96 protein-coding genes, 1 tRNA gene and 48 pseudogenes (1 of these 145 running past the window's edge) are annotated in these 115343 nt (G+C 71.5%); 123 read left to right on the plus strand and 22 right to left on the minus strand.

The annotated features are described in order from the left end of the window. Positions 1-78: 78 nt before the first annotated feature. The 3 genes and pseudogenes from ACZ8AI_RS10060 to ACZ8AI_RS10070 all read left to right on the plus strand — a co-directional run. A pseudogene (locus ACZ8AI_RS10060) lies at positions 79-233 on the plus strand (peptide chain release factor 1); the annotation flags it as partial. 158 nt (positions 234-391) lie between these two features. Next, a complete protein-coding gene (locus tag ACZ8AI_RS10065; RefSeq protein WP_464858173.1) occupies positions 392-889 on the plus strand; it encodes a hypothetical protein in 498 nt (165 codons plus the stop codon). Beyond that, a complete protein-coding gene (locus tag ACZ8AI_RS10070) occupies positions 849-1082 on the plus strand; it encodes a hypothetical protein (protein ID WP_464858175.1) in 234 nt (77 codons plus the stop codon). The genes ACZ8AI_RS10065 and ACZ8AI_RS10070 overlap by 41 nt, the downstream gene beginning before the upstream one ends. Before the next feature lie 162 nt (positions 1083-1244). Here ACZ8AI_RS10070 and ACZ8AI_RS10075 read toward each other — a convergent pair whose 3' ends face one another. After that, the gene (locus tag ACZ8AI_RS10075; RefSeq protein WP_464858176.1) at positions 1245-1376 is read right to left on the minus strand and encodes a hypothetical protein; all 132 of its coding nucleotides are present in this window, start codon (positions 1374-1376) and stop codon (positions 1245-1247) included. 240 nt (positions 1377-1616) lie between these two features. Beyond that, the gene (locus ACZ8AI_RS10080; protein ID WP_464858177.1) at positions 1617-1886 is read right to left on the minus strand and encodes a hypothetical protein; all 270 of its coding nucleotides are present in this window, start codon (positions 1884-1886) and stop codon (positions 1617-1619) included. Between the two features lie 149 nt (positions 1887-2035). Between ACZ8AI_RS10080 and ACZ8AI_RS10085 the strand changes: the two genes are divergently transcribed. The 39 genes and pseudogenes from ACZ8AI_RS10085 (at position 2036) to ACZ8AI_RS10275 (ending at position 24341) form a co-directional block, all read left to right on the plus strand. Then, positions 2036-2185: a hypothetical protein gene (locus ACZ8AI_RS10085; RefSeq protein WP_464858179.1), complete on the plus strand. Its 150-nt coding sequence runs from the start codon at positions 2036-2038 to the stop codon at positions 2183-2185. Continuing rightward, positions 2182-2598, plus strand: coding sequence for an L-threonylcarbamoyladenylate synthase (locus tag ACZ8AI_RS10090; protein ID WP_464858180.1), 417 nt, complete (start codon positions 2182-2184; stop codon positions 2596-2598). The genes ACZ8AI_RS10085 and ACZ8AI_RS10090 overlap by 4 nt, the downstream gene beginning before the upstream one ends. 156 nt (positions 2599-2754) lie before the next feature. Continuing rightward, positions 2755-3813 carry an MraY family glycosyltransferase gene (locus ACZ8AI_RS10095; protein WP_464858181.1) on the plus strand — a complete coding sequence of 353 codons (1059 nt, stop codon included), beginning with the start codon at positions 2755-2757 and terminating at the stop codon, positions 3811-3813. Continuing rightward, on the plus strand, positions 3810-3992 hold the full coding sequence (locus ACZ8AI_RS10100) for a hypothetical protein (protein ID WP_464858182.1): 183 nt from the start codon (positions 3810-3812) through the stop codon (positions 3990-3992). Before ACZ8AI_RS10095 ends, ACZ8AI_RS10100 begins: the two co-directional genes overlap by 4 nt. A gap of 126 nt (positions 3993-4118) precedes the next feature. Further along, a complete protein-coding gene (locus ACZ8AI_RS10105) occupies positions 4119-4271 on the plus strand; it encodes a hypothetical protein (RefSeq protein ID WP_464858183.1) in 153 nt (50 codons plus the stop codon). Between the two features lie 97 nt (positions 4272-4368). After that, positions 4369-5240, plus strand: a pseudogene (atpB, locus tag ACZ8AI_RS10110) (F0F1 ATP synthase subunit A). A gap of 81 nt (positions 5241-5321) precedes the next feature. Further along, positions 5322-5540 (plus strand): annotated as a pseudogene (atpE, locus tag ACZ8AI_RS10115) (ATP synthase F0 subunit C); the annotation flags it as partial. Between the two features lie 166 nt (positions 5541-5706). Continuing rightward, positions 5707-5844 carry a F0F1 ATP synthase subunit B family protein gene (locus ACZ8AI_RS10120; RefSeq protein WP_464858184.1) on the plus strand — a complete coding sequence of 46 codons (138 nt, stop codon included), beginning with the start codon at positions 5707-5709 and terminating at the stop codon, positions 5842-5844. Positions 5845-6138: 294 nt separating this feature from the next. Further along, on the plus strand, positions 6139-6573 hold the full coding sequence (locus ACZ8AI_RS10125) for a hypothetical protein (protein WP_464858185.1): 435 nt from the start codon (positions 6139-6141) through the stop codon (positions 6571-6573). 102 nt (positions 6574-6675) lie between these two features. Next, complete coding sequence (locus tag ACZ8AI_RS10130; protein ID WP_464858186.1) at positions 6676-6945, plus strand: F0F1 ATP synthase subunit delta; 270 nt, start codon at positions 6676-6678, stop codon at positions 6943-6945. A 107-nt stretch (positions 6946-7052) separates the two neighbouring features. Continuing rightward, positions 7053-8695, plus strand: a pseudogene (atpA, locus tag ACZ8AI_RS10135) (F0F1 ATP synthase subunit alpha). A gap of 118 nt (positions 8696-8813) precedes the next feature. Further along, positions 8814-9092, plus strand: coding sequence for a hypothetical protein (locus tag ACZ8AI_RS10140; RefSeq protein ID WP_464858537.1), 279 nt, complete (start codon positions 8814-8816; stop codon positions 9090-9092). A gap of 212 nt (positions 9093-9304) precedes the next feature. Then, entirely contained in the window at positions 9305-9532 is a 228-nt protein-coding gene (locus ACZ8AI_RS10145) for a F0F1 ATP synthase subunit gamma (RefSeq protein ID WP_464858187.1), read from the plus strand. Positions 9533-9782: 250 nt separating this feature from the next. Continuing rightward, a pseudogene (locus ACZ8AI_RS10150) lies at positions 9783-9896 on the plus strand (hypothetical protein); the annotation flags it as partial. 37 nt (positions 9897-9933) lie between these two features. Further along, positions 9934-10095, plus strand: coding sequence for a hypothetical protein (locus ACZ8AI_RS10155; protein ID WP_464858188.1), 162 nt, complete (start codon positions 9934-9936; stop codon positions 10093-10095). A gap of 12 nt (positions 10096-10107) precedes the next feature. After that, positions 10108-10758, plus strand: coding sequence for a hypothetical protein (locus ACZ8AI_RS10160; RefSeq protein ID WP_464858189.1), 651 nt, complete (start codon positions 10108-10110; stop codon positions 10756-10758). A 225-nt stretch (positions 10759-10983) separates the two neighbouring features. Continuing rightward, entirely contained in the window at positions 10984-11166 is a 183-nt protein-coding gene (locus tag ACZ8AI_RS10165; protein ID WP_464858538.1) for a hypothetical protein, read from the plus strand. Then, a pseudogene (locus ACZ8AI_RS10170) lies at positions 11148-11410 on the plus strand (F0F1 ATP synthase subunit epsilon); the annotation flags it as partial. The gene ACZ8AI_RS10165 and the pseudogene ACZ8AI_RS10170, both read left to right, overlap by 19 nt. 337 nt (positions 11411-11747) lie before the next feature. Continuing rightward, on the plus strand, positions 11748-11978 hold the full coding sequence (locus ACZ8AI_RS10175) for a hypothetical protein (RefSeq protein WP_464858190.1): 231 nt from the start codon (positions 11748-11750) through the stop codon (positions 11976-11978). Further along, the gene (locus ACZ8AI_RS10180; protein ID WP_464858191.1) at positions 11975-12187 is read left to right on the plus strand and encodes a hypothetical protein; all 213 of its coding nucleotides are present in this window, start codon (positions 11975-11977) and stop codon (positions 12185-12187) included. The genes ACZ8AI_RS10175 and ACZ8AI_RS10180 overlap by 4 nt, the downstream gene beginning before the upstream one ends. Positions 12188-12290: 103 nt before the next feature. Further along, a complete protein-coding gene (locus ACZ8AI_RS10185) occupies positions 12291-12542 on the plus strand; it encodes a hypothetical protein (protein WP_464858192.1) in 252 nt (83 codons plus the stop codon). Further along, entirely contained in the window at positions 12539-12868 is a 330-nt protein-coding gene (locus tag ACZ8AI_RS10190; RefSeq protein ID WP_464858193.1) for a hypothetical protein, read from the plus strand. Before ACZ8AI_RS10185 ends, ACZ8AI_RS10190 begins: the two co-directional genes overlap by 4 nt. Positions 12869-12893: 25 nt before the next feature. After that, positions 12894-13658 carry a hypothetical protein gene (locus ACZ8AI_RS10195; protein ID WP_464858195.1) on the plus strand — a complete coding sequence of 255 codons (765 nt, stop codon included), beginning with the start codon at positions 12894-12896 and terminating at the stop codon, positions 13656-13658. Beyond that, positions 13655-14059, plus strand: coding sequence for a PP2C family protein-serine/threonine phosphatase (locus ACZ8AI_RS10200; protein ID WP_464858197.1), 405 nt, complete (start codon positions 13655-13657; stop codon positions 14057-14059). The genes ACZ8AI_RS10195 and ACZ8AI_RS10200 overlap by 4 nt, the downstream gene beginning before the upstream one ends. Positions 14060-14099: 40 nt before the next feature. After that, positions 14100-14477, plus strand: coding sequence for a PP2C family protein-serine/threonine phosphatase (locus tag ACZ8AI_RS10205; RefSeq protein ID WP_464858198.1), 378 nt, complete (start codon positions 14100-14102; stop codon positions 14475-14477). An 88-nt stretch (positions 14478-14565) separates the two neighbouring features. After that, on the plus strand, positions 14566-15279 hold the full coding sequence (locus ACZ8AI_RS10210; RefSeq protein WP_464858199.1) for a serine/threonine-protein kinase: 714 nt from the start codon (positions 14566-14568) through the stop codon (positions 15277-15279). Positions 15280-15397: 118 nt separating this feature from the next. Continuing rightward, positions 15398-15520 (plus strand): hypothetical protein, encoded by a 123-nt coding sequence (locus tag ACZ8AI_RS10215; protein ID WP_464858200.1) that lies wholly within the window; start codon positions 15398-15400, stop codon positions 15518-15520. Positions 15521-15602: 82 nt separating this feature from the next. After that, positions 15603-16016: a hypothetical protein gene (locus ACZ8AI_RS10220; RefSeq protein ID WP_464858201.1), complete on the plus strand. Its 414-nt coding sequence runs from the start codon at positions 15603-15605 to the stop codon at positions 16014-16016. Next, positions 16013-16483, plus strand: coding sequence for a hypothetical protein (locus ACZ8AI_RS10225; RefSeq protein WP_464858202.1), 471 nt, complete (start codon positions 16013-16015; stop codon positions 16481-16483). Before ACZ8AI_RS10220 ends, ACZ8AI_RS10225 begins: the two co-directional genes overlap by 4 nt. Positions 16484-16500: 17 nt before the next feature. Then, the gene (locus ACZ8AI_RS10230) at positions 16501-17229 is read left to right on the plus strand and encodes a hypothetical protein (protein WP_464858203.1); all 729 of its coding nucleotides are present in this window, start codon (positions 16501-16503) and stop codon (positions 17227-17229) included. Next, positions 17117-18043 carry an Ig-like domain-containing protein gene (locus ACZ8AI_RS10235; protein ID WP_464858205.1) on the plus strand — a complete coding sequence of 309 codons (927 nt, stop codon included), beginning with the start codon at positions 17117-17119 and terminating at the stop codon, positions 18041-18043. The genes ACZ8AI_RS10230 and ACZ8AI_RS10235 overlap by 113 nt, the downstream gene beginning before the upstream one ends. 134 nt (positions 18044-18177) lie before the next feature. Continuing rightward, positions 18178-18555, plus strand: a pseudogene (locus tag ACZ8AI_RS10240) (Ig-like domain-containing protein); the annotation flags it as partial. Positions 18556-18649: 94 nt separating this feature from the next. Continuing rightward, positions 18650-18919 (plus strand): annotated as a pseudogene (locus ACZ8AI_RS10245) (Ig-like domain-containing protein); the annotation flags it as partial. Then, a complete protein-coding gene (locus ACZ8AI_RS10250; RefSeq protein ID WP_464858206.1) occupies positions 18898-20142 on the plus strand; it encodes an Ig-like domain-containing protein in 1245 nt (414 codons plus the stop codon). The pseudogene ACZ8AI_RS10245 and the gene ACZ8AI_RS10250, both read left to right, overlap by 22 nt. Continuing rightward, a complete protein-coding gene (locus ACZ8AI_RS10255; protein ID WP_464858207.1) occupies positions 20139-20792 on the plus strand; it encodes a fibronectin type III domain-containing protein in 654 nt (217 codons plus the stop codon). The genes ACZ8AI_RS10250 and ACZ8AI_RS10255 overlap by 4 nt, the downstream gene beginning before the upstream one ends. After that, entirely contained in the window at positions 20789-20974 is a 186-nt protein-coding gene (locus ACZ8AI_RS10260) for a hypothetical protein (protein ID WP_464858208.1), read from the plus strand. Before ACZ8AI_RS10255 ends, ACZ8AI_RS10260 begins: the two co-directional genes overlap by 4 nt. Before the next feature lie 990 nt (positions 20975-21964). Next, a pseudogene (locus ACZ8AI_RS10265) lies at positions 21965-22934 on the plus strand (AAA family ATPase). Positions 22935-23160: 226 nt separating this feature from the next. Further along, the gene (locus ACZ8AI_RS10270) at positions 23161-23796 is read left to right on the plus strand and encodes a hypothetical protein (protein WP_464858209.1); all 636 of its coding nucleotides are present in this window, start codon (positions 23161-23163) and stop codon (positions 23794-23796) included. Further along, positions 23796-24341 (plus strand): hypothetical protein, encoded by a 546-nt coding sequence (locus ACZ8AI_RS10275; RefSeq protein WP_464858210.1) that lies wholly within the window; start codon positions 23796-23798, stop codon positions 24339-24341. The genes ACZ8AI_RS10270 and ACZ8AI_RS10275 overlap by 1 nt, the downstream gene beginning before the upstream one ends. Positions 24342-24756: 415 nt before the next feature. Here the strand turns inward: ACZ8AI_RS10275 and ACZ8AI_RS10280 are convergent, their stop codons facing one another. Further along, positions 24757-24915, minus strand: coding sequence for a hypothetical protein (locus ACZ8AI_RS10280; RefSeq protein ID WP_464858211.1), 159 nt, complete (start codon positions 24913-24915; stop codon positions 24757-24759). Between the two features lie 56 nt (positions 24916-24971). Here ACZ8AI_RS10280 and ACZ8AI_RS10285 point away from each other — a divergent pair, with 56 nt between their 5' ends. The 4 genes from ACZ8AI_RS10285 (at position 24972) to ACZ8AI_RS10300 (ending at position 26842) form a co-directional block, all read left to right on the plus strand. Then, a complete protein-coding gene (locus ACZ8AI_RS10285; RefSeq protein WP_464858212.1) occupies positions 24972-25592 on the plus strand; it encodes a transglutaminaseTgpA domain-containing protein in 621 nt (206 codons plus the stop codon). A gap of 95 nt (positions 25593-25687) precedes the next feature. Then, a complete protein-coding gene (locus tag ACZ8AI_RS10290; RefSeq protein ID WP_464858483.1) occupies positions 25688-26071 on the plus strand; it encodes a transglutaminase domain-containing protein in 384 nt (127 codons plus the stop codon). A gap of 25 nt (positions 26072-26096) precedes the next feature. Beyond that, positions 26097-26507, plus strand: a complete 411-nt coding sequence (locus ACZ8AI_RS10295) for a hypothetical protein (RefSeq protein WP_464858213.1) — start codon at positions 26097-26099, stop codon at positions 26505-26507. Between the two features lie 14 nt (positions 26508-26521). Further along, the gene (locus tag ACZ8AI_RS10300; RefSeq protein WP_464858214.1) at positions 26522-26842 is read left to right on the plus strand and encodes a hypothetical protein; all 321 of its coding nucleotides are present in this window, start codon (positions 26522-26524) and stop codon (positions 26840-26842) included. A 485-nt stretch (positions 26843-27327) separates the two neighbouring features. Here ACZ8AI_RS10300 and ACZ8AI_RS10305 read toward each other — a convergent pair whose 3' ends face one another. After that, positions 27328-27825 (minus strand): hypothetical protein, encoded by a 498-nt coding sequence (locus ACZ8AI_RS10305; RefSeq protein ID WP_464858215.1) that lies wholly within the window; start codon positions 27823-27825, stop codon positions 27328-27330. Here ACZ8AI_RS10305 and ACZ8AI_RS10310 point away from each other — a divergent pair. Together ACZ8AI_RS10310 and ACZ8AI_RS10315 are read left to right on the plus strand one after the other, a co-directional pair. After that, complete coding sequence (locus ACZ8AI_RS10310) at positions 27809-28375, plus strand: hypothetical protein (protein WP_464858216.1); 567 nt, start codon at positions 27809-27811, stop codon at positions 28373-28375. The two genes, ACZ8AI_RS10305 and ACZ8AI_RS10310, sit on opposite strands and share 17 nt — an antisense overlap. A gap of 136 nt (positions 28376-28511) precedes the next feature. After that, on the plus strand, positions 28512-28907 hold the full coding sequence (locus ACZ8AI_RS10315; protein ID WP_464858217.1) for a hypothetical protein: 396 nt from the start codon (positions 28512-28514) through the stop codon (positions 28905-28907). Between the two features lie 765 nt (positions 28908-29672). Here ACZ8AI_RS10315 and ACZ8AI_RS10320 read toward each other — a convergent pair. The 3 genes and pseudogenes from ACZ8AI_RS10320 to ACZ8AI_RS10330 form a co-directional block, all read right to left on the minus strand. Next, positions 29673-29987, minus strand: a complete 315-nt coding sequence (locus ACZ8AI_RS10320) for an asparaginase (protein ID WP_464858219.1) — start codon at positions 29985-29987, stop codon at positions 29673-29675. Between the two features lie 8 nt (positions 29988-29995). Continuing rightward, a pseudogene (locus ACZ8AI_RS10325) lies at positions 29996-30474 on the minus strand (asparaginase). Further along, a complete protein-coding gene (locus tag ACZ8AI_RS10330) occupies positions 30471-30662 on the minus strand; it encodes an asparaginase (RefSeq protein WP_464858220.1) in 192 nt (63 codons plus the stop codon). The pseudogene ACZ8AI_RS10325 and the gene ACZ8AI_RS10330 overlap by 4 nt, the downstream one beginning before the upstream one ends. A gap of 81 nt (positions 30663-30743) precedes the next feature. Between ACZ8AI_RS10330 and ACZ8AI_RS10335 the strand changes: the two are divergent. The 13 genes and pseudogenes from ACZ8AI_RS10335 to rbfA all read left to right on the plus strand — a co-directional run bounded on the left by ACZ8AI_RS10335 (position 30744) and on the right by rbfA (position 44991). Beyond that, positions 30744-31221: pseudogene (locus ACZ8AI_RS10335) on the plus strand (OsmC family protein). Between the two features lie 6 nt (positions 31222-31227). After that, complete coding sequence (locus ACZ8AI_RS10340) at positions 31228-32052, plus strand: hypothetical protein (RefSeq protein ID WP_464858222.1); 825 nt, start codon at positions 31228-31230, stop codon at positions 32050-32052. After that, complete coding sequence (locus tag ACZ8AI_RS10345) at positions 32049-32198, plus strand: FKBP-type peptidyl-prolyl cis-trans isomerase (RefSeq protein ID WP_464858223.1); 150 nt, start codon at positions 32049-32051, stop codon at positions 32196-32198. Before ACZ8AI_RS10340 ends, ACZ8AI_RS10345 begins: the two co-directional genes overlap by 4 nt. A 2-nt stretch (positions 32199-32200) precedes the next feature. Then, positions 32201-33284, plus strand: a pseudogene (locus tag ACZ8AI_RS10350) (1-deoxy-D-xylulose-5-phosphate reductoisomerase). 124 nt (positions 33285-33408) lie between these two features. Next, complete coding sequence (locus ACZ8AI_RS10355) at positions 33409-34743, plus strand: M50 family metallopeptidase (RefSeq protein ID WP_464858224.1); 1335 nt, start codon at positions 33409-33411, stop codon at positions 34741-34743. A 24-nt stretch (positions 34744-34767) separates the two neighbouring features. Further along, positions 34768-36222 (plus strand): purine-cytosine permease family protein, encoded by a 1455-nt coding sequence (locus tag ACZ8AI_RS10360; protein ID WP_464858225.1) that lies wholly within the window; start codon positions 34768-34770, stop codon positions 36220-36222. Between the two features lie 249 nt (positions 36223-36471). After that, on the plus strand, positions 36472-36813 hold the full coding sequence (locus tag ACZ8AI_RS10365) for a cysteine hydrolase family protein (protein ID WP_464858484.1): 342 nt from the start codon (positions 36472-36474) through the stop codon (positions 36811-36813). Between the two features lie 10 nt (positions 36814-36823). Continuing rightward, a complete protein-coding gene (ispG, locus tag ACZ8AI_RS10370) occupies positions 36824-37978 on the plus strand; it encodes a flavodoxin-dependent (E)-4-hydroxy-3-methylbut-2-enyl-diphosphate synthase (protein WP_464858226.1) in 1155 nt (384 codons plus the stop codon). A gap of 41 nt (positions 37979-38019) precedes the next feature. Next, a complete protein-coding gene (locus ACZ8AI_RS10375; protein ID WP_464858228.1) occupies positions 38020-39771 on the plus strand; it encodes a proline--tRNA ligase in 1752 nt (583 codons plus the stop codon). Positions 39772-40070: 299 nt separating this feature from the next. Next, entirely contained in the window at positions 40071-41066 is a 996-nt protein-coding gene (nusA, locus tag ACZ8AI_RS10380; RefSeq protein ID WP_071291769.1) for a transcription termination factor NusA, read from the plus strand. Positions 41067-41164: 98 nt separating this feature from the next. Continuing rightward, positions 41165-41479 carry a YlxR family protein gene (locus tag ACZ8AI_RS10385; protein ID WP_464858229.1) on the plus strand — a complete coding sequence of 105 codons (315 nt, stop codon included), beginning with the start codon at positions 41165-41167 and terminating at the stop codon, positions 41477-41479. A gap of 74 nt (positions 41480-41553) precedes the next feature. Continuing rightward, positions 41554-44446: pseudogene (gene infB, locus ACZ8AI_RS10390) on the plus strand (translation initiation factor IF-2). Positions 44447-44538: 92 nt separating this feature from the next. After that, positions 44539-44991 (plus strand): 30S ribosome-binding factor RbfA, encoded by a 453-nt coding sequence (gene rbfA, locus ACZ8AI_RS10395; protein ID WP_464858230.1) that lies wholly within the window; start codon positions 44539-44541, stop codon positions 44989-44991. Positions 44992-44997: 6 nt separating this feature from the next. Here rbfA and ACZ8AI_RS10400 read toward each other — a convergent pair whose 3' ends face one another. Continuing rightward, the gene (locus tag ACZ8AI_RS10400; RefSeq protein WP_464858231.1) at positions 44998-45915 is read right to left on the minus strand and encodes an HhH-GPD family protein; all 918 of its coding nucleotides are present in this window, start codon (positions 45913-45915) and stop codon (positions 44998-45000) included. A 52-nt stretch (positions 45916-45967) separates the two neighbouring features. On the opposite strand from ACZ8AI_RS10400, the gene ACZ8AI_RS10405 reads away from it, so the two are divergent. From ACZ8AI_RS10405 to ACZ8AI_RS10415, 3 genes are read left to right on the plus strand one after another with little or no spacing between them, the layout of a single operon-like run. After that, the gene (locus tag ACZ8AI_RS10405) at positions 45968-46414 is read left to right on the plus strand and encodes a hypothetical protein (RefSeq protein WP_464858232.1); all 447 of its coding nucleotides are present in this window, start codon (positions 45968-45970) and stop codon (positions 46412-46414) included. A 28-nt stretch (positions 46415-46442) separates the two neighbouring features. Then, positions 46443-47756 (plus strand): tRNA pseudouridine(55) synthase TruB, encoded by a 1314-nt coding sequence (gene truB / locus ACZ8AI_RS10410; RefSeq protein ID WP_464858233.1) that lies wholly within the window; start codon positions 46443-46445, stop codon positions 47754-47756. 45 nt (positions 47757-47801) lie between these two features. Continuing rightward, on the plus strand, positions 47802-49256 hold the full coding sequence (locus ACZ8AI_RS10415; protein WP_464858234.1) for a bifunctional riboflavin kinase/FAD synthetase: 1455 nt from the start codon (positions 47802-47804) through the stop codon (positions 49254-49256). A 122-nt stretch (positions 49257-49378) separates the two neighbouring features. On the opposite strand, the gene ACZ8AI_RS10420 is transcribed toward ACZ8AI_RS10415, so the two are convergent. Then, positions 49379-50611 (minus strand): DUF349 domain-containing protein, encoded by a 1233-nt coding sequence (locus ACZ8AI_RS10420; RefSeq protein ID WP_175477471.1) that lies wholly within the window; start codon positions 50609-50611, stop codon positions 49379-49381. Positions 50612-50724: 113 nt separating this feature from the next. Continuing rightward, positions 50725-51402 (minus strand): peptidylprolyl isomerase, encoded by a 678-nt coding sequence (locus ACZ8AI_RS10425; RefSeq protein ID WP_464858235.1) that lies wholly within the window; start codon positions 51400-51402, stop codon positions 50725-50727. Between the two features lie 262 nt (positions 51403-51664). On the opposite strand from ACZ8AI_RS10425, the pseudogene ACZ8AI_RS10430 reads away from it, so the two are divergent. The 9 genes and pseudogenes from ACZ8AI_RS10430 to aroB all read left to right on the plus strand — a co-directional run bounded on the left by ACZ8AI_RS10430 (position 51665) and on the right by aroB (position 61963). Beyond that, positions 51665-53043 (plus strand): annotated as a pseudogene (locus ACZ8AI_RS10430) (replication-associated recombination protein A). A gap of 237 nt (positions 53044-53280) precedes the next feature. Beyond that, a complete protein-coding gene (rpsD, locus tag ACZ8AI_RS10435; protein ID WP_022905490.1) occupies positions 53281-53910 on the plus strand; it encodes a 30S ribosomal protein S4 in 630 nt (209 codons plus the stop codon). 129 nt (positions 53911-54039) lie between these two features. After that, positions 54040-54222 (plus strand): hypothetical protein, encoded by a 183-nt coding sequence (locus tag ACZ8AI_RS10440; RefSeq protein WP_071291760.1) that lies wholly within the window; start codon positions 54040-54042, stop codon positions 54220-54222. Positions 54223-54280: 58 nt separating this feature from the next. Next, positions 54281-56939: pseudogene (gene alaS, locus ACZ8AI_RS10445) on the plus strand (alanine--tRNA ligase). 8 nt (positions 56940-56947) lie between these two features. Then, positions 56948-57397, plus strand: a pseudogene (gene ruvX, locus ACZ8AI_RS10450) (Holliday junction resolvase RuvX); the annotation flags it as partial. A 156-nt stretch (positions 57398-57553) separates the two neighbouring features. Continuing rightward, positions 57554-59122: an endolytic transglycosylase MltG gene (locus ACZ8AI_RS10455; RefSeq protein ID WP_464858485.1), complete on the plus strand. Its 1569-nt coding sequence runs from the start codon at positions 57554-57556 to the stop codon at positions 59120-59122. After that, positions 59107-60327, plus strand: a pseudogene (aroC, locus tag ACZ8AI_RS10460) (chorismate synthase). The gene ACZ8AI_RS10455 and the pseudogene aroC overlap by 16 nt, the downstream one beginning before the upstream one ends. Further along, positions 60324-60860 carry a shikimate kinase gene (locus ACZ8AI_RS10465; RefSeq protein ID WP_464858238.1) on the plus strand — a complete coding sequence of 179 codons (537 nt, stop codon included), beginning with the start codon at positions 60324-60326 and terminating at the stop codon, positions 60858-60860. The pseudogene aroC and the gene ACZ8AI_RS10465 overlap by 4 nt, the downstream one beginning before the upstream one ends. A 20-nt stretch (positions 60861-60880) precedes the next feature. Next, positions 60881-61963: a 3-dehydroquinate synthase gene (gene aroB, locus ACZ8AI_RS10470; protein WP_464858487.1), complete on the plus strand. Its 1083-nt coding sequence runs from the start codon at positions 60881-60883 to the stop codon at positions 61961-61963. A 7-nt stretch (positions 61964-61970) separates the two neighbouring features. Here the strand turns inward: aroB and ACZ8AI_RS10475 are convergent, their stop codons facing one another. Next, positions 61971-62150 carry a hypothetical protein gene (locus tag ACZ8AI_RS10475; RefSeq protein WP_464858239.1) on the minus strand — a complete coding sequence of 60 codons (180 nt, stop codon included), beginning with the start codon at positions 62148-62150 and terminating at the stop codon, positions 61971-61973. Between the two features lie 63 nt (positions 62151-62213). Continuing rightward, a complete protein-coding gene (locus ACZ8AI_RS10480; protein ID WP_464858241.1) occupies positions 62214-62453 on the minus strand; it encodes a hypothetical protein in 240 nt (79 codons plus the stop codon). A 122-nt stretch (positions 62454-62575) separates the two neighbouring features. Between ACZ8AI_RS10480 and ACZ8AI_RS10485 the strand changes: the two genes are divergently transcribed. From ACZ8AI_RS10485 to ACZ8AI_RS10560, 16 genes and pseudogenes are all read left to right on the plus strand, one after another. Next, on the plus strand, positions 62576-64267 hold the full coding sequence (locus tag ACZ8AI_RS10485; protein WP_464858242.1) for an ABC1 kinase family protein: 1692 nt from the start codon (positions 62576-62578) through the stop codon (positions 64265-64267). A gap of 87 nt (positions 64268-64354) precedes the next feature. After that, positions 64355-64919 (plus strand): annotated as a pseudogene (gene efp, locus ACZ8AI_RS10490) (elongation factor P). A gap of 277 nt (positions 64920-65196) precedes the next feature. Further along, a complete protein-coding gene (locus tag ACZ8AI_RS10495; RefSeq protein ID WP_464858243.1) occupies positions 65197-65421 on the plus strand; it encodes a transcription antitermination protein NusB in 225 nt (74 codons plus the stop codon). A gap of 57 nt (positions 65422-65478) precedes the next feature. Further along, positions 65479-66060, plus strand: coding sequence for a bifunctional pyr operon transcriptional regulator/uracil phosphoribosyltransferase PyrR (pyrR, locus tag ACZ8AI_RS10500; protein ID WP_464858244.1), 582 nt, complete (start codon positions 65479-65481; stop codon positions 66058-66060). Further along, complete coding sequence (locus tag ACZ8AI_RS10505; RefSeq protein WP_464858245.1) at positions 66057-67037, plus strand: aspartate carbamoyltransferase catalytic subunit; 981 nt, start codon at positions 66057-66059, stop codon at positions 67035-67037. The genes pyrR and ACZ8AI_RS10505 overlap by 4 nt, the downstream gene beginning before the upstream one ends. Continuing rightward, positions 67034-68393: pseudogene (locus tag ACZ8AI_RS10510) on the plus strand (dihydroorotase). Before ACZ8AI_RS10505 ends, ACZ8AI_RS10510 begins: the two are co-directional and overlap by 4 nt. 68 nt (positions 68394-68461) lie before the next feature. After that, positions 68462-68836: pseudogene (locus ACZ8AI_RS10515) on the plus strand (PH-like domain-containing protein); the annotation flags it as partial. A gap of 96 nt (positions 68837-68932) precedes the next feature. Next, a complete protein-coding gene (gene carA, locus ACZ8AI_RS10520; RefSeq protein WP_464858488.1) occupies positions 68933-70132 on the plus strand; it encodes a glutamine-hydrolyzing carbamoyl-phosphate synthase small subunit in 1200 nt (399 codons plus the stop codon). Beyond that, a pseudogene (gene carB, locus ACZ8AI_RS10525) lies at positions 70132-73412 on the plus strand (carbamoyl-phosphate synthase large subunit). Before carA ends, carB begins: the two are co-directional and overlap by 1 nt. Before the next feature lie 11 nt (positions 73413-73423). Continuing rightward, positions 73424-74239, plus strand: a pseudogene (gene pyrF, locus ACZ8AI_RS10530) (orotidine-5'-phosphate decarboxylase); the annotation flags it as partial. A gap of 145 nt (positions 74240-74384) precedes the next feature. Then, positions 74385-75221, plus strand: coding sequence for a guanylate kinase (gmk, locus tag ACZ8AI_RS10535; RefSeq protein ID WP_464858247.1), 837 nt, complete (start codon positions 74385-74387; stop codon positions 75219-75221). A 37-nt stretch (positions 75222-75258) separates the two neighbouring features. Then, positions 75259-75522 carry a DNA-directed RNA polymerase subunit omega gene (gene rpoZ, locus ACZ8AI_RS10540; RefSeq protein ID WP_022906709.1) on the plus strand — a complete coding sequence of 88 codons (264 nt, stop codon included), beginning with the start codon at positions 75259-75261 and terminating at the stop codon, positions 75520-75522. 5 nt (positions 75523-75527) lie between these two features. After that, positions 75528-76743, plus strand: a pseudogene (gene metK / locus ACZ8AI_RS10545) (methionine adenosyltransferase). Between the two features lie 8 nt (positions 76744-76751). Continuing rightward, a complete protein-coding gene (locus ACZ8AI_RS10550) occupies positions 76752-78452 on the plus strand; it encodes a primosomal protein N' family DNA-binding protein (protein WP_464858248.1) in 1701 nt (566 codons plus the stop codon). A 708-nt stretch (positions 78453-79160) separates the two neighbouring features. Continuing rightward, positions 79161-80216: pseudogene (gene tdh / locus ACZ8AI_RS10555) on the plus strand (L-threonine 3-dehydrogenase). Beyond that, a pseudogene (locus ACZ8AI_RS10560) lies at positions 80216-81402 on the plus strand (glycine C-acetyltransferase). Before tdh ends, ACZ8AI_RS10560 begins: the two co-directional pseudogenes overlap by 1 nt. A 147-nt stretch (positions 81403-81549) precedes the next feature. Here the strand turns inward: ACZ8AI_RS10560 and ACZ8AI_RS10565 are convergent. Continuing rightward, positions 81550-81959, minus strand: a pseudogene (locus tag ACZ8AI_RS10565) (DUF4383 domain-containing protein). A gap of 211 nt (positions 81960-82170) precedes the next feature. Between ACZ8AI_RS10565 and fmt the strand changes: the two are divergent. The 23 genes and pseudogenes from fmt to ACZ8AI_RS10680 all read left to right on the plus strand — a co-directional run. Continuing rightward, a pseudogene (gene fmt / locus ACZ8AI_RS10570) lies at positions 82171-83107 on the plus strand (methionyl-tRNA formyltransferase). A gap of 178 nt (positions 83108-83285) precedes the next feature. Continuing rightward, positions 83286-84242 (plus strand): transcription antitermination factor NusB, encoded by a 957-nt coding sequence (locus ACZ8AI_RS10575; protein ID WP_464858489.1) that lies wholly within the window; start codon positions 83286-83288, stop codon positions 84240-84242. Continuing rightward, positions 84139-84486, plus strand: a pseudogene (locus tag ACZ8AI_RS10580) (rRNA small subunit methyltransferase B); the annotation flags it as partial. The gene ACZ8AI_RS10575 and the pseudogene ACZ8AI_RS10580, both read left to right, overlap by 104 nt. A gap of 319 nt (positions 84487-84805) precedes the next feature. After that, positions 84806-85471 (plus strand): annotated as a pseudogene (gene rpe / locus ACZ8AI_RS10585) (ribulose-phosphate 3-epimerase). A gap of 121 nt (positions 85472-85592) precedes the next feature. Continuing rightward, positions 85593-85787, plus strand: a complete 195-nt coding sequence (locus ACZ8AI_RS10590; RefSeq protein WP_464858249.1) for a phosphoribosyl-ATP diphosphatase — start codon at positions 85593-85595, stop codon at positions 85785-85787. A gap of 125 nt (positions 85788-85912) precedes the next feature. Next, a pseudogene (gene hisG, locus ACZ8AI_RS10595) lies at positions 85913-86750 on the plus strand (ATP phosphoribosyltransferase). Between the two features lie 8 nt (positions 86751-86758). Further along, positions 86759-87531, plus strand: a pseudogene (gene hisF, locus ACZ8AI_RS10600) (imidazole glycerol phosphate synthase subunit HisF); the annotation flags it as partial. 71 nt (positions 87532-87602) lie between these two features. Next, positions 87603-87890: pseudogene (gene hisI, locus ACZ8AI_RS10605) on the plus strand (phosphoribosyl-AMP cyclohydrolase); the annotation flags it as partial. 149 nt (positions 87891-88039) lie between these two features. Then, a pseudogene (locus ACZ8AI_RS10610) lies at positions 88040-89525 on the plus strand (anthranilate synthase component I). Between the two features lie 425 nt (positions 89526-89950). Then, positions 89951-90436: pseudogene (locus tag ACZ8AI_RS10615) on the plus strand (Trp biosynthesis-associated membrane protein); the annotation flags it as partial. 55 nt (positions 90437-90491) lie between these two features. Next, positions 90492-91256: pseudogene (locus tag ACZ8AI_RS10620) on the plus strand (indole-3-glycerol phosphate synthase TrpC); the annotation flags it as partial. 167 nt (positions 91257-91423) lie between these two features. Next, a pseudogene (gene trpB, locus ACZ8AI_RS10625) lies at positions 91424-92636 on the plus strand (tryptophan synthase subunit beta). A 25-nt stretch (positions 92637-92661) separates the two neighbouring features. Next, a pseudogene (trpA, locus tag ACZ8AI_RS10630) lies at positions 92662-93449 on the plus strand (tryptophan synthase subunit alpha); the annotation flags it as partial. A 273-nt stretch (positions 93450-93722) separates the two neighbouring features. Next, positions 93723-94709, plus strand: a pseudogene (lgt, locus tag ACZ8AI_RS10635) (prolipoprotein diacylglyceryl transferase); the annotation flags it as partial. A gap of 337 nt (positions 94710-95046) precedes the next feature. Further along, positions 95047-95631: pseudogene (locus ACZ8AI_RS10640) on the plus strand (glutamate synthase subunit alpha); the annotation flags it as partial. A gap of 97 nt (positions 95632-95728) precedes the next feature. After that, a pseudogene (locus tag ACZ8AI_RS10645) lies at positions 95729-96091 on the plus strand (hypothetical protein); the annotation flags it as partial. A gap of 247 nt (positions 96092-96338) precedes the next feature. Then, positions 96339-96926 carry a glutamate synthase central domain-containing protein gene (locus ACZ8AI_RS10650; protein ID WP_464858491.1) on the plus strand — a complete coding sequence of 196 codons (588 nt, stop codon included), beginning with the start codon at positions 96339-96341 and terminating at the stop codon, positions 96924-96926. A gap of 17 nt (positions 96927-96943) precedes the next feature. Then, positions 96944-97165 (plus strand): annotated as a pseudogene (locus ACZ8AI_RS10655) (glutamate synthase central domain-containing protein); the annotation flags it as partial. Between the two features lie 307 nt (positions 97166-97472). Continuing rightward, positions 97473-99734: a glutamate synthase-related protein gene (locus ACZ8AI_RS10660; RefSeq protein ID WP_464858492.1), complete on the plus strand. Its 2262-nt coding sequence runs from the start codon at positions 97473-97475 to the stop codon at positions 99732-99734. Continuing rightward, positions 99695-101035 (plus strand): FAD-dependent oxidoreductase, encoded by a 1341-nt coding sequence (locus ACZ8AI_RS10665; RefSeq protein ID WP_464858250.1) that lies wholly within the window; start codon positions 99695-99697, stop codon positions 101033-101035. The genes ACZ8AI_RS10660 and ACZ8AI_RS10665 overlap by 40 nt, the downstream gene beginning before the upstream one ends. Before the next feature lie 141 nt (positions 101036-101176). Further along, positions 101177-101299 (plus strand): annotated as a pseudogene (locus ACZ8AI_RS10670) (hypothetical protein); the annotation flags it as partial. A gap of 118 nt (positions 101300-101417) precedes the next feature. After that, positions 101418-101846: a pyruvate kinase gene (locus ACZ8AI_RS10675; RefSeq protein ID WP_464858493.1), complete on the plus strand. Its 429-nt coding sequence runs from the start codon at positions 101418-101420 to the stop codon at positions 101844-101846. Beyond that, positions 101830-102021, plus strand: a pseudogene (locus tag ACZ8AI_RS10680) (pyruvate kinase); the annotation flags it as partial. The gene ACZ8AI_RS10675 and the pseudogene ACZ8AI_RS10680, both read left to right, overlap by 17 nt. 61 nt (positions 102022-102082) lie before the next feature. Here the strand turns inward: ACZ8AI_RS10680 and ACZ8AI_RS10685 are convergent. Continuing rightward, the gene (locus ACZ8AI_RS10685) at positions 102083-102244 is read right to left on the minus strand and encodes a hypothetical protein (protein WP_464858539.1); all 162 of its coding nucleotides are present in this window, start codon (positions 102242-102244) and stop codon (positions 102083-102085) included. 124 nt (positions 102245-102368) lie between these two features. On the opposite strand from ACZ8AI_RS10685, the gene ACZ8AI_RS10690 reads away from it, so the two are divergent. Then, positions 102369-102740 (plus strand): hypothetical protein, encoded by a 372-nt coding sequence (locus tag ACZ8AI_RS10690; protein ID WP_464858251.1) that lies wholly within the window; start codon positions 102369-102371, stop codon positions 102738-102740. 5 nt (positions 102741-102745) lie between these two features. Next, positions 102746-103699, plus strand: coding sequence for a VIT1/CCC1 transporter family protein (locus tag ACZ8AI_RS10695; RefSeq protein WP_464858252.1), 954 nt, complete (start codon positions 102746-102748; stop codon positions 103697-103699). Here ACZ8AI_RS10695 and ACZ8AI_RS10700 read toward each other — a convergent pair. The 6 genes from ACZ8AI_RS10700 to ACZ8AI_RS10725 all read right to left on the minus strand — a co-directional run bounded on the left by ACZ8AI_RS10700 (position 103600) and on the right by ACZ8AI_RS10725 (position 107082). Then, positions 103600-104418 carry an HdeD family acid-resistance protein gene (locus ACZ8AI_RS10700; protein WP_464858253.1) on the minus strand — a complete coding sequence of 273 codons (819 nt, stop codon included), beginning with the start codon at positions 104416-104418 and terminating at the stop codon, positions 103600-103602. The genes ACZ8AI_RS10695 and ACZ8AI_RS10700 overlap by 100 nt on opposite strands. A 36-nt stretch (positions 104419-104454) precedes the next feature. Next, positions 104455-104823: a hypothetical protein gene (locus ACZ8AI_RS10705; protein WP_464858254.1), complete on the minus strand. Its 369-nt coding sequence runs from the start codon at positions 104821-104823 to the stop codon at positions 104455-104457. Positions 104824-105409: 586 nt separating this feature from the next. Beyond that, positions 105410-105580 (minus strand): hypothetical protein, encoded by a 171-nt coding sequence (locus ACZ8AI_RS10710; RefSeq protein ID WP_464858255.1) that lies wholly within the window; start codon positions 105578-105580, stop codon positions 105410-105412. Between the two features lie 28 nt (positions 105581-105608). After that, positions 105609-106352 carry a hypothetical protein gene (locus ACZ8AI_RS10715; protein WP_464858256.1) on the minus strand — a complete coding sequence of 248 codons (744 nt, stop codon included), beginning with the start codon at positions 106350-106352 and terminating at the stop codon, positions 105609-105611. Further along, positions 106304-106825, minus strand: coding sequence for an AAA family ATPase (locus ACZ8AI_RS10720; RefSeq protein ID WP_464858257.1), 522 nt, complete (start codon positions 106823-106825; stop codon positions 106304-106306). The genes ACZ8AI_RS10715 and ACZ8AI_RS10720 overlap by 49 nt, the downstream gene beginning before the upstream one ends. After that, positions 106765-107082, minus strand: a complete 318-nt coding sequence (locus tag ACZ8AI_RS10725; protein WP_464858258.1) for a hypothetical protein — start codon at positions 107080-107082, stop codon at positions 106765-106767. The genes ACZ8AI_RS10720 and ACZ8AI_RS10725 overlap by 61 nt, the downstream gene beginning before the upstream one ends. Before the next feature lie 202 nt (positions 107083-107284). On the opposite strand from ACZ8AI_RS10725, the gene ACZ8AI_RS10730 reads away from it, so the two are divergent. From ACZ8AI_RS10730 to ACZ8AI_RS10765, 8 genes and pseudogenes are all read left to right on the plus strand, one after another. Then, a complete protein-coding gene (locus ACZ8AI_RS10730; protein ID WP_464858259.1) occupies positions 107285-107446 on the plus strand; it encodes a hypothetical protein in 162 nt (53 codons plus the stop codon). Between the two features lie 107 nt (positions 107447-107553). Further along, a complete protein-coding gene (locus tag ACZ8AI_RS10735; RefSeq protein ID WP_464858260.1) occupies positions 107554-107739 on the plus strand; it encodes a hypothetical protein in 186 nt (61 codons plus the stop codon). A 211-nt stretch (positions 107740-107950) separates the two neighbouring features. Then, a pseudogene (locus ACZ8AI_RS10740) lies at positions 107951-108820 on the plus strand (aldehyde dehydrogenase family protein); the annotation flags it as partial. A gap of 450 nt (positions 108821-109270) precedes the next feature. Then, entirely contained in the window at positions 109271-109531 is a 261-nt protein-coding gene (locus tag ACZ8AI_RS10745; RefSeq protein WP_464858494.1) for a DUF779 domain-containing protein, read from the plus strand. 567 nt (positions 109532-110098) lie between these two features. Then, entirely contained in the window at positions 110099-110947 is an 849-nt protein-coding gene (locus ACZ8AI_RS10750) for a hypothetical protein (RefSeq protein ID WP_464858261.1), read from the plus strand. Then, positions 110935-111018: transfer RNA gene (locus ACZ8AI_RS10755), tRNA-Leu, on the plus strand. Before ACZ8AI_RS10750 ends, ACZ8AI_RS10755 begins: the two co-directional genes overlap by 13 nt. A 39-nt stretch (positions 111019-111057) precedes the next feature. Continuing rightward, positions 111058-111683: pseudogene (locus tag ACZ8AI_RS10760) on the plus strand (ANTAR domain-containing response regulator). 427 nt (positions 111684-112110) lie between these two features. Next, positions 112111-112353 (plus strand): annotated as a pseudogene (locus ACZ8AI_RS10765) (N-acetyltransferase family protein); the annotation flags it as partial. Between the two features lie 66 nt (positions 112354-112419). Here ACZ8AI_RS10765 and ACZ8AI_RS10770 read toward each other — a convergent pair. Together ACZ8AI_RS10770 and ACZ8AI_RS10775 are read right to left on the minus strand one after the other, a co-directional pair. Further along, a pseudogene (locus ACZ8AI_RS10770) lies at positions 112420-112789 on the minus strand (VOC family protein). A 75-nt stretch (positions 112790-112864) separates the two neighbouring features. Further along, positions 112865-113197 carry a PaaI family thioesterase gene (locus ACZ8AI_RS10775; protein WP_464858263.1) on the minus strand — a complete coding sequence of 111 codons (333 nt, stop codon included), beginning with the start codon at positions 113195-113197 and terminating at the stop codon, positions 112865-112867. 208 nt (positions 113198-113405) lie between these two features. Here ACZ8AI_RS10775 and polA point away from each other — a divergent pair. Further along, positions 113406-115343, plus strand: a pseudogene (gene polA, locus ACZ8AI_RS10780) (DNA polymerase I); its annotated part runs 685 nt beyond the window's last position; the annotation flags it as partial.

The following is a 115343-nucleotide window of genomic DNA, read 5'->3' on the forward strand; positions in this document are numbered from 1 at the left end:
ATGCTTCGTTCAGTTTCAGAGCAGGTGTTTAACCGTTTTCGCATTTATCGTGAAACGCTTTCGCGTTTTCGTGCAGAATTTCACCCGGAGAACCGCATCGCGGACCACCGCACCGGGTACAAGGCGTACGACCTCGACCGCGTCATGAACGGTGCGCTCGAGGCCATCGTCAGTCCGCCATCCAGGCGGACGAAGAGGCACGTCTGGCCGCCATCGGCGACCAGGACGCCTAGGCCTGGAGGCACGGCTCCTGTCCGACAGTGATCCCACGTTCGCCGCGGATCGCCTCCTCGGGGAGGCGACCGCGCTCGGTGCATCTACGACGTGCCGACGCCACAGGTGGACGCCGAGCTCCTGCTCGCCCTGGGCGACGGACACGTCGCGCGGCGCCGTGCAGGCCCGGGCGCTCACCGGCGGCGCGATCGCCGCGGAGCACGTCGAGCGCTTCCGGCACGCCGTCGCCCGACGCGCCACACGTGAGCCGTTGCAGCACATCACCGGCGAGGCCCACTTCCGGATGCTGACCCTCGCGGTCGGTCCCGGGGTCGTCCCGCGGCCCGAGACCGAGGGCGTCGTGCAGTTCGGCATCGGCGCGCTCCGCTCGGTCGCGGTGGCCGAACGGTCGCCGTCGACCTGGGCTCCGGCAGTGGTGCCATCGCGGTCGCGATGGACACCGAGGTGCCGAACGCCGTGGTGTACGCCGTGGAGCGGTCGCCCGAGGCCTGCCCTGGACCCGACGGAACGTCGACGCGCACGGTGGGACGGTCCGCCTCGTCGAGGGCGACCTCGGCGACGCGCTGCCCGAGCTCGACGGCAGCGTGTCCGTCGTGGTCTCGAACCCGCCGTACGTGCCCGACGACGCGGTACCGATCGACCCCGAGGTCCGTGACCACGACCCGGCGATGGCGCTCTACGGCGGGCCGGACGGCCTCGACGCCGTCCGTGCCCTGGCCGAGACCGCGTGGCGGTTGCTCGTGCCCGGGGGAGTCCTCGTCATCGAGCACGCCGAGCAGCAGGGCGCCGGCGTCCGTGACGTGCTCGCGCGCCGGGGTTCCGCACCCCGGAGACGCACGTCGACCTGACCGGGCGCGACCGCACGACCACCGCGACCCGCTAGGCGGAGCCGAGCCGCGCCTCCCGGCCGCCCGCGCCCCCCGCACCCCGCGCCCCGCAAAACGCAACGTTGCCGACTTCTCGCAGCGGTGTACCGCTGCGCGAGGCGAGGTTGCGTTTTGCGGTGAAGGCTACGCGATGGGGGCCGCAGCGCGTTCCTGCGCCATGACGAACGCGCGCACCTCGTCGCGGAGGTCGGTGTCGCGCTCGACAACGGCGTGGATGCCGACGCTCCGCCGCGCGCCCGCGATGTTCTCGGGCATGTCGTCGGCGAAGAACGTGCGCTCGGCAGGGACGCCGTGGTGCGCGAGGGCACGACGGAAGACCTGGGTTCGGGCTTCCGGGCGCCGAAGTTGCTCGACGTGTCGAGGTGCTCGCCGAACAGGGGCGGGGCGACGGTGCCCAGCGATGGATCCAGCGGCCGACGGACCGTTGTTGGTGAAGGCCCGACGGCCGTGCTCGCTCGCGATCGAGGACCGCCTCGACTCGCTCGGGCAGCTCGGTCATGGCCGAGCCGCGGATCCGCGCCCACTCGGCCTCGGGCACGTCGCAGCCCATCGCCCGCTCGAGCGGCCGAGGTACTCGTCGCCGTCCGCGAACCCGCCGGCCTCGGCGCGCTGCTCGTTGCCGCAGTCCCACCAGCGTCGCCGGAGCTCCTGGAACTCGTGTCCGGTGAACTCGGAGAGCGCGGCCATCCGCACCTTCCAGTCGGCGCGGACCGGGACGTCGTCCATGTCGAAGAGGAACAGGGCGAGGCGCGGGTCTCGTTCCACGGTGCCCTCCATTGTTGTACTCATCGTCAGGTCATGGCATCCCGATACGACCACCGGCTTCGACGGGCATCACCGAACCGGGATGCGGCTCGCGCGGCCGCGCTCGGCCTGGAGGCTTCGTCGTCGTCCCCACCGACACCGTCTACGGCGTGGCCGCGGACGCCTTCAGCGCGGCCGCCGTCCAGCGGCTCCTCGACGCGAAGGGCCGTACCCGGCGCCAGTCGCGCCGCCGCCGGTCCTCGCTCCCGGTCCGCCCACGCTCGAGCGCTCGCGAGCGACATCCGCAAGCAGGTGCGTGACCTGGTGGACGAGTTCTGGCCGGCGGCCTCACCGTCATCCTCCGCGCCCAGCCGTCGCTCGACTGGGACCTCGGCGAGACGCGGGGCACCGTCATCCTCCGGATGCCGGACTCCCGGATTGCGCGCTCGAACTCCTGCCTGCAAGGGTGGGGCCGCTCGCGGTCTCCTCCGCGAACTCCACCGGCGACCCCGCGGCGATGGACGTCGACCAGGCCGAGGCGATGCTGGGCGACAGCGTCGCCGTCTACCTCGACGGCGGTCCGATCGAGGTGCACGAGGGCTTCGCGGCATCGACGGGGTCGATCGTCGACGCGACCGGACTGTCCCGCGGCGGCAAGCTCCGCATCGTCCGGCACGGCGTCGTCTCCGACGACGACATCACCCGGGTCGTCGGGGCCGACCTCGTCGGATGAAGTACTACCTGCTCGCGGGGGCCATCGCCGCCGTCGTGAGCTTCTGCGTCAGCTGGATCGTGTGGAAGCTGGGGCTGAAGTACAAGTGGTACCCGAAGAGAAAGGTCCGCGAGCGCGACGTGCCGCGCGCCGACGCCACGGCTCGGCGGCATCGCGATGTACCTCGGCGTCATCGTGTCCCTGCTCGCCGCCTGGTTCCTCTTCCCCTCCATCGCGGGGACCGACTACTTCCGGCTCGTCTTCGCCGAGCCGAACCGGGTCCTGGCCGTGCTCGGCGGGGCGACGATCATCGTGGTGCTCGGTGTCGCCGACGACATCTGGGACCTCGACTGGATGACCCAGCTCGCGGGGCAGATCATCGCCGCGGGCATCCTCGCGTGGCAGGGCGTGGCGATCGTCTCCCTGCCGATCGGCAACACGCTCGGCGTCGGCTCGTCCATGAGCCTGATCTTCACCGTGCTGGCGGTGGTGCTCGTGATGAACGCGGTGGGCTTCAACGACGGCCTGGACGGCCTGGTCGCGGGGGTCGTGGCGATCATCGCCGGCGGGGTGTTCTTCCTTTACACGTTCTTCATCAACCGCGTGGTCGTGCAGATTGAGTTCTTCTTCAACCTGCCGTCCCTGCTCACGGCGGTGCTCGTCGGCGCCTGCTTCGGCTTCCTCATCCTGAACTGTACCGCGAAGCTCTTCATGGGTGATGCGGGGGCGCTGCTGGTCGGGTTCCTGATGGCGACGAGCGCGGTCTCCGTGACGGGGAACATCGACCCCGCCGCGGTGCAGACTCGCCAGGCGCTCCTGCCGGCCTTCATCCCGATCCTGCTGCCGTTCGCGGTGATCGTGCCGATCCTCGACTTCGGGCTCGCCGTCACCCGGCGCCTGAGCGCGGGGAAGTCGCCGTTCTCGGCCGACCGGAAGCACCTGCACCACCGCCTGCTCGACATGGGCCACTCGCACTTCCACGCGGTGCTCATCTTCTACGCGTGGACCGCGACGGTCGCCGTCGGCTGCCTGCTGTTCCTCTTCGTGGACCTGGTACTGGGTGGTCGTCTTCGTCGCCGTCCGGGTTCTGGCGCGCCGTCGCCACCTTCGCGCCGCTCGGCCTGCGGCGCGCGCCGAGTTCGCCGCGCAGGTCGCCACCCGCTCCACCACCGTGGTGGACACCGCCAGCCTCGACCCGCTCGACCGGGCCGCCAACGATCCAGAGCCATCACGTGACCGCACCGAACGCGCTCGACCACGTCCGGCCGGTGTTCCGCCGCATCATCACCTGGGGCGCCGTCCTCGCGGTCGGACTCGCCGTCGTCGGGGGAGTGATCGGCCTGCTCGTGGCCGGCGGTCCCAGGGCTCGTCGGGGGCCTGCTCCGGGGCCGTCCTCAGCGCGTGGTGTTCTCTGACGGCCCGAACAGGCGTCGGCGTCGCCCTGCGGGTCTCGAAGGGGCAGATGGCATCGTGATGGGCACCTGGCTCCTGAAGTTCATCGTCTTCATCGTGGTGCTCGTCCTGCTCGGGATCGTGGCTGGGTGGACTTCCCGGTGCTCGCGATCGTGATCATCGCCGGGGTCGTCGGCTCGCTCGTCATCGACGTCGTCGCCGTGGCCAAGGCCCGCATCCCGTCGGGGGTGTCCCTGCCCGAGAGCTCCGCTTCTCCTGAGAAGGACGCACCCCGCAACTGAAGACCGGGAAGGCTCTCGCACCTGATAGGCTTCTCGGAGTCCGCGTCGGAGCAATGCTCCAGGCGGACGAGCCTCACAACGTCCACCATCGCGTGCCATGCGTGCGCGCGCCGGCCCCTGGGAGACAGCGCTGCTATCCCACGCTCTTCCCCTGTCCCTCACCGCTGCGGCTAACACCGTGGCGGCGGGGGCCAGCAAGGCCGCCGAGTTCCATGGTCCGTCGATCAACGAGTTCTTCCCGGATGCGATCTTCTTCGCGGGGACGCCCTTCGAGATCGATCGGCTCGTCATCATCCGCTTCGTCGCCGTCGCGGTCCTGCTGCTGATCGGCGTCATCGGGACCCGTTCGCTCAAGCTCGTGCCCGGCCGCGGCCAGGCGCTCATCGAGTACGCGTTCGACGTCGTCCGCCGGAACACCTTCGACAACCTGGGGGAGAAGGACGGCAAGCGGTTCCTGCCGATCCTCGCCACGATCTTCTTCTCCGTGCTGTTCCTGAACCTCACGGGTCTGATCCGCGGGTTCAACCTGCAAGGCACCAGCCCGTATCGCGTACCCGATGATCCTCGCGGCCGTCGCGTACATCGCGTTCATCTACGCGGGCCTGCGGAAGCACCCCGGCGCGTTCCTCCAGGGACGCCCTCTTCCCGCCCGGCGTGCCGTGGCCGCTCTACATCATCGTGACGCCGATCGAGCTCGTCTCGACCTTCGTGCTCCGTCCGGTGACGCTGACGCTGCGACTCCTGATGAACATGGTCGTCAGCCACCTGCTGCTCGTCCTGTTCTTCGCTGCGACGCCGTTCTTCTATTTCTTCGACAGCGAAGGCCTGTTCAAGCTCTTCGGCGTCGGGACGCTCGCGTTCGGCATCGCGTTCAGCTTCTTCGAGATCCTGGTCGCGCTGCTGCAGGCCTACGTCTTCATGCTGCTGACCGCTGTGTACATCCAGCTCGCGCTGGCTGACGAGCACTGACCAACGACCTGTACTGACCCCCAATACGGCACGGCATCCGCCGGGCCGCCATCTCGAAAAGGAAAACACGTGGACGCAACAATGGTTCTCGCGGAGATCAACAGCGACCTCGCTGACCATGGGCTACGGCCTCGCGGCGATCGGTCCGGCCATCGGCGTGGGCATCGTCGTCGGCGAGACCGATCCGAGTCCGTCGCTCGCCAGCCGGAGCTCTGGGGCCGCCTGACGACCCTCATGTACATCGGTATCGCCTTCACCGAGGCCCTCGCCTTCATCGGCATCGCCACGTACTTCATCTTCACCGGCACCAACTACGGCTACTCGATGCAGAACGCACTCATCATCGCGGCGGAGGAGACGCATGGTCCCCTCGTCCCGCCGCTGTACGACAACATCGTCTGGTCGCTGGTCGCGTTCATCGTCATCCTGCTGGTCTTCTGGCGGGTGTATCCCGCGGATCACGAAGATGCTCGACGAGCGCACCGAGGCCATCGAAGGTGGCATCAAGAAGGCCGAGGCTGCTCAGGAGCAGGCCGCGGCTGCGCTCGACGAGTACAACAACCAGCTCGCCGAGGCACGTGCCGAAGGCGTCGCGGATCCGTGAGCAAGGCCCGCGCCGACGCGAACGCGATCGGCGGCGAGCTGCGCGAGCGAGTACCTGCAGGCCGATGCGGCACGCATCACCGCCAACGCCCAGGCGCAGATCGAGGGGCCGAGCGTCGGAAGCGCTGTCCGGTCGAGCTGCGGAGCGAGGTGGGCACCCTCGCCCTCGACCTCGCCTCCGGTGTGATCGAGGAGTCCACTCAAGGAGGACGACGCCAAGTCGACTGCGGTCGTGGACCGGTTCCTCGCCGACCTCCAGGCCTCGCAGGCCACGAAAGACGGGGGAGCACTGAGCATGCGCAGCGCCACCAGGGAGGCACTGGCGGTCCACGGGGCGGTGCTCGCCGACCTCGGCGGGTCGGCCGACCTCGCCGCCGGTGCCGAGATCCTCGCCGCAGGGCGTGCGATCGCCGGTGCGCCGCAATGCTGCTCGGTCTGCTGTCCGACCCGAGCAGGCCGACCCGGCTGTCAAGAAGGTGGTCGTCGACCGCGTCACTTCGCCGGTCAGTCGGTCGCGACGCGTGCGGTCCTGACCGCGGTGGCCGGCTCGCGCTGGTCCTCGCACCGAGGACGTGCTCGTCGGCATCGAGGACGCGGGCATCCGCGCCGTGCTGCTACCGCCCCGTCCGGACGTCTCCCTCGAGTCCGAGCTGTTCTCCTTCGAGTCCGCCGTCCGTTCGGACGCCGACCTCGAGCTGGCGCTTGGCGCCAAGCTCGGCAGCCCGGCTGAGAAGAGCGCGCTCGTCGAGCGTCTGCTCGGCGGCAAGGCCTCGGCGCAGACGATCCGCGATCCTGTCGCACCTCGTGCAGCGGCAGCGTGGTCGACGCATCGGTGGAACTCAGTCCGCGATGCCTCGCGCCTCATCGTGGCCGAGCAGGCGGACAAGCTCGTCGCGACGGTCATCACCGCGACCCCCCTCTCCGCAGGCCAGGCGGCTCGTGTCGCCCGCAGGCCTCGGCGAAGTACGGCAAGGACATCAGCATCAACCACGTGGTCGACCCCTCGGTCGTCGGCGGGGTCCGGGTGCAGATCGGCGGCGACGTCATCGACGGCACCGTCGCCACGCGTCTCTCGGAGCTCCGGCTCCAGCTCGCCGGCTGAGCGTACGGTCGAAGCCGCCCCTCCCAAGTCCACAACGGGAACTGCCGAGTCAGGCAGCATCACCCTCTCGGAGCCTGACGGCCCCGGAAACCAACAAGGAAAATCCCATGGCAGACATCACCATCAGCCCCGATGGGATCCGTGATGCCCTGAAGGACTTCGTCTCGAACTACGAGCCGACGAAGGCCTCCACGGCCGAGGTCGGGCACGTCATCGACGCCGGCGACGGCATCGCGCACGTCGAGGGCCTCCCCGGCGTCATGGCGAACGAGCTCGTCCGCTTCGAGGACGGCACGCTCGGCCTCGCGCAGAACCTCGACGAGGACTCCATCGGCGCCATCGTGCTCGGCGAGTTCGCCGGCGTCGAAGAGGGCCAGGAAGTCACGCGTACCGGCGAGGTCCTCTCGGCCCCGTCGGCGACGGCTTCCTCGGTCGCGTCGTCGACCCGCTCGGCGCCCCGATCGACGGTCTCGGCGAGATCCCGGCCGAGGGTCGTCGTGCCCTCGAGCTCCAGGCCCCCCGCGTCGTGTCGCGCAAGTCGGTCCACGAGCCGCTGCAGACCGGCATCAAGGCCATCGACGCGGTGATCTCCGTCGGCCGTGGTCAGCGTCAGCTGATCGTCGGCAGACCGCCAGAACCGCCAAGACCAGCCATCGCGATCGACACGATCATCAACCAGAAGGCCAACTGGGAGTCGGGCGACGAGGACCGGCGAGAGTTCGCTGCATCTACGTCGCCATCGGTCAAAAGGGCTCCACGATCGCCTCCGTCAAGGGTGCGCTCGAGGACGCCGGCGCGATGGAGTACACCACCATCGTCGCCGCCCCGGCCTCCGACCCGGCCGGCTTCAAGTACCTCGCCCCGTACACCGGTTCGGCCATCGGCCAGCACTGGATGTACCAGGGCAAGCACGTCCGATCATCTTCGATGACCTGTCGAAGCAGGCCGAGGCCTACCGCGCCGTGTCGCTCCTCCTCCAGTCGTCCGCCGGGCCGCGAGGCCTGCCGAGGGTGACGTCTTCTACCTGCACTCCCGTCTGCTGGAGCGTTGCGCGAAGCTGTCCGACGAGCTCGGCGCCGGCTCGGTGACGGGTCTCCCGATCATCGAGACCAAGGCGAACGACGTCTCGGCGTAATCCCGACCAACGTCATCTCCATCACCGGCAGCTAGATCTTCCTGCCAGTCGGACTTCTTCAACGCGAACCAGCGTCGGCCGTCGACGTGGGCATCTCGGTGTCCCGCGTCGGTGGTGACGCGCAAGGTGAAGTCGATCAAGAAAGGTCTCCGGCACGCTGAAGCTCGAGCCTGGCGCAGTACCCGCTCGCTCGAGGCGTTCGCCGATGTTCTTCGTCCGACCTCGACCAGGCGTCGCGTCGTCAGCTGGACCGTGGTGCCCGCCTGACCGAGCTCCTCAAGCAGCCGCAGTACTCGCCGTACCCGGTCGAGGAGCAGGTGTCGATCCATCTGGGCCGGCACGAACGGCAAGCTCGACACCGTCCCGGTGCCGGACGTGCTCCGCTATCAAGTCCGAAGCTGCTCGACCACCTGCGTCGCAACTCCGACGTCCCTCACGACGCTGCGCGGGACCAGCCAGCTCAGCGACGACACGGTCTCGGAGCTGTCGAAGCAGATCGACGAGTTCACGAAGAGCTTCCAGACGAGCGACGGCAAGGCCCTCGGCTCCGAGCAGTTCGACGCTGCCGACGCCGAGGACGTCGACCAGGAGCAGATCGTCGAGGTCGTCGGCTAGATGGCAGCGCAGGTACGGGTCTACCGACAGCGAATCAAGTCCGCGAAGACCACGAAGAAGGTCACTCGCGCGATGGAACCTGATCTCGGCGTCGCGGATCCAGAAGGCGCAGGCCCGCATGGCTGCGTCCGGCCCGTACTCGCGAGCCGTGACGCGTGCGGTGTCGGCCGTGGCGACGTTCTCGAACGTCGACCACGTGCTGACCACCGAGCCGGAGTCGTCGACGCGGGCAGCCGTCGTGCTGTTCACGTCCGGACCGGGGCCTGAACGGCGCGTTCAGCGCCAACGATCCTCAAGCAGGGCGAGGAGCTCGCCGTCCTGCTCCCGCAGCGAGGGCAAGGACGTCGTGTTCTACCTGGTCGGTACGCAAGTCCGTCGGGTGCTTCGCGTTCCGTGAGCGTGCGTCCCGGAGCAGCGGTGGGTCGGCAACACCGACCAGCCGGAGTTCTCGACGGCCAAGGAGATCGGCGACGCCGTCGTGGCGAAGTTCCTCCAGGACACGGCGGAGGGCGGCGTGGACCAGATTCACATCGTCTTCAACCGCTTCCTCAGCCTGGCGGCCCAGGAGCCGCGGGTGGTGCGCCTGCTCCCGCTCGAGAGTCGTCGAGGGTGTCGAGGAGCCGTCGGACAACGAGCCGCTCCACGCTCTACGAGTTCGAGCCGGACGCCGATGCGGTGCTCGACGCTCGCCTGCTCCCGGTCTACTACATCGAGAGCCGCATCTTCAACGCCATGCTCCAGTCGGCTGCCTCCGAGCACGCCGCCCGGCAGAAGGCGATGAAGGCGGCCAGCGACAACGCGGACTCGCTGATCCGTGACTTCGCCCGACTCGCATGAACAACGCGCGTCCAGGCCGAGATCACGCAGCAGATCTCCGAGATCGTCGGCGGCGCCGGCGCCCTCTACCTCGTCGAAGAAGAAGTAGTCCGCGTCGTTCGCGGACGGTTACTACACCTCCCGGGAAGGCACCAGCCATGACCGACACCGCAACCACCGCGGTCGAGACGTCCGTCGGCCCCGGTGTGGCCGGATCGCCGTATGCGGGTCCCGTCGTCGACATCGAGTTCCCCAGCCGCCGTCCCGGAAGATGTACAACCTCCTGTTCACGACCATCACCATCGGTGACTCGTCGCAGGAGATCGGCCTCGAGGTCGCGCAGCACCTCGGCGACGACCTCGTCCGTGCCATCTCCCTGAAGCCGACCGACGGCCTGGCAGTCCAAGCTGGCCAGGAGGTCCGTGACATCGAAGGCGCTCCGATCGTCGGTCCACGTCGGCGACATCATGCAAGGGCAAGGTCTTCGGCGTGCTGGGCGACGACCTGCTCAACACCGACGAGAAGCTCGAGATCACCGAGCGCTGGCCGATCCACCGCAAGGCCCCGGCCTTCGACCAGCGTGAGTCCAAGACCTCGTGTTCGAGACCGGCATCAAGTCGATCGACCTCCTCACCCCGTACGTGCAGGGTGGCAAGATCGGTCTCTTCGGTGGTGCGGGCGTCGGCAAGGCCGTCCTCATCCAGGAGATGATCCAGCGCGTCGCGCAGGACTACGGCGGTGTGTCGGTGTTCCGGTGTCGGCGAGCGCATCCGTGTGGGCAACGACCTCATCGGCGAGATGGAAGAGGGGGGGTCTTCGACGAGGTGTACTTCCTCGTGGTCAGCCAGATGGACGAGCCGCCGGGAACGCGCCTCCGCGTGGCCCTGTCGGCGCTGACGGTAGCCGAGGTAAGCTTCCGCGATGTCCAGAAGCAGGACGTGCTCCTCTTCATCGACAACATCTTCCGCTTCCGCGCAGGCCGAGCTCCGAGGTCTCGACGCTGCTCGGTCGCATGCCGTCCGCGGTGGGCTACCAGCCGAACCTCGCCGACGAGATGGGTGCTGCTCCAGGAAGCGCATCACCTCGACGCGTGGTACTCGATCACCTCGCTGAGGCGATCTACGTGCCGGCTGACGACTACACCGACCCGGCGCCGGCGACCGGCGTTCCGCGCACCTCGACGCCGCCACGAGGCTCTCCCGCGAGATCGCGTCGCAGGGTCTCTACCCGGCGATCGACCTGCCTGACCTCGGCGTAGCGTATCATGGACCCCCGGTACCTGGGCGCCGACCACTACAGAGACGGCCACGCAGCGTCCAGCCAGATCCTCCAGAAGAACAAGGAGCTGCAGGAGTCATCGCCATCCTCGGTGTCGACGAGCTCTCCGAAGAGGACAAGATCACGGTCGAGCGTGCTCGTCGTCTCCAGCCAGTTCCTCTCGCAGAACACCTACATGGCGAAGAAGTTCACGGGTGTCAGAGGGCTCCACGGTGCCGCTCAAGGACACCATCGAGTCGCTTCTGCGCCATCGCCGACGGCGAGTTCGACCACGTCGCGACGCAGGCGTTCTTCAACGTCGGTGGCATCAACGACGTGGAAGAGAAGTGGGCACAGATCCAGAAGGAGAACCGCTGACATGGCGGGTCTCAGCGTGAGCGTCGTCTCGGCCGACCGTGAGGTCTGGTCTGGGCGACGCCTACCATGGTCGTCGCACGCACGACGGAGGGCCAGATCGGCATCCTCGCCGGGCACGAGCCGATGCTCGCGATCCTGGCGCAGGGTCAGGTCCGCATCACGCGGGCCGACGGCTCGGCCGTCGCGGTCGACGCCGAGGACGGCTTCCTGTCGGTGGAGCACGACACGGTGACGATCGTCGCGCGGCAGGCCGCGCTGGCGTCCCTGACCGGACGACCGTCCTCCTCCCGCCTTCGAGAGACCGAAGCGGGGGGGGAGCCCGAGACTCGGGCACGCTCGATCTGCGTGCGCTGTCGTTCCCGGAACTGGCTGCAGAGCGGGCCGCGGTGATCACCGCGGCCCGCTCCGATCGGTTCGAGGAGTCCTCGGCCCGGACGGCCCTGAGCTCGGCCGAAGTCGATCGAGACTGGTTCCGCAACCTCGTGCTCGAGGCCCTCCGGGACCATGCCGGCGAGTCGATCGGTACACGGGGTGCTCCCTACGACCCGCTCGGGGCGCTTTCGATGCCGATCCCGCGACTCGGGCGTGGTGGTTCGACCACGTGATCGTGCAGTCGGCGATGTTCAGCCCGATCGGTGGCGGCGACCCCGTCCCCGCTTACCGCCTGTCGCACGACTCCCGGTTGGGGACGCTGCGACTGGCCGCGCACTGGCCTGCGCCGTCGTCGCGCGTGCTCGACGTCCGGACGGCCGGTGGTCTCGTGCTCGACCTCCGCTCGAGGGGTACCGCCAGCTCGGTCCGGTGCACGGGGCGGTCGCGCCCGGGGTCGTGAGTGTCGACGGCTCCGGTCGTCGGAAGGCGCTCAACCACTGGAACAAGACCGCGAAGGGCCGCCTGGTGGCGCTGCTCGCCCGGACCGGCGCGCAGGCGTCGTCGATGACGGACCTCGTCCGGTGGGCGTCGACGCACGGCGTGGTCCTCGAGGAACGCGACGGCGGCTGGGACCTGGTCGCCGAGAGTCTCGAGCCCGTCACCGTCTGATCCGCGGCTCGGGTTCTAGCACACCGCTGACCCCACTCGTCCTCCACAGGGGCGGGTGGGGTCGTCGTTCCACAGATGGCCGGTGACCGCCGGCCTGGAGCGCGTGGTGCGTTTCGATGACCTGCATGATCCCCACGACGACACGAGTCCACCCGAAGCCGCAGTCCGGTACCCGCGCGAGATCGCGGCTCTGGTCACCCTCCGCGCGGCCTGCGCCGCCCTCGTCCGACTCGGCTCGAGCGCGCTCCCATGGCCGGCCGCCATCGCCGTCATCACGGCCTGCGGTGCCCTCGCGCCGCGCTTCGCGCTGCTCGGGTTCGTCGCGGCGCGCGACGCTCCGGACCCCGGACCGTGACGGCGTTCGACCCGTTCCACGACCCGACCCCGCCGGCGTTGCGCGGGTCCGGACCGGAGCCGGACCGTGACCGGGTGCGGATCGCGGGGGACCGGTGCGCGGAGGCGTGGCAGCGGTGGCGGGCGGACGACCTCTCCGCGGACACGGCGACCGGAGCGGCCGGTGCGCTGGCGATGGCGTCGTGGTGCGCGTGGGCACTGGGTTCGGTCGCACGCGCGCAGACCCAGAGCGCAGTACGCGCTCGAGACCCGGCCGGACGACCCGCTCGCGGCCCTCGTGCTGCGATCGGTCCGTGCCGCAGCGGTCCGGCGTGGGAGCGTCGATGAGGCCAGGCGGACCGGATCGTCTACGGTGGTGTGGACCACCCCCAGGAGGCCTCGAGTGCGCGACGACGACATCGATGACACCGTCATCCGTCGACCCGCCGTCCCGCGCTCCGACGATGCGAGGGGCGACGTGGGGGGCGACGCCGTGGACGACGCCCTCGGCGACACGGTCATCCAGACCGGTGCGCGGCAGGCGTCCGGACGGATCAGCGACCGAGGACACCATCGTCCGGGTGCCAGCGCGACCCGGCGCCGGTGGCGAGACGCAGGACGGGGCCGCACCGCGCCTCCCGGCCGCACCGACCGGGCCGCCCGCACCGATCGAGCCTCCGGCACCTGCGCCGGTGCCGGCGGGTGCCGTCCATCCGGATGGCGACCGTGTCCTCCCGCTCGATCGTCCCGTCATCGTCGGGCGGCGTCCCGCGCTGCCGCGGATCACGCGCAGCCCGGCCCCGAACTCGTGACGGTCCCGTCGGCCACCGGCCGGGTGTCGTCCTCGCACGTCCTCGTGCACGCCGAGGGCGAAGCCGCCGTCGTGGACGACCTCCGATCGACCAACGGCACCGTGGTGCGTCCGGCGGGCGCAGCACCGTTCCGGATGCCGGCGGGTGCGTCGAACGTCGTCCTGACGGGTACGGTTGTCGAGATCGGAGGCGGCAACGTCATCGAGGTCCTCTCGCCGCACCTGCGTGTCGCATCGTCGACGAGGGACCTCCCGCCACTGCCCCCGTGGCCCACCGATCCACCAGCCGGCCCGCCCCGAACCCCAGAGAGCGATCCTGAAACGTGACCGAACTCGGCCGAGCAGCGACTGCGCACGCCATCGACGTCCCCGGTGCCGACGGCGCCACCCTGACGCTCTCGTGGGGAGCAGCGACCGACGTCGGTCGGCGTCGTGACCACAACGAGGGCAGCTACATCGTCGCGGCACCGTTCTTCGTGGTCGCCGACGGCATGGGCGGGCACCTCGCGGGTGACCGGGCGAGCGACGCGGTCGTGCGTCGTCTCGAACAGGCGACCGAGAGCGCCTTCACCACCCGGCAGTCGATCCAGCGGGCGCTGCTGCTCGCGACCGCGGACATCGAGCGGGCCGCCGGTGGCAACGCGATCGGTGCCGGCACCACGGTGACCGGCATCGCGCTCGTCCGCGTCGCAGGGGCAGCCGGCGGCGCTGGTCTTCAACGTCGGTGACTCGCGCACCTACCGGATCGACGGCGGGGTCCTCCGTCGCGTGACGGTCGACCACTCGGTCGTGCAGGAGATGGTCGACGCCGGGCTGCTCCGTGCGGAGGACGCCGAGCGCCACCCGGACAGCAGCGTGATCACCCGTGCCGTCGGGTTCGGCGAGCCGCCGGAGCCCGACTGGTGGACCCTGCCGCTCCGTGCCGGCGACCGCTACATCGTCTGCTCCGACGGTCTCACGAAGGAGCTCGGCGACGCCGGCATCGCCCGCATCGCGGCGCGGGTGCCGGGCGCGCAGGACCTCGCCGAGCGGCTGGTCGGCGGCGCGGTCGTCGCGGGCGGCCGCGACAACGTGACGGTGGTCGTCCTGCAGGTCGACGGCGCACCCGACGACGGCGACGTCGAGGACACGCTCCCGCGTCACTGAGTGACCCCCGAACTGGGGTCCGACCGACGTTCCGCTGTGAGCGGTGTGCGGAATGTCGGTCACCCGCGGTTCGTACAATGGCATGGCCGTGACGAGAGAGCTGGCCGCTCGGCCGGGGGAGGAGGGCACGATGGCGCGACGTCTGCCGTCCAGCCCGCCCGTGATCGGCGGCTTCAGCCCCGTGCACGTCCTCGGGTCCGGCGGGTTCGCCGACGTCTTCCTCTACGAGCAGGACATGCCGCGTCGGCAGGTCGCCGTCAAGGTGCTCCTCGACGAGGTCGTGGACGACCGGGTCCGGCAGATGTTCCAGGCCGAGGCCAACCTGATGGCCCGCCTCAGCACGCACCCGTCGATCCTCACGGTCTTCCAGGCGAGCGTGGCCTCCGACGGCCGCCCGTACCTCGTGATGGAGCTCTGCTCGTCGTCGCTGAGCGAGCGGTACCGCCGCGAGCCCATCCCCGTGTCCGAGGTGCTGTCGATCGGCATCCGGATCGGGTCCGCGCTCGAGACGGCGCACCGTGAAGGCGTCCTCCACCGCGACATCAAGCCGTCGAACATCCTGCTCACGGCCTACGGCAACCCGGTGCTCTCCGACTTCGGCATCGCGGCGACCATCGGCGAGGCCGGCCCGGACGAGCCGTCGGCATGTCGATCCCGTGGTCCGCGCCAGAGGTCCTCATCGACGAGTCCCGCGGCACCATCCAGTCCGAGGTCTACTCCCTCGCGGCCACCGTCTTCTCGTTGCTCGCCGGTCGCAGCCCGTTCGAGATCCGCGGGGGCAAGAACGGCGCCGCCGACCTGATGGGCCGCATCGACAAGGGCGGGGTGAAGCCGACCGGCCGGACCGACGTCCCGCCGTCGCTCGAGCGCCTGCTCGCAGCCGCGATGTCCGCAAGGTCGCGGGCCGGCCGTCCACCGTGATGGAACTCGTCCGCGGGTTCCAGCAGGTCGAGGCCGAGCTCGGCATCCCGCAGACCGCGGCCGACGTCGCGGTCGAGGCCTGGGCCGTGGCGACGCCGACGCCCACGGCGACCGCACCATGATCCGTGAGCTCCAGCCGCCGTCCCGCGTCGGTGCCCGTCGGCGCACGCGCAAGGCCGTCGTCGGTGGTTCCTCCGCCGCCGCGTGCAGAGCGTCGGGACCGTCCACCGCACCGGGTCGGTGACCCGTGCCCGACGACGCTCGCGCTCCACGCTCGTGTGGGCCACCTCGTTGACGGTCGTGGTCGTCGCTGCGCTCGCGATCGCGGCGGTCGTCGTCGTCGGACGCCTCGGCGCCGGCGCGATCCCGGTCGTCTCGGACGTCCGCGCCGAGACCACGCCGGCGTCGGTGACCTTCAGCTGGGCCGACCCGGGCCTCCGGAACGGCGACACCTACGTCATCTCGTCGAACGGCGCGGCCAGCCAGCAGACGGGGTCCAGCTTCGTCGTCTCGGGCAAGAAGGGCGACGAGGAGTGCATCGCCGTCGCCGTGAACCGCGACGGCAAGACCGGGGTCGCCAGCGCGCAGAAGTGCGCGACGATCGGGAGCAGCGGGTGATCGGGGCGTTCCTCGCGAAGCACCGTTCGGCCGCCGTCACCGTGGGCGCCTCGGTGCTCGTCGGCGCCGTCGTGGCCACCGCCGCGGTCGCATCGACCGGGTACCACACGCAGCGCGTCGACCTCGGGGACGGCACGGTCTGGGTGCCGTCGGCCGAGTACGGGGCGGTCGGCCGGGCGAACACGGGTGTCCTGCAACTCAACACCGCCGTCGAGACCGCGAGCGACGACCTGTCCGTGCTGCAAGCGCGGGTCGATGGTCTACAGCGTCGACGAAACGAAGGGCACGGTCGCGAAGGTCGACGTCGCGGACGCCACCGTCGCGGACCCGTGACCCTGCCGCCGGGTCGCCCCAGGTCTTCTTCGCCGGGTCGACGGCGGTCATCGGCAACGCCGACACCGGTGAGCTGTGGGCAACGCCCGCGAAGGACCTCGGCGAGTTCGACGCGTCGACGAAGGCGGACCTGACCCTCGGTGCCGACGCCGTGTTCGACGCCTCGGACGACCACGTGGCGGTGTACTCGCCGCGGACCGGCACGGCGTCTCTCGTCGAGGTCGGCACCACGCTCTCCGTCGAGCAGCGCTGGACCGTCAGGATGGACCGCGCCGACGACTTCCAGGTCGCCTCGTTCGGCGACCACCTGGCCGTGCTCGACCGGACCTCCGGCGAGCTCTCGGTCGACGGCGACACCGTCGACCTCGGTGACCGCGTGGGCACCTCGCCGTCCCTCCAGCGCTCGGCCGACGACGCCTCGCGGGTGACCGTCGCCGGGACCGCCGGCCTCGTCGGGGTCTCGGCCTCCGGCGACGTGGACACCACCGCGCTGCGGGTCTCCGGCCGTGCCGCCCGACCCACCGTCGTCGGCTCCTGCACCTGCACGGCCTGGGCCGGCGGGCAGGCGATGGACAGCTGCCAGGGCAGCGGACTGCAACGCCTCGCCGACACCGCGGGTGCGGGTGAGCTGCAGATCCTGCACAACGGGCAGACCGTGGTCGCGAACGACCCCGGAGCGGACGCTCTGGGCGATCGACCGCAGCGGCCAGGTCATCGACAACTGGGCCGACCTGATCAAGAAGGACGACGACCAGCAGCAGGAACAGGTGTCCGACGACGACCCGGAGGTCGACAAGGACCAGAAGCCGCCGGTCGCGGTCGGCGGCGGCCTGGGCGCTCGTCCGGGACGCACCACGAGCCTCCCGGTCCTGCTCAATGACTACGACCCCAACGGCGACCCGATCGTCATCAGCGAGGTCGGGCGGGTCGACGACGCCGTCGGCGACGTCGCGATCGTCGGCGACGGCCAGCGTCTGCAGATCACGCTCGCCGCGCGGGCGCCGGGACGGTCTCGTTCCCCGTACACGATCACCGACGGCAACGGCGGATCGGACACCGCGACCGTCAGGGTGAGCGTCCGGCCCGACTCGGCGAACGACCCGCCCCGGCAGGTGCGTGACACCTCGGCCGACGTCGTGCAGAACGGGCGCATCGTCACCAACGTGCTCGGCGACTGGGTGGACCCGGACGGCGACCCGGTCTACCTGAAGTCCGCCAGCGCAGCCGACGGCGACCGCGAGTCGACGACGCCGGACGAGCTGCTCGACTTCCGGAACGCGAGCGGCAAGACCGGCGACCGCCCGGTGCAGCTCGTCGTCAGCGACGGCCGCGCCGACGGACGCGGCTCCGTCACCGTGCACGTCGCGAAGCAGGGCAGCGTCCCGCTGTACGCGGATCCGTTCCCCGTGCAGGGGTACGCGGGCAAGGCCTTCACGGTCGACCCGCTCGAGCACGTGCGCGGCGGGAACGGCACCGTGACGCTGACCAGCGTGTCCTCCGCGGCGGGGCTGACCGTCACGCCGAGCACGACTCGGGCACCTTCCGAGTACAGGGAGCGCGGGCGGGGGACCACCAGCTCGAGTACACCGTCACGGACGGCACGAAGACGTCGAGCGGGATCGTCCGCATCACGGTCCTCGCGCCGCCGGACGCCTCCAGTGCGCCGATCACCACGCCCAAGACGGTGTTCGTGAACACGCTGTCGACGAAGGACACGGACGTCACGGCGACCGACATCGACCCCGCGGGCGGTGTGCTGCTCGTCACCGCGCTCGACGGACCGGACCGCGGGTCGGGCGTTCAGGCGAGCATCCTCGACCAGCACACCGTGCGGGTCACGCTGACCGCACCGCTCGACGGTCCGGTCTCGTTCCGGCTACACCGAGACGAACGGCCTGGCGTCGGCCACCGGAACGGTGACCGTCGTCGAGATCCCGCGACCCGACCGGATCAACCGCCGGTCGCGCAGCCGGACACCGCCACCGTCCGGGTCGGCGACGTCGCGAACATCGACGTCCTCGACAACGACACCCAGCCCGAGGGCGAGCCCCTCACGCTGCTGCCGGACCTGGTCCAGAACGTCCCGGGCGACGGCGGTCTGCTGTTCGTCTCCGGCGACCACCTCCGGTACCTCGCGCCCACCACGCCGGGCAACTGCACGGCCGTCTACCGCGTCGCCGGGCCGGACGGCCAGTACGCCGACGCCGCGGTGTCGATCTCGGTGCGCGAGCAGGAGCGCCGCCACGAACAACCCACCCGTCCCGCAGACCGTCACCGCCCGGGTCGTCGCCGGGCAGTCGGTCCGCGTCGCGATCCCGCTGAACGGCATCGACCCCGACGGCGGCTCGGTCCAGCTCGTCGGCGTCGCGTCGAACCCGGACAAGGGCTCGGTGAACGATGTCGCGTCCGACTCGCTGACGTACGAGGCCGGTGACTACTCGGCCGGCACCGACGAGTTCACCTACACGGTCGTCGACGCACTCGGCGCCCGCGCGACCGGCACCGTGCGCGTCGGCATCGCCCGCGGGCGGAGCAGGCATCGAACCCGGTGGCCGAGGCCGACCACGTGACGATCCGCCCCGGCGGCTCGGTGACCCCGGTGCGCGTGCTGCAGAGCGACTCCGACCCCGAGGGCGGCCAGCTCAGCGTCACGAAGGCGGAGCCGACGGCGCAGGACGTCACCGCGAAGGTCCTGCGGAAGCAGCAGATCCGGGTGACCCCGCCGAAGACGGCGACGAGCGGCGGCTACGCCGTGCTCTACACGGTCGCGAACGAGAACGGCGGCGTGAGCACCGCGTTCCTCACCGTCACGGTCGACGAGGACGCCAGACCCCTCCGACCCGAGGTCGACGACACCACGCTCGACCTGCAGGACATCCTGCACCGGCAGAGCGTCACCGTCGACGTGCTCGACAACGTCTTCTTCGCCGAGGGCACCGCGGCCTACCTGCGCGTCGGCGTGGTGGACGGCTACGGCGACCCCGCCCGCGCCACCGAGGACCAGCGCATCGCCGTCCGGCTGACCGACGAGTCGCAGGTGATCCCGTTCTCGGTCGCCCGCGTCGACCACCCGGACATCGTGTCGTACGGCTTCATCCGCGTCCCCGGCTTCGACGACGCCCTGCCGCAGGTGAACCGGACCGCCGGCGCGATCAGCGTGAAGAGCGAGGCCACCGTCCGCATCCCGCTGTCCAAGTACGTCGTGACGGCGAACGGCCAGACCGCGAAGATCACGGACGACGGCACCGTGAAGGCGACCCACGCGAGCGGGCAGGACCTGGTGGTCGACCCGTCCACGCTGCCAGTTCACCTCGTCGAAGCTCTACTACGGCAACGCATCGATCTCGTTCGAGGTGACCGACGGATCGAACGCGAACGGCGGCAAGGGGCGGGTCGCCACGCTCGTGCTGCCGATCAAGGTCACCCCGCGCTCGAACCAGCCCCCGGCGTTCACCGGGTCGGCGGTCGACCTGCAACCGGGGGAGTCGCGCACCGTCGACCTCACGAAGCTGACCGACTACCCCTACCCGAAGGACCTGCCGGAGCTGCGCTACTCGGTCGTCAGCAAGCCGACCGCCGGCGCAACGGCGACGATCTCCGGACAGAAGCTGACGGTCACGGTCGCCGACACGGCGAAGAAGAACACCACGGCCACCATCGGCATCGGTGTCGCCGACGACGCGAACGCCGGACGCTCCGGTTCGATCACCGTCGACGTCGTCGGCTCCACGCGGCCGCTCGTCCAGCCCGGCGCCGACCCGGTCGGTCACGAAGCGGGTGCGACGAGCGATGATCGACGTGCTCCAGAACGACCAGCCGACGAACCCGTTCCCCGAGCAGCGACTCCAGGTCGTGAACATCCGCGGGCTCTCCGGCGGGCTGCCGGGCGGCGTCACGGTGCCGCCGAGCGCGGACCGCTCCCGGCTGCAGGTGAGCGTCTCCGACAGTGCGAAGCCGTCGACACCCACCTGCAGTACCAGGTCGCCGCCGCCACCGACGATCCGGACCGGTACGTGTGGGGGCGACGTCACGATCTCCGTGCAGGACGTCCCGGACGCTCCCGGTGCGCCGAGCCGGACCGGCGCCTACCAGGGCGGTCAGGCGACGCTGACGTGGGCGACCCCGCAGGCGAACAACTCGCCGATCACCGGCTACCGCATCCAGGGCACGAACGGTGTCTCGAAGGACTGCGGCACCGCGACAGTGTGCACGATCACCGGGCTCGACCCGAGGTCGTCGTACCGGTTCAGCGTCATCGCGACCAACGCCGTCGGCGACTCGAAGCCGTCGGGGAGTCCTCTCCTGTCAGCGCCGACTTCGTGCCGGCGCCGCCGAAGGGCATCACGGTCAGCCCCGGCACGAGTACGCCGAACCAGCTCGACGTCTCGTGGAACAAGGTCGACGCCCCGAACAACGGCACCCCGGTCGACGACTACGTCGTGACGATCGAGGGTCCCGGTCTCTCGTCGACGCGCAGCACGGGTACGGCGGCGAGCACGTCGTTCACCGGTGCGCAGAGTGCGGCGCAGTACAAGGTCACCGTCTCGCCGCGGAACACCGCCGACCGCAACGGCACGGTGGTGCGGTGGAACTCGGCGTCGGCCACGAGGCGTGGCCGTCGGTAGGCGCTTCGGCCCCAGGTAGTTTGACAGCGACGGGCCAGCAGGCGGCGACGGCACCGCGGTCTCGATCAACTTCTCGCAGGCCAGCGGCAACGGAGTGGGATCCAGGCGTACTGGCTCTTCCGCCTGGCAAGAGCGGTTCGTTCGACTGCACAGCTGTGACGGCGGGTGACGCGACGAAGGTGGCCGGGGGCGGTGCGACCTCCTTCGCCGACTCGCCTGGCGGCGAACGGGCCTCTACTACGCGGTAGTCGCGGTCAACGGGCAGGGATTCTGCGGAGTGCGAGCGTGACGGGGCCGGTGCGGTCCTACGAATCGCCTGCAGGGGTAGCCGCGCGCGTTTCGTTGCCGACGTCGTCTGATCGCGACGGAAACTACCCAATCGTGGTGTCCGGCATTCGGGCTACGGGGGGTACCGCGACCTTCTACAAAGTCAGCTTGGAAGGAGGGTCGAGCACGACGACGTCAGGCGGAGACGTCACTGTACCCGAGTGCCTACGGTGACACCCTCGGTGTCACGATCGAAGCGTGTCGCCTCCCTGACAACAACGGTCAGTACTGCGCTGATGCGGTCAGCGTGGGTTCGGCTACTCCGCTGGCGACACGTGCTACCGCGAAGAGTCCGCAAGCTGGGGGCGCGATCGTGCTCAACCCCCTCCGAACACCAAGAGTCCTTCTGTCCGCTACACGATTTACATCTGCAACGGCTCTCGCTCTCGAGTTCCTTGGCTGCCCGACTGGCGATTTGAATGGGCCGTTCGCGGAAGGGTCCGCCATCCCGGTCGATGCGCAGACCATCACCGTCGTGGCGACGGTCGGCGGAGAACCGGCAGCAACCCCGTCGTCCAGTCGGTCAAGCCCCCACCGGACCCGGAGCCGGACCCGTCGCCCTCCCAGCCGTCCGACCCCTCGCCGAGCGAGTAGCGCGGCTCCGTCGCCCGCTGACCGTACGCTGCCCCTACCGCCATCCCCGAGAACGAGGAACGACACCGCATGAGCATGACCCCGGAGCAGGCCACCTGGTTCGCCGCCGTCGTAGGCCGCATCGTGACCAACGTCGAGCAGGTGCTCCTCGGGAAGACGTTCGTGATCCGCCTGGCGGTCACGGCGGTGCTCAGCGAGGAACACCTCCTGCTCGAGGACGTCCCCGGTACCGGCAAGACGAGCCTGGCCAGGGCGATGGCGCAGAGCGTGCAGGGCTCGACGAACCGCATCCAGTTCACCCCCGACCTGCTCCCGGGCGACATCACCGGCATCAGCGTCTACGACCAGAAGACGCAGGAGTTCGACTTCCACCGCGGCCCGGTCTTCTCGAACATCGTCCTCGCCGACGAGATCAACCGCGCGAGCCCGAAGACCCAGTCGGCCCTGCTCGAGGCGGTGGAGGAGTCCGCCGTCACGGTCGACGGCGTGAACCACAAGCTCGCCCAGCCGTTCATGGTCATCGCCACGCAGAACCCGATCGAGCAGGCCGGCACCTACCGTCTGCCGGAGGCGCAGCTCGACCGCTTCCTCATGAAGGCCTCGATCGGCTACCCGGACCGCCGCCACGGTCAAGATCCTCGAGACCGCGTCGGCGCCGTCGAGCTCGGTGCCGCTGGCGAGCGTCGTCCCCGCCGCGACGATCACCGAGATGGCCGCCATCGCGCGGACGGTGCGCGTCGACCGTGATCGCCGACTCCGTCGCGCCGGCTGGTCGACGGCACCCGTTCGGCGAGCGAGGTCCGTCTCGGCGTTGGTGTGCGCGGCGCCATGGGCCTCATGCGCGCCTCGCGGGTGTTCGCCGCCCTGAACAACCGTCACTACGTCACGCCCGACGGCGTGAAGGCCCTCGCGGTCCCGGTCCTGTCGCACCGCCTGGTGCTCGACGCCGAGGCGCGAGTTCGACGGCGTCAGCGCCCCGAGCGTGATCGCCCAGCTGCTCGTCGAGACCCCGCCGCCCGCGGACCGGTCCGCGTCGTGACGGACCGCCGGCCCGTCTCCGCGCGGTCGCGCCGCCCGTCCTCGACGCGGTCGCGTCGCGGGACGACGGCGTACGAGCGCACGGGGACGGTCGCCGGCCTGACCAACGTCCGGACACGCCTGGTCGGTGACCGTGAGGGCGTGGCAGCAGAGGCCGTCGTCGGTCTCGCCCGTGCCTGGGCGGCGGCCTGGAGGCTCGTCAAGCGCGGGTGGGCGAGGTCTCGTCCGTGGTCACCGGCCTGGGATGGGCGGTCGCCGCGCTCACGCTCGTCGCGTTCGTGCTCGGGTACCGCTTCGGGCTGCGGGAGGTCGTCGTCGTCGGCTTCGCGGGGGCGGTCCTCGTGGTCGTCGCCGCGATCGCCCTCATCGGCCGCTCGCGACTGCTCGTCCGGATGCGGCTGCCGCAGCACCGCGTCGCCGTCGGTGACGATGCCGGCGTGGTGGTCACCGCGGAGAGGCCGGCGCGGCTGCCGTCGGTGCCGACGACCGTGGAGGTCCCGGTCGGGTCCGGCCTGGTCGACGTCGCGATCCCGTCGATCGGCCCACGCGGCACGTTCGAGCGCGAGGTCGGTGCCGCGGTGCGACGCGGTGTGCTCGACGTGGGTCCGGTGACGGGCGTCCGCGCCGACCCGGTCGGTCTGGTCCGGCGCGAGGTCGTCTGGACCGCCCGCGAGCAGGTCATCGTGCACCCCCGGACGATCGCGATCCCGTCGACCAGCACCGGGCTCGTGCGCGACCTCGAGGGGCAGGCCACGACCGACCTGTCGCCGTCGGACATCGCGTTCCACGCCATCCGTGAGTACATGCCGGGCGACGACCCCCGCACGATCCACTGGAAGTCGACGGCGAAGTCGGCGCGCTGATGGTGCGGCAGTTCGAGGGCACCGCGTCGGTCGCACCTCGTGATCGCGCTCGGGATCTCCCGCGCCGAGTTCGCCGACGACGAGGAGTTCGAGCTCGCCGTCAGCGCCGCGGCCTCCTCGGGACCCGGGCTATCCGCGACGGGCGGGAGGTCACGGTCGTCGTGTCCGAGCGCACCCCGGAGTTCGCCAAGCGCGCCGTCTACGCCGTGCACCCCCTGCCGACCGTCACCCCGACACGGCTGCTCGACGACTTCGCGTCGGTCGGCCTGGCGGACGCCTGCCTGCCGATCGCCGAGGTCTCCCGCATCGTCGGCAACGACACCGCCGGCATCTCGGTCGCCTTCCTCGTGGTCGGGTCCACCGTCGAGCTGCCCGCACTCCGGCTCGCGGCGACGCGCTTCCCCGTCGGGGTCGAGGTCGTGGCGGTCATCTGCGAGCCCGAGGCGCAGCCGCGCTTCCTCCGCGTCGCCGGCCTGACGGTGATGACCATCGGCTACCTCGACGACCTCCGGCACGCCCTGCACCGATCGGCGACGGCAGCGTGAGCGCCGCAGGGGACCCGGGCACCCGCGCGCGGAAGACCGTCCGGAAGGACGCCCGTCGCGAGGCACGCCGACTGACCCCGACGCGGCTCGTCGGTGGCACGCTCGCGGTCTGGCTCCTGCTGGCCGTCGCGAGCACGGCGTGGTGGCCGGTGTACCGCGACGACGCGATGATCGTCGCGGCCGTGACCGCCGTGGTCTTCGGCACGCTCGTCGCCCTGATCGGGACGGTCTTCCGCCTGCCCACCGCGGTCGTCGCGATCGCCACGGTGGCCGCGTTCGCGCTGACCGGCGTGCCCGCGGCGGTGCCGGGTCAGGCGAACGGCCTGCTGCCGACGGGGCAGGGGCTCATCGACCTGTTCGCCGGCGTCGCCCTCGGCTGGAAGCGGCTGGTGACCATCAGCCTGCCGGTCGGATCCTACGAGTCGTTGCTCGTCCCGTACTTCGTGACGCTCCTGATCGCGACGGTGACGGCCGTGAGCGTGGCGACCCGCGCCTCCAGGCAGGAACTCGCGAGCATCCCGGCGCTCGTCCTCTTCGCGGCCGGTGTCGTGATCGGGCCGAGCCGGCTGGACACGTCGATCGCGACCGCGGGTCGCGCTCACCGGGATCGCGCTCGTCTGGGCGCTCACGGTGCGCCATGCGCGCCGCGCCGTCGCGGTGGCGACCACCATCGGCGCTCGCGTCCCGATCGTCCGGTCCGTGCTGCGTCCGGCGCTCGTGGGGAGCGCGACGATCGTGGCGGCCGCGGTCGTCGCGACCGGACTCGGTCTCGTCGCGCCGCCGTCGGTGGGGCGCACCGTGGCACGCACCGACGTCGTGAAGCCGTTCGACCCGCGCGACTACGTCAGCCCGCTGAGCGGCTTCCGCGCCTACGAGGAGCAGACCGAGGCCGACACCACGCAACTGCGCGTCACCGGCCTGCCGGCGAACGGCTTCGTGCGGATCGCGACCCTCGACACGTACGACGGCGTCGTCTACCGCGTGGGCGGGGCGGACGGCGCGACGGCGTCCGGCACCTTCGAGCGGGTCCCGCCGTCCGTCGACGTGCGGGGTGTCCGCGGCACCACGGTGCGCGTCGGCGTGCGCGTCGAGGGGTACAGCGGCGTCTGGCTGCCGACCGTCGGCGACCTCGAGCGCGTCGAGTTCACCGGCACGGACGCGGCGCAGAGCGCGGTGCGTTCTTCTACAACGGGTCGACCGGAACCGGCGCCGTCGTGGGCGGGATCGCGGACGGCACCCGCTACGACCTGACGGCCGTGCTCCCGGAACAGCCGGCCGACGACGAGCTGGCCTCCGCGCGACCGGGTGACGCCTCGGTCCCGACGCCGCGGTCGGTCCCCGACGCCGTGCGGGACACCGTCGACGCGTCCACCGGGAACGCCGACACCGACGGCGCCAAGCTCGTCGCGATGATCCAGGAACTCAAGCGGAACGGCTACGTCAGCCACGGCGTGGGCGACGACCGGGCGAGCCGCTCCGGGCACGGTGCCGACCGCATCCAGGAACTCCTGACGTCCCCGATCATGATCGGCGACCAGGAGCAGTACGCGGCGGCGGCAGCGCTGATGGCGAACCAGCTCGGGTACCCGGCACGCGTGGTGATGGGCTTCACGGCCGGCGGCGACGCCGGGGGAGACGCCCGTGCGGGTTCGACCACGGGCGGCACCACGACGTTCCGCGGCTCGGACGTCACCGCCCGCGTCGAGGTCGACACGGCGCAGTGGAGCTAGGTGATGATCGACCCGAGACCCGACCGTGCGCGACATCCCCGACGAGCAGCAGCAGACCCCGCAGCCGGTCACCCGCCCGGAGACCGTCGTGCCGCCGCCCCCGGCCGAGCAGCAGGACCAGTCCCAGCAGGCACCGCCGCAGAGCGACCGCAACACCCCGCCCGTGCAGCCCCTGTGGCTGCAGATCCTGCTGGCCGCGCTGCCGTGGGTGCTCGCCACGCTCGGCTTCGTCGCCCTCGTGCTCCTGCCGTTCGGCGTCATCGTGCTCCTCAAGCGCATCCGTCGTCGTCGCCGACGCCGGGCGCCGACCCCCGTGGCCGCATCGTGGGCGCCTGGGACGAGTACCGCGACGCGCTCGTCGACCGCGGGCACGACGTGGACCGCCTCGGCCACCCGGCGGGAGACCGTCGTCGAGGACTTCGGGCGACGGGGGTAGTGGCCCTCGCCGCGTTGGCGGACCGGTCCGTCTTCGGCCCGAACGACGCCGACGTCACCACCGCCGACCGGATGTGGTCCGCGGCGGACGACGCGATCTCGAGCCTCCAGGACGGGCAGGACCCGCAAGGAGCGCATCTCAGGGCCGCGGTCTCGCTCCGGTCGATGCGGATCGCCGACGGGCCGCGGTCTGCCAGCACCGCAGTCGCCGCGGTCGTCGGTGGGCGTGGGCGTCGTCCCTCGCGCGGCCAGGGTGCGGCCGGAGCGCGTGACTACGATGGCCTGCAGGCCGGCGAGCGTCGTGGACGGCCGAGTGAGGACAGAGGACACCCGTGATCAGATGCGAACACTGCGGATCGATGCTCCCGGGCCGGAGCGATCTTCTGCGGTGAGTGCGGGCGTGCGGTGACCGCTGCGGCGAACCGTCGACCGGTCGCACCGACGCCCGTCCGAACAAGCACCCCCGCCGCCCTGCTGCTAGCCCGACCTCCAACGGCCGCCGGATCGACTTCGCCGCCGACGCCTGGTTGCCCGAAGGCGACCCTCGACCCCGCGACCCCGCGCCTGGCCCGACCGGCGCGGACCGCTGCGCGACGAGCAGCCCCCGGCACCCGTGCCCGTGCAACGTCCCGACGACCACGCTCCCCGATCCGCGCCGACGCATCGTACGGTGCCGGTTCCGGCCTGGGTGACTGGACCGGCCAGCAGGCCACCGAGCCGCCGACACTACAGAAGCCGGACACCGGCGTCGACGACGCGCCGACCGAGGCCGCCGCTCGACCGCCAGAACGCGCATGCCGTCCGAGGCCAGGACCCCGAGGTCACCCGGCTTCGCCGACCGTGCGGCCGGTACCGACGACGGCCAGCACGACACGATCCAGCGTGGCGCGCCCGAGCCCTTCGCCGCCGAGCCCTTCGCCGCCGAGCCGGTCGCGCCGGTGTGGGTCTCGCCCAGGACCAGGCTCGGGTCGCACCCTCCGGCCGGACCGTCCCTGGTGGGTCGGGCGCTCGAACGCCGCGCCTCCGCCGACGACCGCCACCGACGCGGCGGCACCCGAGGACGACGACGCACCGGACCGCGACGAACCCGCCGCCGTCTCGCCGGAGGTGCTCTCTGCCAGTGGTCTCGCCGCCGCAGCCGGGTGACACCGCCGTCGTCGAGCCGCTCGTCGACCGTCGTCCGCCCCGCGCCCAGCGCCGCTCGTGACGCCGGGGTCGCAGGCGACGACGTGCCACGTGTGCGGCCACCTCCTCGAGCCGGACGACATCTTCTGCGGCGAGTGCGGCGCAGTGCGACCCGCGGTGACCGCCGCGTTCACGGGGCAGATCGTGCCCCTGCCGATGGACCTGCCCGACTGGGCGGCCGACGACTCGGTGCAGGCCGTGGTCGACGAGGTCGTCGACGTCGAGGCAGAGGTCGAAGACGACGCCGCGGACGAGCTGCTCCGAGCGCGCTGCCGAGGGCACGGACGACTCGGCGGCGGACGACGACTCCGCGGTGGAGGACGACTCCGCCGCCGTAAGCGACGACACCCCGTCCGCGCCGCTGCGCTCCCTCGTGGCGTCCACGCCGCACCGGTGGCCGACGAGTCGCACTCCACGGCGCCGCAGAGTGCACCCGCCGCCCCGGCATCCGCGACGCTGCCGTCGTCGGCGCCGGTCGCCGAGGACACGGCCGCGTTCCCGATCCCCACGGCCCGCCGCTCCCGCCGCTGCCCGGCGTCACCGGTCCCGTGCTGCCCTCCCCGACGACGGACGGTTCGCCGACCAGCGCCGACGGCGACCTCGAGGACGGCGACGAAGAAACGCGCATCGTCTCGAAGACCCCTGACCCACGCGCCGTTCGTGCCTGCACTTCAGCACGGGTGAACGGTTCGGCGTGCACGGCACCGGGCTCGTCGGACGCCTGCTGCGCCGCGCTAGCCCGGCGAACGCTTCGACGACCTGCTCACCGTGCACGACCCGGTGCAAGTCGGTGTCGAAGACGTGCACCTCGAGCTCGGTCGTGACGGAGACGACCTTCTGGGTCTCGGACCGCTTCTCCGGCAACGGCACGGTCGTCCGGCACATCGACGGGGTCGATCCGTCGTTGCGAGGCGGGTCGTCGCTACCGGGTCGAGCGCGGTGCCCGGGTCGACATCGGGGAGCAGTTCTTCCTCGTGCAGGTAGGCACCACGTGCGTCGGCTCCTCCACAGGGGCCGGCGCATCGTCGTACGTCCACCAGATCGACCGACGCGACTCGTCGGACCGGACGCCCGCTGGTGTGCTGTTCGGCATGCGCAGCCGATCGTCGCCCGATGTCTCCTCATCGGGACGTCGCTCGTGCTCGTCGCCGTCGGGGTCGTCGCGCCGCTGACCGGGCTCGCGCGGACGATCCTGTTGGGGGCGGCCGCGTGCTAAGCGCCGTGCTCGACGTCCTGCTCGTCCGTACGGCTCGCGCCGGTGACGGCTCGTCGGCGGCGGTCGTCCTCCGGGCCGCCGCCGACCCCTGCGTCACCGCATACCCGGACGACGAGCCCAGCGGGATCGTGAGCCGAGCCGCCTCGGCACCGGCCCCACTCACGGTGACGCTCGGGACTCGGTCCCGACGGTCGATGCCGGTCGAGCTGCCGGTCGACTTCCGTGCGCGCCCACGTGGTGGTCGTCGGGACCGGTGCCCTCGCCCATGCGGTTTACCGGGCGCTGGCGGTGCAGGTGCTCGCGGATCGGTCATCAGGACGCGGCCGTCGTGGATCGAAGCTCGGCCTGGACCTCACCGGCCTCGGCGGCTTCGTCACCCGTGCCGACCCACCTCAAGAACACGTCGAGCCGAGCGAAGGAGCACGCGCACCGGCCTCGGCACCGGCTCCGGCACGGCCGACGAGTGTCTGGGCCCCGGAACCCCCCGGCGGCCCCGAGCAGCCCACGCCTCCTACCAGGCACGGCCGTCCTCGCGGCGGACCCGCATCACCTCCACCCCGACGACCCTGGTGCCTGGTCCCCGGTCTCAGCCTGCTCCCGCGTCGGTTCGACGTCGTGGTCGAGGTCACCCGCTACGGCTGCACCATCCGCCGCCGTGACGACCCGCGCGGCGTGCTCGATCGCTCCCGGCCCTCCCGCAGATCGAACCGGGCCGGGCCGGGTCCGGCCGACCGGCGCCGACCCGGACCGCCGACCAGTCGGCGCTCAGCGCAGTCCGGCGCCGACCCGGACCGCGCCGACCGGGACGCCTCCGCCGAGCACCTGCTCGCCCGTCGCCGCCATGACGTCCGCCACACCGGCTGCGTCGACCAGTCCGTTCCGCTCGAGCAGCGTCAGCGCCGCGAGGGTCCCCGCGCGCTGCAGGCGCCGGTCGAGCGTCTTCACGGCGACGGCCGCACCACCCGGCAGGCCCATCACCATGACGCCCTCGGCGCCGAGCTTCGCGAGCACGCGGAGCCGTTCGATCGTGACCGTGTTCGCCCGACCGATGCCGTCGAGGGCCACGGAGTGGTCGAGCACCGCGTCCGTCAGGGCCGCGGTGTCGGACTCCGCCCGGCGACGACGCCCGCGAAGCCGCGCGCGAGGCCGGTAAGGGTCAGCGGGAACACCGGGGCGCCGCACCCGTCGGTCCCGACGATGTCGACGGTCTCGTGGGTGAACTCCTCGACGGTGGACCGGACGCGCTGCTGCAGTGGGTGCGTGATGTCGAGGTAGGTGGCCTCGTCCCAACCGTTCACCCGGCAGGCGGCGAGCATGCCGGCGTGCTTGCCCGAGCAGTTCATCGCGAGGCGTCGGGGGCCGTCCATCGTGCGGGCGGTGGCTCGGTCGAAGGGCAGGTCGGAGGGCACCCGAGGTCGGCCTCGACGTGGTCGAAGGACTCGAGCATGTGCAGGGCGATGGCCTGGTGGGCGGCGGTGCCGGCGTGGCTCGCGGTGGTGAGGACGAGTTCCTCGTCGGAGAACACCGCTCCGGCCCGGCGGATCGCCAACGCCTGGAACGGCTTCATCGTCGAGCGTAGATGCTCGCCTGCACGTCACCGACGGCGTCGACGACGGTGCCGTCCGGGGCGACGAGCACGCCGGCGCCGACGTGCCGGCTCTCGTCGAAGCCGTTGCGGTCGAGGACCGCCAGCTCGACCGACCCGTCGGCGGTGAGAGGATGGCGATCAGTGCGGACATCGGAGCCCACCGTCATGCCGCCACCCTACCGACGCGGCCGCCCGCACCTCGCACACGCCGGACGGCCGCACCGCCTCACCGAACGAAGGACCCGCTCGTGACCGACCACTCCTACGAGGTCTCCGTCCGCTGGACGGGCGACCGCGGCTCCGGCACGAGCGGCTACCGCGACTACGGTCGCGAGCACGACGTCTCGGCCACCGGCAAGCACGACATCGCGGGGTCCGCCGACCCGACGTTCCGCGGCGACCGCGACCGGGTGGAACCCCCGAGGAGATGGTCCTGGCGTCGCTCGCGCAGTGCCACATGCTGAGCTACCTCCACGTCGCCGTGACGCAGGGCTTCACCGTCGTGGACTACGAGGACCAGGCGACCGCGAGCCTCAACCTGAACCGCGACGGCTCGGGCGAGCTCACCGAGGCGACGCTGCACCCCGTCGTCACGATCCTCGAGGCGACCGGGTGGCCGACGCCGAGGCCGCGCACGCCACGGCGTCGAGCCTCTGCTTCATCGCCCGTTCGGTGGCCTTTCCTGTGCACCACGCCCCGCACACCAAGGTCCGTGCGGCACACTAGGTCCTCGTGAAGCGTCTGCGTCTCCTCCCGATCGCCCTCGTCCCCGCCGTCGTGCTGGGCCTCGCCGCATGCTCCGGCTCCGGATCGGGCGGCGGGTCCGCCAGCCCGACGCCGTCCGCCAGCGCGACCGCCTCGGCGATCACGTCCTGCCCGAAGCCGGGCGCCTCGTCGAAGGCGATCACGGTCAGTGGCGCATTCGGCGGGAAGACCGCGCCGACGGTGGAGTTCGACGGTGGCCTCTCGGCGAAGAAGCCCCAGGCCAGCACCGTCACGCAGGGCAAGGGCGCTGCGCTCAAGGACGGCGAGTACGCGCAGGTCTCGTACAGCGTCTACCAGGCGTCGGACGCGAAGAAGCTCGGCACGGTCGGCTTCGACCAAGGCAACCCGCAGGTGCTGTCGGTCGGCGGCACCGGGTTCGAAGCGCTCCTGGCCTGCTCGAACGTGGGGGACCGCGTCGCCGCCATCGGCCAGTCCTCGGCGCTCGGGTTCAACACCGGCGGCGAGATCGTCGTCGTCGCCGACGTCGTGGCCCAGACCCTCGACGAAGGCGACCGGCAAGCCGCAGACGCAGGACCCGAAGCTCCCCACCGTCAAGGAGAAGGCCGACGGCGAGCCCGAGATCACCGTGCCGAAGGGCGTCGCCGCCCCGACGAAGACCACGCCCGAGGTCATCAAGCAGGGCACCGGCGACACGATCGCCGACGGCGACACCGCGCTCGTGCAGTACAAGGGCGTCGTCTACGACACGGGCAAGGAGTTCGACTCCGTGGTCGAAGGGCGCCCCGACGACGTTCACCATCTCCGAGGGCTCGCTCATCAAGGGCTTCGTGACCGGTCTCGTCGGGCAGAAGGTCGGCTCGCAGGTCCTCATCGTCGTCACGCCGGAGGACGGCTACGGCGCGAATCCGCAGGAAGGCTCGGGCATCCCGAAGAACGCCACCCTGGTCTTCGTCGTCGACATCCTCGCCAAGGGCTGACCGTGGCCAAGCGCCGCGTCGTCATCCTCGGCAGCACCGGCTCGATCGGCACGCAGGCGCTCGACGTCGTCGACCGCAACCCGGACCGCTTCGAGGTGGTCGGCCTCACCGCCGGCCGGAACCGCGAGCTCGTCGCCGAGCAGGCTGCGCGGTTCGGCGTCCGTGACACCGCGTTCGGCGCCGAGGACTCCGAGCGCCTCGTCCGGAGCGTCGAGGCCGACGTGGTCCCCAACGGCATCACCGGTTCGGTCGGCCTCGGCCCGACCCTGGCGGTCCTCGAGTCCGGCGCGACGCTGGCCCTGGCGAACAAGGAGAGCCTGATCGTCGGCGGCCCGCTGGTGACAGGCCGCCGCGGCCCCCGGGGCAGATCGTGCCCGTCGACAGCGAGCACTCGGCGATCGCGCAGGCGTTGCGCTCCGGCACCGCCGACGAGGTCCGTCGGCTGGTCCTCACCGCCAGCGGTGGCCCGTTCCGCGCCGCTCCCGCGCCGAACTCCGCGACGTGACGCCGGCCGAGGCCCTCGCCCACCCGACGTGGGACATGGGCCTCGTGGTGACGACGAACTCCGCGACGCTGGTCAACAAGGGCCTCGAGGTCATCGAGGCCCACCTGCTCTTCGACGTCCCCTACGACCGCATCGACGTCACGGTGCACGCGCAGTCGATCGTGCACTCGATGGTCGAGTTCACCGACGGGTCGACGATCGCGCAGGCGTCGCCGCCCGACATGCGGCTGCCGATCGCGCTCGGCCTGGCGTGGCCGGACCGTGTGCCGGGTGTCGGGGTGCCGCTCGACTGGACGACCGCGAGCACGTGGACGTTCGAGCCGCTCGACGACGCCGCGTTCGGCGCGGTCGGCCTGGCGAAGCGGGTCGGGCAGCTCGGCGGGACGTTCCCGGCCGTCTTCAACGCCGCGAACGAGCAGGCCGTCGCCGCGTTCCACGCGGGGGCGATCGGCTTCCTGGACATCGTCGAGACGGTGGAGCGCGTCGTCGACGAGCACACCGCGGGGGAGCCCCTCCTCGAGGGCGTGCTGGCAGCGGAGCGCTGGGCGCGCACCGCGGCGGACCGCACGCTCTCCCGCTGACGCCCGTCGCGCCTCCAGTCCGGTACGGAGGCTGCGGACCCGAGAAGGCGTCTGCCTGGAGGCGCGGATCACCTCCCAGACGGCGCTCGGCTCCGTCATGGCAACCGTCCCGTACCCTTTCCCGGTGACCGTCGAATCCGTCCTGCTCTTCGTCCTCGGCGTGGTCGTCTTCATCATCGGCCTGCTGGTCTCGATCGGACTCCACGAGCTGGGGCACCTGTCCTTCGCGAAGCTGTTCAACGTCAAGGTGACGCAGTACTCGCTGGGCTTCGGGAAGGCGATGTGGTCGTTCCGCCGGGGTGAGACCGAGTACGGCATCCGCCCGATCCTGCTCGGCGGCTACATCTCGATGGTCGGCATGCTGAAGCCGCGTGCGTCGGGTCGGGCGAACGCGATCACGAACACCGGCATGTACGGCGCGTTCGTGCAGGACGCCCGGCAGGCGAGCGCCGAGCAGATCGCCGACTCGGGCGGCGACGACTCGCGGGCGTTCTACCGGCTGACGCCGTGGAAGCGGATCATCGTGATGGTCGCCGGACCCGCCATGAACCTCGTGATCGGCGTCTTCCTGTTCGGGGTGCTCCTCGTCGGCTTCGGCGCGCCCACGACCACCTTCACCTCGAGCGTCGACTGCGTCCTGCCGACCAGCCAGGCGACGACGTGCACCTCGGGCGACGCCGTGTCCCCGGCGAAGCAGGCCGGCATCCGCTCCGGCGACGTCGTGCTGTCGGTCGCGGGCAAGCAGGACCCGACGATCGCCGAGGTGTCCGAGGTCTTCCAGCGGTCCGCCGGTCAGGACGTCACGGTCGTCGTCGAGCGCGACGGGGCCGAGAAGACGCTGCACATCACGCCGACCACGGCCACCCGCGACGTCTACACGGCGGACGGCACGGTCGCGAAGGACGACGACGGCACGACGAAGACCCAGCAGGTCGGCGTCGTCGGCGTGAGCATCGGCCAGTCGCTCGTCCGGCAGTCGCCCGCCGCGGTCCTGCCCGCGACCGGGGCGCAGATCTCGGCGTCGGCGCACCTCATCATCGACCTGCCGCAACGACTCGTCGCGGTCTGGAACGCGGCCTTCGGCGCCCAGGAGCGGTCGCAGGACAGCCCGGTCTCGGTCGTCGGCGTCGGGCGGGCGATCGGCGAGGTCTCGTCGATGAGCGGCGTGCCCGTGGTCGACAAGGCGTACACGATCCTCGGACTGCTGGCCTCGCTCAACATCGGCCTGTTCGTCCTCAACATGGTGCCGCTGCTGCCGCTCGACGGCGGGCACATCGCCGGCGCGCTGTGGGAAGCCGTGAAGCGCCGGGCCTTCCGGCTCGTCGGCAAGGCCGACCCGGGGCCGATCGACCTGGCGAAGACGATGCCGCTGACGATGGTCGTGGTCGTCCTGCTCGCCGGCATGAGCGCGCTGCTCATCTACGCCGACATCGTGCGCCCGGTCAACCTGTTCGGGTAGTCGCCCCGGCGCTACGCTCAGCGGATGAGCACAGCGCCCACGAACCCCTCCGAGGTTCGCACCGTCGAGCGTCAGGGCCTCGACGTCATCGCCGAGTCCGACCGGAAGGGCACGCCCCGCGGCTTGTTCTGGCCGTGGTTCGCGGCGAACATCTCCGTCCTCGGCATCGCGTACGGGTCGTTCGTGGTCGGCTTCGGCATCTCGTTCTGGCAGGCCACGGTCGTCTCGGTGATCGGCGTCGCGTTCTCGTTCCTGCTCTGCGGCGTCGTCGCGATCGCGGGCAAGCGCGGGTCGGCCCCGACCATGGTGCTGAGCCGCGCGGCGTTCGGCGTGCGCGGGAACCGGGTGCCCTCGTTCCTGAGCTGGATCCTCACCGTCGGGTGGGAGACGGCCCTCGCCGCGCTGGCGGTCCTGGCGACGTCGACGGTGTTCGAGGAGCTCGGCTGGGACGGCGGCGTGCTGACCAAGGTCGTCGCACTCGTGGTCGTCGCCGCCCTCGTGGTCGGTGCTGGCGTCGCGGGCTTCGACGTGATCATGCGCCTGCAGACGTGGATCACGGTGATCACGGGCGTGTTGACGGTCGTCTACGTGGTGCTCGCCGCGCCGTCCATCGACTTCGGTGCGATCGCCGCGATGCCCTCCGGCAGCGGCCAGCAGGTCATCGGGGCGCTCGTGCTCGTGATGACCGGCTTCGGGCTCGGCTGGGTCAACGCCGCAGCCGACTACTCGCGGTACCTGCCGCGGTCGGCCTCGACGGGCGGTGTGGTCTGGTGGACCACGTTCGGCGGAGCGCTGGCACCGGCGGTGCTGGTCGTCTTCGGCGTCCTGCTCGCCGGCTCCTCACCGAAGCTCAGCGCCGCGATCGGCGCGGACCCGATCGGTGCCCTGACGACCATCCTGCCGGTCTGGTTCCTCATCCCGTTCGCCCTCGTCGCGATCCTCGGCCTGGTCGGCGGTGCGGTGCTCGACATCTACTCGTCGGGGCTGGCGCTCCTCAGCGTCGGCGTGAAGATCCCGCGCCCGGTCGCCGCCGGGGTCGACGGGGTGTTCATGGTCGCCGGCGCGGTCTACATCGCCTTCTTCGCGAAGGACTTCATCGGGCCGTTCCAGGCGTTCCTGATCACCCTCGGCGTGCCGATCGCCGCCTGGGCCGGCATCTTCGTCGCCGACGTGGTGCTCCGACGCTCGGCGTACGCCGAGGGCGAGCTCGACGATCGTCGCGGCCGCTACGGTGACGTCCGCTGGGGTGCCATCGCACTCGTGGCGATCGGGACCGCCCTCGGCTGGGGACTGGTCACGCTGGCGTCCCCCGCCTGGCTGTCCTGGCAGGGCTACCTGCTCGGACCGCTCGGCCTCGGTGGCCGTGACGGCGCGTGGGCGTACGCGAACCTCGGGGTCCTCGTGGCGCTCGTCGTCGGGTTCGTCGGCACGCTCCTGACCGCCCGCGGCACGGTCCGCCGGCAGGAGGCACGCCGGTGACCGGGGCGACCCCGGACGACGCCTGGCTCGTCGTCATCGACATGCAGCAGGTCTTCACGGGGGACAGCCCGTGGGCCACGCCGCGCTACGACCACGCCACCGCCGGCGTCGAACGGCTGCTGCCGCGCTTCACCGGCCGCACCGTCTTCACGCGCTTCGTCGCACCCGAGCGACCGCAGGGCGCGTGGGTGCTGCTACTACCGCGACTGGCCCTTCGCCCTCCGACCCGAGGGCGACCCCCTCTGGGACCTGACCGAGCCCTTCGCGTCGGCCGCCGCGGACCGACGCGACCCCGTCGTCACCGAAGCGACCTTCGGCAAGTGGGGGACGGGCCTCCAGGCAGTCGTCGGCGCCCACCCGCACCTGGTCCTCACCGGGGTCTCGACGGACTGCTGCGTCCTGTCGACGGCACTGGCGGCGGCGGATGCCGGTGCCACCGTGACGGTGGTCGCCGAGGCCTGCGCCGGTGCGAGTGACGACGACCACGAGCGCGCCCTGGCGGCGATGCGCCTGTACGCCCCGCTCATCACCGTCGTCGACACGGCGGCGGACCTGTCAGCGCGCACCGAGACGGACATCCCGAGCGCGTAGAGTGCACCACGTGCCAGCAGTGAACCTCGGTCTGCCGAAAGTCCCCGAAACCCTCGCCCCGCGCCGCAAGTCCCGGCAGATCCGGGTCGGCAAGGTGCTCGTGGGCGGCGACGCGCCGGTGTCCGTCCAGTCGATGACCACGACGCAGACGACGAACATCAATGCCACGCTGCAGCAGATCGCCGAGCTCACCGCCTCGGGCTGCGACATCGTGCGTGTGGCCGTGCCGACGCAGGACGACGCCGACGCGCTGGCGATCATCGCGAAGAAGTCGCAGATCCCCGTGATCGCCGACATCCACTTCCAGCCGAAGTACGTCTTCCAGGCGATCGACGCCGGGTGTGCCGCGGTCCGCGTGAACCCGGGCAACATCCGCAAGTTCGACGACCAGGTCGGCGCCATCGCCAAGGCCGCGAAGGACGCCGGCGTCTCGCTCCGGATCGGCGTGAACGCCGGGTCGCTCGAGCCCAGCCTGCTGCAGAAGTACGGCAAGGCCACGCCGGAGGCCCTGGTCGAGTCCGCCGTCTGGGAAGCGAGCCTCTTCGAGGAGCACGACTTCCACGACTTCAAGATCTCGGTCAAGCACAACGACCCGATCGTGATGGTGAAGGCGTACCGCCAGCTCGCCGCGGCCGGTGACTGGCCGCTGCACCTCGGCGTGACCGAGGCCGGCCCGGAGTTCCAGGGCACGATCAAGAGCGCCACCGCGTTCGGCATCCTGCTCGCCGAGGGGATCGGCGACACCATCCGCGTCTCCCTCTCCGCGCCGCCCGCGCAAGAGGTGAAGGTCGGCCTGCAGATCCTGCAGTCCCTCAACCTGCGCGAGCGCAAGCTCGAGATCGTGTCCTGCCCGAGCTGCGGCCGCGCCCAGGTCGACGTCTACCAGCTGGCCAACGACGTCACGAAGGGGCTCGAGGGCATGACCGTCCCGCTCCGCGTCGCCGTGATGGGCTGCGTCGTGAACGGTCCGGGCGAAGCACGCGAAGCCGACCTCGGTGTGGCCTCCGGCAACGGCAAGGGCCAGATCTTCGTGAAGGGCACCGTCGTGAAGACCGTGCCCGAGGCCGAGATCGTCCAGACGCTCATCGCCGAGGCGAACCGCATCGCAGACGAGATGGGCCCGGCGGCGGCGACCGGCAAGCCCGAGGTCGTCACCACCGTCTAGCGGCGACGCGGTCGGCCCGGCACCGCCGCTAGGCTGACCCCGTGGTCACACGGCTTTCGCATCTGTTCCTCCGTACGCTCCGCGACGACCCCTCCGACGCCGAGGTGACGAGCGCGAAGCTGCTCGTCCGCGCCGGGTACGTCCGTCGCCAGGCCCCGGGCGTCTTCGCCTGGCTGCCGCTCGGCCTGCGCGTCCGCGCCCGCATCGAGGGGATCATCCGCGACGAGATGGTCGCCGCCGGTGCGCAGGAGGTCCTGCTGCCGGCACTGCTGCCGCGCGAGCCGTACGAGGCGACCAACCGCTGGACCGAGTACGGCGAGGGCATGTTCCGCCTGCAGGACCGCAAGGGCGCCGACTACCTGCTCGCGCCCACGCACGAGGAGATGTTCGCGCTCCTGGTGAAGGACCTGTACTCGTCGTACAAGGACCTGCCGGTCACGCTGTTCCAGATCCAGGACAAGTACCGCGACGAGGCACGGCCCCGCGCCGGCTTGCTGCGCGGCCGCGAGTTCACCATGAAGGACGCGTACTCGTTCGACCTCACCGACGAGGGCCTCGACCGCAGCTACCAGGTCATGCGCGATGCCTACGAGAAGGTCTTCGCGCGCCTCGGCCTCGAGTACGTCATCGTCAAGGCCGACGCCGGCGCGATGGGCGGCTCGAAGTCCGAGGAGTTCCTGCACCCGATCGGCGTCGGCGAGGACACCTTCGTCCGGAGCGCCGGCGGGTACGCGGCCAACGTCGAGGCGTACGTCACGCCGGTCCCCGAATCGCTGCCGATCGAGGGCCAGCCCGAATCCGTGCTCCTGCCGGCGTCGGACACCCCCACGATCGACACGCTCGTCGCCCACGCGAACCAGGTGGCACCGCGCGACGGCGCGCCGTGGACCGCGGCCGACACGCTGAAGAACGTCGTGCTCGCGCTGACCCACCTGGACGGCACGCGCGAGGTCGTCGTCGTCGGGCTCCCCGGCGACCGTGACGTCGACCTGAAGCGCGCCGAGGTGGCCTTCGGACCGGCCGAGGTCGAGGCCGCCGGCGACGACGACTTCCGCAAGCACAAGGGCCTGGTGAAGGGCTACATCGGCCCGCAGGTCCTCGGCGCCGACAGCGCCACCGGCATCCGCTACTTCGTCGACCCCCGCGTGGTCGACGGCACGAGCTGGATCACCGGGGCCAACGAGCGCGGCGTGCACGTGTCCGGCCTCGTCGCCGGTCGTGACTTCGTGGCGGACGGCGTCGCCGAGGTCTCCGACGTCCGCGCCGGCGACCCGTCCCCGGACGGCTCCGGCCCGCTCGAGACCGCGCGCGGCATGGAGATCGGGCACGTGTTCCAGCTCGGTCGGAAGTACGCCGAGGCGCTCGGTCTCAAGGTGCAGGACGAGAACGGCAAGCTCGCCACGGTCACGATGGGCTCGTACGGCATCGGCGTGACCCGCATCCTCGCGATCCTGGCCGAGTCCCACAACGACGAGAAGGGCCTGGTCTGGCCGAAGAACGTCGCGCCGTTCGACGTGCACATCGTCGCCACCGGCCGTGACCAGGTCGCCTACGAGCTCGCGGCCTCCGTCGTCGCCGAGCTCGAGGGCGAGCGGTTCGACGTGCTGTACGACGACCGCCCGAAGGTGTCGCCCGGCGTGAAGCTCCGCGATGCCGAGCTGCTCGGCATGCCGATCGTCGTCGTCGCCGGCCGCGGCGCGGCCGAGGGCGTCGTCGAGCTGTGGGACCGCGCGAGCGGCGAGCGGCGCGACGTCCCGGTCGCCGAGCTGCTCGAGGCCGTCCGCGCGATCTAGACCCCCCCTTCCGCAAAACGCAACCCCGGCGGTTGCTCGCAGCGCTGTACCGCTGCGAGCAACCGCCTTCGTTGCGTCTTGCGGGTGGCGCTGCGGCCGGGCGGGGCGGCGCCGCGGCCGGTCGGGTGGCGCCGCGGCTGGGCGGGTGGCGCTGCGGACGGGAGGCGCGGTGCCGGCTGGCACCGCGCCTCCCGTCCGTCGTCCCGCCGGTTCCGCGAGCCGCAGTGCGGTAGTCTGGTCGCCGACTTCCGCGCGGTTCCAGTCCGCGGGAGCGACTCATCTGAATACGGAGGCCCTCGGTGAAGATCGATCTCGCAGTCCTGCGACTCATGGAGCGTGAGCGGGAGATCCCGTTCGACGAACTCGTCCAGATCATCGAACAGGCCATCCTGACGGCGTACCAGAAGCACCGCACCGAGAACGAGGAGCCCGTCGACGCGGACGTCCGCGTCGAGCTCGACCGCAAGTCGGGCGAGGTCTCCGTCTACGTGCCGGAGCGCGACGACGAGGGCACCGTCATCGGCGAAGCCGTCGACCAGCCGAGCGACTTCGGCCGCATCGCCGCGTTCGCCGCCAAGCAGGTCATCAACCAGCGTCTGCGCGACATCGGCGACGACAAGATCCTCGGCGAGTTCCGCGGCAAGGAAGGCGACATCGTCGCCGGCATCGTGCAGCAGGGCCCGAACCCGAAGATGGTGCACGTCGACCTCGGCACGGTCGAGGCGATCCTGCCGCCGGAGGAGCAGGTGCCGGGCGAGGACTACAAGCACGGTTCCCGCCTGCGCGTCTACGTGACGAGCGTCGGCCGCGGCGCCAAGGGTCCGCAGATCACGGTCTCGCGCACGCACCCGGGCCTGGTCCGGAAGCTCTTCGCGCTCGAGGTCCCCGAGATCGCGTCCGGCGTCGTGGAGATCACCTCCCTCGCTCGCGAGGCCGGGCACCGCACGAAGATCGCGGTCAAGGCGAACGAGCCCGGCGTGAACGCCAAGGGCGCCTGCATCGGCGAGCTCGGTGCCCGCGTGCGCGCGGTGACGACGGAGCTCGGCGCCGAGAAGATCGACATCGTCGACTACTCGTCCGACCTGGCCTCGTTCGTCGCGAGCGCGCTCTCGCCGGCGAAGGTCACGAGCGCGTTCGTGCTCGACGCCTCGACGAAGGCCGTCCGCGCCCTCGTGCCGGACTACCAGCTGTCCCTCGCGATCGGGAAGGAAGGGCAGAACGCCCGGCTCGCCGCGAAGCTCACGGGCGCCCGGATCGACATCCAGCCGGACTCGATCCTGGACGGCGAGGACTGAGCAGCCGGTGACACCGAGCGTGCCGGCGCCGCCGGTTTCGCTGGTGGCATGTCCGGTCCGGGCGTGCCGGATCGCGGTCGTCGGAGGGGAGGAGTAAGGTGGTTCCCGTCAGAACATGCATCGGCAGTCGCCGTCGTGCACCCCGGTCCTCCCTCCTCCGTGTCGTCGCCCTGAGCGACGGTCGCGTCGTGGCGGACCCGAAGGCAGTCATGCCGGGTCGGGGGGCATGGCTCACACCGACCGTCGAAGCACATGATCAGGCCGCCAAGCGACGGGCTTTCCGCCGGGCGCTCCGGCTGGATCATGAACCGGACACGTCCGCGGTGCGTGACTACCTCGAAGCGCTGTGCGCTGCAGAGCAGGCACGTCACCAGGACACGACAGAACAGGCTGAACGGCTTATGGACAACTGATGAGCGGCTCGAAATGAGACCCGTCATCCATTGAGTCCTGCCCCTTCACGGGGTGGGACCCGTGAAGGAGAACAGTGGCTAAACCACGCGTACACGAGATCGCATCCGAACTCGGTGTCGACAGCAAGACCGCAATGGAGAAGCTCAAGGAACTCGGCGAATTCGTCAAGGGCCCGAGCTCGAGCGTCGAACCCCCCGTCGCACGCAAGCTCCGCGCTGCGCTGCAGGCCGACGGCGCCCCGGCGTCGAAGCCCGCCGCAGCACCCGCCCCCGCAGCCGGCTCGGCATCGCCGAAGCCGGGCGGTGCCGCTCCCAGCAGCGCCGCTCCGGCCAAGTCGGGCCCGAAGCCCGGCGGCGTGAAGCCCGGCCCGGCTCGTCCCGCGCCCGCTCCGGCGGCGCCCGAGGCAGCTCCGGCCGAGGACACCTCCGCCGAGGCACCCGTGCAGCCCGCACCGAAGTCCGTCGCGCAGCGACAGGCCGAGGCCGAGGCGGCGCAGAAGGCCGCCGCAGCCGAGAAGGCCGCAGCCGAGCAGGCCGCGACCGACAAGGGTGACGGCAAGCCGACCGAGCCGAAGGGCGACGCCGTCAAGCCCGGCGGTGCCCCGAAGCCGGGCGCTGCAGCCGGCCCCAAGCCGGGTGGCCCGAAGCCGGGCGCACGTCCCGGCAACAACCCGTACGCGTCGAGCCAGGGCATGGGCTCGCGCCCGCCGCGCCCGGGCAACAACCCGTACTCCTCGAACCAGGGCATGGGCCAGCGCCCCGCCGGCGGCGCCGGTGGCGGCAACGGCATCCCGCGTCCCGCCCCGCCGCGTCCGGGCGTTCCCCGTCCGGGTGCTCCGCGTCCCGGTGGTCCCGGTCAGGGCAACCGTCCGAACGGCTTCGGGCAGCGCCCGGGCCAGGGTGGCGGCGGTCGTGGCGGCCCCGGTGGTCGTCCGGGCGGTGCCGGTGGTGCCGGTGGCGGCTTCCCGCGTCCGGCCTTCAGCGGCCCGCGTCCCGCCGGTGGCGGTGGCCGCGGTCGTGGCCCCGGTGGCGGTACGGCTGGTGCGTTCGGTCGCGGTGGCGGCAAGAGCCGTGCCCGCAAGTCGAAGCGGACGAAGCGCGCCGAGTACGAGATGCGGCAGGCGCCGTCGCTCGGTGGTGTGCAGGTCCCTCGCGGTGACGGCAACACGATCGTCTCGACTCCGTCGTGGTGCGAGCATCTCGGACTTCGCGGACAAGATCGACGCCATGCCCGGCAACCTCGTGACGGTGCTGTTCCACCTCGGTGAGATGGCGACCGCGACCGAGTCGCTGGACGAGGCGACGTTCGAGGTCCTCGGCGAGGAACTGGGCTACAAGATCCAGATCGTCTCGCCCGAGGACGAGGACAAGGAGCTCCTCGAGGGCTTCGACATCGACCTCGAAGCAGAACTCGAGGACGAGGACGACGACGTGCTGCAGCAGCGGCCGCCGGTGGTCACCGTCATGGGTCACGTCGACCACGGCAAGACCCGCCTCCTCGACGCGATCCGCAACTCGAAGGTCGTCGAGGGCGAGGCCGGTGGCATCACCCAGCACATCGGTGCCTACCAGATCGTCGCGCAGCACGAGGGCATCGACCGCCCGATCACCTTCATCGACACCCCTGGTCACGAGGCCTTCACGGCCATGCGTGCCCGTGGTGCCCAGGTGACGGACATCGCGATCCTCGTGGTCGCGGCGGACGACGGCATCATGCCGCAGACCATCGAGGCGTTGAACCACGCGCAGTCGGCCGGTGTGCCGATCGTCGTCGCGGTCAACAAGATCGACAAGGAAGGCGCGAACCCGGCCAAGGTCCGCCAGCAGCTCACCGAGTACAACCTGGTGGCCGAGGAGTACGGCGGCGACGTCATGTTCGTCGACGTGTCGGCACGGCAGAACATCGGCATCCAGGAGCTCCTGGACGCCGTGCTGCTCACCGCGGACGCCGGTCTCGACCTGCGTGCGAACCCCGACAAGGACGCCCGTGGTGTGGCGATCGAAGCCCGACTCGACAAGGGTCGCGGTGCAGTCGCCACGGTCCTCATCCAGTCCGGCACGCTCCACGTCGGTGACGCGATCGTGGCGGGGACGGCGTACGGCCGTGTCCGTGCGATGACGGACGAGAACGGTGTCGCGGTCAAGGCCGCGACGCCGAGCCGCCCGGTCCAGGTGCAGGGTCTGTCCTCGGTGCCCCGCGCCGGTGACACCTTCCTCGTCACGGAAGAAGACCGCACGGCTCGTCAGATCGCTGAGAAGCGTGAAGCGGCCGAGCGCAACGCCCTGCTGGCGAAGTCGCGCAAGCGCATCTCGCTCGAGGACTTCACCCGTGCACTCGAAGAGGGCAAGGTCGAGTCGCTCAACCTCATCATCAAGGGTGACGTCTCCGGTGCCGTCGAGGCACTCGAGCAGTCGCTCCTGGACATCGAGGTCGACGACAGCGTCCAGCTCCGCATCCTCCACCGCGGTGTCGGTGCGATCACGGAGTCGGACATCGACCTCGCCACGATCGACAACGCCATCGTCATCGGCTTCAACGTCCGTCCGGACGTCAAGGCCCGTGAGCGTGCGGCGCGCGAAGGCATCGACGTGCGCTTCTACTCGGTCATCTACAACGCACTCGACGACATCGAGCAGTCCCTCAAGGGCATGCTCAAGCCCGAGTACGAAGAGGTCCAGTCGGGCGTCGCCGAGATCCGCGAGGTGTTCCGTTCCTCGAAGTTCGGCAACATCGCCGGTGTCATCGTCCGGTCCGGCACGATCACGCGCAACGCCAAGGCGCGCGTCATCCGCGAAGGCGTGGTGGTCGCCGATGGTCTCGCCATCGAGTCGCTGCGTCGCTTCAAGGACGACGTCACCGAGGTCCGCACGGACTTCGAAGCCGGTATCGGTCTGGGCAAGTTCAACGACATCCAGATCGGCGACGAGGTCGAGACGACCGAACTCGTCGAGAAGCCGCGCGACTAGTCACGTGAGTACCCTGGGCCCCGGTCTCCCCGTGTGGGAGGCCGGGGCCCGTCCCCGTTCCACTGCTTTCCTCTGCCCCCAGGAGGCACCCCATGGCCGATCCGCAGCGCGCACGCAAGATGGCGGACCGCATCAAGGAAGTCGTCGCACGACGACTCGACAAGGGCCTGCGGGACCCGCGACTCGGGTTCGTCACGATCACCGACGTCCGTGTGACCGGTGACCTGCAGCACGCGTCGATCTTCTACACGGTGTACGGCACCGACGAGGAGCGTGCCGACTCCGCGGCAGCGCTCAAGGCCGCGACCGGCATGCTCCGGACCGAGGTCGGCAAGAACATCACCGCTCGGCTCACCCCGTCGATCGAGTTCATCGCCGACGCCCTGCCGGAGACCTCGGCGCACATGGAGGACCTGCTCGTGCAGGCCCAGGTCCGCGACGAGCAGGTCCGCGCGGCCGCCGTCGGTGCGACGTACGCCGGCGACGCCGACCCGTACAAGCGCGACGAGGACGACGACGACGACGCGGACGACGTCCGCGCCTGACCCGGCTCAGCCCTCCGGCAGCCGGTAGCCGCTCGCGTCGTCCCCGACGGCCAGTCCGTCGCGCAGGAGCGACGCGAGCGCCCGGTCCCGCTGTTCGGCGTCGGGCCAGACCGGCTCGATCTCGTCGCGGGTCACCGGGACGTCGCTGGCGCGCAGCTCGGCCATGATCAGGCCGCGCACCTGCCGGTCGCTGCCGGCGAACTTCGCCTGCCGCGGTGCGCGCGGGCCGTCGTGCGCCGGGTAGTCGGCGGCACGCCACGCGCAGCGGTCCGCGATCGGGCAGGCGTCGCACGCGGGGGAGCGGGCCACGCAGACGAGCGCGCCGAGCTCCATCACCGCCGCGTTGGTCGCCGCGGCGTCGTCGCGGTCCGCCGGCAGCACGGACTCCATCAGCGGGAGGTCCTGCTTCGCCTTGGCCGGCCCCGGTTCGCCCTGTCCGAGCAGCGCGCGGGCGAGGACCCGACGGACGTTCACGTCCACGACCGGGTGTCGGTCGCCGTACGCGAACACCGCGACGGCCCGCGCGGTGTAGTCGCCGATCCCCGGCAGCGCGAGCAGCGCGTCGACGTCGCGGGGCACCACGTTGCCGTGGGCGTCGGCGATCGCCGTCGCGGCCGCGTGCAACGCGAGCGCCCGTCTCGGGTAGCCGAGCCGGTCCCAGGCCCGCACCGCGTCCGCCGGGGGTGAGGCGGCGAGGTCCGCAGGGGTCGGCCACCGGGTGAGCCACGCCTCCAGTCGGGGGACGACGCGGGCCACCTGTGTCTGCTGCAGCATGATCTCGCTGACCAGCGTTCCCCAGGCGGGGAAGCCGGGGCGTCGCCAGGGCAGGTCGCGCGCCTCGTCGCGGAACCAGGCGATCAGCGGGGTCGCGATGTCCGGGCGGGGCGCTTCCTCCACAGCGGGTCGCGTGGGCGGGTCGTCCACGTTCTTCCTGGAGGCCCGGCGCGCGTTCACCACGACAGCCTACGGTGGGTGCATGGCACGTTGGGCACCCCAGGAGACCGACACGATGGCCGCGATCGCGGCCGAGGTGATCGCACAGGTCGGCACGAACCGCACCGTCATCGGCGTCGACGGACAGGACGGCACCGACCTCGAGCGGGTCGCCGCCGGGCTCGTCGCCGGCTTCGAACAGCACGGCGTGTCGGCGATGGCCGCCGCCGCTCCGTCGAGCGACGTCGACGCACTCCGCGCCGACCTCGTCGCACCCTTCCGGTCGACCGGCGCCGGCGACGGCGTCCTCGTCGTCCACGGGCACGGGGTCCTCGGGCACGGTGCCCGAGCGCTCTGGCGCTGGTCCCTGTGGGTCGAGCAGGAGCAGGGGCGGCTCGAACGCCGTGCCGACGTCAAGATCGCGGCGTCCGCGGTGCTCGACGTCACCGACCCGGAGCACCCCCGTCGCGAGTGGAACGACGCCTGCTGAGGTCCGGCGCCGCTGGTAATCTCCTACGGTGCTCGAAACCGCTCCCGACGGCATCCTCCTCGTCGACAAACCGCAGGGGATCTCCAGCCACCGGGTGGTCTCGATCGCCCGTCGTCGCCTGGGCCTGAAGAAGGTCGGTCACGCCGGCACGCTCGACCCCATGGCGACCGGTCTGCTGCTCCTCGGCATCGGCCCGTCGACCCGGCTCCTGACGCACCTCGTGGGCCTCGGCAAGACCTACACGGCGACGATCCGACTGGGCGTCGCCACCGACTCCGACGATGCCGACGGATCCCCGACGGCAGCCCTCGGGACGGCCTCGGCCGACGTGTCGGACGCCGCGGTCGAGACCGCGGTCGCCGCGCAGCGCGGTGAGATCGCCCAGGTCCCGTCGACGGTGAGCGCGATCAAGGTGGACGGCCGACGGGCGTACGACCTCGCGCGGAAGGGCGAGGACGTCGTCCTCAAGTCGCGCACCGTCACGGTGTCGCAGTTCGACGTGACCGGCCGGGGCGACCGGGTCGTCACCGTGGACGGTGCGGACGTCGCCGTGGTCGACCTCGACGTGGTGGTCACCTGCTCGTCGGGCACGTACGTCCGTGCCCTCGCCCGTGACGTCGGCGCCGCACTCGGCACCGGCGCCCACCTCACCGCGCTCCGTCGGACCCACGTCGGGCCGTTCGCGGTCGAGGACGCCGTCGACCTCGAGGACGACGACGTCGACGTCCGCGCCGCGCTCCAGCGGCCGGCCGACGTCGCCCGGCGGCTGTTCCCGGCGGTCCCGCTCGACGCCGCGGCCGCCAAGGACCTCTCCGACGGCAAGCGCGTCGCCGCCGAGCACCCCGACACCGACGGACCCGTGGCCGCCGTCGCCACGGACGGCGACCGGCTCGTCGGTCTCGTCTCCGTCCGGCGCGGACTGCTCCGCGTCATCACCAACTTCCCGGACGACGTCGACCGGACCAGGAGCGAACGCGTGATCGAGTGGTTCATGTGGGTGCAGCTCGTGATCGCGGTGGTCGCGGGCCTCTTCGCCGTGGTCGTCGGGTTCATCGGGTGGAAGCCGAACGACTACACCGTCGGGTCACTCGTCCTGGTCGAACTCCTGCTCCTCGCACAGGGCGTCATCTCGCTCGTGCTCCCCGCCGTCGGCAGCCCGCCGAAGGGGAACGCGCTCGAGTTCGGCGTGTACGCGGTGTCGGTGCTGCTCGTGCCGCCGGCGACCATCGTCTGGGCGCTCATCGACCGGACGAAGTGGAGCACGGTCGTCCTCGGCGCCGGCGCGTTCACCGTCGCCGTGATGGTCTACCGGATGTACCAGATCTGGTTCGCGCTGAACTGACGCGCTGCGTCCTCGTGCACCCACGGCGTCGGTAGAATCGGTGCAATGGCGACCAGATCCTCACTCGCGACCGGCATCGGCCGAGTCCTCATCGCCGTGTACGGCGTCCTGGCATTGGCGGCGACCGGTCGGAGCGTCGTCCAGATCATCGAGAAGTTCGACTTCGCGCCCTTCGCCTACACGCTGAGCGCCGTCGCCGCGGTCGTCTACATCGTCGCCATGATCGCGCTCATCGTGCCGGGTCGCTTCTGGTACCGGGTCGCCTGCGTCACCATCGTCTTCGAGATGACCGGCGTGCTCGTCATCGGGACGCTCTCGCTCTTCGACCGGGCCCTGTTCCCCGATGACACCATCTGGTCGTACTACGGGCTGGGCTACGCGTTCGGCGCCGCTCGTGCTGCCGGCCGCCGGGCTCTGGTGGCTCCGCAAGCACCACCGCGCCGCCGACGACACCGAGGCCTCGCCCGCGACCGCCGTGTCGGCCGGCGAGTAGGGGAGCGACGTGCAGTACTACGACGACATCGAGGACGTGGCCCAGGGGGGGGGGGGGGGGGGGGGGGGGGGGGGGGGGGGGGCTTCGGGCCGAGCGCGGTCACGATCGGCAAGTTCGACGGGGTCCACGTCGGGCACCGTGCGGTCATCGCGCACCTCGAGCGTGCGGCGCAGGAGAACGGACTGGTCTCCACCGTCGTCACCTTCGACCGGCACCCGCTGAACGTCATCGACCCCGTCAAGGTCCCCCCGGCGCTGACCAGCGCCGCGCAGCGACGGGAGCTCCTCGACGAGGTCGGGGTCGACGCGACGCTGCTGCTCCGGTTCGACCAGGACCTGCAGTCGAAGGCGCCAGAGGCCTTCGTGTCCGAGATCCTGGTGGACACCCTGCACGCCCGGCTCGTGTTCGTCGGCAGTGACTTCCGCTTCGGCGCGAAGGGCGCAGGCGACGTCGCGCTCCTCCGCGAGCTCGGCGAGCAGCTGGGCTTCACGGTCGAGCTCATCGACGACGTCGACCTGGTGGACGACGTTCGGCCGGACGGTGAACGTCGGGTCTCCTCGACGTGGATCCGTGAGCTCCTCGGCGACGGCCGCGTGGCCGAGGCCGCACGACTGCTCGGCCGCGAGCACGCGGTGCGGAGCGTCGTGGTGCACGGCAACCAGCGCGGCCGTGCGATGGGGTACCCGACCGCGAACCTCGACCCGGCGTGCGAGGGCTTCGTGCCCGCCGACGGCGTGTACGCGGCGCGGGTCCTGCACGACGGCACGGTGTACCCGGCGGCGGTGTCGGTCGGCAACAACCCGACGTTCGAGGGCGTGCCCGCGAAGCAGATCGAAGCGCACCTGCTCGACGTCGACATCGACCTCTACGGGGAGACGATCTCCGTGCTCTTCGTCTCGTACGTGCGCGGCATGGTGAAGTTCTCGTCGATGGACGAACTCGCCGAGCAGATGCGGCAGGACGACCTCGACATCCGGCTGCTGCTGGGGCTGCCTGCGCCGGTCTGACGCCGCGCTCGCGCGCGGCGCCGGTCTGACGCCGCGCGATCTCGCTGCGCGGCGACGCCGCACACCACGGAGCCCCCGTGACCAGAAGGTCGCGGGGGCTCCGTCGTGGTGTGCCGAGTGTGTCAGCCGCCGAGCGCGTCGAGCCAGATCTTGCGTGCGTCCAGCGCTTCCTGGGCGTCCTTGATCTTGCGCGCGTCGCCGGACGCCTGGGCCTGCGCGAGCTCGGCCTCGAGCTTGCCGATGGCGTCCTCCAGCTGGCTCGCGAGGCCGTTCTGCCGGGCCTTGCGCTCCGGGTCGGATGCCTTCCAGTGCTGGTCCTCGAGGCTGCGCACGTGGTCCTCGACGGCACGGAGCCGGTCCTCGACGCGACGGACGTCCGCGCGGGGGACCTTGCCGATCTCGTCCCAGCGGCGCTGGATGCCCGTGAGGGTCCGGCGTGCCGCCACCCGGTCGGTCGCCTTCAGGAGCGGTTCGGCCTCGGTCAGGAGCGCCTGCTTCGCGACGAGGTTCTCGGAGTACTCCTCGTTCTCGGCGGCGACCTCGGCGTGTCGCTGCTCGAACAGCACGTCACCGGCCGCCTTGAAGCGGGCCCAGAGCGCGTCGTCGTGCCGCTTGCCGGCACGACCCGCAGCCTTCCAGTCGTCCAGCAGGTCGCGGTACGCACCGATCGCGTCCGCGCCGCGCGGCGCGAGGGCCTCGGCCTGCTGCACGAGCTCCTGCTTGCGGTTCCGGGCGTCGCGGTGCTGGGCGTCGAGCTCGGAGTAGAACGCACGACGGTGCTGGTCGACCGTCGAGCGGGCGGCGCGGAAGCGCTTCCAGAGCTCGTTGGCCTCGTTCTTGGGGATGCGCGGGCCGTCGTGCTGGTGCTGCTGCCACCGCGCGAAGACGTCGTCGAGCTGCGCGGTGATCTGCTTCCACTGCGCCCGAGCGGGGTCGACGGCGGCCAGCGCCTCGGCTTCCTCGACCAGGGCGGTGCGGTGCGCGAGGGCGTCGGCGAGGGCCTGCTGGGCCTGCTCCGCCTGCTCCTTGGTGAGCGAGCCGAGCTGCTCCGTCAGCGCGCCGACGCGGGTCTCGAGCGCCTTGAGGTCGCCGACGACGCGGGCTTCGGCCACCAGGGCCTGCAAGTGCTCGACCGTCCGGGCGACGTCGTTCGCCGAGGCACCGCGCTGGACGCGCTGCTCGGCGATCTTCACCTGCCCCTCGAGGTCGGCGTACTTCCGCGAGAAGTAGGCGAGCGCTTCTTCGGGCGTCGCGTCCGGGTACTCACCGACGGCTTTCTCGGTGTCCTCGTACCGGACGTACACCGTCCCGTTCTCGTCGACCCGGCCCCAGGTCGTTGCTTCGTCAGGTCCCACAGGTCTCGCCTCGATCGTGGTCGTGCATCACCGACGTCGCCGTCGGCACGGTCAGATCGTCAGCCTATTGCACGGACGGCGTCTGCGACTGGCCGGGACGGCGCGCCTGTGGACTACTTCTCGCGTTCGATCGTCGCGCCGGTGATCTTCGTCGCGACCTTCGGCGTCCCGCTGCCGTCGTCGCCGGCCGACGAGACGCCCTTCGAGGTGATCTCCGAGACGAGGTCGTCGAGGCCGCTCGTGACCTTGCCCACCACGGTGTAGCCGCCGGTCGACCCGTCCAGCGTCGTGTCGCCGAAGACGATGAAGAACTGCGTGCTCTGCGAGTACGCCGTGGCGCCGCGGGCGATCGCGAGGGTGCCCTTCTCGTAGACCCCGTCGCTCGGGACGTTCTCGAGCGGGCCGTACTCGAAGCCGGCGTCCCCGGTGCCGTCGCCGTTCGCCGAACCGCACTGCAGGAAGGCGAAGCCCTTGCTGTCGGCGAGCCGGTGGCACGTGGTGCCGTTGTAGAACTGGTCCTGGATGAGCTTGACCTCGACGCTCGTGGCCTGCGGGGCCTTCTTCCCGTCGAGCTCGATGCCGAGCCGCACGTCCTTGTTCAGGGTCAGCGACCCGGTCCAGGTGGAGTCCTTCGCGATCGACTTGCTCGGGACATCGCCGGTGTTCGCGGCGGTGGCACTGGCCGACGGGGTCGGCGTGGGCGTGGCGGTCGCGCTGGCGTCGGCCTTCCCGCCGTCCTGCGAACCGGCGAACGCGATCTGGGATCCGGTCGCCAGGGCGGCGACGAGCACGAGGACCGCCGGTGCGACGAGGTTGTCCCGCAGGCGCCGGCGCCGCTGACGGTCGTGGAGGCCCTGTCGCGCCTCGTAGAGGCGGAGGCGCTCACGCGCTCCTTGCTGTCACGCGCCTGGTTCTTCGGTGCCACGGTGCTCTTCTGACCTCTCGTCGAGTGTGCGACGAGCGTAGCGGAACCGACCCTTCCACCTGCCTGGAGGCGCGCCCCTGTCGGTGGGGCCGCCTACGATTGGGTGCATGGCAGCGGACCGTTCGGGCATGCGTGCGCCCACGACGGGCGGTCACGCCGGACTCGCGCAGGGTTCCGTCCCGCTCGCGGTCCGGATGCGCCCCACCAGCCTCGACGAGGTCGCCGGGCAGCAGCACCTGCTGGGCCGCGGCAGTCCGCTCGTGCAGCTCGCGACCGGCACGCGCGAGAACCCCGGCGGCGTCTCCGTGATCCTCTGGGGTCCGCCCGGCACCGGCAAGACCACGCTCGCGCAGGCGATCGCCCGCCAGTCCGGGCGCGAGTTCGTCGAGCTCTCGGCGGTCACCGCCGGCGTCAAGGACGTGCGCGAGGTGATGGAGAAGGCCCTGACGCACCGCGACCTCTACGGCGCCACGACCGTGCTGTTCCTCGACGAGATCCACCGGTTCAGCAAGGCGCAGCAGGACGCCCTGCTGCCCGGGGTCGAGAACGGGTGGGTCATCCTCATCGCGGCCACCACCGAGAACCCCTCGTTCTCGGTCATCTCCCCCCCCTGCTGTCCCGCTCCCTGCTCCTCACGCTGAAGCCCCTCACCGACGAGGACCTCGGCATGCTCGTCGACCGCGCGGTGGAGGACCCTCGTGGCCTCGGCGGGTCGGTCGTCCTCGGGGACGAAGCCCGCAGTGCGATCATCCGGCTGTCCTCCGGTGACGCCCGCCGCGCCCTCACCGCGCTCGAGGCGGCTGCGTCCTCCGCGGTCGCCGCGCAGGACCCCGACGACGAGGGCGACGCGCTCGACGGCGTCGAGACGGTCCCGGTGATCGACGCCGACACCGTCGCGGCTGCCGTCGACCGTGCGCTGCTCCGCTACGACCGGCAGGGCGACGAGCACTACGACGTCATCAGTGCGTTCATCAAGTCCGTGCGGGGGAGCGACGTCGACGCGGCGCTCCACTACCTGGCACGCATGATCGAAGCGGGCGAGGACCCCCGGTTCATCGCGCGCCGCATCATCATCTCCGCGTCAGAGGACATCGGCATGGCCGATCCGCAGGCGCTGCCGATCGCGGTCGCCGCGGCGCAGGCGGTGCAGCTCATCGGCATGCCCGAGGGTCGGATCCCGCTGGCCGAGGCAGTGGTCTACCTGGCGACCGCGCCGAAGTCGAACGCCGCGTACAACGGGGTGAACGCCGCGGTCGCCGACGTGAAGGCCGGCCGACTCGGGGTCGTCCCGATGCACCTCCGCGACGCCCACTACCCCGGTGCGAAGCGGCTCGGCCACGGCAAGGGGTACGTGTACTCGCACGACGCCGAGCACGGGGTCGCCGAACAGCAGTACCTGCCGGACGCACTCGAGGGCACCGAGTACTACACGCCGACCGCCAACGGCTACGAGCGCGAGGTGGGCCCGCGCCTCGAACGGCTCCGGAAGATCACCCGCGGCGAGTAGCGCAGGCGGGTTCTCCCGGCGTCCGGATGCTGCTATCGTTGACGGGCCTACGTCCTGGTCCTCGCGTGCGGCTGCGTCGAGGACACAGTGCCACAGCAGTGGCACGGGGACAGAGGTTCGGACTGTAGCCGTCCGATCCCACAGGCTCATCCCTCTGGATCCCTTCGTCGGGTTCGACCGCTCGTGCGCGTGCGGTGACCGACGATCAGTTCAGTTCAGTACAGAGAAAAGGACCCTGTGTCTACCAAGTCACGCACCCGCAGCAAGACCCGCCTGTCCCGCGCGCTCGGCATCCCGCTGACGCCGAAGGCGGCCCGTTACCTCGAGAAGCGCCCCTACGGCCCCGGTGAGCACGGCCGCACCCGCCGTCGCGCGGACAGCGACTACGCCGTCCGTCTCCGTGAGAAGCAGCGTCTGCGCGCCCAGTACGGCATTCGCGAGAAGCAGCTCCGCATCGTCTTCGAAGAGGCCCGCAAGACGAAGGGCCTGACCGGTGAGAACCTGGTCGAGCTCCTCGAGCAGCGCCTCGACGCCCTCGTGCTCCGTGCCGGCTTCGCCCGCACGACCGCGCAGGCCCGTCAGCTGATCGTGCACCGCCACATCCTCGTCGACGGCAAGCTCGTCGACCGCCCCTCCTTCCGCGTCAAGGAGGGCCAGCTCATCCACGTGAAGCAGCGCTCCGAGTCGCTCGAGCCCTTCCAGGTCGCCGCTGCCGGTGGCCACCAGGAAGTCCTCCCGAAGGTCCCGGGCTACCTCGAGGTCGAGATCGACAAGCTCCAGGCTCGCCTGGCCCGTCGTCCGAAGCGCGCCGAGGTCCCCGTGACCTGTGAAGTGCAGCTCGTCGTCGAGTACTACGCAGCTCGCTGATCTCCTGATCACACCCGAACGGCGGGTCGTCCTCTCCACAGGACGGCCCGCCGTTCGGCGTTCCCGGCCGGCTCCATCAGTAAGATCGTCTGGGCACGCACCGCTCGCGCGTGCAGAGGGAGAGGCACCGTGAAGCAGCTGTTCTTCGTCGTCGTCGGCGTCGTCATCGGGTTCGCCGTCGCGCACCGGGTCGCGAACACCCCCGGCGGCGCACGCTTCTTCGCCGACGTCGACGCCCGCACGAAGGCCTTCACGGGTGCCGTCGCCGACGGCTACCGCTCCCGCGAGGCCGAACTCCGCACCGACGCCTGACGTCGCGCACCCCGCCGCCGTCCTGGCACTCCCCGCCGAACCTGAATCAGGAAGCACCATGCAGACCGCAGAGATCCGCCGCCGTTGGCTCCAGTTCTTCGGTGACCGCGGCCACACCGTCGTCCCGTCCGCCTCGCTCGTGTCGGACGACCCGTCGCTCCTGTTCACGGTGGCCGGCATGGTGCCGTTCATCCCGTACCTGACCGGGCTCGTCCCGTCGCCGTACCCGCGTGCCACCAGCGTGCAGAAGTGCATCCGCACGAACGACATCGAAGAGGTCGGCAAGACTCCGCGGCACGGCACGTTCTTCCAGATGAACGGCAACTTCTCGTTCGGCGACTACTTCAAGGAGCAGGCGATCCAGTACGCCTGGGAGTTCCTGACGCAGCCCGAGTCCGACGGCGGTCTCGGCTTCTCGCCGGACGACCTCTGGGTGACGGTCTACGAAGAGGACGACGAGGCGATCGCGTTCTGGAAGCAGCACTCGTCCCTGCCCGAGGAGCGCATCCAGCGGCTCGGCAAGGACACCAACTACTGGTCGACCGGGCAGCCCGGTCCGGCGGGCCCCTGCTCGGAGATCTTCTTCGACCGTGGCCCCGAGTACGGCATCGACGGCGGCCCGGCCACCGACGACGACCGCTACGTCGAGATCTGGAACCTCGTCTTCATGCAGTACCAGATCGCCGACGTGCGGTCGAAGTACGACTTCGAGATCACCGGCGAGCTGCCGAACAAGAACATCGACACCGGCATGGGCCTCGAGCGCGTCGCGTTCATCAAGCAGGGCGTCGACAACATGTACGAGATCGACCAGGTCCGTCCGGTCCTCGACCGCGCGGCGGAGATCTCCGGTCGTCGCTACGGCGCGGTGCACGAGGACGACGTCCGCATGCGCGTCATCGCCGACCACGTCCGGTCCGCGCTCATGCTCATCGCCGACGGGGTCAGCCCGTCGAACGAGGGCCGCGGCTACATCCTCCGCCGGCTGCTCCGTCGCACGGTCCGCGCGATGCGCCTGCTCGGCGTCGAGGGGGCGACCTTCCCGGAGCTCTTCCCCGCGTCGCGCGACGCCATGCGGGACGCCTACCCCGAGGTCGGCTCCGACTACGACCGGATCTCGCGCATCGCCTACGCGGAAGAGGAGACCTTCCTCCGCACGCTGGCGCAGGGCACCACGATCCTCGACGTCGCGGTCGAGCGTGCCAAGCAGGACGGTGCGCCCTCGATCGGCGGCGACACGGCGTTCCTGCTCCACGACACGTTCGGGTTCCCGATCGACCTGACGATGGAGATGGCGGAAGAAGCCGGCGTCCACGTCGACCGCTCCGCCTTCGAGACCCTGATGTCCGAGCAGCGCGCGCGGGCGAAGGCGGACGCGAAGAGCAAGAAGACCGCCCTCGCCGACCTCAGCGTCTACAGCGCCTTCCGGGCGAAGGGCGAGACGGTCTTCCTCGGCTACGACGCGCTCGAGGCGGAGACGAACGTCCTCGGCATCATCGTCGGCGGCGTCAGCGTCGACCGTGCGGTCGCGGGTGACATCGCCGAGGTCATCCTCGGTGAGACCTCCCTGTACGCCGAGTCCGGTGGGCAGGACGCCGACCAGGGCTCCATCGTGGGCAACGGCTTCGACCTCGAGGTGCTCGACGTGCAGCGCCCGGTCGCCGGGCTCTGGAGCCACACCGTGCAGGTCCGGTCGGGCGAGGTCGGGGTCGGTGCGCCGGCGACGACCGTGGTCGACTCCGAGTACCGCCGCGTGCGCGACCCAGGCCCACTCCGCGACGCACCTGGTGAACGCCGCGCTCCGCGACATCCTCGGGCCGGAGGCGCTGCAGGCCGGCTCGTACAACAAGTCCGGCTACATGCGCCTCGACTTCTCGTGGTCGCAGCCGGTCTCGCTCGCGACGCGCTCCGAGATCGAGGAAGTGGTGAACAACGCGATCCGCTCCGACCTCGAGGTCTCGACCCGGGTCCTCCCGCTCGACGAGGCCAAGTCCCTCGGTGCGCAGGCGCTCTTCGGTGAGAAGTACGGCTCCGAGGTCCGCATGGTCGACATCGGTGGCCCGTGGTCCCGCGAGCTCTGCGGTGGCACGCACGTCGCCTCGAGCGCCCAGGTCGGGCTCGTCAACCTGGTGGGGGGAGTCGAGCGTCGGTTCGACGAACCGCCGCGTCGAGGCCCTCGTCGGACTCGAGGGCTTCCGCGACCTCGCCGTCGAGCGGACCATCGTGTCGCAGCTCTCGAGCGCGCTCAAGGCCCCGCGCGAGGACCTTCCGACGCGCGTGCAGTCCCTGATGGAGGACCTGCGGGCGCGCAGAAGCGGATCGCCGAGTTCGAGTCCGCGAACCTGCAGCAGCGCGTGCCGTCGCTCGCACGCCAGGCGACGACCGTCGGCGCCACGACCGTGGTGGCGGAGTCGGTGCAGGGCCTGCAGTCCGGCGACGACCTCCGCGCGCTCGCGACGGGCGTCCGCAGCCAGCTCGGTGACGGTGCCGCCGTCGTCGTGCTGGGCGCCGTCATCAACGACAAGCCCGTCGTCATCGTCGCCACCAACGACGCCGCCCGCGCGGCCGGGGTCCAGGCGGGCCCGCTCGCGAAGGAGGCCGCCGGCGTGCTCGGTGGTGGTGGCGGCGGCAAGCCGGACCTCGCGCAGGGCGGTGGCACGGACGCGTCCGCGCTGCCGGCTGCGCTGCGTGCGGTGACCGACCGGCTCGCGGCCTGACCGTGGCGATCCGTTCCGGGCGGCGACTCGGCGTCGACGTCGGTCGCGCCCGGATCGGGGTCGCGGTGTGCGACCGCGACGGACTCCTCGCGACGCCGGTGGAGACCGTCGCGCGCGACGACGCGACCGACGTGCGCCGGATCGCCGAGCTCGCGGACGAGTACGACGTCCTCGAGATCGTCGTCGGGCTCCCGCTGTCGATGTCGGGCGGGGACACCCCGTCCACCGCCGATGCCCGGGAGTTCGCAGCCCGGCTCGCCGAGCACCGACCCGTGCGCCTGGTGGACGAACGCCTGTCGACGGTGACCGCCCAGCGGGGGCTGCACCAGGCCGGCCGGAACACGAAGAAGTCCCGCGCCGTGATCGACCAAGCGGCCGCTGTTATCATTCTGCAACAAGCGCTCGACCACGAGCGTGGCGTCCAGTGCCCCACCGGGGGCCACGCTCCCCTGAACCGGGCTCCCTGCCGTCGACCGAGACGACGATGCCCAGGCGGAGTTCCCGACCGAGAGACCGAGGACCGTTGGCAGACGACCTGGACTGGAACGCGATCATCGCGCCCGGCAACGACGCCGAGCGGCGGAAGACCCCTTCCGGCCGTGCGGCCACCCCCGATGAGCGCGGCGACGCGGTCGACCCCCACCAGCGCGAGTGCGGAGCCCACGCGGCACCTGTCCCGGCGTGAAGCCCGCGCTGCCGAGGCCGCTCGAGCGGCCGACGCGGAGCGCCGGTCGGCGGAGGCCGAGCGCGCCGACGCAGCGGCTCGCGCCTCCGAGACGGCGCGTGCAGCCGAGGCGGCCGGCACGGCCGACCGCCCGGCCTCGCCGGCCGACGCACCCGTCGCGCGGAGCGCGGCGGAACTGCACCCCGAGGTCCACGCGCTCCTGACCGGCGAGGTACACCTCGACGACACCGACCGCGCATCCGCATCGGCGGGCGCGGGCGGTCCGGCCCAGGGCGACGACGGGCCTGGAGGCACGGGAGACGACGGACGCGGCGGTCGCGGTGGACGCGGGGAGCCTCCAGGGCGCCACGCGAGCCGCGTGGTCCGCGTCGGAAGCGACGTCGCGGCCCTCATCGCGGGCATCGTCATCGTGGCGGTCGTGCTCGCCGGAGGGGTGTCGGCGTACGCGTTCGCGGCGCCCAAGATCCAGCAGGTCATCGCCGCGGTCAGCGGGAGCAAGGAACCCGACGACTACTCGGGCAGCGGCACCAGCAAGGTGACGATCACGATCAAGCAGGGCGACATCGGCGAGGACGTCGCGAAGACGCTGCAGCGCAGTGGCGTCGTGAAGTCCTCGAAGGTGTTCTACAAGCTGCTGCTCGCGGCGCCGGACGTCCAGTTCCAGCCGGGTTCGTACGCGCTCAAGAAGAAGATGAGCTCGAAGACGGCCCTCGCCGCGCTGCAGGACACGAAGAACCGCGTGCAGGCGTCGATCGTCATCCCCGAGGGCACCGCGCTGCAGGACGTCGAGGCCGGCATGGTCTCGAAGGCGGGCCTGTCGGAAGCCGACGTCGCCGCGGCCGCGAAGGACCTCGCCGCCTACGGCCTGCCGGCGAACGTCACCACGCTCGAGGGCTGGCTCTTCCCGGCCACGTACCCGATCAACCCGGGGTGGACGGCCACGCAGTACTTCAAGTCGATGGTCGACACCATGAAGGAGCACCTCGCCGCGGCGGGCGTCGCCGAGGCCGACCAGGAGCACGTGATCGTCTTCGCGTCCCTCGTGCAGAAGGAAGCCGGCCTCGCCGCCGACTACCCGAAGGTCGCCCGGGTGTTCCAGAACCGGCTCGACAAGGGCATGAAGCTGCCAGTCCGACGCCACGGTGGCCTACGGCACCGGGAACACGCACACGGTGACCACCACCGACGCCGAGCGTGCCGACGCGGGCAACCGGTACAACACCTACGTGCACGACGGGCTGCCGCCGGCGCCGATCTCGAACCCGGGCGACCTCGCCATCAACGCGGTGACGAAGATGGCCACGGGCAACTGGGAGTACTTCGTGACGGTGAACCTCGAGACCGGGGAGACGGTGTTCTCGGACACCTACGCCCAGCACCTCGTGGCGGTGAAGCAGTTCCAGGCCTGGCTCCGCGCGCACCCCGACTACCAGTAGTCGCGGGCCGCGTCGCACGGGTGTGCGCTGTGGGAGGATGGGGACCATGCTTCGTTGGTTGACCGCTGGTGAGTCCCACGGACCCGAACTGATCGCGATGCTCGAGGGACTGCCCGCGGGCGTCCCGGTGTCGTTCGAGTCCATCCGTACCGACCTCGCGCGTCGCAAGCTCGGCTACGGCCGTGGGTCCCGCATGAAGTTCGAGCAGGACGAGCTGCACGTGTCCGGCGGTGTCCGGCACGGGTACTCCTCGGCAGCCCGATCGCGATCCGCATCGGCAACACCGAGTGGCCGAAGTGGGTCGAGGTCATGAACCCCGAGCCCGTCGAGCAGACCGAGCTCTCCCGCGGTCGCAGCGCCCCACTGACCCGGCCCCGTCCGGGTCACGCCGACCTGGTCGGCATGCAGAAGTACGGCTTCGACGAGGCCCGTCCGATCCTCGAGCGCGCCTCCGCTCGCGAGACCGCTGCCCGGGTCGCGCTCGGCGCCGTCGCGAAGTCGTTCCTGGCGGAGCTCGGCATCCGCTCCGTGGCGCACACCCTGCAGGTCGGCACCGTCCGCGTGCCCGACGGCACCGCGCTGCCGCTGCCGGACGACGTCGACCGCCTCGACGAGGACCAGCTGCGCTGCTTCGACGCCGAGACCTCCGCCCGCATGGTGACCGAGGTCGAGGCCGCGAAGAAGGACGGCGACACCCTGGGCGGTGTCGTCGAGGTGCTGTTCTACGGCGTCCCGCCGGGCCTCGGCTCGCACGTGCAGTGGGACCGTCGACTCGACGCCCGACTCGCGGCCGCGATCATGGGCATCCAGGCGATCAAGGGCGTCGAGGTCGGCGACGGCTTCCGCGACCGCTGCCCGCCGCGGGTCCGAGGCGCACGACGAGCTCTACCGCGAGGACGGCGAGATCGTCCGGACGACCGACCGTGCCGGCGGCACCGAGGGCGGCATGTCGACCGGTACCGTGCTGCGCGTCCGCGCCGGCATGAAGCCGATCGCCACCGTCCCGCACGCGCTGCACACCATCGACGTCACCACCGGCGAGGACGCGTCGGCGCACCACCAGCGCTCCGACGTCTGCGCCGTGCCCGCCGCGGGTGTCGTGGCCGAGGCCATGGTCGCGCTCGTGCTCGCCGACGCCGTGCTCGAGAAGTTCGGCGGGGACAACGTCGTCGAGACGAAGCGGAACCTCGACGCCTACCTGGCGTCGATCCCGGAGACGCTCCGCAGCCGTCGCACCGAGGCCGCCGAGCACTCCACCGCCCGGTGAGCACCACCGCGTCCGCGGCTCCCGTCGTCGTCATCGGGCCGATGGGGGCCGGCAAGTCGAGCGTCGGCAAGCGCGTCGCCAAGGCGCTCGGCGTGCCGTTCACGGACACCGACCGGGTGATCGCCCGCGAGCACGGGCCGATCCCGGGGATCTTCGCCGACCGGGGCGAACCGGCGTTCCGTGCGCTCGAGGCCGAGGCCGTCCGCGCGGCCCTGGCGACCGGCGGGGTGATCGCCGTCGGCGGCGGTGCGGTCACGCACGCCGCCACGCGGGACGCCATGGCCGGTGCCCGGGTCGTCCTGCTCACGGTCTCGCCCGAGGCCGTCGCCGACCGGATCGCCGGCAGCGACCGACCGCTGCTCGCGAACGGCGGCATCGACGCCTGGCAGACCATCCTCGACGAGCGCGCGGCGACCTACGCCGAACTCGCGCACGCCGTCTTCGACACCTCTCGTCGGCCGATGTCCCACGTCGTCGACGACGTCGTCGCGTGGCTGCGCGCCGACGCCACCACGAACGAAGGAACCCCGTGAGCGAGTCCGCCGAGTCGATCCTGCCGGAGGGCACCACCGAGATCCGGGTCGGCGGTGACGACGGCTACGTGGTGGCGGTCGGCAACGACCTGCTCGGTTCCGTGCCGGCGCTGCTCGGACCCCGCGTCGCCAAGGTCCTCATCGTGCACGCGCCGACGCTCGGTGCGCGGGCGAACGGTCTGCGCGACCTGCTCGTCGACGCGGGGCTCGACGCGCTCATCGCCGAGGTCCCCGACGCCGAGGGCGCCAAGCGTGTCGAGGTCGCCGCGTTCTGCTGGCAGATCATGGGCCAGTCGGACTTCACCCGCACCGACGCCGTCATCGGCCTGGGTGGCGGTGCCGTGACCGACCTCGCCGGCTTCGTCGCCGCGACGTGGCTGCGGGGTGTGCCGTACGTGGCGATCCCGACGAGCGTGCTCGGCATGGTGGACGCGAGCGTCGGCGGCAAGACCGGGATCAACACGAACGAGGGGAAGAACCTCGTCGGTGCCTTCTACCCGCCCCGCGCCGTCGTGGCGGACCTCGACCTCGTGCGCACCCTGCCGCGGAACGAGATCCTGACCGGCTTCGCCGAGATCGTGAAGGCCGGGTTCATCGCCGTGCCCGAGATCCTCGACATCGTCGAGGCCGATGTCGCACGGGTCACCGACCCCACCACGCCGGAGTTCCGCCGGGTCGTCGAGCTCGCGATCCAGCTCAAGGCCGAGGTCGTCTCGGACGACTTCACCGAGCAGGGCCGGCGCGAGGTCCTGAACTACGGGCACACCCTCGGGCACGCGATCGAGCACGCGGAGCGCTACCAGTGGCGGCACGGTGCGGCGGTGTCGGTCGGCATGGTGTTCGCCGCCGAGCTCGCGCGCCTGACCGGGCACCTGGACGACGCCACGGTGGACCGGCACCGCTCGATCCTCGAGTCGCTCGAGCTCCCGACGACGTACGGGGTCGGCCGGTGGGAGGGGCTCCTGGCGACCATGCGCCGTGACAAGAAGGCGCGTGCCGGCATACTGCGGTTCATCATCCTCGACGGGGTCGGCAAGCCGGTCACGCTCGAGGGCCCCGAGGACCACCTGCTCTTCACCGCCTACCAGGAGGTCGGCGTCTAGCGGGTCGTCAGCGCAGCACCCGTCGGGTGCGCCGCCACCACCACTTCACCCGCATCGAGACGGTCAGCACGTCGGTGCGCTTCCACTCGTGGAACTCGGCGAGCGTCGCGCCGTTCTCCCATGCCCAGTACTCGTCGGAGTCGCACTCCGGATCGAACGCGTCGGGCAGTGGCTTGAAGATCGGCATCAGTCGCAGTCCTTCGTCGTCGGTCTGGGGGACGGCCGCGCGGTACGCCGCCGGAGTGCGCGGTCAGCGAGCCGCCGGTCCGTCTTCGACCACCACGCTACGTCGGCGGAGGCCGCGCAGCACAGCGATCGAAATGTCGTGTACCGGATCGTGGTCCGGTTGGGAGACGGCCCAGGTGAAGCGCTCCCACGCATGGTCGCGGTCGGCGGCTCGTCGTACCCGGTGTGCACCGATCAGGCTGACGACGGCGGCCGCGATCGCCGCGCCGGCGGCGATGACCGCCCCAATGAGTGCTGTCTCCATGACGGCAGCCTGCGGCACTGGGCTCGACGTGGAGGGGGACGCGGGCCGACCTGTGGAGACCGAGCCGTGCCTCCAGGCTGTGGAGGAGCGGACCACGCAGGCCGGGGGAGCAGACTGAACCCGTGCCCACCCCGCCCCGCCTGAGCGACCTCGGCAGCGCCCCCGACGTCGAGACCGGAACCCTCCGGTCCCGCGGACGACGGTTCGCCGAGCTCCTCGCGATCGCCCGCCGTCACGAGCTCCTGCCGTTCCGTCGCCTCGACTTCTCGCACGACCCCGACAAGTCCGCGCTCCGCACCCGGCAGGCCGACCACCTGCGCCGCGCGCTCGAGGAGGCCGGCGGCGGCTTCGTGAAGATGGGCCAGCTGCTCTCGACCCGCGACGACCTGCTGCCGGAGGAGTGGACCGAGGGACTCGCGCACCTGCAGCGGAGCGTGACGCCGGCCGACCCGGACGAAGTGGCGGCGCTCCTCGAACGGGAACTCGGTGCGCCGGTCGAGCAGGTCTTCTCGGCGTTCGACCCCGTGCCCGTCGCGGCCGCGTCCATCGCCCAGGTGCACCGCGCCCGGCTGACCGACGGCACGAGCGTCGCCGTGAAGGTCCAGCGGCCGGGCATCGACACGGCCGTGCGGCGGGACGTCGACATCGCGCTCCGGGTGGTCCGCTTCATGGCGCGGCTCTCGACCGAGGCTCGGCAGGTCGGCGTGCAGGACGTCGCGGCGCAGTACGCCGACGACCTGATCCGCCAGGTGGACTTCACCTCCGAGCTGCGGAACCTCACCGCGCTCCGTGCGGCGCAGGCCCGGAGCGCACGGCCGGACGAGGTGCGCTTCCCGGACCCGTACCCGGAGCTCTCCGGGCGGCGCGTGCTCGTGATGGAGTTCCTCGAGGGGGACACGCTCAGCGCGATCCGGGCCGAGCGGTCCGACCGTGACCTCGACGCCCCGATGCGGGCGATCCTCCGCGTGTTCCTGCGGCAGGTCGTCTTCGACGGGGTCTACCACGCGGACATGCACCCCGGGAACGTCCTGCTGCTGCCCGACGGCCGGCCGGCGCTCATCGACTTCGGCTCCGTCGGGCGGCTCGACCCCGGCCTGCGGGACACGGTGCAGCAGCTCCTGGCCGCGTACATCCAGGACGACACCGAGGCCATCGCCGACGCCGTGCTCCGGATGGCGCCGGTGCGCGACGCCGAGGACGAACCGGACTTCCGACGCGCCATCGCCCGGTTCGTCGCCGACGAGCTCGGTCCCGGTGCCCGCATCGGGGTGGAGACCGTGGACGACGCCGTCGAGGTGTTCGGCCGCTACCGCCTGAAGCCACCGCCGGACTTCGTGGCGGCTGCCCGTGCCCTCGCGATCTTCGAGGGGACCCTCCGCACCCTCACGCCGTCGTTCGACCTGCTCGAGGAGTCCCGCTCGCTCGCCGGCGAGCAGATCCGCGACCAGCTGCGACCGGGGCGGATCCGCGACGTCGCCGTCCGCGAGCTGTTCGGCGCGGTGTCGGCCGCGCGCCGCCTGCCACGCCGGGTGGACCGGATCGGGGAGGCGATCGAGACCGGCAAGCTGTCCGTGAACATCCGGCTGTTCTCCGACCGGCGTGACCGCCGGACCCTGAACGGCGTCATCCGCCGCGTGCTGCTGGTGCTGCTCGGCGCCGGCGCCGGCGTGCTGTCGATCGTGTACCTGGCGCTGCCGGCGCGTCCGACCGCGGTGCTCTCGACCGGCGTCGCCGGGGGGCTGCTCGGTGGCGCGGCGGTGGTGCTGCTCGCCTGGGCGGCGATCGACGCCGCGGTCGCCCGGAAGCGGGAGTGACCCCGGCCCTGTCCGCTACACTCGTCCGCGGGCCCGAGCGGCCCCAAGACCTTCACAACACACGACCGAACGGGACACCGAAGACTCATGGCCAGTACCACTGACATCAAGAACGGCGCCGTTCTCATCATCGACGGGCAGCTCTGGTCGGTCGTCGAGTTCCAGCACGTCAAGCCGGGCAAGGGCGGCGCGTTCGTGCGCACCAAGCTCAAGAACGTCGTGTCGGGCAAGGTCGTCGACCGCACCTTCAACGCGGGTGCGAAGATCGAGACCGCGACCGTGGACCGCCGCGACTACCAGTACCTCTACGAGGACGGCGACTCGTACGTGTTCATGGACACCGACACCTACGACCAGATCCCGGTCCCCGCGACGGTCGTCGGCGACGCGAAGAACTTCCTCCTCGAGTCCGCGATGGTGACCATCGCGATCAACGAGGGCACCCCGCTCTACATCGAGCTCCCGACCTCGATCACCACCGAGATCGAGACCGAGCCGGGCCTGCAGGGCGACCGCTCGTCGGGTGGCACGAAGCCGGCCACGATCAAGGCGACCGGCTACCAGATCCAGGTGCCGCTGTACCTCGAGACCGACACCGCTGGTGAAGATCGACACGCGCGACGGCAACTTCCTCGGCCGCGTCAACTCCTAGGCGCTGACCGTATGAGTGCTCGTTCGAAGGCCCGCAAGCGCGCCCTCGACATGCTGTACGTCGCCGAGGTGCGGGAGCTTCCCGATCTCGGACGTCCTCGCCACCGAGACGGTCCGCCACCTGGACCAGCCGGAGCGCGCCTCCAGCTGGGACTACGCGCGGCAGATCGTCACGGGCGTGGACGACGACCGTCACGAGATCGACAAGGTCATCGTGGAGCACGCGCAGGGCTGGTCCATCGCCCGTATGCCTCGTGCTCGACCGGTGCATCCTCCGCATGGGTGTCTGCCGGGAGCTCCGGTTCAACCCGGAGGTCCCCGACGCCGTCGCGATCGCCGAGGCCGTCGAGCTCGCCCAGTCCCTGTCGACGGAGGAGTCCGCCGGGTTCGTCAACGGCGTGCTCGGCGCGGTCGCCGGTGGCCGCGGCCCGGGCGAGAAGGACGACCACGGCGACCACGCACCGTCCGGTCGGACGGTCGCAGGGGACCAGGAGTCCCGGTAGGGTTGACCACGTCAGCATCCTTTAAGTCCGTCCGGTGAGGCGGGGAAGGAGGTCGGCGTGGGTACCAGAACGGTCCTGCAGCACTCCGACATCACGCGTGCTCTGACACGCATCGCGCACGAGATCCTCGAGGCCAACCACGGCGCCTCGGACCTGGTGCTCCTGGGCATCCCGACACGGGGTGCCGTCCTGGCCGAGCGGCTCGACCGCATCCTGGCGGACATCGAACCCGAGTGGACCGCCGGCAGCTCCCGCGTCGGCACGCTCGACGTCACGATGCACCGCGACGACCTCGGCCACGGCATCGGCCGGGCGCCGCAGCGCACGACGATCCCGGCGAGCGGCATCGACGGCAAGGTCGTCGTGCTCGTCGACGACGTGCTGTACTCCGGCCGGACGGTCCGTGCAGCGCTCGACGCGCTGCAGGGCATCGGTCGGCCGCGTGCGGTCCGGCTCGCCGTCCTCGTCGACCGCGGCCACCGCGAGCTCCCGATCCGCGCCGACCACGTCGGCAAGAACCTGCCCACGGCCTCCGACGAGCGGGTCACGCTGCGCCTGACCGAGACCGACGGTGCCGACGTCGTGCTGATCGAGCAGCCCGAGGTGCCGGAGCGGGCCGGGGACGGGGCAAGCGAATGAAGCACCTGCTCTCCACCGCCGACCTCTCCCGCGCCGAGGCGATCCACATCCTCGACGTCGCCGAGGAGATGGCCGAGGTCAACACGCGTGAGGTCCGGAAGCTCCCGGCCCTCCGCGGCAAGACCGTCGTGAACCTCTTCTTCGAGGACTCCACCCGGACTCGCATCTCGTTCGAGGCCGCCGCGAAGCGCCTGTCGGCCGACGTCCTCAACTTCGCCGCCAAGGGCTCCAGCGTCTCGAAGGGCGAATCGCTCAAGGACACCGTGCAGACCCTCGGCGCGATGGGCATCGACGGCATCGTGCTGCGGCACGGCGCGTCCGGAGCCCCGCGGGTCCTCGCAGACGCCGACTGGATCGACGTGCCCGTGGTGAACGCCGGCGACGGCACGCACGAGCACCCCACCCAGGCGCTGCTCGACGCGTTCACGATGCGCCGCCGCCTGCACGGCTCCGCCAGCCGTGGGCGGGCGCTCGACGGCGTCCGCGTGCTGATCGTCGGCGACGTGCTGCACAGCCGGGTCGCCCGCAGCAACGCCTGGCTCCTCCGCACGCTCGGCGCGAGCGTCACGTTCGCGGCACCGCCCACGCTGCTGCCCGCGACGACCACGCCGTTCGGTGCCGCCGTGCACCACGACCTCGACGTCGCGCTGGCCGAGGACCCGGACGTCGTGATGACCCTGCGCATCCAGCAGGAGCGGATGAACGACGCGTTCTTCCCGAACCCGCGCGAGTACACCCGTCACTGGGGCCTCACCGCGAGCCGATTCGCCCGACTGTCGGAACGGACCCTGATCATGCACCCGGGCCCGATGAACCGCGGGCTCGAGATCGCCGGCGTCGCCGCCGACGACCCCCGCTCGACGGTCGTCGAGCAGGTCGAGAACGGCGTCTCGGTCCGGATGGCGGTCCTCTACCTGGCACTGACCGGCAGCGAGACGAGCACCACCGCAGCACCACCGAAGGAGACCGTCGCATGACCGCCCACCTCATCCGCGGCGCGCAGCTGGTCGACGGCTCGCGTGCCGACATCCGCCTGGAGGGACGACGCGTCTCCGCGGTCGGGTCCGGTCTCGACACGGCCGGCGCCACGGTCGTCGACGCGGACGGGCTCATCGCCCTCCCCGGCCTCGTGGACCTCCACACCCACCTGCGCGAGCCCGGTCACGAGGAATCCGAGACGGTGCTCACCGGCTCGCGTGCCGCGGCCGCCGGCGGCTTCACCGCGGTCAACGCGATGGCGAACTCGAGCCCGGTCGCGGACACCGCCGGTGTGGTCGAGCAGGTGCAGGCGCTCGGTGACGACGCCGGCTACGTGACGGTCCGCCCGATCGGCGCGGTGTCGCAGGGGTTGCAGGGCACGCACCTGTCCGAGATCGGGGCGATGGCGACGTCCCGCGCGAAGGTCCGGGTCTTCTCGGACGACGGGTCGTGCGTGGCGGACCCGCTCCTGATGCGCCGGGCGCTCGAGTACATCAAGGGCTTCGGCGGGGTGCTCGCGCAGCACGCGCAGGAGCCGCGCCTGACGATCGGCGCCCAGATGAACGAGGGCCGGCTGTCGTCGGAGCTCGGGCTCGCCGGCTGGCCGGCCGTCGCGGAAGAGGCGATCATCGCCCGCGACGTCCTGCTCGCCGACCACGTCGGCGCACGGCTGCACGTCTGCCACGTCTCGACGGCCGGCAGCGTCGAGGTGATCCGCTGGGCGAAGTCCCGCGGCATCGACGTCACGGCCGAGGTCACCCCGCACCACCTGATCCTCACCGAGGACCTCATCGCCGGCCACGACGGCGCCGCGGGCTACGACGCGCGGTACAAGGTGAACCCGCCGCTGCGTTCCCGCGAGGACGTCGACGCACTCCGGGGTGCCCTGGCCGACGGCACGATCGACATCGTCGCGACCGACCACGCCCCGCACACCGCCGAGGCGAAGTGCTGCGAGTGGCCGGCCGCGGCGAACGGCATGGTCGGCCTCGAGTCGGCGCTCAGCGTCGTGCAGGCCGCCGTGGTCGAGGACGGCCGACTCGACTGGGCGGACATCGCCCGGGTGCTGTCCGAGGCGCCGGCCCGGATCGGGCAGGTCGACGGACACGGCCAGCGGATCGCCGAGGGCGCGCCGGCCGAGATCACGCTCTACGACCCGTCGGCCGTCCGCGAGTTCGCGGTCACCGACCTGGCGGGGCAGTCGCAGAACTCCCCGTACCTCGGCATGCGGCTCCCCGGCCGCGTCGTGGCGACGTCCCACCACCGGCTCCGCCACGGTGCTCGACGGTCAGGTCGTCGACGCCGAGACGGTCGCCGCGCACGCTCGCGCGGTCCGGACGGCGGCGACGGCATGAGCGGTGACGGCCTGCGCTGGCTCGAAGGCGGGATGATCCTCGCCCTCGTCGCCCTGCTCTTCGTCGCCATGGTGCGCACCTGGCGGACGCGGGCCAGGAAGCAGGCGGAAGCTGTGCCTCCCGGCCCCGTGCCGACCACCCTCGGTCCGGCGGCCGGGTCGTGGGACGGGTTCACCGTCGCGACGACCCGCGCCGACCAGCCCCTCGAGCGGATCACGGCGGGCGGTCTCGGCTTCCGGGGCCGCGGCGGCGTGACCGTCCACGACACCGGCGTGGTCCTGCACCACGCCGGCACCCCCGACCGGTGGATCGCAGCCGACGCCCTCCGCGGCGCCGACCGCGCCACGTGGGCGATCGACCGCGTGGTCGAGCCCGGGGGACTGGTCCGTCTGCGATGGACGGCGACCGGCGCCGCAGGTGCGACGGACCTCGACACCTACTTCCGGTTCCCGGAGGGCGACGCAGCAGCGCCTCGTTGCCCTGCAGGGACTGTCGACGAAGCACGAACACCCGCACACCGCGGGCGAAGGGACGAACTGATGACACGCGAACGGGCCGTACTGGTCCTCGAGGACGGCACCCGGTACGACGGCTGGGCGTACGGCGCCCGCGGGCGCACGCTCGGCGAGGTGGTCTTCGCGACCGGCATGACCGGGTACCAGGAGACGCTGACCGACCCGTCCTACGCCGGGCAGATCGTGGTGCAGACCGCGCCGCACATCGGCAACACCGGGGTGAACGACGAAGACCCCGAGTCCCGTCGCATCTGGGTCGCCGGGTACGTCGTGCGCGACCCCAGCCGCGTGGTGTCGAACCACCGCGCGAACGCGTCGCTCGACGAGCACCTGGTGCGCGACGGCATCGTCGGGATCTCCGGCATCGACACCCGCGCGCTCACCCGCCGGATCCGCGACGCGGGCGCCATGAAGGGCGGCGTGTTCAGCGGCGAGGACGCGGCGCTGTCCGCCGAGTCGCAGCTGGACGCGGTCGTGTCGCAGGCGACGATGGCCGGCGCGAGCTTCTCGGCGGTCGTGTCCACCCCGGAGACCTACGTCGTCCCCGCCGTCGGCGAGCAGATCGGCCGGCTCGCCGTGCTCGACCTCGGCGTGAAGGCGTCCACCACGCGCTACCTCGCGCAGCGCGGGTTCGAGGTGCACGTCGTGCCGCAGGACATCTCCGCCCCGGAGCTGGAAGCCCTCGCCCCGGACGCGCTCTTCTACTCGAACGGCCCCGGCGACCCCGCCGCGTCCGACGCGCAGGTGGAACTGCTGCAGGACAGCCTGCGCACCGGCCGCCCGTTCTTCGGCATCTGCTTCGGCAACCAGCTGCTCGGCCGCGCGCTCGGCTTCGGCACCTACAAGCTGCCGTTCGGGCACCGCGGCATCAACCAGCCGGTGCTCGACACCGTCACGGGCAAGGTCGAGATCACGAGCCAGAACCACGGGTTCGCGGTCGACGCCCCGCTCGGCGAGGTCCTCGAGTCCCCGGCGGGCTTCGGTCGCGTCGAGGTCTCGCACTACTCGCTCAACGACAACGTGGTCGAGGGGCTCCGCGCCCTCGACGTGCCCGCGTTCAGCGTGCAGTACCACCCCGAGGCCGCCGCCGGACCGCACGACAGCATGTACCTGTTCGACCGCTTCGCCGACCTGGTGCGCGAGCGCCGCGCCGGTGAACCGCTCGACCCCGCGACCGCCACCGCGACCACCCCGGCCGCCGACATCACCAAGGAAGCCAACTGATGCCGAAGCGCGCAGACATCAACTCCGTCCTCGTCATCGGGTCCGGCCCGATCGTCATCGGGCAGGCCGCCGAGTTCGACTACTCGGGCACCCAGGCGTGCCGCGTCCTCCGCGCCGAGGGCGTCCGTGTGATCCTCGTCAACCCGAACCCGGCGACGATCATGACCGACCCGGACTTCGCCGACGCGACGTACATCGAGCCGATCACGAGCCCGTCGCTCGAGGAGATCATCAAGATCGAGCAGCCGGACGCCGTGTTGCCGACGCTCGGTGGGCAGACCGCCCTGAACGCCGCGATCAAGCTCGACGCCGAGGGCATCCTCGACAAGTACGGCGTGGAGCTCATCGGCGCCAAGGTCGACGCGATCCAGCGCGGTGAGGACCGCCAGCTCTTCAAGGAGCTCGTCCTCGAGTCCGGTGCGGACGTCGCACGGAGCCACATCGCCCACACGCTGGAAGAGGCCACCGAGTTCGCGAAGGACCTCGGCTACCCGCTCGTCGTCCGCCCGTCCTTCACCATGGGCGGTCTCGGTTCCGGCTTCGCGTACAACGAGGAAGAGCTCATCCGGTTCGTCGGGGACGGACTGCAGTCCAGCCCGACGACGGAGGTCCTGCTCGAGGAGTCGATCCTCGGGTGGAAGGAGTACGAGCTCGAGCTGATGCGGGACAACTACGACAACACCGTCGTGATCTGCTCCATCGAGAACGTCGACCCGGTCGGCGTCCACACGGGCGACTCGATCACCGTCGCCCCTGCGCTGGCGCTGACCGACCGCGAGTACCAGAACATGCGGAACATCGGCATCGACATCATCCGTCGCGTCGGCGTCGACACCGGTGGCTGCAACATCCAGTTCGCCGTCGACCCGTCGAACGGCCGCGTCATCGTCATCGAGATGAACCCGCGCGTGTCCCGCTCGTCGGCGCTCGCCTCGAAGGCCACGGGCTTCCCGATCGCCAAGATCGCCGCGAAGCTCGCCATCGGGTACCGCCTCGACGAGATCGAGAACGACATCACCCGCGTCACGCCCGCGAGCTTCGAGCCGACCCTCGACTACGTGGTCGTGAAGACCCCGCGGTTCGCGTTCGAGAAGTTCCTCGCCGCGGACGCCACCCTGACCACCACGATGAAGAGCGTCGGCGAGGCCATGGCGATCGGCCGCAACTACGCCACGGCGCTGCAGAAGTCGCTCCGGTCGCTCGAGAAGCGCGGCTCGTCGTTCCACTGGGACATCCCGGCGGCCGAGCTCGACAAGGACGCCCTGCTGTCGAAGTCGTCCGTCCCGACCGACGGCCGCATCGTGACGGTGCAGCAGGCACTCGTCGCCGGCGCCACCGCGGCCGAGGTCTTCGAGGCGACGAAGATCGACCCGTGGTTCATCGACCAGATCGTCCTCATCAACGAGGTCGCCGACGAGGTGAAGGCAGCGGAGACCCTCGACGCGGACACCCTGCGCTGGGCGAAGGAACACGGCTTCAGCGACATCCAGATCGCGTCGCTCCGGGGCATCACCGAGCAGGAGGCCCGTGACGCCCGGCACGCCGAGGGCATCCGCCCGGTGTTCAAGACCGTCGACACCTGCGCCGGCGAGTTCCCGGCCCTGACGCCGTACCACTACTCGTCGTACGACGCCGAGACCGAGGTCGCCCCGAGCGACCGCAAGAAGGTCGTCATCCTCGGGTCCGGCCCGAACCGCATCGGGCAGGGCGTCGAGTTCGACTACTCCTCGGCGTGCACGCGTCCTTCGCGCTGAGCGCCGCCGGGTTCGAGACGATCATGATCAACTGCAACCCGGAGACCGTCTCCACCGACTACGACACGTCGGACCGCCTGTACTTCGAGCCCCTCACCACCGAGGACGTCCTCGAGGTCATCGAGGCCGAGGCGGCGTCCGGCGAACTCGTCGGCGTCGTCGTGCAGCTCGGCGGCCAGACCGCGCTCGGGCTCGCGAAGCCGCTCGAGGCCGCCGGCATCCCGATCCTCGGCACCTCGCCCGCCGCGATCGACTCCGCCGAGGAGCGCGGGCAGTTCTCCGCCATCCTCGACCAGGCCGGCCTGCTCGCGCCCCGGAACGGCACCGCGCACGACCTCGCCAGCGCGACCGCCGTCGCCGAGGAGATCGGCTACCCGGTCCTCGTCCGCCCCTCGTTCGTGCTCGGCGGCCGCGGCATGGAGATCGTCTACGACTCCGAGACCCTCGCGGACTACTTCGACCGGATGGCCGACCAGGCGATCATCGGTCCGGAGCTCCCGCTGCTGGTCGACCGCTTCCTCGACGACGCGGTGGAGATCGACGTCGACGCGCTCTTCGACGGCGAGCGGCTCTACATCGGCGGCATCATGGAGCACCTCGAAGAGGCCGGCATCCACTCCGGCGACTCCGCGTGCACCCTGCCCCCGGTCGGCCTCGGCCGCGCCGAGATCCAGGGCGTCGTCGACGCGACCGAGAAGATCGCCCGCGGCATCGGCGTGCAGGGGCTGCTCAACGTGCAGTTCGCCATCGGCGCCGGCGTGCTCTACGTCCTCGAGGCGAACCCTCGCGCCAGCCGCACCGTGCCGTTCGTCTCGAAGGCGCTCGGCATCCCGCTGGCGAAGGCCGCGTCCCGCATCATGACCGGCACGACCATCGCCGCGCTCGTCGACGAGGGGCTCCTGCCCGCCCGCGACGGCGCCTTCGTCCCGATGCAGTCGCCGATCGCCGTCAAGGAAGCCGTCCTGCCCTTCCGTCGCTTCCGCACCCGGGAGGGCCAGGTCGTCGACTCGGTGCTCAGCCCCGAGATGCGCTCCACCGGCGAGGTCATGGGCATCGACCGCGACTTCCCGCGCGCGTTCCTCAAGTCGCAGGAAGCCGCGTACGGCGGCCTGCCGACGAGCGGGACCGTGTTCGTGAGCGTCGCCGACACCGACAAGCGCCAGGTCGTGCTGCCGGTGCACCGCCTGCAGCAGCTCGGGTTCACGATCACCGCGACCGAGGGCACCGCCGAGGTGCTCCAGCGCAACGGCATCGAGGTCACGCTGGTCGGCAAGTACAGCGAGGGCGGCGAGAGCGTCGTCGACCTGCTGGCCCGCAACGAGGTGGACATCGTGATCAACACGCCGTCGGGTGCCGCCGGTCGGGCGGACGGGTACGAGATCCGTGCGGCCACGGTCGCGGCGGACAAGCCGCTGTTCACGACGATCGCGCAGCTCGGGGCCGCCGTCGCGGCGATCGAGACGATCGGTTCGCCGCACAGCGTGCGGAGCCTGCAGGACTACGCGCTCGAGCGCGCGACCTGGTGACGGCTGCCAGCGTGGGCACCACCCCGACTGGAGGCACGGCCTCCTTCGGCGTCCGGCTCGCGGCCGCCATCGGGTCGCGTTCCGCCCTCTGCGTCGGCATCGACCCCCACGCCGCCACCCTGGCGGCGTGGGGGCTCGGCCGCGACGAGGCCGGCCTGACGGCCTTCGGCGCGACCCTCGTCGACGCGGCCGCCGGCCGCGCGGCGATCGTGAAGCCGCAGGTCGCCTTCTTCGAGGCGGCGGGGGTCGCCGGCTACCGTGCGCTCGACGCGACGATCCGTCGGGCACGCGATGCGGGCCTCCTGGTCGTCGCCGACGTGAAGCGGGGCGACATCGGGACGACGGGGGACGACTACGCGCTCGCGTGGCTGGACCGTGACGGGCCGTTCGCGGCCGACGCGATGACGGTCTCGCCGTACCTCGGCTACGGGTCGCTCGCCGGCACGGTGTCGGTCGCGCGTCGGAACGGGGCGGGCGTGTTCGTGCTGGCGGCGACGAGCAACCCGGAGGCCCGGGTGCTGCAGACCGCGGTCCTCGCCGAGGGGCCGTGGGCGGGACACAGCGTGGCTGCCGGTATCGTCTTGAGCGTGGCAGACGACAACCGGGCCGGCGGCGACCAGCCCCTCGGCGACGTCGGGCTCGTGCTCGGCGCGACCCTCGACCTCGACGACTTCGGCATCGACGCGGACGCGATCGGCACGGCGCCGGTCCTCGCCCCGGGCTTCGGTGCCCAGGGCGCCCGCATCGAGGACCTCCGCGCGCTGTACGGCGCCCGTGCCGAGCAGGTGCTCGTCAGCGAGTCCCGGGGGCTCCTCACCGACGGGCCCGACGGCGTCGCGGCACTCGTCGCGGACCGCGCCGAGCGGATCCGCGCCGCACTGGGGGGCCGCCGCATGACGTCGGACCGCGAGGGTCTGCCCGCACACCGCAACCCGCCTCGAGGTCGACCGGGTCGCCGCGGCCCAGGCCGCGGTGGCCGCTCGACGTGCCCGCGCGGCGGTCAAGGCCGCGATCGCGTCGGGGGAGCGGTCCGCGCTCGAGGTCGCCCGCCTGGCGTGGTCCGACGCCGAGGTGCCCGCCGAGAAGTCCCTGCGCGTCCGTGACCTGCTGACGAGCCTGCCCGGCATCGGACCGGCCCGCGCCGAGACGATCATGGGCGGACTGCGCATCGCGCCGTCGAAGCGCCTGGGCGGTCTCGGCACCCGGCAGCGCGCGGAACTGGCGGACTGGCTCGCCGCGCGCGGCCGGAAGCGCGGGACCTCGAAGCTCGTCGTCCTCGCCGGACCGACCGCGGTCGGCAAGGGCACGGTCAGCGCCTTCATCCGCGAGCAGTACCCGGACGTCAACCTCAGCGTGTCGGCGACGACCCGGAAGCCCCGCCCCGGCGAGGTCGACGGCGTGCACTACTACTTCGTCGACGACGCCGAGTTCGACCGGATGATCCGCGACCGCGAGCTCCTCGAGTGGGCGACCGTGCACAACTCGTACCGGTACGGCACCCCGCGTCCACCGATCGACCGCGCGCTCGACGCCGGCGACAAGGTGATGCTCGAGATCGACCTGCAGGGTGCCCGCCAGGTGCGGGACGCCATGCCCGAGGCGGTCCTGGTGTTCCTGCTGCCGCCCTCGTGGGAGGAACTCGTGCGTCGGCTCATCGGCCGCGGCACCGAATCCGCCGAGGAACAGGCCCGTCGACTCGACACCGCGAAGGTCGAACTGGCCGCCCAGGACGAGTTCGACGTGCGCATCGTGAACTCCGATGTCGGCACCGCGGCACGCGAGGTCGTAGACTTGTTCTCTGCGCCCTGACGGGCGTCCCGCTTTTCCCCTGTCGACAGGAGACACCATGGCCAACCCCCAGGGCATCATCGACCCGCCCATCGACGACCTGCTCGCCAAGGTGGAGTCGAAGTACGCGCTCGTCATCTTCGCCTCGAAGCGCGCGCGCCAGATCAACGACTACTACGCCGACCTGCACGAGGGCTCGCTCTTCGACAACGTCGGGCCGCTCGTCGACTCGACGATCGACGACAAGCCGCTGTCCGTCGCGCTGCACGAGATCAACGAGGACAAGCTCACCGTCACCAAGCAGCAGCAGCCCACCGACTGACCGCGGTGACTGGAGCTGCTCTGCGCCTCTTCACGTCCGAGTCGGTGACGGAGGGGCACCCCGACAAGATCTGCGACCAGATCCTCGGACACCATCCTCGACGCATTGCTGACGGTCGACCCGCACGCGCGCGTCGCCGTCGAGACGATGGTGACCACCGGGCTCGTGCACGTCGCGGGCGAGGTCACCACCTCCGGCTACGTCGAGATCCCGAAGCTCGTCCGTGACGTCATCACGGGCATCGGCTACAACTCGTCCGAGGTCTCCTTCGACGGCCACACCTGCGGTGTCGAGGTCTCCATCGGCGCGCAGTCGCCCGACATCGCCCAGGGCGTGGACGAGTCGCTCGACGCCCGCTCCGGCGCCGGCGTCGACCCGCTCGACCGCCAGGGCGCGGGCGACCAGGGCATCATGTTCGGCTTCGCGACGAACGAGACCCCCGAGTACATGCCGGTCGCGATCTGGCTGGCGCACCGCCTGGCCGAGCGCCTGGCCGAGGTCCGCAAGTCCGGGCTGCTGACGTTCCTCCGCCCCGACGGCAAGACCCAGGTCACCGTCGGCTACGACGGTGTCGTCCCGAAGACCGTCGAGACCGTCGTGCTCTCCACGCAGCACTCGCCCGCCGTCACGCTCGACGAGCTCACCGCGGCCGTCACCGAGCACGTGATCCGTCCGGTGCTCGACCTGGTCGACCTCGACTCGTCGCACGTCGACGTCATCGTGAACCCGACCGGCCGCTTCGAGATCGGTGGCCCGCAGGGCGACGCCGGCCTCACCGGGCGCAAGGTCATCGTCGACACCTACGGCGGGGCCTCCCGCCACGGCGGCGGTGCGTTCAGCGGCAAGGACCCGTCGAAGGTGGACCGTTCCGCGGCCTACGCGCTCCGCTGGGTCGCGAAGAACGCCGTCGCCGCGGGCCTCGCCGACCGGCTCGAGGTCCAGGTCGCCTACGCGATCGGCCGTGCCGCCCCCGTCGGGCTGTACGTCGAGTCCTTCGGCACCGGTCACGTCGACGACGCCACGATCGAGGCAGCGATCCGTCAGGTGTTCGACCTGCGTCCGGCCGCGATCATCCGCGACCTCGACCTGCTCCGCCCGATCTACGCGCAGACCGCGACGTACGGGCACTTCGGCCGTGAGCTCCCCGGGTTCACCTGGGAGCAGCTCGACCGCGTCGAGGAACTCCGCGCCGCCGCAGGACTCGTCGCCGCCGCCGTCTGAGGCACTGCGTGCCCACCGTCGCGCGAGTCGTCCTCGACTCGCCGCTCCCGCAGTTGGACCGTCTGTTCGACTACCGGGTGCCAGCCGAGCTCGAGGACGACTGCGTGCCGGGGGTCCGCGTGAAGGTCCCGCTCCGGACCGGGGCACGGATGTCCGACGCGTACGTCGTCGAGCTGGTCACCGAGGGGTCCTACCCGGGCGAGCTCAGCGCGATCGAGACCCTGGTGTCCCCGGTGCCGGTGCTCGCGCCGGAGATCTGGACGCTCGCCCGCGCCGTCGCCGACCGAGCCGCCGGCGTCGCGTCCGACGTGCTCCGGCTCGCCGTGCCGACGCGGCAGGTCCGCGCCGAGAAGGCCTGGCTCGCCCGGGACACCTCGTGGTCGCCCCCGGCGGTCAGCCCGCCGCCCGTCACCGGCTACGCCGAGGGCGTCCTGGAGGCACTGGTCACCGACCACGGTCGGGCTGCGGTCGCCGCCGTCCCCCACCCCGTCGCACTCGGCGAGGGGGACGACGTCCTCTGGGTCCCCGGGTGGGCCGCCACGATCGCCCAGGCGGCCGCGCACGCCGTCGCGGCCGAGCAGTCCGCGGCCGTCGCCGTGCCCGACTTCCGGGACGTGACCGACCTCGAGCGGGCGCTCCTCGCACTGCTGCCGGCGGAGCGGGTCGTCCGGTTCGACGCCAAGCAGACGAACGGGCAGCGTGCGAAGGCGCTGCTGCAGGCCCGCACGCACGCCGTCGTCGCGATCGGGAACCGCACGGCGGTGTACGCGCCGGCCACCGAGCTCGGGCTCATCGCGATGTGGGACGACGGGGACGCCTCGTTCACCGAACCCCGCGCGCCGTACGTGCACACCCGTGACGTCGCCCTGGTCCGCGCCGCCCAGTCCGGCGCCGCGCTGCTGTTCGTCTCGCACGCCCGCAGCACCGACGTGCAGCGGCTCGTCGAGCTCCACTGGCTGCCAGGAGGTCACGCCGTACCGGGCGAAGACCCCGAAGGTCATCCCGACGATCCAGCAGACCGGCGCCGAGGGCTACGCGGCGCAGGCCTGCATCCCGAGCTCGGCGTGGCGTGCAGCGCGCGGGGGCCAGCCAGCACGGCGCCGTCCTCGTGCAGGTCGCGAGCCCGGGCTTCGGGACCGGCCTGGTCTGCGCGGAGTGCGGCGAAGCGCGCACTGCCCGATCTGCGGCGGGCCGCTCGGCAGTCCGCACCGCGGCGCGACCCCGCAGTGCCGGTTCTGCGGTGCGCTCGCTGTCGGGTTCCGCTGCCCGACCTGTGGCAACGGCACCGTGAAGCCGGTCGGTCAGGGGGCGCAGCGCACCGCGGACGAACTCGGGCGAGCGTTCCCCGGTACCCGGATCGTGGTGGCCGACGGCTCCCGACCGCTCGACGAGGTGCCCGCCCGCCCGTCCGTCGTGGTCGCGACCCGCGGTGCCGAGCCGTCGGTCCCGGGCGGGTACGCGTGCGTGCTGCTGCTCGACGGGGAGCGGATGCTCGCCCGCGAGGGCCTCCGCGTGCAGGAGGACGTCCTGCGCTTCTGGACGAACGCCGCGGCCAAGGGTGCTCCGGGTGCCGAGACCTACCTGGTCGGCATCGGCGGGAAGCTCCGCGACGGCGATGGCCCTGTGGCGGCTCGACGGGCCCGCGCACGACGAACTCGCCGACCGGCGTGAACTCCACTTCCCACCGGCGGTCCGGGTCGCGACGCTGACCGGCACGGACGAGGCCGTCACCGCCGCGGTCGAGGCGCTCGAGGGTGCCACGGCGGGCCCGGTGCTCGGACCGGTACCGGTCGAGGACGACGCGCTCCCGGGGACGGTGCGGGCGATCGTGCGGTTCCCGTACGCGCACGGGGCCGAGGTCGCTGCGACGCTCAAGGCCGAGGTGATCCGACGGTCGTCCACGCGTCGGGTGCTGCCGGAGGGCAACGCGTCGTCGCGCGGCGCCAGCGCTCCGGGTGCGCCTCGACGACGCGGAACCCTTCAGCGAGGTCCTGACCTCGGCCGGCTCACCCGGTCGGCTCCGCGCTGCGGGCCGTCGGCCGTCGTGACGGGCGCGCACCGTGCCTCCAGGCCGTCGCCGGGCGCGCGCCGTGCCGGACATGCGCTGGCGTGGCCCACCGTCGGATGCGTGTGCATCGTGCGACGTTCCACCTGTCGATCGACGGCGTGGATGGTCGGAACATGCGCACGCAGCGGACGTGTGTGCATCGTGCGACGTCGCACCCGTCGATCGACGCGTGGATCGTCGGAACATGCGCACGCGACTCGAAGCGATCGCCCCGCGCGAACTGCGACGTGCACGCCGTGCACCTGACATGTTCGGGCGGTGGGGGCGACGTGTTGCCAGGCTGGTCGGCGGCGGTCACGAGCCGTCACGAACAGACATCACGCACGACGAGGTGGCGCGGATGACGCCGATGAGGGCGCTGTACAAGCCGGACGCTGCTCGGGACTGACCATGACGGAACGGCCGGTGCCGGTCCCCACCGAGGACGAGGTCCTCATCCGGGTGCTCCGCACCGGGATCTGCGGGACGGACCTGCACATCCGACGGTGGGACGACTGGGCGGCCTCGGCGGTGACGACGCCGCTCGTCCCCGGGCACGAGTTCTTCGGCGAGGTGGTCGAGGTCGGCGCTGCCGTCCGTGACGTCGCCGTGGGGGACCGGGTCTCCGGCGAGGGGCACATCGTGTGCGGCACCTGCCGGAACTGCCGGGCCGGGCGGCGCCAGATGTGCATCCGGACGAAGGGGCTCGGCGTCCAGCGCGACGGTGCCTTCGCCGAGTACCTCACACTGCCCGGTGCCAACGTCTGGGTGCACCACACCGACGTCGACCCCGACGTCGGCGCGCTGTTCGACCCGCTCGGCAACGCGGTGCACACGGCGCTGGCGTTCCCGCTCGTCGGCGAGGACGTCCTCGTCACCGGGTGCGGCCCGATCGGGCTGATGGCGATCGCCGTCGCCCGGCACGCCGGCGCACGCTTCGTCGTCGGGACGGACGTCAGCGCCAACCGGCTCGCGATGGCGACCGCGATGGGCGCAGACCTCGGCGTCGACGTCGGCGGAGGTGACGCGACGGCGCTGCTCCGTGCGGCGCAGGAGCGGCTCGGCATGCGCGAGGGCTTCGACGTCGGGTTCGAGATGTCCGGAGCCCCGAGCGCCCTGCCCTCGATGGTCGAGACCATGAACCACGGCGAGGAACATCGCGATGCTCGGGCTGCCGACGGGGTCGATCGCGGTCGACTGGGGCAAGGTCGTGACGCACATGCTCACCGTGAAGGGCATCTACGGCCGCGAGATGTTCGAGACCTGGCAGACGATGAGCTCGATGCTGCAGACCAGCGCGGTGCTGCGGGAACGCATCGGCTCGATCGTCTCCGAGCGCTTCGCGGCGCGCGACTGGGAAGCAGCGTTCGCCGCGGCGGCGACCGCGGACGGCGGCAAGGTCGTCATCGACTGGACGGAGATCTGATGTACGGCGCGATCAAGGACCACCTGTCGGCGGAGCTCGCCGGCATCGAGGCAGCCGGTCTGACGAAGCGGGAGCGCGGCATCGCCGGTCCGCAGCGCGCGGCGATCGAGGCGGACGGCCTCGACCTGCTCAACTTCTGCGCGAACAACTACCTCGGGCTCGCCGACTCGACGGACCTCGTGGACGCTGCGAAGGACGCCCTCGACCGCTGGGGCTACGGCATGGCGAGCGTGCGGTTCATCTGCGGCACGCAGGACCTGCACCTCGACCACGAGCGTCGGGTGTCGGCGTTCCTCGGCACCGAGGCGACGATCCTGTACTCCTCGTGCTTCGACGCGAACGGCGGCCTGTTCGAGGTGCTCCTCGGCGCGGAGGACGCGATCATCTCCGACGAGCTCAACCACGCCTCGATCATCGACGGTGTGCGGCTCTCGAAGGCGCAGCGGTTCCGCTACCGGAACCGCGACGTCGCCGACCTCGAGGCGCAGCTCATCGCGGCGAAGGACGCCCGGTTCCGCGCGGTGGTCACCGACGGGGTCTTCTCGATGGACGGCTCGATCGCACCGCTCGCCGAGATCTGCGACCTGGCCGACCGGTACGACGCGCTGGTCATCGTGGACGACTCGCACGCCGTCGGCTTCGTCGGCGACCACGGCCGCGGGACGCCGGAGCTGTGCGGGGTGGCCGACCGCGTCGACGTCTACACCGGCACGTTCGGCAAGGCCCTCGGCGGGGCGTCGGGCGGGTACGTGGCCTCGCGCCGCGAGATCGTGGACCTGCTGCGGCAGCGGTCACGGCCGTACCTGTTCTCGAACTCGCTCGCGCCGGTGATCGCCGCCGGAACCGTCGCCGCGCTCGACCTGATCGAACGGTCCGACGATGCCCGTGCTCGCCTGCGTGCGAACGCGGAGCGGTTCCGCACGCTGATGACCGAGGCCGGGTTCGAGTTGCTGCCGGGGGAGCACCCGATCGTGCCCGTGATGTTCCACGACGCCGCGCTGACCGCGCGGATCGCCGACGAGATGCAAGCCCGGGGGATCTACGTCACGGCGTTCAGCTACCCGGTGGTGCCGAAGGGCGTGCGCGGATCCGGGTGCAGCTCTCCGCCGCGCACACCGAGGAGCAGGTCGTGCGGTGCGTCGAGGCGTTCCGGGAGGCTCGGGAGGCTGCGGCCAGCGCAGGCTGACCGCACCGGTGTCCCGCCCGCAAAACGCAACGAGGGCGGTTGCTCGCAGCGTTATACCGCTGCGGACAACCGCCCTCGTTGCGTTTCGCGATCAGCGATCAGCGATCAGCGATCAGGCGACCGGCGACCGGCGATCGGCGACTCGTGTCAGGCGTTCACCGGCCGACGACGCTCGCGCGGGAAGACGACACCGAGCGCCACCATGCCCACGGCGAGCACCAGGTGCAGCCAGTTGTCGGCGTTGTTGAGCGGGACGAAGTTCGCGCCGGAGCTGTGGCCGGCGGTGAACAGGCCGTAGATCCAGAGGACGAAGTAGACGATCCCGCCGATCACGAGGTACATCCGCGACCCGGTGGCCCGCGCGGCGGCGAGGGGCCGACGACCTCGAAGAGCAGGTGCACGATGTTGTGCAGCACGGACACCTGGAAGATGCCGAGCAGCATCGCCATCGATTCGTGGCCCGCGCCGGCCAGGTCGCCCGTGGTGAGCCCGGGGATGAACCCGGCGATCCCGACGAGCAGGAACACGATGCCGACGACGAGCGCGATCTTCTGGATCGAGGACCCGGCGTAGCGGTTGGTGGAGGTGGTGACGTCGCTGCAGTGGTGACTCCTGTCGGTTCAGCGGTGCGGTTGCAGGGGCGGACTGCTCGTCCACGGACGCTACGCAGCCCGGCACTCCGGCGTCACACAGGGACGGGCGGCGTCCGCGCGCTCGGGACACCACGCGGCGCGATCGGCTGCGCCGGGACGTGGGAGGATCGAACCCATGCGTCTCGTCGTCGCCGGCAGCCCCGCTGCGGCCGTCCCCACCCTCCGCCGGCTGGCGGCGTCCGACCACGAGATCGTCGCGGTGCTCACCCGTCCCGCGACCCCGCAGGGCCGGAAGCGCGTCCTCACCCCGACCCCGGTCGCGCAGGTTGCCGCGGAGCTCGGACTGCCCGTGATCGAGGCCGCTCGTGTCGACGACGAGGTCACCGCCCGCATCGCCGCGCTCGACGTCGACCTCGGCGTGATCGTCGCGTACGGCGCGTTGCTCCGCCGAGCCGCGCTCGACGCGCTCCGCCACGGCTGGGTGAACCTGCACTTCTCCGACCTGCCGGCGTACCGCGGCGCCGCTCCCGTGCAGCGCGCCGTGATGGCCGGCGACACCTGCACCGCCGCGACGGTGTTCCAGCTCGTCGAGGCGCTCGACGCCGGCCCGGTGTACGCCAGCGAGCCGTTCGACATCGACCCCGAAGCGACCTCCGGCGAGGTCCTCGCCGCCATGGCCGACACCGGTGCCGAGGTCGTCGCGCGGGTCGTCGACGGCATCGCCGCCGGCACCGCCGTCGCCACCGAGCAGTCCGGCGAGCCGACCGCCGCCCCGAAGCTCACGATCGAGGACGGCCGGATCGAATTCGCCGAGCCCGCCGCCACCGTGCACGCCCGCCTCCGCGGGGTCACGCCCGAGCCCGGCGCGTACGCGCACCTCGGCGACACCCGCGGTGAAGCTGCTCCGCAGCGCGCGACTGCCTGGAGGCGCGGCAGACCCCGCCCCGCCGCTCGCCCCCGGTGCACTGGCCGTCCAGGGCGGTCGGCTGCTCGTCGGGACCGCCGACGACCCGCTCGTGCTCACCGAGGTGCAGCCCGCGGGCAAGAAGGCGATGGACGCCGCCGCTTGGGAGCGCGGCCTCGGCACGCTGGACGGGAAGGTCCTCGCATGAGCCGCTCGACCTCCCCCCGCAGCGCCGCAACCACGGCCCCCGGCAGACGAGGCGCACGCCGGGTCGCCTTCGACGTGCTCCGCGCCGTGCAGGTCGACGACGCCTACGCGAACCTCCTGCTGCCGACACGCATCGCCGCGCCGGGCTCACCGCGCGCGACGCCGCGTTCGCCACCGAGCTGACGTACGGCACCATTCGCATGCTCGGCCGCTACGACGCGATCGTGGCCCTCGCGTCCGGTCGCCGCATCGACAACATCGAGTCCGACGTGCTCGACGTGATGCGCCTCGGCGCGCACCAGCTCCTCGGGATGCGCACGCCGATCCACGCCGCGGTCTCGGCCACGGTCGAGCTCGCCCGCGAGGTCGGCGCGCACCGTGCCACCGGCTTCGTGAACGCCGTGCTGCGCAAGGTCGGCGCCCGGACCGACGACGAGTGGGACGCGCTCATCACCGAGGGCCGTGGTGGAGACGCCCTGCTCGCAGCACGGTGGTCGCACCCGGTGTGGGTGGTGTCCGCGCTCCGCGACGCCCTCGCCGCCGAGCGGTCCCGCGACGAGCTCGCGGCGCTCCTGGCCGCCGACAACGTCGCACCGCGGGTGCAGCTCGCCGCGCTCCCGGGCATCGCCACCGACGAGGACGTCACGGACGCCACCGCCCGCGCCGGCGCCGGGGACGTCGACGACGTGCTCCCCGAGGAGGACGTGCTGCCCGAGGAGGCGGACGTGACCGGCGCGGCGGACGTCGTGCCCACCGAGTCGGCACCGGCCGACCCCGGAGCGGAGGTCGACGTCGACACCGAGGTCGCGCCTCCCGTCCGGGACGACGACCGCGTGCCGGACCTGCCCGTGTCGCCCGTCGGGATCCGTGGCATCTCCGGCGACCCGGCCCGCGTGCCGGGCGTCGCGGCCGGACGGCTGCGCGTGCAGGACGAGGGCTCGCAGCTGGCGGCGCTCGCGCTCAGCCGGTCGTCCGGGTGCGGCCGGGGAGCGGTGGCTCGACCTGTGCGCCGGACCCGGCGGCAAGGCGGCGCTGCTCGCCGCCGAGGCGGTCCGGACCGGGGCGACCCTCGTCGCCAACGAACTCGTCCCGGCGCGTGCCGGGCTCGTCCGCAAGGCTCTCGCCGGGTTCGATGACGCCGTCACCGTCGTGCAGGGCGACGGGCGACGGTACGGCCGAGACGGTGCGGGCGTGACGTTCGACCGGGTGCTCCTCGACGCCCCGTGCGCGGGCTCGGAGCGCTCCGGCGTCGTCCGGAGGCCCGTTGGCGGAAGGCAGCCGGAGGACGTCCCGGAGCTCGCCGCGCTGCAGACCGAGCTGCTCGACGCGGCGGTGCGGGTGCTCGCGGTGGGCGGGACGCTGGCGTACGTGACGTGCTCCCCGCACCTGGCCGAGACGCGCGGGCAGGTGGACGCGCTCATGGCTCGGCAGCGGCGTGCTCGAGCAGGTCGACCTCGCGCGGGGTCGTGCGGTCGATCGCCGCGCGGGACCCGCAGGTGGCGGACGGCGACACGGCGCAGCTCTGGCCGCACCGCATCGGCACGGACGCGATGTTCATCGCCCTGTTCCGTCGCGTCGCCTGACGATCGCGGCGGCGCTCCTCTTCCGCAAAACGCAACGGGAGCCGGTTTCTCGCAGCGGTACTCCGCTGCGCGGCACCGTCCACGTTGCGTTTGCGGGCGCCGTGTAGGCTTGCGCGGTGACGATCCGTATCTCGCCGAGCATCACCGTCCGCCGACTTCGCGAACCTCGAACGCGAGCTGCACCGCATCGAGACCGCCGACCTGGTGCACGTCGACGTGATGGACAACCACTTCGTGCCGAACCTGACGCTGGGCCTGCCGATCGTGCAGCGCCTGCAGCAGGTGTCGCCCGTGCCGCTCGATGTGCACCTGATGATCACGAACGCGGACACCGAGGCCCCGAAGTACGCCGAGACCGGCGCGTCGAGCGTCACCTTCCACTTCGAGGCGGCGGACGACCCGGTGGCGACGGCCGCGGCGATCCGGTCGAACGGCGCGCGGGCGGCCGTGGCGGTCAAGCCCGGCACCCCGATCACGCAGGTCCTGCACCGCCTCGACTCGTACGACATGACCGGTCTGATGACCGTCGAGCCCGGGTTCGGCGGCCAGGCGTTTATGTCCTCCGTCATGCCGAAGCTCGCCGACGCCCGAGCGGCCGTGGACGCCTCCGGACTCGACGTGTGGCTCGAGGTCGACGGCGGGATCGCGGTCGACACCGTGCCCGAGGCCGTGCGGAGCGGCGCGGCACGCTCGTGGCGGGGTCGGCCGTGTACGGCGGCGAGCCGGCGTCGCGCATCACGGACCTGCGCGAGGCGGCAGCCGCAGCCGTCGTCGGCTCGTGACGGCCGAGGCTGCCGGGGTGACCGACCTGACCGACGGGCCCGGCGTCGCCGAGCCGAGCCGCGCCTCCCGTCCGGACGGTACGTCGAGGGGGAGTCCGCGCAGGACGGTAGCCTGGTCTGCGTGAAGACGTTCGACGACCTGTTCCAGGAGCTCACCGAGAAGGCGCGCACGCGCCCCGAGGGCTCCGGTACCGTCGCCGAACTGGACGCCGGCGTGCACCAGATCGGCAAGAAGATCGTGGAAGAGGCAGCCGAGGTCTGGATGGCGGCCGAGTACGAGGGCGACGAGCGCACCTCGGAGGAGATCCGCAGCTGATCTACCACCTCCAGGTCCTCATGGTCGCCCAGGGCTCACCCCGGCGGACGTCTGGCGACATCTGTAGGGAGCGCCGCCCGGCGCACCGACGACCGCCGACGACCCCACAGAAAGCAGACCCACTGATGCTCCGCATCGCCGTGCCCAACAAGGGCTCCCTCTCCGAGACCGCCTCCGAGATGCTCAAGGAGGCCGGGTACGCCGGTCGCCGCGACCCGAAGGCGCTCCACCTGCTCGACGAGCGCAACGGTGTCGAGTTCTTCTTCCTCCGTCCGCGCGACATCGCCACGTACGTCGGCTCGGGCGCGCTCGACGTCGGCATCACCGGCCGCGACCTCACTGCTCGACTCCGGGTCCGCCGCGCACGAGGTGGACGCGCTCGGCTTCGCCGACTCGACGTTCCGCTTCGCTGGGACCCCGGGGCGGTACGCCTCGCTGAAGGACCTCGACGGCGTGCGGGTCGCGACGAGCTACCCCGGCCTCGTCGGGGGACTTCCTCGCGAAACACGGCGTGACCGCGACGCTCGTCAAGCTCGACGGCGCCGTCGAGAGCGCCGTCCGGCTCGGGGTCGCCGACGCCGTGGCCGACGTCGTGTCGACGGGCACCCTCCGTGCCGCCGGGCTCGAGATCTTCGGCCCGGTGATCCTCGAGTCGACCGCGCTCCTCATCTCGACCGACGAGTCGATCCCCGGCATCGACGTCCTCCGGCGCCGGCTGCAGGGCGTCCTGGTCGCCCGCGGCTACGTGATGCTCGACTACGACATCCCGACGGCGCTCCTCGAGCAGGCCACGGCGGTGGCGTCGGGCATCGAGTTCCCGACGGTGTCCCCGCTGCACGGCCGCGACTGGTCGGCGGTCCGGGTGATGATCCCGCGCGAGGACGTCAACCTCATCATGGACGCGCTCTACGACCTCGGTGCGCGCGCCATCCTCGTCAGCCGATCCACGCCGCACGGCTGTGACCGACGCCGTGACCGCCGGTGGCGTCGCCGTCCGGGTCGTCCCGTGCCTCGACGTGCAGGGGGGGGGTCGCGTCGTCAAGGGCGTGAACTTCCTCGACCTGCAGGACGCCGGTGATCCGGGTCGAGCTCGCCGCGCGGTACTACGAGCAGGGCGCCGACGAGCTGACCTTCCTCGACGTCGGTGCCACGGTCGAGAACCGCTCGACGATGTACGACACCGTGACCCGGACGGCCGAGCAGGTCTTCATCCCGCTCACCGTGGGCGGCGGCGTGCGGAGCGTCGACGACGTCTCGCGGCTGCAGCAGTGCGGTGCGGACAAGATCGGCGTGAACAGCGCGGCGATCGCCCGCCCCGGCTCGTGGGCGAGATCGCGGACCGGTTCGGTGCGCAGGCCGTCGTGCTCTCCCTGGACGTCAAGCGCTCGGACCGCATGCCCTCCGGCTTCGTGGTGACGACCCACGGCGGGCGGACCGAGTCCGACCTCGACGCGGTCGCCTGGGCGCACGAGGCCGTCGAGCGCGGTGCAGAGCTGCTGGTCAACTCCATCGACGCGGACGGCACGAAGAACGGGTTCGACCTCGGGCTCGTGGCCGCCGTCCGTGCGGTCTCCTCGGTGCCGGTCATCGGCGTCTGGAGGCGCGGGTCGGCTCCGAGCACTTCGCCCCCGCTGTCGAGGCGGGTGCGGACGCGGTCCTCGCCGCCAGCGTCTTCCACCGGGGCGAGATGACGATCGGCGACGTCAAGGATGCGCTGCGCGCGGCCGGCCACGCCGTACGCCAGGACCTCATGACCGACAGCACCAGCACCAGCACGGACGCGGTCCTCGACGCGCACGGTTCGGTGCGGACGGGCTGCTCCCCGCCATCGTGCAAGAGGAGTCGTCGAAGGACGTCCTCATGCTCGGCTACATGGACCGGGAAGCCCTCCGCCGCACCCTCACCGAGGGGCGGGTGACCTTCTGGTCCGCTCACGGAACAGTACTGGCGCAAGGGTGACACCTCCGGGACGCGCGCAAGTACGTGCGCGGCGCGGCGCTCGACTGCGACGCCGACACGCTGCTCGTCACGGTGCACCAGGTCGGCGCGGCGTGCCACACCGGCGCGCACCGGTGCTTCGACGTCGACCCCCTCGACCCGGTGACCGATCCGCTCCGACGACCGCGCCGACCACCGCGGCGACGGACGCGACCAGGTCTGCCCCGGCCGCCCCGGCAGTGGAGGCGACCCGATGACGACCGGCGCGACGCTCTCCGACCAGCCGCACGACCTCCCGGCCGGAGTTCGACGGTCTGCTCGCCGACCACCGCGTCGTGCCGGTGGTTCGCGCCCTCTACGCGGACAGCGAGACGCCGGTCGGCGTCTACCGCAAGCTCGCCGACGGCCGCCCCGGATCGTTCCTGCTCGAGTCGGCGGGGCAGGGCGGCCTCTGGTCGCGCTGGTCCTTCGTCGGCGTGCGCAGCTTCGGCGTGCTCACCCGGGACGGCGACCGCGCGGCGTGGATCGACACCGGGATCCCGGCGTCGCGCGCCGTCGACTCGCTCGACGGCGAGCCGCTCGAGGTCCTCGCGCGGCTGCACGAGCGCTGGGCGACCCCGCGCATCCCGGGCAGCCCGCCGCTCGTCGGCGGCACCGTCGGCTTCATCGGCTGGGAAGCGGTCCGGCAGCTCGAACACCTGCCGAACGTCCCCGCCGCCGACTTCGACGTCCCCGGGCAGTCGCTCGCCTTCGTGTCCGAGCTCGCCGCCCTCGACCACCGCACCGGGCTCGTGCTGCTCGTCGCGAGCGTGCTGAACGACGGCAACCGACCGGAGCCCGACGTCCTCTGGGCCGACGCGCAGGCCCGGCTCGACCGGATGCAGGGCGACCTGGTGGTGCCGAGCGTCGCGACCGTGGCCGAGGCGTTCGATATCGCCGACCCGACCCCAACGCACCGCTCGGCCCCGGCGGAGTACATGGCCGCCGTCGAGCGCTCGAAGGACTTCATCCGCGACGGCGACGTGTTCCAGGTCGTGATCTCGCAGCGGTTCGACCACGAGGTGACGGCCGACCCGCTCGACGTCTACCGCGTGCTGCGGACGCTCAACCCGAGCCCGTACATGTACTTCCTGTCACTGGCCGACACCGCCGACGAGCGCTTCTGGATCGTCGGCGCCTCACCGGAGGCGCTGGTGAAGGTGCAGTCCGGCCGTGCCATCACGCACCCGATCGCCGGCTCCCGCCCGCGTGGGGCGACCCCGGAAGAGGACGTCCGCCTCGGCGAGGGCTCCTCGAGGACCCGAAGGAGCGCGCCGAGCACCTCATGCTCGTCGACCTCGCACGCAACGACCTGCAGAAGGTCTGCGAACCGGGCACCGTCGCCGTCACCGAGTTCATGACGGTGGAGCGGTTCAGCCACATCATGCACCTGGTGTCCAGCGTCGAGGGTGCGGTCCGTCCGGAGGCCTCGGCGATCGACGTGTTCCGGGCGACCTTCCCCGCGGGGACCCTGTCGGGCGCGCCGAAGCCGCGCGCGCCCGATCATCGACGAGCTCGAACCCGCCAAGCGCGGGGCGTACGCCGGGGTCGTCGGCTACTTCGACTTCGCCGGGGACGCCGATTTGGCGATCGCGATCCGGACGGCCCTGATCAAGGACGGCGTCGCGCGGGTGTAGGGGCCGATGCCGGGCTCGTCGCCGACTCCGACCCGCAGACCGAGCACGAGAAGCCGTGAACAAGGCGGCGGCCCCGCTCCGTGCCGTGGCGACCGCCAACCGGATGCGCGAGGTACGCTCGTGAACGCCCGACGCCCCGCCCGCTCGTCGTCGTCGCCGGACTGGCCGTCGCGGGCATCATCATGCTCGCGTGGACGCAGACCTGGTTCACCGTGGACCTGCACGCCGGTGCCGCCGTGACCTCCCGGGTCGACGCGGACGGCGCAGCCGTGGTGCCGCAGTACACCGCGCTGGCCATCGCGAGCCTGGCGCTGTTCCTGGCGATGACCATCGCCGGACGCGTGGTCCGGATCGTGCTGGCCTCGGTCGAGGTCCTGCTCGGCCTGGGCGTCGTCCTGGTCCGGCATCTCGGCACTCGCCGACCCGGTCGCGGCGGCGAAGGGCGCGGTCGGCGCGGTCGGCGGGGAGTGAGTGACCTCACCGCGGTCCGACGGGTCGTCGACTCGGTCCGAGGTGTCCGCGTGGCCGGCGGTCGGCATCGTCGGGGGCGTGCTCGCCGTGCTCCTCGGCGTCGTCGCGCTCGTCGTGCAGCGGTCGTGGCCGGGGCCGAGCCGGAAGTACGGCGCGGCCACCGCCGGCGCGGCCGCCGAGGCCCGTGCGGTCGCGCCGGTCGAGCGCGACGCGATCGTCGACTGGGACGACCTGAGCGCCGGTGTGGACCCGACCGAGCAGGCCGACGACACCGGCGGGGCCGCCCCGGCACCCGGGGAGGAACCGGTAGGGATCGGAGGGGCGCCGGTCGAACGACGGCGCCGAAGCAGAACGAGGAGCACCGTGAGCAACACTGAGCCCGCAGAACTCGGCGAAGGCCACTCGCCGGCAGCCTGGACCGCCGTCGTGATCATGTTGATCGGATTCGCGGCCGGCACGTTGTTCTTCTGGTTCGACCAGCCGTGGGGCGTCTGGGCCTCCGCTGGCGTGGTGCTCATCGGCCTCATCGTCGGTGGCGTCATGAAGAAGGCGGGCTACGGCGTCGACGGTCCGAAGTTCGTCCCCAAGCCCCACTCGAGTAGGTCCGGCCATGCCGAACGTGCTCGAGACCCTCGTCGCGGGCGCGCTCGAGGACGCCGCCGCCCGTCGCGTCGACCGCCCGTACTTGGATGTCGAACGCGACCTCGACCGGGTGGCGTCCCGCTCGACGCCCTCGAGTTCCTCGCACCGGGCGACCGGGTGAAGATCCTCGCCGAGGTCAAGCGCGCCAGCCCGTCACGCGGGTCGATGGCGACGATCGAGGACCCGGCGTCCCTCGCCGCCGACTACGAACGAGGCGGGGGCGTCGACGTCAGCGTGCTCACCGAGGGCGGGAAGTTCCTCGGCAGCCTCGCCGACCTCGAAGCCGTCAAGGCCCGTGTCGGCGTCCCGGTGCTCCGCAAGGACTTCATCGCCGACCCGTACCAGGTCATCGAGGCGCGGGCGTCGGGTGCCGACGTGGTGCTCCTCATCGTCGCGGCGCTCGAGCAGCAGCAGCTGGTCGAGCTCCACACCCTGGCGGAGGAGCTCGGCATGCGGGTCCTGGTCGAGGCGCACTCCGGGGACGAGGTCGCCCGCGGCCTCGACGCCGGGGCGCGGATCCTCGGCGTCAACGCCCGTGACCTCACCGACTTCTCGCTCGACCGCGACCTGTTCGGGTCCCTCGCCGACCAGCATCCCCGACGGGGTCGTCCGTGTCGCCGAGTCCGCGGTCGCCGGTCCCGCCGACGTCGCGCACTACCGCGCCGCGGGTGCCGACGTCGTCCTGGTGGGCGAGGCGCTCGTGACGGGCGACGACCCCGCCGCCACGCTCGCGTCCTTCATCGCAGCCGCCGACCGCGGCTGGGACCGACGCGCTCCACCGCCCGGTCCGCCGGGCGCTCCACGCCGGTGCGCCGGGCGTCCCACCGCCCGGTGCGCCGGGCGTCCCCACAGCCCGGTTCGCCGGGCGCTCCCAGGCCGGTTCGCCGGGCTCGTCCCGGGAGACCCATCGTGACTTCACTCCGTGACCTGCACGGGCCGTACTTCGGCGACTTCGGCGGACGCTTCGTCCCCGAGTCGCTGGTGCTCGCCCTCGACGAACTCGAGGCGGCCTTCCGCGAAGCGTGGGCCGACCCGGCCTTCCGCGAGGAACTCGACACGCTCCAGCGCGACTACACCGGACGGCCGTCGATCATCACCGAGGCGCCGCGGTTCGCGAAGCACGCCGGCGGTGCCGGATCATCCTCAAGCGCGAGGACCTCAACCACACCGGCTCGCACAAGATCAACAACGTGCTGGGCCAGGCGCTCGTGGCGCGGCGGCTCGGCAAGACCCGCCTCATCGCCGAGACCGGCGCCGGCCAGCACGGCGTCGCCACCGCGACCGCCGCGGCCCTGTTCGGCATGGACTGCGTCGTGTACATGGGTGCGGTCGACACCGAGCGCCAGGCGCTCAACGTCGCCCGGATGCGCCTGCTCGGCGCCGAGGTGATCCCGGTCGAGACCGGCTCCCGCACCCTGAAGGACGCCATCAACGACGCCCTGCGCGACTGGGTCGCCAACGTCGACTCGACGCACTACCTGCTCGGCACGGTCGCCGGTCCGCACCCGTTCCCCGAGATGGTGCGCGAGTTCCACAAGGTGATCAGCGAAGAGGCGCGCCAGCAGGTCCTCGACAAGGTCGGCCGGCTGCCCGACGCCGTCGCCGCGTGCGTCGGCGGCGGGTCGAACGCGATGGGCATCTTCGAGGCCTTCCTCGACGACGAGTCGGTCGCGCTGCACGGCTTCGAGGCCGGCGGCGACGGCGTCGAGACCGGTCGCCACGCGGCGAGCATCACCCTCGGCCGCGAAGGCGTCCTGCAGGGCACGAAGTCCTACCTCATGCAGGACGAGGACGGCCAGACGATCGAGAGCCACAGCATCTCCGCCGGACTCGACTACCCGAGTGTCGGTCCGGAGCACGCGTACCTCGCGTCGATCGGTCGGGCGAAGTACCAGCCGATCACCGACGACGAGGCGATGGAGGCATTCCGCCTGCTGAGCCGCACCGAGGGGCATCCTGCCCGCGATCGAGTCCCGCACGCCCTCGCCGGCGCGATGAAGCTCGGCAAGGAGCTCGGTCCCGACGGCGTCATCCTGGTGTCCCTGTCCGGCGTGGTGACAAGGACGTGGCATCCGCCAGTCGCTACTTCGGCATCCTCGACGAGAACGCGGTGCAGCTGTGACCACTGACCAGACCTCCGGCCGGACATGAACGCGCACCGGACGGTCGCGGACACCATCGACACCGCCAACGCCGAGCGCGCGGGTGCCGTCGTCGGCTACCTGCCCGCCGGCTACCCGGACGTGCAGACCAGCGTCGACGCCGCGGTCGCCCTCGCCGAGAACGGCGTGGACGTCATCGAGCTCGGGCTGCCCTACTCCGACCCCGTCATGGACGGCCCGGTCATCCAGCGTGCGGCCGAGGAGAGCCTGGCCAACGGCTTCCGGGTGCGCAGGTCTTCGATGCCGTGCACCAGATCACCGAGCGGGCGAACGTCCCCGTGCTCGTGATGACGTACTGGAACCCGGTGCTCCGCTACGGGGTCGACCGGTTCGCCGACGACCTCGTCGCAGCCGGTGCCGCCGGCCTCATCACGCCGGACCTGGTGCCGGACGAGGGCGCCGAGTGGATCGGCGCGTCCGAGCGCACCGGCCTCGACCGGGTGTTCCTCGCCGCGCCGTCCTCGACGGACGCACGGATGCAGCAGGCGGTCGCGTCGAGCCGTGGGTTCGTCTACGCCGTCTCGACGATGGGCGTCACCGGTGCCCGTGTGGGCGTCGACGTGGCGGCCCGGACGGTCGTGTCGCGCCTCCGGGACGCCGGCGTCGCGCGCACCTGCGTCGGTCTCGGCATCTCGACGGCCGACCAGGTGCGCGAGGTCCTCGAGTACGCGGACGGCGCCATCGTCGGGTCGGCCTTCGTCCGTGCGCTGGCCGACCTGGGCGTCCAGGGCGTCGCCGACCGGGCTGCCGACCTCACGACGGGCGCGCAGCGCCAGCTGACGGTCCGGCCGCAGCCGACGTGGCCCGGCCGTTCGGTCGTCCGTCGGTCACCGACGGTCGGACTGGAGGCGCGGTGTACGTGACCGACGTCGGTCACCCGCACCGCTCCTCCAGTCCGTCACCGGCGTCGGTCACAGTTTCCACAGGACCGGGCCCTCGGTTTCCGGACCGGGTCGCGTCCCGCGCTACAGTGAGCGGGTCCGGCGACACGTCGGCACAGCCAACCAGCACCGCGGCAGCCAGCACCGAAAGGCGACAGCACCTCCATGCCCCTCCTGAGCATCCCGAGCCCGAGCACCGCCTGGCAGTACTTCGACCTCACCGCCTGGCTGCGTGACGTGTTCGGCTGGTCGCTGCCGCTCGACTTCCGCATCCACGCGTACGCGATCTGCATCCTCCTGGGGATCATCGCGCCGTCGTGCTCGCGAACCGCCGCCTCAACGCGCGCGGCGTCGAGCGCTGGATCATCATCGACATCGCGATCTGGGCGGTGCCCGCCGGCATCATCGGCGGCCGGCTCTTCCACGTGTTCACGCACGTCAGCGACTACTTCGGTCCGGGTCGCGACCCGCTCTCCTTCCTCTACATCTGGGAAGGTGGCCTCGCCGATCTTCGGTGCGCTCATCCTGGGTTCCGTCGGCGCCTGGATCGGCTGCCGGCAGGTGGGCCTGCGCTTCAGCGCGTTCATCGACGCCGTCGCGCCGGGCGTCCTGCTCGCCCAGGCCTTCGGACGCCTCGGCAACTACTTCAACCACGAGCTGTTCGGCATGCCCACCAGCCTGCCGTGGGGCCTGCAGATCGAGTCGTCGAACGCTGCGTACCCGAAGGGCCTGCCCGAGGGCACGCTGTTCCACCCGACGTTCCTCTACGAGATCATCTGGAACGTCGTCGGCGTCGTCGTGATCCTGCTGCTCGACCGCAAGTTCCAGCTGCAGTGGGGCCGCGTCATGGCGCTCTACCTCGTCTGGTACGGCACCGGCCGCTCCGTGCTCGAGTCGATCCGCGTCGACACGAGCGAGACGTTCTTCGGCATCCGCACCAACGTCTGGGTGGCCTTCGCCGCGATCCTGCTCGGCATCGTCATCTTCCTCGTGCAGACCAGGCGGCACGTCGGCAAGGAGCCGAGTCCGTACCTGCCCGGTCGCGAGCCGCGCTCGAAGTCCGATGTAGACTCGGACGACACCTGGTCGGAGAACGACGACGACGCTCCGGCGGCGGTCACCGAGTCCGATCCGGTCGCCACTCCCGCGACTGGCCGCGCTGGAAGCCCTCGCTGCGTGACCGATCGGATCGGTCCTGATCCTCAGCCGCACCCAGCTGGACCCTTACCAAGCGCGAGTCCGACACCCTCCCACCGCCAGGGCAACTCACTGACGGCGAGCACGGGCTACCAGTCCCGCCCGCTCGGGCGGAACGCACCACCGGGCCACCGCTGTCCCTGTTCCACTTCCTCGTGAGGACGGTTCCCCATGGCGCTCCAGCCACCCCAGTCCGCAGCCCTCGTGCCGCCGCCACCGGCGGTTCTCCGCGATCCCGGACGCCGCCGGCATGTACGACCCGGCGAACGAGAAGGACGCGTGCGGTCTCGCGATGGTCGCGACCCTCCGTGGCACGGCGGGGCACGACATCGTCGACGCCGCGCTCGGCGCCCTGCGCAACCTCGAGCACCGCGGTGCCGTCGGTTCGGACGCGGGCACCGGCGACGGCGCCGGCATCCTCTGCCAGGTGCCGGACACGTTCTTCCGCGACGAGGTCGGGTTCGACCTGCCGGACGCGGGGGAGTACGCCGTGTGGGGACGGCGTACCTGCCCGTCGACGAGGACGAGCGGCACGCGGTGAAGGGCGCCGTCGAGCGGCTCGCCCGGTGAAGAGGGCCTGCGGGTCCTCGGCTGGCGCCAGGTCCCGGTCCGCCCGGAGGTCCTCGGAACGCTGGCCCGTGCCGCGATGCCGGCGTTCGAGCAGCTGTTCGTCGCGTCGATCCGGCACGACGTGCACGGTGCGTCGTGGAGCGGCATCGCCCTCGACCGTCAGGCCTTCCGCCTGCGGAAGCGTGCCGAGCACGACACCGAGGTCTACTTCATGTCGCTGTCGAGCCGGACCATGGTCTACAAGGGCATGGTCACGACGCTCCAGCTCGAGCCGTTCTACCCGGACCTCAGCGACGAGCGCTTCGCGTCGAAGCTCGCGATCGTCCACTCGCGCTACTCCACCAACACCTTCCCGTCGTGGCCGCTCGCGCAGCCCTGTCCGGACGCTGGCGCACAACGGCGAGATCAACACCGTCCGGGGCAACCGCAACTGGATGCGAGGCGCGTCAGTCGCGGCGCCGAGAGCAGAACTGCTCGGCGACCTGGCACCGCTCCTGCCGATCGTCAGCCCGGGCGCGAGCGACTCGGCCTCATTCGACGAGGTCCTCGAGCTCCTCACGCTCACCGGTCGCTCGCTGCCGCACGCGGTGTCGATGATGGTGCCGGAGGCCTGGGAGAACCAGGTCGGGATGGACCCCGAGCTCCGGGCGTTCTACGAGTACCACTCGATGCTCATGGAGCCGTGGGACGGCCCCGCCGCGATCACGTTCACCGACGGCTCCGTCGTCGGCGCGACCCTCGACCGCAACGGCCTGCGCCCGGGACGCTTCCTCGTCACCGACGACGGCCTCATCGTGATGGGCTCCGAGACCGGTGTCATCGACGTGCCCGCGGGGCAAGGTCGTCCGCAAGGGCCGCCTGCGCCCCGGCCGGATGTTCCTGGTCGACACCGAGGCCGGTCGCATCATCGAGGACGACGAGGTCAAGCGCGAGCTCGCCACGTCGGGTCCGTGGGGCGAGTGGCTCGAGCAGGGTCGCATCAACCTCGCCGACCTGCCCGACCGCGAGCACATCGTGCACACCCCGGCCTCCGTGACCCGACGCCAGCGGGCGTTCGGCTACACCGAGGAAGAGGTCCGCATCCTGCTGCGTCCGATGGCGCAGACCGGTGCGGAGCCCCTCGGCGCCATGGGCTCGGACACGCCGATCGCCGTGCTGTCCCAGCGTCCGCGGCTGCTGTTCGACTACTTCACGCAGCAGTTCGCCCAGGTCACGAACCCGCCGCTCGACTCGATCCGCGAACAGGTCATCACGTCGATGGGGATGGGCCTCGGTCCGGAGCGCAACCTCCTCACCGCCGGCCCGGAGCACGCGAAGCAGATCACGCTCGACTTCCCGGTCATCGACAACGACGAGCTCGCGAAGATCCAGCACTTCGAGACGGAGACCGGTCGGCACCTGACGGTCACGATCAAGGGCCTCTACCGCGTCGATGCCGGCAAGAAGGCGATGCAGAAGCGGATCGCGGCGGTCTGCGACGAGGTCGACGCCGCGATCGAGGCGGGCAAGCAGTTCATCGTGCTGTCCGACCGTGACGGCAACGCCGAGCAGGCGCCCGTGCCGACGTCCTCCTGCTGCTCGCGGCGGTGCACCACCACCTGATCCGCACCGAGCAGCGCATGAAGGTCGGCCTGATCGTCGAGGCCGGCGACGTGCGCGAGGTCCACCACGTCGCGACCCTGATCGAGTACGGCGCGTCGGCGATCAACCCGTACCTCGCCATGGAGACCTGCGAGATCCTCGTCCGCCAGGGCATGATCACCGGGATCACCCCGGAACAGGCCGTCAAGAACGTGATCAAGGCGCTCGGCAAGGGCGTGCTGAAGATCATGTCGAAGATGGGCATCTCCACGGTGTCGAGCTACGCGGGCGCCCAGGCGTTCGAGGCCGTCGGGCTGAGCCAGGAGTTCGTCGACCGCTACTTCACCGGCACCTCGTCGATCCTCGGCGGCGTCGGGATCGAGGTCATCGCGAAAGAGAACGCCGAGCGGCACGCCCAGGCCTACCCGCAGGACGGCGCGGTGCTCTCGCACGAGCGGCTGCAGACCGGCGGCGAGTACCAGTGGCGCCGCGAGGGCCCGCCGCACCTGTTCAACCCGGACACCGTGTTCCGGCTGCAGCACGGCGACCCGGTCGCGCCGGTACGACATCTTCCGCGAGTACTCCAAGGCCGTCGACGACCAGTCCGAGCAGCTGATGACGCTCCGCGGGCTGTTCCGGTTCAAGGCGGACGCCCGGAAGCCGATCCCGCTCGACGAGGTCGAGCCCATCGAGTCGATCGTCAAGCGGTTCAACACCGGCGCGATGTCCTACGGCTCCATCTCGAAGAAAGCCCACGAGGCGCTCGCCATCGCGATGAACCGGCTCGGCGGCCGCTCGAACACCGGCGAGGGCGGCGAGGACGTCGACCGACTGCTCGACCCCGAGCGTCGCAGCGCGATCAAGCAGGTGGCATCCGGGCGCTTCGGCGTCACGAGCATGTACCTGACCCACGCGACGGACATCCAGCTCAAGATGGCGCAGGGTGCGAAGCCCGGCGAGGGTGGACAGCTGCCCCCGACGAAGGTGTACCCGTGGGTCGCCCGCACCCGCCACGCCACCGCGGGCGTCGGCCTCATCTCGCCGCCGCCGCACCACGACATCTACTCGATCGAGGACCTCAAGCAGCTGATCTTCGACGTGAAGCGGGCCAACCCGTCCGCTCGCGTGCACGTCAAGCTCGTGAGCCAGTCGGGCATCGGGGCCGTGGCCGCCGGTGTGACGAAGGCCCTCGCCGACGTCGTGCTCGTCTCCGGGCACGACGGCGGGACGGGTGCGTCGCCGCTCAACTCGCTCAAGCACGCGGGGACCCCGTGGGAGATCGGCCTCGCCGAGACCCAGCAGACCCTGATGCTGAACGGCATGCGCGACCGCGTCGTCGTGCAGGTCGACGGGCAGATGAAGACCGGCCGTGACGTCGTCGTGGCCGCGCTGCTCGGTGCGGAGGAGTACGGCTTCGCGACGGCGCCGCTCGTCGTCGAGGGCTGCATCCTGATGCGGGTGTGCCACCTGGACACCTGCCCGGTCGGCGTCGCGACGCAGAACCCGGAGCTCCGGAAGCGCTTCACCGGCAAGCCCGAGTTCGTCGTGAACTTCTTCGAGTTCATCGCGCAGGAAGTGCGCGAGCTCCTCGCCGAGCTCGGCTTCCGCACCCTGGAAGAGGCGATCGGCCAGGCCGACGCCCTCGACGTCGACCGCGCCGTCCAGCACTGGAAGGCATCCGGTCTCGACCTCGAGCCCGTCCTGAACGGTCCGCGCTTCGAGGCGGACGAGCCACGTCGGCACCACCGCGACCAGGACCACGAGCTCGAGCAGCACTTCGACGTGCAGCTCATCCAGCAGACGTCGGACGTGCTCGAGCACGGCGGCACGATCGCGCTGGACCTGCCGATCCGCAACACCGAGCGTGCCGTCGGCACGATGCTCGGCCACGAGGTGACCCTGCGCCACGGCGAGAACGGGCTGCCCGCGGGATCGATCGACGTGACCCTCCGCGGTTCGGCGGGTCAGTCGCTCGGCGCGTTCCTGCCGGCCGGCATCACGCTGCGGCTCATCGGCGACAGCAACGACTACGTCGGCAAGGGGCTGTCGGGCGGCGAGATCATCGTGCGGCCCGACGCCGGCTCCGGGTTCGACCCGGCGCAGAACGTCATCGCCGGCAACGTCATCGGTTACGGCGCGACCCAGGGCAGCATGTTCATCCGCGGCATCGTGGGCGAGCGCTTCCTGGTGCGCAACTCGGGCGCCACCGCGGTGGTCGAGGGCGTGGGCGACCACGCGCTCGAGTACATGACGGGTGGCCTCGCGCTCATCCTCGGCGAGACCGGACGGAACCTCGGCGCCGGCATGTCGGTGGCACGGCGTACGCCGCGGCCTCCGCGAGGAGCACGTGAACACCGACTCGCTCGCGTCCGGCGAGCTCCGACTCGAGGCGCTCGACAGCGCCGACGTCGCGATCGTCACCGACCTGCTCGCCCGTCACCAGGCGGAGACCGGGTCGGCGCTGGCGGCCGAACTGCTCGACTCCGGCGACCTGAGCGACTTCGTCAAGGTGCTGCCGCGCGACTACGCGGCCGTGCTCGAGACCCGACAGCAGGCCGTCGACGAAGGCCTCGACCCGGACGGCGACGTCGTCTGGAACCGCATTCTGGAGGTAACTGGTGGCTGACCCCAAGGGCTTCCTCAAGGTGCAGGAGCGTGAGCTCCCGCCCCGTCGCCCCGTCCCGTGCGGCTCATGGACTGGAAGAGGTCTACGAGCAGCAGGAGTCGGGCGCGCTCAAGCGCCAGGCCGGGCGCTGCATGGACTGCGGCGTCCCGTTCTGCCACCAGGGGTGCCGCTCGGCAACCTCATCCCGGAGTGGAACGACCTGACGTGGCGCGGCGAGGGCCGCCAGGCGATCGAGCGGCTCCACGCGACGAACAACTTCCCGGAGTTCACCGGTCGGCTCTGCCCGGCACCGTGCAGAGTCCTCGTGCGTGCTCGGCATCAACCAGCCCCGGTGACGATCAAGCAGGTCGAGGTCTCGATCATCGACGAGGCGTTCCAGAACGGGTGGGTCACCCCGCACCCGCCGGAGCGCCTGACCGGCAAGACCGTCGCCGTCGTCGGCTCCGGCCCCGCCGGACTCGCCGCCGCGCAGCAGCTCACCCGCGCCGGGCACACCGTCGCCGTCTACGAGCGTGACGACCGCATCGGCGGGCTCCTCCGCTACGGCATCCCGGACTTCAAGATGGAGAAGCGCCAGATCGACGCGCGTCTCGCCCAGATGCAGGCCGAGGGCACCCGCTTCCGGGCGGGCGTCGAGATCGGCCGTGACATCACCTGGGACGACCTGAAGTCCCGCTACGACGCGGTCGTCGTCGCCACCGGCGCCCGGTGCCCGCGACCTGCCCATCCCGGGGCGCGACCTCGAGGGCGTGCACTTCGCCATGGACTACCTCGTCCAGCAGAACCGGGCGAACGCCGGCACGAAGGTCGACGACCAGCTGACGGCCGAGGGCAAGCACGTCATCGTCATCGGCGGTGGCGACACCGGTGCGGACTGCATCGGCACCGCGCACCGGCAGGGCGCGCTCAGCGTGACGAATCTGGCGATCGGCAAGCAGCCGCCGCTGGAGCGTCCCTCCGAGCAGCCGTGGCCGATGTTCCCGACCGTGTTCGAGGTCACGAGCGCCCACGAGGAAGGCGGCGAGCGGCACTACCTGGCGTCGACCGTCGAGTTCCTGTCGAACGAGGCCGGCGAGGTCCGCTCGCTCCCGTGTCGCCGAGACCGAGTACCTCGACGGACGCCGGGTCCCGAAGGCCGGCACCGAGCCGCGAGATCCCCGCGGACCTCGTCCTCATCGCGATGGGCTTCACCGGGCCGGAGACCGACACGCTCGAGCCGCAGCTCGGGCTGCCGACTGACCGTCTCGGGCGCCGTCTCCCGCCGGAGCCGACATACGACCAGGCGGGCGTGTTCGTCGCCGGCGACGCCGGTCGTGGGCAGTCCCTGATCGTCTGGGCGATCGCAGAAGACCGTGCGCGGCGGCGAAGGTCGACGAGTACACCGAGCCGACGATCCTGCCGGCGCCGGTCAAGGCGACCGACGAGGCGGTCTCGGTCTGATGTCCGGACACGACCACCAGTTGCTCACCCTCCCGTGAGCGTGAAGGCCACCAGCACTCGATAGGGTGCTGGTGTCCTTTCGTTCGCGCGGCCCCGCAGCGCGGCTTAAGCACCATCCGAAACCACGAAGGAATCCATTGAGATCGCCGAGATCGTTTCGACGCTCGGACCGGCAACGTCGGAGTACGAGACCGTCAAGGAGATCATCGAAGCGGGCGTCGACGTCGCCTGCCTCAACCTCAGCCACGGTGACTACAGCGTCCACGAGGCCAACTACGTGAACGTCCGCGTCGCGCCGCGGAGGAGCTCGGCAAGCCCAGTCGCCTCCGTGGTCGACCTGCAGGGTCCGAAGATCCGCCTGGCCAAGTTCGCCGACGGCCCGCACGAGCTCGCGGGTCGGCGACGTCTTCACGATCACCACCGAGGACGTCCCCGGCTCCAAGGAGATCTGCGGCACCACGTTCAAGGGGCTGCCGCAGGACGTCAAGCTCTGCGACCCGCTGCTCATCGACGACGGTCGTGTGCGCCCTCCTCCGCGTGCTCGACACCGACGGCGTCCGGGTCCTGCTGACCGAGGCTGGTCTCGGCGCACCGTGTCGAACAACAAGGGCATCAACCTGCCCGGCGTCGCCGTGAACGTCCCCGCGCTGAGCGAGGAAGTGACCAGCCACCTCCGCTGGGGCATCCGCATGGGTGCGGACCTCATCGCCCTGTCGTTCGTGCGCAACGCCGCCGACGTCGACCGCGCCCACGAGATCATGGACGAGGAGGGCAAGCGCCTCCCGGTCATCGCGAAGGTCGAGAAGCCGCAGGCCGTCGACGCGCTCGAGGAGGAACATCGACGCCTTCGACAGCATCATGGTCGCCCGCGGTGACCTCGGCGTCGAAGCTCCCGCTCCGAGGCGGTCCCGATCGTGCAGAAGCGTGCCGTCGAGCTCGCTCGCCGGATGGCGAAGCCGGTCATCGTCGCGACCCAGATGCTCGGAGTCGATGATCTCGTCGCCGATCCCGACCCGCGCCGAGACCTCCGACGTCGCGAACGCCATCCTCAACGGTGCCGACGCGGTCATGCTGTCCGGTGAGACGAGCGTCGGCGAGTACCCGGTGCAGATCAGTCCGCACGATGGCCCGCATCGTCGAGTCGACGGAGGACCACGGTCTCGAGCGCATCGCGCCCCTCGGCCACGAAGCCGCGCACCCTCGGCGGGGCGATCACGCTCGCCGCGGTCGAGATCGCGGAGTTCACCGAGGCGTCGTACCTCTGCGTGTTCACCGAGTCCGGCGACTCCGGCTCGTCGCATGTCGCGTCTGCGTCACGGCCTGCCGATCATCGCCTTCACGCCGAACGAGGCGACCCGCCGGCGCATGGCGCTGAGTGGGGCGTCCGCTCGTTCCTCGTGGAGCGGAAGACCCGCGACCTCGACGAGCTCTTCTCGCAGGTGGACGACGTCCTGGCTGAGAACGGGCTCGCCCCGCTCGGTGACCGCGTCATCGTGACGGCCGGGTCGCCTCCCGGCATCGAGGGCTCGACGAACGACCTCCGGGGTACCCGCGCCAGGACGCCCACGCGGAAGGCCGCGCCGGGCCTACGTGCGCGACTGACGAGCGCGTCCGGACGCTCGACGGGGGGCAGCACCTGCGTACCGGCAGCACGCGCTCGTCGCCTCCTGGTCCGCGCCCCGTCGCGCCCTCCACAACCGCCGGCCGACGCCGGGAACCCACAGGGCGCCCTGGTGGTGCGCTCAGGCCGTCGCGACACGGCAGGATGAGTGGTGTGAGCCCCAGACCGGATCCACGGCGCAACGCGCCGACGTGCGCCGTTGGCGCTACCTCGCCGACGAACGTGCCGAGGCGGCCGTGCATCGGAACTCGCCGCGCGGCGCGACGGCGAGGAACGCGAGATCCTGTCGGCCCTGGCCGAGGCCGAGGGCGGCACGAGCAGCACTGGCTCGAGCTCCTCGGTGACGACGTCGGGCGGCCGCAGCGGGGCAGCCTCCGCACTCGCGTGTTCGCCTCGCTGGCGAAGCGCTTCGGGTCGGTCTTCGTGCTGGTGCTGATGCGCGAGGAGGACCGCCTGCCCTACGCCGACGACGACGACGCGACCGCGCGCATGGTTGCCGACGAACGCATCCACGGCGAAGTGGTCCGCGGGCTGGCGAACTGGGGCCGGATGCGGCTGTCGGGCACGTTCCGTGCGGCGGTGTTCGGCGCGAACGACGGGCTCGTGTCGAACCTCGCGCTCATCATCGGCATCAGCGTCCGGGGCCGACCGGCACTTGTCCTGCTGAGCGGCATCGCGGGACTGCTCGCGGGTGTGCCCTCTCGATGGGTGCGGGGAGTACGTGTCGGTGCGGCCGCAGCGCGAGCTCCTCACGGCCTCGGCACCCACCCCGAGGCTGGCCGTGTCAGGGCCGACCCCGACGTCGACGCGAACGAACTCAGCCTCGGTCTACCGGGCGCGGGGATGACCGAGACCGAGGCGCAGGCGCACGCCGCCGAGGTCCTGCGCGGCACGGCGACGACCAGCACCGCGCCGACCGACGACCACGAGGCGATCGGCAACGGGATGAGCGCGGCGGTCTCGAGCTTCTGCTTCTTCGCCTCCGGGGCGATCATCCCGGTGCTGCCCTACCTGTTCGGGCTCGAGGTGGCCGGCGATCGCGGTCGCCGCGGTCCTGGCTGGTCGGCATCGCGCTGCTCGGCACCGGGGCCGTCGTCGGCGTGCTGAGCGGCGTCGCCGCTGCGTCGAGCGCTCCGGCAGCTCGCCATCGGCTTCGGTGCCGCGGCCGTCACGTACGCGCTCGGGCTGCTCTTCGGCACCGGCAGCGCGTAGCGGCCTGCGCCCCGCTCGATTCCGCGCCGACCGGCACGCTCCGCGGCGCCGACCGGCAGCGCGTAGCGCCCGGCTCCTACCGGCGGAGGCCGCGTTGCGCGGGGCGGCAGAGCGCGAGCGCGCACCCCGACGACGATGAGGGCGATGCCCGAGAACACCATGAACACCGTCAGCGCGAGCCCCGGTGCGACCAGGACGACCACCCCGCCGAGGATCGACAGCACCCCGCTCACGATCGTCGGGATGCGCGACGAACCCGGGTGCCCGACGAAGCCCCCGACGAGCGAGGCGATGCCCTCGACGATGAACCCGATGCCCGCCAGGACGGCGTAGACCACGAGCGGCACGGCCGGGTCGAGCAGCGTCACGAGTCCGGCCACGCCGACCAGGGCGCCGACCACGCCGGAGGTCCAGCGCCACGCCGGCGGGGTGCCGTGGCCGCGGACGGCGGCGAACACGCGGAGCGCCCCGGCGACGACGAGGTACACGCCGAACAGCAGTGCGACGACCAGCGACGGCCGCGGCCAGACGATCGCGACGACGCCGAGGGCGATGGCCACGACGGCGGTGACGACGACGAACACCCGGAAGGTCCGGACGGCACGAGAATCCACGAGCACTCCTCCCCGTCAGAACTGCTCGCCTCGACGCTACCGCGACCCACGGCCGCCGGCTGTGTCTTCAGCCGCCGGCCGCTCCGTCGGGATCTCGATCGGCGGGATCGTCGCGGCGTCGAAGGTCGTGGCAGGGGCACCGGCACGCTCGGACCGGTCGACGGCACGGGGTACGACGGCACCGAGAACGTCGGCACCGGCCGGTCGGGTTCGGGACCGCCCTCCGGCGCCGTCCGCGCCCCGGGGTTTCGCCAGTCCGGCGGCACCGAGCGCGATCAGTCCGATCGTGCAGGCGCCGATCGCGAGCAGCCGGTACCGGACGCCGACGGTCCGGAGGTACCGCTGCGGCGCGTGGCGTCCGGCGCGGAGTGCCTCGACGACGCTCCCCGTGGTGACGAGCGCCATCGGCCACGCGACGAGGGGCAACCGCGCCCGCCGGCAGCGTCGACCTGAGCCCGGTGGCGGCGGCGACGACCCCGGCGACGCCGAGCGCCAGTCCGGTCCAGAGCAAGCGGCCTCTCTTGTCGGCGGCCGCCGGAACCGCCACGCCGTTCCCCACGGCACGCGTCCGGTCCGGGCGGCGTGCGGCGGCGAGCACACGGTCGTCGTCGAGCAGCGGCCTCGTGCCGATCGACACGGCTCCGAGCACGACCGCCAGCTTCGAACACCGCGCGAGTGCCGGCACGCTCGACCACCACGCCGTCCCCGTGCCGACGGCGGCCGCGACCCAGGCCCCGAATCCCGTGGCGAACCGCGCGATGACCGGGCCCTTGAGCGCCGAGCCGGAGACCCTGTACCCGCTCGGCTGCCGTCGCCGGCGGCCGGCGGATCGGCGGTGGGCGAGGCGAGAAGGACCACGGCCGCGAGGTGATGGCGGAGACCGTCGTGGCGAGGGGCGAGCCGGTCAGGGCGACGAGGGCGACCGCGGCGGGCAGGAGCGCCGCCGTGGCTGCGAGACGGCGCTGCTAGCTCACGGCGGCGCCGAAGCAGCTCACGTGACCTCGACGTCGCCCTGGTCGGTGGCGAGCAGGTCGACGAGGAGCTCCGGCTGGTCGGCGACGGGTGCGTACTCGGCACGGAGCGCGAGCAGCCCCGGTGCTGGGGCGCGGTGCGGAGCCCCTCGGTCACGAGGCGTCCGGGCGAGGGTGACGTTGCCGTACACCTGCTCGCACAGTGCGGCGATGGCCCACTCACTCGGGTGTCTCCGGTTCGAGCTCGAGCGCGCGCGGTCGCAGGCGGTGCGACGGGACGGCGGCGTGTGCCGCGCCCGGTCCTCGAGACTCGCGGAGCGCGCGGTGCGTCCAGACGGCCGCCACGTCCGGGGCCAACCTGGATGAGCGCCGTCGTGACTTTCGCGAGCGTCGGCGTTCCGCCCCTGCGCGATGAGGACGTTGGTGAGCCGTGATGCGGGACGGCCCGAGCTGTTCCGGGGACGCTCTGGACGGCCGCACGCGCCGTCGCCTCGGCACCGGCGAGGTCGCCGCGCGCCTGCTGGAGTCCTGCCCACTCGGTGAGCAGGGTCCCGTCCTCCGGGGCGGCGGCGAGTGCCTGCTCGAGGACCCGTTCGGCCGCGTCGAGCTTCGCCCGATGGCCCGGAGCGCGCCGGCACGCGCGACGACGTCCGCCGGGATGCCGGCAACCGCCGCCGGACGGCACGCCGTGCCGGGGCCGCCCCCAGAGGACACGCTTGCGGCGCAGGTGCGCGACGAGCCGCTGTCGTACCGTCCGTCGGCGTTGGCGAAGGCCGCGACGTTCTTCGCGGTGACGAGCCACGACCCGGTGGACGGCCGCACCTGCCTGAGGGCGGTCCGGACGTCGTCCATCGTGATCGGCTCGATCTGCCCGGACGCGAGCGAAAGGGACATCGCCTGCTCGGCGGACGAGGTCACGAGGTGTTCGAGGGCTTGTTCGGAGAAGTCGTCCGTCGCCTCCACCACCGTGCGGGAGTTCGATCCCGGCGATCGGACGCCGCGAGAAGTGGTGGCGCAGGATCGCTTCGCGGGCCGGCGCGTCCGGCGGCAGGACGAGGGTCATCCGGTCGAACCGTCCGGGAGCGCAGCAGCGCTGGGTCGACGTCCCACGGGCTGTTCGTCGCGGCGAGCACGCGCGAAGAGCCCGTCGTTCTCGGACCCGGGACCGAGTCGAGTTCGAGCAGCAGCTGGTTCACCATCTTGCGCAGGCATTGCTCCACCCGGTCCTGATGCTCGATCGCCGGGCACCGAGGGCGTCGATCTCGTCCAGGAACAGCACAGCGGGCGCCTTCGCCCGCGCGGCCTCGAACACGGCGTGGAGGTTCTTCTCGGTGTAGGTTGACGTACGGGTCGAGCACCTGGTCGATGCGCACCGTCACGAAGTGCGCCCCGAGTTCGCCGGCGATGGCCTTCGCCATGAAGGTCTTCTCCTGCACCCGGGCGGTCCGTACAGGACGAGTCCGCCGCGGAGGGTCTTGCCGAAGGCCGCGGCGATCTCCGGGTGGTGCATGGGTTCGAGGAACGACTCGCGGATGCGCTGCTTCACGTCCTCGAGACCGCCGACGTCGTCGAGGGTCACCGTCGGCCGCTCGACCTCGACGTCCACGATGTGCTTCTGCTCGCGCGCCTCGCCGTCCGCACGGAGCCGGCTCCGGTTCGTCGACGCCTGCGGCGTCGTCGACGGGGGTTGCATCGTCGGCCGGCTCGACGAAGGGCGCGGCAATCGGCGTGTCCCAGTTCACCGCCTCGGCGGCTCGCCAGTCGAAGGGGGTCGCGGTTCCGGCCTGGAGGCGCGGGTCGGCTTTCCGCGCCGCCACCGTCCGCCGTGGGGCCGCGCAGTGCCGCCGACGCATCGGTCAGCACGCGGAGGGCGACCGGGTCGCCGGGAGCGTGCGTTGCAGGACCCGACCGGCGTGCTGCAACGCCTCGGCCGCACGACCGCGGTCGAGCAGGAGCTGCGCCACCTGACCCCGCAAGGCGGTGCCGCCCGGAGCGGCCCCGAGCGCCGCGAACAGGCTCGTGAACAGTGCGTCGTCGTCTGCGTCCCCACGGGGTGAGCCTCCAACCGCCGGGCTCGCGCAACCGGATGCAACGTGCGGGTGACGTAGCGTGCGGGCAGGCGCGGATCCAGCGCCCTGACAGAGTCGTCGAAAAGGTGTCCACCATGACCATCGCACCGTCGCCCACCAGCTACGCCGCACCCGGCGAGGAGGGCTCCCTCGTCTCGTTCCGTTCCCGGTACGACCGTTTACTCATCGGTGGCGAGTACGTGCCGCCGACCGGTGGGCAGTACTTCGAGAACCCGACCCCCCGTCACGGGGAAGACCTTCACCGAGGTCGCCCGCGGTGACCTCCACCGACGTGGACCGCGAGCGTCGCGGCGGCGTGGAAGGCTTCGCCCGCCTGGGGCCGGACGAGTGCGTGGTTGAGCGCGCCGGCATCCTCAACAAGATCGCCGATCGAATGGAGGGCGAACCTCGAGATGCTCGCCGTCGCGGAGGACGTGGGAGAACGGCAAGCCGATCCGCGAGACCATCGGCGCCGCCGACATCCCGCTCGCGATCGACCACTTCCGCTACTTCGCCGGCGCGATCCGCGCGCAGGAGGGGGTCGACGGGGGAGATCGACCACGACACGGTGGCGTACCACTTCCACGAGCCACTCGGGTCGTGGCGCAGATCATCCCGTGGAACTTCCCGATCCTGATGGCGGTGTGGAAGCTCGCGCCGGCACTGGCCGCGGGCAACTGCGCTTCGTGCTAAGCCGGCGGGGAGCAGACCCCGGCGTCGATCCACGTGCTCGTCGAGCTCATCAAGGACTCTTCATCCCGGCCGGGGTGCTCAACGTGGTGAACGGCTTCTTAAAGCTTCGAGGTCGGGGCGCCGCTCGCGCAGCACCCCGAGGTCCGGAAGGTCGCCTTCACCGGTGAGACCACCACGGGCCAGCTGATCATGCAGTATGCCTCCCAGAACCTGATCCCGGTGACGCTCGAGCTCGGCGGCAAGAGCCCGAACCTCTTCTTCGCGGACGTCGCACAGGAGAAGGACGCCTTCTACGACAAGGCGCTCGAGGGCTTCTTCGCGTTCTCCTTCAACCTCAACCAGGGGGAGGTCTGCACGTGCCCGTCCCGCGCGCTCGTGGCGAAGGAGATCTACGACGGGTTCGTCGCGGACGGCCTCGGACCGGGCGCGGTCAAGCAGGGGCACCCGCTCGACCTGTCGACGATGATCGGCGCGCAGTACGTCGAACGACCAGCTCGAGAAGATCCTGAGCTACATCGACATCGGCAAGCAGGAGGGCGCGAAGTCTCCCTGACCGGCGGCGAGCGTGCGGACCTCGGCGGCGACCTGTCCGGCGGCTACTACGTGACCCCGACGGTGTTCGAGGGCGACAACTCGATGCGGATCTTCCAGGAGGAGATCTTCGGCCCGGTGGTGCTCGCCCTGACGTCGTTCAGTGGCTACGACGACGCGATCTCGATCGCAGAACGACACCCTGCACGGCCTCGGCGCCGGGGTGTGGAGCCGCGAGGCCACCACGCTCTACCGCGCCGGTCGGGACATCCAGGCCGTGGCTGTGGTGGAGAACACCTACCACCAGTACCCGGCGGGTGCGGCGTTCGGCGGGTACAAGCAGTCCGGGGTCGGGCGCGAGAACCACAAGATGATGCTCGACCACTACCAGCAGACCTAGGCAACCTGCTCGCGGCCTACGCCGAAGGGCCATGGGTTTCTTCTGATGACGACCGACCGGGTCACCAGTCACGCCGGCGGCGGGGGAGCCTCTGCAAGTCCTCGCCGCCCGGCACGGTGGGCCGCTCATGCTCCACCGTCCGGTGGCTACAATGTGACGGCTCGAGCCCGATGTGCTACCCCGTCGGGATGTTCCTGACCGGCCCCGGAGACGTGCTCTTCGGGGCGCTCGAGGTCGACGGCATCGCCCCCGTCGAGGTCTACATGTCGAAGTCCCAGTTCGAGTACTGGAAGTATACCCAGCTCACCATCGACGTCGTCGACGGTAGAGGTGGCGGCTTCCTCCTCGAGGTGCTGGAGGGCAAGCGCTTCCTCACCCGCTCGCGGATGTTTCCGACGACGCCGAGCCTCGTCGATCTCGGTCTGGTCCCGGTGGTGCGCCCGACGTAGGCTGACGACGACGACTGCGCGACGACGCGGCCGACCACCCCGGCGCGACGGCGCGGCGGGCGACCCTGACGGAGGACGTACGCGCGCTCCGGGGTCGCTCCGCCCGCTCGTCGCCGCGTCCTGGCAGCGGTCGGCTCGCGTCGATCCGGACGGGCTGCCGGACGCTCGCGCTCGACCACGACCAGCTCGACGCCGCCCGGCGCGACGGCCCGCTGGCGGTCCTGCTGCCGGTCGCGGCGGCCCGCGCCCCCGCCGCCGCGCGCGCGCGCGCGCGTGCTCCCTCCCCTCCAGGGCGGACAGGGACATGGTCGACGAGAGTCACCCGCGGACTGCGTGGTCGAGCCGTCGGTGACGCCGACGGACGGCTCGTGTGGGTCGACGGCGTGCCCGCGGAGCCCGCCGCGCCGCCGAGGACATGGGCTTCGTGCCCGGTGCGGACTGGGCCGAGGAGCACGTCGGCATCGAGCGCTCCCGGCACGGCGCTCCGCATCGACCGCCCGGTGCAGATCCGCTCTGAGAGAGCACTACGCGAACGCCGTGAAGCCGTGGTCGTGCAGTGCGGTCCCTGTGCACGACCGCGCCGGCACCGTCGTCGGTGTGCTCGACGTCACGGGCGACGGCCGCGCGGTGGACCGGCACACCCTGCCGCTCCTGACCGCCACGGTCGCGGCCGCCGAGGCGGAGATCGCCCTCGCTGCGCTCCGTCCCCCACGGAAGCGCACCTGCACGCGGGCCGCCCGATCGGTCACGCGGACGCCGAGCGCTTCGCGGCTGCCCGGCACCGACGTCGCCACCCTCCGCACCGAGCACCGGACCGTGCAGCTGTCGGCCCGGCACTCCGAGGTCCTCGCGGTCCTCGCGGTGCACTCCGGACGGCCTCGCCGCCGAGGACCTCGCGGGTCGCGGTCTGGGGCGATCCCGGTGCGCTGGTCAGCGCTCCGCGCGGAGGTCGTCCGCCTCCGTCGGGTCCTCCGCCGCGGCCGCGCCGACGTGACCCTGACCTCGCGGCCGTACCGCCTGTCCGGTCTCCGCACCGACGCCTACTGCGTGCTGTCCCCGCGCTCGATCAGCGGGGCGCGCCTCCAGGCCGTCGACCGGTACGCCGGACCGGTGCTCCCGGGGCTGCGGCCGCGCCGCGCGTCCAGACTGCTGTGGACCGGGCGCGCGGGGCGTTCCGCGAGGCGGTCGTCGCCGACGGTGGCGTCGACGCGCTCCTCGCGTGGTCGCGCACGCCGGACGGATCGGCTGATGCGTGGGTGCCCCGCGCCCTGCTCGCCGCCGGCCGCCGCGGCACGCCGCGGCGGGCCGGTCTCGTGGCGGCGATCGAGGCGCTCGAGGGTCGCCTTCGAGCGGGTCGCGGACGGCCGGGAGGCGCGGGCCGGGCTGGTACTGTTGGCCTCCTCGCGAGTGTGGTAGGAATCGGCAGACACGGGGCACTCAAAAATGCTCTGCCTCACGGCGTGCGGGTTCAAGTCCCGCCACTCGTACGAACTCGACGTCCGTCGTCTAGTAGGGCTGCACAAGCTGTGAGTGACACAGAAGCAACTGCAACAGCACCCCGTCGCGTCGCGTCGTCGCCGAGGACGAGCTCGCCTTCCATCCGCCTCGACATCGTGGAGATCCTCCGCGACAACGGGTTCGACGTCACCGGCGAAGCGGGTGACGGCGAGACCGCCGTGCAAGCCTGCCACGGACCTCCGTCCCGACCTCGTCGTGATGGACGTCAAGATGCCGCAGCTCGACGGGATCTCCGCCGCCGAGAAGCTCTCCAAGAACCACATCGCCCCGGTGGTCCTCCTCACGGCGTTCAGCCAGAAGCTGACCCTCGCTCGAGCGTGCGGGGTGATCGAGGCCGGCGCGCTCGCCTACGTGGTCAAGCCCTTCACGCCGAACGATCCTGCTCCCCAGGCGATCGAGATCGCCTCTCGCGCTACCAGCAGATCATCACGCTCGAGGCCGAGGTCGCCGACCTCGTCGAGCGCTTCGAGACCCCGCAAGCTCGTCGACCGGGCCAAGGGCCTGCTCAACGAGAAGATGGGCCTCACCGAGCCCGAGGCGGTCCGCTGGATTCCAGAAGGCCTCGATGGACCGCCGACTCACCATGCACGACGTCGCGAAGGCGATCATCGAGCAGCTCAGCGCCAAGAAGTAGTCGCTCACCGACGCCCGCCGGACGCCGCCTCCCCGCTCGGGGAGGCGGCGTTCCGCGTTCCGGCAGACGGCCGTCCGATGCGTGTGCACCGTGCGACACCGCACGCGTCGATCGACAGGTGGGACGTCGCAGCATGCACACGCATCCGATGCATGCGCATCGTGCGACACCGCACGCGTCGATCGACTCGTGGGACGTCGCACGATGCGCTCGAACAGACGGCCGGAGCCGACCACCTGGCAGGGTGGAGCCATGGACGACGTGGTGATCCGTGCCTCCAGGCCTGACGACATGCCCGCGGTGGCCGACCTGCGGTGGCGGTGGAGCGTGGACGAGGGCGGGGTGACCGCCGGCGTGACGGCGGACGCGTACCGCGACGCGATGACCGCCTTCGGCGCCGAGCACCCCGACACCCACCGGTGCGTCGATCGCCGAACGCGGCGGGCGGGTACTCGGGATGGCGTGGCTCGGGCTGGTCGCACGGCCGCCCACGCCGGACCGGCCCGCAGGACGGCTGACGGCCGACGTGCAGACCGTCTACGTCCACCCCGAGCTGCGTGGCCGGGGCGTCGCGAAGCGGCTCGTCACCGCGCTGCTCGACGAGGCGAACGCGCTCGGGGTCGAGCGGACCTCGGTGCACTCGAGCATCGACGGCGAGACCCTGTACCGGCGGCTCGGCTTCGGGGACGCACGGCTGCTGCTCCAGCGACCGCCCTGGAGGACTGAGCCGGCACCTTCAGCCGCGCCTTCGGGAGCTCTGCAGGTCCCACGCGTTCCGGTCGGGGTCGGTGAAGAAGACGAACCGCCCCCAGGCGAGTTCGTCCACGCCGACGGCGTCCACGCCGAGTCCCTTGCAGGTGTGCGAGGGCCTCGTCGGCGTCGGGCACGACGACCTGGATCGACTTCAGCGAGCCCGGCACGACGTCGGGGGACATGATGCCCTCGCCGAGAATGCGATCGAGCAGGCGGAGCCGGGCGGGAAGTCGCCTGGACGAAGCGGAGCTCGTCGGAGACGCGCTGGTCGATGAAGTCGATCGAGAAGCCGATCGAGGCGTAGAAGTACGGGCGCGGTCGACGTCGCTGACCGGGACCTTGATCAGTTCGATCTTCCAGGTCGTTGATGGGCATGGTCACTCCTTCGTGGCGGCCCGGTGCGCGGTCGGCGCGGTGGTGCGTTTCGGTCAGTACGGTCGCGTCCAGCAGGCTTCGCGGATCATGTTGGTGATGCGCACGGTGGAGCAGCGCTGCCCCTGGTCGTCGGTGAGAGACGATCTCGTGCGTGGTGAGCGTGTTGCCGAGAGTGCAGCGCGCCGTGCAAGGGTGCCGGTCACCAGGCCGCTCGTCGTGGCGCTCCGGGAATGGGAGGCGTTCAGCTCGATGGCGACGGCGTAGCGGCCGGGACCGGCGTGGACGGTGGCCGCCATCGAGCCGAGGCTCTCGGCGAGGACGATGAACGCGCCGCCGTGCAGGAGGCCGACCGGCTGACGGTTGCCCTCGACGGGGATGGTGCCCACCGCGCGCTCGGCGGAGAGCTCCGGATGACCATGCCCATCTTGTCGGCGAGCTCGCCCATGCCTCGTTCGGCGAGCTTCGCGACGCCCTCGGGCGAACCCGTCGCGCCGGTGCCGGTGATGGTCGCTTCGTCGGTCACGCTGGCGGACTCCCGTGTCCGGATGGCGTCGGTAGGCTGTCCGGGTGTCGGACTCCGCAAAGCCTACCCTCATGGTCATCGACGGCCACTCGCTCGCCTTCCGGGCCTTCTACGCGCTGCCGGTCGACAGCTTCGTGAACCGCGAGGGGCAGCACACGAACGCCATCCACGGCTTCATCTCGATGCTGCTCATGCTCCTGCAGCGCGAGAAGCCGACGCACCTGGCGGTCGCGTTCGACATCTCCCGCTTCTCGTTCCGCACGCGTGAGTACGAGGACTACAAGGGCACCCGCTCCGAGACCCCGGCCGAGTTCAAGGGCCAGATCCCGCTCCTCCAGCAGGCGCTCGAGGCAATGGGCATCACGACGGTCACGAAAGAGGACTACGAGGCCGACGACATCCTCGCCACCTTCGCCCGACAGGGTGCCGAGCAGGGGTTCCAGGTGTACGTGGTCTCGGGCGACCGCGACTCGATCCAGCTCGTCAACGACGACGTCACGCTGTTGTACCCGTCGGTCCGCGGCGTCTCCGAGCTCACCCGCTACGACCGCGACAAGGTCTACGAGCGCTACGGCATCGAGCCGCACCAGTACCCCGACATCGCGGCCCTCGTCGGCGAGACGAGCGACAACCTGATCGGCATCGACAAGGTCGGCGAGAAGACGGCGGTGAAGTGGATCACCCAGTTCGGCTCGCTCGACGCCGTGCTCGAGCACGCCGACGAGATCAAGGGCGTCGTCGGCAACAACCTGCGCGAGCAGAAGGACCGGGCGATCCGGAACCGCAAGCTGAACCGCCTCGTGAACGACGTCGAGCTGCCCGTCGGTCCGGCCGACGTCGCGCTCCGTCCCCTCGACGAGGACGCGGTGCGCGAGCTCTTCGCCAAGCTGCAGTTCCGCACGCTGCTCGACCGGGTGTTCAAGGTCGCCGGGTCCGGCGAGCCGTCCGAGGCCAGCACGTCCGAGGGCGCGATCGACAGCGGTGCGCCGACCCCGCCGCCGGTCAAGACCTCATCGACGGAGGAGCTCGGCTACTGGCTCGGCGCCGCAACGCGTCCGAGGCCGCCAACGGCCACGGCGTCGCGGTCGAGGTCATCGACGGCCGCCTCAGCGCGATCGGCATCGCCACCCACGACGACGCCGTGATGGTGCCGGGTGGCAGCGGTGCGAAGGACTACGAACAGCTGGCGGCGTGGTTCGCCTCCGACGCGCCCAAGCACTTCCACGACGCCAAGGCCGCGATCAAGGCGCTCGCCACCGTCGGCTTCCAGGTCAACGGCATCGCCGGGGACGCCCGGATCATGGGCTGGCTCGCGCAGCCCGGCAAGCAGGACAGCCGCTCGGCGACCTCGTCTACCAGGAGCTCGGCGAAGAGCTGCCCACCGGCGACCCGAACCAGCTCGTGCCCGAGACCGACCCGGTGAACGTCGGGGTGCACGCGTGGTTCGTGCTCCGGGTGGACGACGGCGCTGCGTGCGCGCATCGACGAGTCCTCGCTCCGGGTCCTCGACGACATCGAGCTGCCGCTCGTGCCGGTCCTCGCCGGCATGGAGACGATCGGCGTCGGCATCGACAAGCCGGTGCTCACCGGGTTGTCGCACGACCTGGGGAGCGTGCGGCGGAACTCGCGCAGCAGGCCTTCGCCGAGATCGGGCACGAGGTGAACCTTGGTTCGCCGAAGCAGTTGCAGGAAGTGCTCTTCACCGAGCTCGCGATGCCGAAGACCCGCAAGACGAAGACCGGCTTCTCGACCGACGCCGCGAGCCTCGCCGACCTGCAGGACCAGCACCCGCACCCGTTCCTCGGCCTGCTCCTGCAGCACCGTGACGCTACTGCCCCGCCAGATCGTCGACACCCTCGACGCCTCGGTCGTCGACGGGCGCATCCACACCCGCTACGAGCAGACCGGCACGAGCACCGGCCGGATCTCGTCGATGGACCCGAACCTGCAGAACATCCCGGTGAAGACCGCCGAGGGGCGCCGGATCCGGTCGGCCTTCGCCGTCGCCG

This window comes from Curtobacterium sp. AC273, from assembly GCF_979253735.1.

Excerpts from the sequence above, each read along its gene's own strand:
- ACZ8AI_RS10075 (WP_464858176.1), bottom strand. The coding sequence starts at position 1,376 with ATGCCCGAGAACATCGCGGGCGCGCGGCGGAGCGTCGGCATCCACGCC.
- ACZ8AI_RS10095 (WP_464858181.1), top strand. The coding sequence starts at position 2,755 with ATGTACCTCGGCGTCATCGTGTCCCTGCTCGCCGCCTGGTTCCTCTTC.
- ACZ8AI_RS10120 (WP_464858184.1), top strand. The coding sequence starts at position 5,707 with ATGCTCGACGAGCGCACCGAGGCCATCGAAGGTGGCATCAAGAAGGCC.
- ACZ8AI_RS10125 (WP_464858185.1), top strand. The coding sequence starts at position 6,139 with ATGCGCAGCGCCACCAGGGAGGCACTGGCGGTCCACGGGGCGGTGCTC.
- ACZ8AI_RS10140 (WP_464858537.1), top strand. The coding sequence starts at position 8,814 with ATGGCTGCGTCCGGCCCGTACTCGCGAGCCGTGACGCGTGCGGTGTCG.
- ACZ8AI_RS10215 (WP_464858200.1), top strand. The coding sequence starts at position 15,398 with ATGGAACTCGTCCGCGGGTTCCAGCAGGTCGAGGCCGAGCTCGGCATC.
- ACZ8AI_RS10255 (WP_464858207.1), top strand. The coding sequence starts at position 20,139 with ATGATCGACGTGCTCCAGAACGACCAGCCGACGAACCCGTTCCCCGAG.
- ACZ8AI_RS10275 (WP_464858210.1), top strand. The coding sequence starts at position 23,796 with ATGGTGCGGCAGTTCGAGGGCACCGCGTCGGTCGCACCTCGTGATCGC.
- ACZ8AI_RS10330 (WP_464858220.1), bottom strand. The coding sequence starts at position 30,662 with ATGACGGTGGGCTCCGATGTCCGCACTGATCGCCATCCTCTCACCGCC.
- ACZ8AI_RS10360 (WP_464858225.1), top strand. The coding sequence starts at position 34,768 with ATGAGCACAGCGCCCACGAACCCCTCCGAGGTTCGCACCGTCGAGCGT.
- rbfA (WP_464858230.1), top strand. The coding sequence starts at position 44,539 with ATGGCCGATCCGCAGCGCGCACGCAAGATGGCGGACCGCATCAAGGAA.
- ACZ8AI_RS10405 (WP_464858232.1), top strand. The coding sequence starts at position 45,968 with ATGGCACGTTGGGCACCCCAGGAGACCGACACGATGGCCGCGATCGCG.
- ACZ8AI_RS10415 (WP_464858234.1), top strand. The coding sequence starts at position 47,802 with ATGGCGACCAGATCCTCACTCGCGACCGGCATCGGCCGAGTCCTCATC.
- ACZ8AI_RS10455 (WP_464858485.1), top strand. The coding sequence starts at position 57,554 with ATGAGCGCGGCGACGCGGTCGACCCCCACCAGCGCGAGTGCGGAGCCC.
- ACZ8AI_RS10475 (WP_464858239.1), bottom strand. The coding sequence starts at position 62,150 with ATGCCGATCTTCAAGCCACTGCCCGACGCGTTCGATCCGGAGTGCGAC.
- ACZ8AI_RS10480 (WP_464858241.1), bottom strand. The coding sequence starts at position 62,453 with ATGGAGACAGCACTCATTGGGGCGGTCATCGCCGCCGGCGCGGCGATC.
- ACZ8AI_RS10495 (WP_464858243.1), top strand. The coding sequence starts at position 65,197 with ATGGGTGTCTGCCGGGAGCTCCGGTTCAACCCGGAGGTCCCCGACGCC.
- ACZ8AI_RS10505 (WP_464858245.1), top strand. The coding sequence starts at position 66,057 with ATGAAGCACCTGCTCTCCACCGCCGACCTCTCCCGCGCCGAGGCGATC.
- carA (WP_464858488.1), top strand. The coding sequence starts at position 68,933 with ATGACACGCGAACGGGCCGTACTGGTCCTCGAGGACGGCACCCGGTAC.
- rpoZ (WP_022906709.1), top strand. The coding sequence starts at position 75,259 with ATGGCCAACCCCCAGGGCATCATCGACCCGCCCATCGACGACCTGCTC.
- ACZ8AI_RS10705 (WP_464858254.1), bottom strand. The coding sequence starts at position 104,823 with ATGGCGCTCGTCACCACGGGGAGCGTCGTCGAGGCACTCCGCGCCGGA.
- ACZ8AI_RS10725 (WP_464858258.1), bottom strand. The coding sequence starts at position 107,082 with ATGCAACCCCCGTCGACGACGCCGCAGGCGTCGACGAACCGGAGCCGG.
- ACZ8AI_RS10735 (WP_464858260.1), top strand. The coding sequence starts at position 107,554 with ATGACCATCGCACCGTCGCCCACCAGCTACGCCGCACCCGGCGAGGAG.
- ACZ8AI_RS10745 (WP_464858494.1), top strand. The coding sequence starts at position 109,271 with ATGTTCCTGACCGGCCCCGGAGACGTGCTCTTCGGGGCGCTCGAGGTC.